Consider the following 110,841-nt stretch of genomic DNA (forward strand, 5'->3'; position numbering starts at 1 on the left):
GCGTGGGCGTCAGTGGCCCGCCGCTCCGCGTTCCTCCCGGATCTGGGTGACCACCCGGGTCACGGACCCGCGTACCGCCTCGGTCTCCGTCAGGAAGTGCCAGTAGTCGGGGTGGCGGCCCTCCAGGCTGCCGATCGCCCGGTCCAGGCGGGCCACGGCGTCGTCGAGGGGGCGGGCGTGCCGGGGGTCGGGGGTGGTGCGGCCCGTCATCGCCAGGCGCTGGGCGTCCCGGATGGCGAAGCGCGTGCGGTCGATCTCCTGCTGGGGGTCCTTCTGCACGGCGTTGAGGCGCCGCAGCCGGTCACCGGCGGCCGAGACGGCCTCGTCGGTGGTGTTCAGGAGGGCCCGCACGGTCGACAGCAGGGACGTGGCGTCCGGCCAGCGCTGGGCGTCCCGGGCGGCCTGCGCCTCCTTCAGCTTCAGCTCGGCCTGCCGTACGTTCTCCCCGGCCTGCTGGGGCACCTGCTGGAGGTCCTGCCAGCAGGCGGCGGAGAAGCGCCGCCGCAACTCGCTCAGCACCGGGTCGACCTGGCCCGCGCGGGTGGTGAGCGCCTGGGCGCGGGTGCGCAGGGAGACCAGCCGGTGGTCGATCTCGGCGGCCCGCTCGGGCAGTTGACCGGCCTCGGCCCGGATGGCCTCCGCCTCCCGGGCGACCTGCGTCGCCCGCTCCAGGGTCTGCGGCACGCCGTGCTGCCCGGCCCCCTGGTTCAGCTTGGTCAGCTCCGGCCCGAGCGAGGCCAGCCGGGCGGCGAGGTCGTCGGCCCGCAGTCCCGAACCGCGCGCGGTGTCCAGGGCGTTGGAGGCGGCGAGCAGTGCCTGCCGGGCCCGCTCGACGGCGGGCGCCAGCCGGGCGAGCTGGGTCTCGGCCTTGCCGAGCAGCGGACCGAGCCCGCTCTCGAACCGGTCGAGTTCCTGCTTCACCTGCCCCAACTGGTCCTTCGCCGCCGCCAGTTCGGTACGGGCACGGTTGGCCGCGGCGGCCTCCAGGTCGTCGCGGTCGAGGTCGTGCGCGTCGACGGCGCTGATGTACCGGCCGCTCGCCTCGTCGATGCGCCGGCCCAGCGCCTCGAAGTCGGTGACCGCGCGGCGGGCGGCCGGCGAGTCGTCGACCGCGGTGATGGTCTCTATCGAGATCCGCAGATCACGCTGGGCGGTGTCCAGCTCGTAGAACGCGGCAGCCGCGGCATCCTTCGCCGCCTGCGCCTCGGCCCGCTGGCTCTCCGCCCGCCCGCCGAACCAGCGCCGGGTGCCGCCACCGGCGAAGGAGACGGGCAGGGCGAGCGCGACGAGCAGCGGCAGACCGATCAGGGCGAGGGTGTCGAGGGCCGCACGCGTGGCGGCGCCCGAACCGGGCCGGGGCCGGAGCCCTGGCACGCGCCGGATCCGTGTGAGCGGCGAATACGGCTGCGCTGGTGTCGCCGTCACATCCCTCTCCCGTGTCTTCCGTCCTGACCGCTGTCATTCTCCCACCGGTGGAGGACGAACACACGGGCCGGTCAGTTCGCGTTCCGCACCGTGACCTTCCCGTCGCCGGTGTGGGCGGTCACCACATGAGAACTCGTCGAGTCCCGGGGCACCGACACATGCACCGATCCGTCGCCGGTCTTGGTCGTCACGCGGTACTTCGCCCCGCCGTCCGTGGGCAGCGCGATCGTCACGGACCCGTCGCCGCTGGTGGACTCCACCAGGTCGGGCACGGCGCCGAGTTCGAGGTGCACGGACCCGTCACCGGTGGTCGCGTGCACCTGCCGGGACGACACCTCGGCGTGCAGGGAGCCGTCCCCGCTGTGCAGCGTCAGCGGCCCGGTGGTGTCGGTGACATGCACCGACCCGTCGTGCGTACGGATGTTCAGCGCGTCCGCGAACCCCTGGGCCCGCACGCTCCCGTCCCCGTCCTCCACCTTCACGGTGACCCCGCGCGGCACCTCGATCCGGTGCTTGGCGGAGCAGTCCGCGATCACCCCGGAACACCTCATCCGCAGCTTCAGCCGGTCGCCGTCCATCGCCCAGCTGACCTTCGGGTCCGACCCGATGGCCACGCTGCCCTGCCACCACCGGGTGACCTCGATCTTCCCCGCCGGGTTGGCGTCCGCGGCGACGACCTCCAGCGCGGAGTCGTCGGAGTCGATCGTGAGCGTACGGCCGGGCAGCGCGAAGGTGCGGTGATCGGGGTGCTTGTCGTCCCCGGCGGAGGCGGTGCCGCAGGCGGTGGCCCCGAGGAGCAGCAGGGCGACGGCGGCGGTGCCGGTGAGGACGCGGGTGGCGCGGCGGCGGGTGCGGGTGGCGGTGCTGGTCACGGTGGTTCTCCCCCTGGGACGGACGCGGAGCCCCGGTGGCTCCTACGGCGCTCTACGACCGTAGGGAACGGCGTCCGGCGAGGGCATCCGGCGCACTCCCGGACCGGGGGTGGGGAAAACCCCCGGGACGCCCCTGACCTCCTCCCTGACCTCCCGCTCGGCCCGCTTCCTTCCCCGATACGGGTTTGCAGGACAGGCCCCCCGGCCATGTAGGCTGTCGACTCGTCCTGGGCGCGTAGCTCAGGGGTAGAGCGTCGCCCTTACAAGGCGAATGTCGGCGGTTCGAAACCGTCCGCGCCCACCAGGATAAACAGCAGGTCAGAGGCCTTCCGGGGAATTCTCCGGTGGGCCTCTTTCCGTTGCCGGGTCCGGGTCCGCGACGGGTGCGGGAAAAACCGCTGGCGGCCCGCGGCGCCCGCTGCTAACTTCGCGGAGGCCGTGCGAGAGAGCGAGGAGGTGGTACCCGTGAACGCAGTGACGACATGGGTGCTCCCCTCAGGGGTCGCGGTCGGGCGATAGGTCGTCCGGGAGCGCCGTACGCAGCTCTCCCGAAAGGCACGACCATGGACTTCACCTTCACCACTGAACGACGCCTCGAAGACGGCGTCACGGAACGCGAGTTCACCCTCGGCGAGATCCCCGGCACCCTGTGGACGCCCGAGTCCGCCGAGCCGGTCCCGCTGATCCTGATGGCCCACAACAACGGCCTGCCCAAGGCGGAGCCCCGGCTGGTGGCGCGGGCCCGGCTGTCCGCGGCGGCCGGTTACGCGGTGGCCGCCATCGACGCCGCCGGGTGCGGTGACCGGCCCCGTTCCGCCGCCGCCGAACAGGCCCGCGCGGAGCTGCGCCGGGCGATGCGGGCCGGTGAGCCGGTCGACGACATCTTCGAGTCCCTCGTCGGCCCGCTGGTCGAACAGGCGGTCCCGGACTGGCGCGCCGCCCTCGACGCCCTCCTCGACCTGCCCGGGATCACCGGCCCCGTCGGGTACTCGGGGTGGACCGCGCTCGGCATCCGGCTGGCGGTGCTGGAGCCGCGTATCGCGGCGGCCGGCTTCTTCGCCGGGGGGTACGTCCCGCACGCCCAGCGCGAGGAGGCCCGCCAGGTCACCATCCCGCTGCTGCTCCTGCTCCAGTGGGACGACGAGGGCAATCCGCGCCGGCGGGCCCTTGACCTGTTCGACGACTTCGGCAGCAGGGAGAAGACCCTGCACGCCAACCTCGGTGGCCACCTCGGCACCCCGTGGTTCGAACGGGAGGACGGGGACCGGTTCTTCGGCCGCCACCTGAAGTAGGCCGGGGCACCGGGGGGACTTTCCCGCGGGGGGTGGGCAGGATGGGTCCATGACCACATCCTCGGTACCGTCGCCACACCGCACCACCCCCTCGGGCTCCGTCCTGTCCCTGTGGTCGAAGGACTCGGTGCTGTCGATCGGCTCGGTGGGGTCGGTGCTGTCCATCGGCTCCGTCGGGTCGAGCCTGTCGGTCGGATCGATCGGGAGCGCGCTGTCGGTCGGTTCGATCGGCTCGGCCCTGTCGTTCGTCTCGGCCGGGTCGTGGCTGAGCACGGGCTCCGTCCTGTCCGCGCAGTCGCGGTGGTCGGTGCTGTCCTGGCGCTCCACGCGCGGCTTCCGGGCGGTCGGTACGACGGGCACCGCGGGGACGGTGGGCGCGGTGGTCGCGGTCGCGGGGGTCGCCGGCGTCGCCGCGACCCTGCTGCTGGCCCAACGGGGGCCGCGCAAGGCCTAGTTGCACAGCCGTCGGCGTCCCGCGTCCGGCCCGTGGTCTCTCAGTCGCCGTCCGCCGGCCGCGTCTCGTGCGCGTGCTTCAGCAGCATCCGTGTCTCCACCCGCTCCGCCGCCACGACCTCCGTCCAGAAACGGTGGCCGCTGACGAAGACCGCCAGCTCGTGTTCGCGCTGCCGGAGCTTCTCCACCTCGGCCTGTTCGTCGGGTGTCCAGCCGGGGGAGGCCGGGCGCTCCACCTTGCGCCAGCCGCCCGTGTCGCTGAACCCGTCCAGGGGCTCGACCGACCAGGGCAGCCGCTTCAGCAGGGCCGACAGCTCGGCCCTGACCTGATGCAGCTCCTCCTGACCGGCGAGCAGGTCACTCGGGAAGTCATAGGTCGTAGCCACGAGGTAATGCTACGCCTGTTCGATTTTGGGTCGCGAGTTCCTTCAGGGACTTCACGCGAACGGATGCGGAGGGAGTGCTTCAGTCGCTGGTCGGGGCGGTGGCGCCATGGCGATCTTCACGGCTCGTCCTCTAGTCTGTAAGGCATGACATCAATGAATGACCCTTACGACGTGGTCGCGGGCGTGCCGTCCGTCGAGGACTTCCGGCGCCTGCGGACCGACGCGGGGCTCTCCGACAGGGACCCGGCGGCCGTCGCGGTCGCGCTGCCCAACACCTGGTACGGGGTGGTGCTCCGGCACGAGGGCGAGCCCATCGGGATGGGGCGGATCATCGGGGACGGCGGCACGGCGTTCCAGGTCGTCGACATCTGCGTGCACCCCGCGCACCAGGGGCGCGGGCTAGGCCGGCGCATCATGGCCGCGCTCACCGAGGAACTGGAACGCCGGGCGCCCGCCACCGCGTACGTCTCGCTCATCGCGGACGGACCCGCGCGCTTCCTGTACGAGAAGTTCGGCTTCGCCGACACCGCCCGGCACGACTCGATCGGCATGTACCGGTTCATGGGCGCCTAGGGTGCTCGGCATGGATGTCGAACAGGTGCGGCTTCAGCCCTGGGGCGCGGGGGACTTCTGGTTGCTCGGGCGGCTCAACAGCCCTGAGATGACCGCGCACTTGGGAGGTCCCGAGAGCGAGGAGCGGCTTGCCGACCGGCAGTCCCGGTACCTCGGGCTCGACCGCGGGGGGATGTTCCGGGTGGAGTCGGCGGTGAGCGGGGAGACCGTGGGCTCGATCGGCTTCTGGGAGCGGGAGTGGCGGGGCGAGTCGGTGTGGGAGACCGGGTGGGGGGTCCTGCCCGAGTTCCAGGGACGGGGGCTGGCCGCCCGGGCGGCCAGCGCCGTCGTGCTGGTGGCGCGGGCCGCCGGGTGGCACCGGTATCTGCACGCCTTCCCGGGAGCCGACCATCCCGCGTCCAACTCGGTGTGCAGGAAAGCCGGGTTCACCCTGATCGGCCCGGTGGACTTCGAGTATCCGAAGGGCAGCTGGATGACCTCGAACGACTGGCGGATCGACCTCCGGGCCTGAGCGGGGCGTCAGTCGGCGCCGTGCGCCCCCAACTCCCTTACGAGCCTTGCCGCCACCGGCACCTCGATGCCGTGCCGTTCCGCCGCCCGCAGCAACGCCCCGCCGATCGCGTCCAGTTCGAGCGGGCGGCCCGCCTCCGCGTCACGCTGCATCGACGACTTGGTCCCCGGCGGGAACGCGTCGTACCGGGCGAGCGCCCCGCCGGGGTCCGACGGGCCGCCGTAGGACCGGCTCACCGCGGCCGTCTCCTCCACCAGGGACGTCAACTCCCCGCGGTGGCGCGTGCGTACGTCGCCCAGGGAGAGGCCGTAGCGGGTGGTGAGGAGGGCGAGCGGGGCGAGGAAGGTCATCTTGGCCCAGAGAGCGGCCGTCTCGTCCGGGAGGACCCGGGTCGTGGGGCCGGCCGCGTTCAGCGCGGCGGCGAGGGCGTCCAGGCGGGGGCGGGGGACCGGGTCGCCGGTCAGGTCGATCTCCGCGAAGGGGCTGCCGTGCTCGATCTCCCCCGGGGCGGTGCGGGTCGACTCGACGCGGATGACCGCGGGGGCGACCTGGGCGGGGGTGTGGCGGGCGCGGAGGTGTGCCGGGTGTTCGACGCCGTTCAGGAACGGTACGAGGAGGCCGTCGGCCAGGGTCTTCGCCGGGACGCGGGTCAGTGCCTGGTCCAGGTCCGTCGCCTTGACCGCGATCAGGCAGGCGTCCACCGGTTCGCGCAGCTCCGTGTCGGCCTCCACGGGGGCCGTGAACTCGCCGAAGAGGGTGCTGTGGACGCGGATTCCGTCGGTGCGGAGGGTGTCGGCGGTCTCTTCCCGGGCCAGGCAGATCACCCGGTGTCCGGCGCGGGACAGCAGGGCCGCGAGCAGGCCGCCCACTCCGCCCGGGCCCAGGATCGCCACGGTGAGTTCGTCGTTCGCCATGTTCTCGTCCTCTCGTCGGTCGGCCCCGTGCACGGTGGCCGCCTCGGGGGAGATCATCGCAGGTGTGTTCGGGAGAGGGGCGGCGGGATCGGCCGCGGCGCGGGAGACTGGGGGTATGTGCCGCAGTATCAAGACGCTTCGACCGCCCGCTCTGCCCGACGAGGCCACGGAGGAGGAGGTGCGGGCCGCCGCGTTGCAGTACGTCCGCAAAGTCTCCGGGTTCCGGGCGCCGGCCGCGCACAACCGTGAGGTCTTCGACCACGCGGTCGATGTGATCGCGGCGGCCACCGCGGAACTCCTTGCGGGGCTTGAGGTGAGAGGGGCGTCCCGGGCGGCGTCGTGATCTGAGCGCGGGGCGGTTCGAGTCGGTCGCGCGGTTCCTCGCGCCCCTTGAGGCCGGTGCGTGCGGGGTGTTGTGGGGTGCGGGCGTGTGGGCCCCGAGTGCGCGGTTCCCCGCGCCCCTTCAAGGCGGGCGTGTGCGTGCGGGTGTGTGGGCCCTGCGTGCGCGGTTCCCTCGTCGTTAGGGGGCCGTTGCCTCTGTCGGGGTGGGCTGGCGGCGCATCACGTAGGCGGCTGCCGCTCCCGCGCCGAAGAGGGCCAGGAGCGAGACGCCCGTCGCCAGCCAGGTGGCGCCCAGCAGCTGGGCTCCGTAGTAGCCGAGGGCCACGCTGTAGGCCGCCCAGGAGAGGCCTGCCAGGGCCGACCAGGGGAGGAAGTCGCGGGCCCGGCGGTGGGCCGCGCCCGCGCCCAGGGAGACCACCGAGCGGCCGGCGGGGGCGAAGCGGGCCAGGATGACGAGGGCGCCGCCGCCGCGGGCGAGGGCCTGGCCGAGACGTTCCTGCGCGGTGGTGAGGCGGCGGGAGCGGGAGATCGCGCGGTCCAGGCGTTCGCCGCCGAGCCAGGCGAGCCGGTACGCCACCAGGTCGCCCAGGAGGGACGCGGTCGCCGCGCACGCGATCAGCGCCAGGATGCTGGGGACCTCGTGGGGCACGGGAACCGCGTCCGTCGCCGCGCCGGTGCCCGCCGCCGCGGCCGTCGCCGCCGCGATGACCAGGACACCGCTCGGCAGGACGGGCAGGAACACATCAAGGAGTACGGACAGGGCGACCATGGCGTAGATCCATGGGCTGCCGGTCAGCGACCCCACACTCTCGAACAACGCGTCTCCCCGTGAACTCCCCCGTGGGCCATACCTGCCGCGGTGTCGCGAAGGAGCGGCAGGGGCGGCCAGTAACAGCCATACAGCGTACGCCCGGGCACTGACAGGAGATTCACGGGGGGCGCGTGTGATCGGCACAGCGTGTTCACTCGGCTGCCCCGCCCCAGGGGGCGGCTCGCGCTCGTATCCCGTAGCAACGTAAAGACCAATCAAGCGGGACGAGACGTGAGGAACGGTACACATCATGGTGGCAGGGATATGCGCGGGCGCCGTCGCCGCGGCCGTACTGGCGAGCGGTGCGGGGGGTGCCGGGGCCGGTGCGCCGGACGGTTTCCGGATGCGGACGGACGCGCGGTTCGCACCGGTCGCCGCCCTCATGCCGTCGGCGGCGGTGACGTACGACAGCAGGCTGGTGCCCCCCGCCGCCTGGATCCAGGTGAGCCAGCACACGGCGGTCAGTGGCGCCACGACCGTGAAGCTGCGGGTCGACGGGATGGTGCCGGGGCACGCGTACAGCGTCCATGTGCACCAGAAGCCGTGCGGCGCCGACCCGGCCGCGGCGGGCGGGCACTTCCAGCACGAGCCGTCCACCGACCCGGCCGCCGCCACCGCCGACAACGAGGTCTGGCTCGACTTCACGGCCGACGGGCACGGTGCCGCCGAGGCGAGCGCCCACCACACGTGGGGCTTCCGGCAGGGCGAGGCGTCCTCGGTCGTCATCCACGACATGCCGGGCAGCCGCACCCGCGCCGCCTGCTTCACGGTGCCGTTCGGCTGGGCTCCCTGACCTGCGGGCACGTCCGGGGCCGGGCGCCGGCGGCCGGCGCCCGCCCGTCGGCCGCCGCCGCGCGCAGCACCGCCCGCGCCATCGCGTCCGCGTCCGACAGCGTCACCGAGTCCACCCCGGGCCGGGCGCCCGCGGCGGTCACCCAGTGCACGCCCTCCGTGGGCACCCCGAACGCGAACCGCCTTTCGTGGAACGCTCCCTGACGGTCTATCAGACGGTACGGGCGCGGTGTCACGTCCAGTCCGCCCGTCTCGTAGCCGTCCACCGTGTGCGGCCGGCACCGGCCCGTCCGCAGCAGTCGGCCGAGGAGTTCGTCGGCGGTGCGGCGCAGGTCCGGTTCGGGGAGGCGGGCCTCGACGAGGGTGGTCACGCGGACCGCCGAGCCCGGTATCCCGGGGGAGCAGGCCACCCAGGCGCCGTCCGCCTCCCGTACGTCGAGCCGCGGCCCGAGCACCTCCACCACGCCCGCCTCGATCAGCGCGGCCAGTTCCTCGATCCGGCGGCGGGGCGGCCCGATGGACAGGAACGCGTTGAGCGGGGTGTACCAGCGGTCCAGGTGGTCGCGGCGCGAGGCACCGGCCAGCCCGCCGTGGTCGACGACCAGCCGGAGTTCGTTCCGCAGATCGCGCAGCACGTCCAGGGCCGCCTTGAGCGGGCCGTCCACGTTGCCGCGTGCCGCGTGCTCCGCGTCCTCGCGCAGATACGACAGCAGCCACTCCCGCCAGGCCGCCGGGTCCGCGAGATCGGGTTCCGTGTACGGCCGGGACAGCCGGTCCCAGCACCAGCGGTCGGCCGCCGGGATCCCGAACTCGTCCAGGATCAGGGCCTCTTGGGGGTCCCGGTGTGGGACGGCGAGGAAGCGCTCGGCGAAGTCCGCCGACTCCGGGTGCCGGGCGGGGCGCAGGAGCGCGGTGTAGTAGACCGTCTCGACCTCCTTCGCCACCAACGGCCATATCTCCGTGAGGAATTCGGGCGGCTCGGCCGAGTCGGCGCGCTTGCGGAAGGCGGATATCGCCTCGGGGGTGAGGAGTTGTGGGAGGTGGCGGCCGTAGGGGCCCTTCGCGTTGTCGCCGCGGGCCTGGTACGGAATGCCCCGGCGTGAACCGGCGTACAGGCGCGGCTCGTCGCCCGAGGGGACGTAGCGCAGGGTTCCTTCCTCCGTGCGGACGAAACGGCCGCCTCTGCCCGTCGTCAACAGGGCTGTGTGGTCGAAGAAGTTGAGGCCAAGGCCGCGCAGCAGGACGGGCTCGCCGGGGCGTACGGCGGACAGGTCGACGTCGGCCGGGTTGGCGGGCGGGACGTGGCGCAGGCCGTGGCGGTCGGCGTAGGCGGCGAGGCGGCGGTCGGCGGTGTCCGGGGTCGTCGGCAGGTGGCCCTGTGCCAGGACGACGGCCGAAAGGGCGGACAGCGTCAGGCCGTTGTCGAGGGTGAGGGACTGGTGGCCGTCGGCCGTGTCGTCGAGGCGCACGGCGCGGGCCGCGTGCGGTCGCACCTCGACGGAGTCGGGGGCCTCGCGGACGGTGCGGGCGAACACCCACTCCAGATAGCGGCCGTAGTGCGCGCGGGTGGGGTAGTCGTCCGGGCCGAGTGCGGCGGGCGCCCACTCGTGGAGGCTCGGGCCGGGGCGGACCGGGCCCGAGCAGTCGACGCTTTCGTCGGTGAAGAGGGTCACCTGCGAGGCCACGGTGTTCATCAGCAGCTCGGGCGACTGCGCGGAGCGCCACACGCGGCCGGGCCCCGGGGGCGCCGGGTCGACGACGTGCACGGTGAGCCGCGTGCCGGGCGGGAGGAGCTCCGGCGCGGAGGCACAGAGGCGTTCCAGGACGCTGGTGCCGCGTGGACCGGCGCCGACCACGGCGACGGAGACGGAGACCGGTTCGCCGTCGAACGCGTTCACTGGGGACAAAGGGGTGACTCCCGGGCGTGTGGGGGCGCAATGGAGCAGACCGTCCGCTCGGAAGCGGACGGTCCGCCTCATCATGCCCGCAACGGGATCACGAGGGTGTCAGGGGGGAGTCCTCCACGGTCCGCAGCGTGCCGTCCGGCCGTGCCTGCTCCAGCCGCAGCCGGGCCGAACGGCCGCGCAGCGTCAGCGTCATGAGCTGGTTGCCGAACCAGGGACCGCCCGTCCTGCGCCACGTCACCGACGGCTCCGGGCAGCGGCCGTGCCGGGCCAGACGGCGGCCGAGGCCGCGCGCGACCGCGCTCCAGCCGAAACGGAAGCCGACGCGTACGTAGGCGGGTATCGAGTTGTGGACCGGGGAGCAGGTGAGCTGGAGGACCCGGGCGGCCGGGGGTCCGTCCTGGCCCGAAGTCCCTTGACGGTCACGCCACTCAGGTTCCGCCACATACGCGTGGTGCACGTCTCCCGACAGCACGAGCACCGACGCCGGAGCCCCGTCGCCCGTTCCGGCCTCGGCGATCAGGTCCGCCAGCTGCTCGAAGGACTCGGGGAACGCCGCCCAGTGTTCGAGGTCGGCCGCGCGGCGCAGCTTCTCGCCGAACCCGGCCCAGCGGGCGCCCCGTTCGCCCCGGCTCAGGGCCGCGTCCCAGGCCTCGGCGTCATGGATGAGATGGGGCAGCAGCCAGGGCAGGGAGGTGCCGATGAGGAGGTGGTCGTAGGAGGCGCGGTCCGTGAGCGCCTCGGTGCGCAGCCACTCGGCCTCGCCGGGGTCGAGCATCGCGCGGTGCTGTTCGTCGAGGACGCGGGCCGCCCGGCTGTCCACCATCAGCAGCCGGACGCGGCCGAAGTCGCGCCGGTAGCTCCAGCGGACGGAGGCCGGGTCGACGTCGGCGCGGGAGGCGAAGGCGCGGAGTTCGTCGGTGCCGTCCGGGGCGTCGCGGACCGCCGCGTAGAGCGGATCGGCGGCGAGTTCGGCGGGGGAGAGGTTCCCGAGGTGCTGGTGCACCCAGTACGACATCAGCCCGCTCAGCAGCCGCTCGCGCCACCACGGGGTGTCCCGCATCTCCGCGACCCAGGCGGCCGAGGTGTTCCAGTCGTCGATCACGTCGTGGTCGTCGAAGATCATGCACGACGGCACGGTCGACAGCAGCCAGCGGATCTCCGGGTCGAGCCAGGACTCGTAGTAGAGGCGCGTGTACTCCTCGTAGTCCGCGACCTCGCTGCCCGGCGGCTCGGTCAGGTCGCGGCGGGCGGAGAGCCAGCGGCGGGTCGCGTCGGAGACCTCGTCGGCGTAGACCTGGTCGCCCAGCAGGACGAGTACGTCCGGCCGTTCGGACTCCGGCTCGCGGGCGATGCGCGAGGCCAGCGTGTCCAGGGCGTCCGGGCCCACCGGGTCGTGCGCGTCGGCGGCCGGTGCGGCCCAGCGGCAGGAGCCGAACGCGACGCGGACCGTGCCGTCGGCGTCCGGCGTGTGGATCTGCGACGGCGGGAACGACGAGTCGGGCAGCGGCCACACGTGCGTGCCGTCCAGGAACACCTCGTACGGTGTCGAGGTCCCGGCCGTGAGACCCTCCACCGGCACCAACGCGTAGTGGTGGCCCGCCACTTGGAAGGTGCGGGCGGTGCCGCCCGCGCCGTCCGCGCAGCGCACCTCGGCCGTGCACGGACGGCTCGCCTCGACCCAGACCGTCGCGGACGAGCCGTCGGCGTAGCGAAGCAGTGGTCCAAGGCTCAGTCCGGCCACGGTCGATCACCCGCCCCTTGCATGGTCGGACTCGCCTCCGGGGCTCGCCCTCCTCCGTCGCCCCGTACGGTACGGAACGACGGAGGTCACTGACCAGGTCCGGTGATCAGCAGCTCGCGAGGTAGTTCGTCAGCGCGGTCTTCTCGGCGGAGTCGACCGACAGGTTGTAGTAGTACTTCACCTGCACCCAGGCGCGGACGTACGTGCAGCGGTACGAGGTGAGCGAGGGCATCCACTCGGCCGGGTCCTTGTCGCCCTTGGACTGGTTGACGTTGTCCGTGACCGCGAGGAGCTGCGGGCGGGTCACGTCGTTGGCGAAGGACTCGCGCTGGGCGGTGGTCCAGTTGCGGGCGCCGGAGTCCCAGGCCTCGGCCAGCGGCACGAGGTGGTCGATGTCGACGTCGGAGGCGGCGGTCCAGGTGGCGCCGTCGTAGGGCGAGTACCAGCTGCCGCTGGTCGCGGTGCAGGCGGAGTTGGTGACGACGTTCGTACCGTCGCGCTTGAGGATCCACTCGCGGGTGTTGCAGGTGCCGCTGATGGTGTCCCAGGTCGGGAACAGGTCGCGCTCGTAGCCGGTCCTGACCTCGGTCGCCACGGTGAGGGAGGCGAGGTAGGTACGGGCGGTGGCCGCGCTGACGGGGGTGGGGAGGGCGGCGGAGGCGGTCGGGCTGTTGAACAGGGCGACGGAGGCTATGAGGCCGGTGAACGCCGCGAGTATGCTCAGCCGTCGACGCGCGTAGAATTTCGGCATACGAACTCCCTTGTGGTGTGGGGGTGTTGGAGTGCGAGCGAGGGAATGCTCGCGGTGCCGTGTTGCGGGGAGGTGTGCGTCGGGTAAGAAGCTAGTGACGTGCTCATGACACAACAAGGGGTGCGGCGAGACTTTCCTCACGGGCGGGGCGGTCCGGATCTCGCGTACAGTGGACGGCGCAGAAGGGGAGTAGCTCTTCGCCGGACCGTCGACATACTGCTCAGCTCGTTCTGAGCCGGCGCCCGGAGGCAGGTTCGTTCCACGCAGATGGGCGGACCGGCCAGCGAGACCTTCGGTAAGCAGTGCACTAGTCGTTTTTCGCGTGCGCTGCCGTGCCGAGGTGTCCGCGGACAGCGATGATTCTCTCGGTGGGGCGGCGACTCCGACCGATTGAGGAATTTTGATCAGCATCAGCGTGACGGCGCTCGTCTTCGGCGTCGTCTTTCTCGCCGAACTCCCCGACAAGACCGCGCTCGCCGGGCTCGTCCTCGGCACCCGTTACCGCGCCTCGTACGTCTTCGCCGGCGTCGCCGCCGCGTTCCTCCTCCACGTCGTGCTCGCGGTGGCCGCGGGCAGCGTACTGACGCTGCTGCCGCAGCAGTTGGTGGCCGCGGTGACCGGTGTGCTCTTCCTGGGCGGGGCGGCCGTGCTGCTCTTCAAGAAGAGCGACGACGAGGAGGAGGTCCGCGCGCCGAAGGACCAGTCCTTCTGGAAGGTGTCCGGCGCCGGTTTCATGCTCATCCTGGTCGCCGAGTTCGGTGACCTGACCCAGATCATGACGGCCAACCTCGCGGCCCGTTACGACGACCCGTTCTCCGTCGGACTCGGTGCGGTGCTCGCACTGTGGGCGGTCGCCGGGCTGGGCATCGTGGGCGGAAAGGCGCTGATGAAGCGGGTGCCGCTGAAGCTGATCACGCAGATCGCGGCGGTGCTGATGCTGGCGCTGGGTGCGTGGAGCCTGTGGGAGGCCGTCGCCGGGTGACGGGGTGACCGGGTGGCCGCTCGCCGGGTGGCTGGGCGCCGCGTGGCCGGGCTCCGGTCCGGCGGGGTGAGCTGAACGGTGGGTGAACTGTTCCGGGGGGTGGTGGCGCGATGCCGTTCCGGTTTTGTACCGTAGGGAAACAAAGTGGCTCCCGTCCGCTCCCCCTGACCGGCGGACGGGGCCGCCTTGTCCCTTCGGGGGTCATCCGCCGCGCCCCCTCCCGTTCGTCCCGTTCGTCCCGTTCGTTTCTCGTCCCGTTCGTTTCTTGGAGCCTGCCGATGACGGCCACCACCGTGCTCACCGCCCGCGCCCTCCTGCTGGACATGGACGGCACCCTCGTCGACTCGCACGCCGTCGTCGAGCGCATCTGGCGGAACTGGTCCGACCGGCACGGGCTGAACGCGGACGAGGTCATGAAAGTCGTGCACGGGCGGCAGGGGTACGCGTCGATGGCACTGCTGCTGCCGAACCGGCCCATGGAGCAGAACCACGCCGAGAACGCGCGGATGCTGGCCGAGGAGACCGCCGACGTCGAGGGTGTCGTCCCGGTGCCGGGTGCGGTCGAGTTCCTCGCCTCCCTGCGGGGGCTGCCGCACGCGCTCGTCACCTCCGCGGATGTCGCCCTCTCCACGGCGCGGATGGGGGCGGCCGGGCTGGAACTGCCCGAGGTGCGGATCACCGCGGAGTCCGTCGGAGCGAGCAAGCCGGATCCTGAGGGGTTTCTGAAGGGTGCGGCCGAGCTGGGGGTCGCGCCCTCGGACTGTGTGGTGTTCGAGGACTCGGGGGCGGGGATCGCGGCGGGGCGCTCCGCGGGGATGCGGGTGGTGGGGGTCGGGCCGCAGGCCGGGTTCCATCGGGCGGATGTCGTGGTGCGGGATTTGCGTGAGGTGCGGGTTGAGGCGTTGGCGGGTGGGGGGATTCGGCTGCACGTGGGGTGAGGTGTGCGGGGGGTTGTCCGGCGGTTGTGGGGCCTGGGGTTGTGGTGCGGGTGCGGCAGGGGCTTGAAGCGAGGGGGCGCAGGGCCGAGGGCCGGGGGCGATGGGCCTGAGGCTACGGGCGAGCGACACCAACGGCTGGGGCGATCGGCCAGGCGCCGGCCCACAGGCCACCCCCCGAGGCCAACCCCCTCAAGGGGCGCGGGGAACTGCGCGACCAGCCCCCACACAGCCGCACCCGCAACACAACCCCAGGCCCCCGCGCAGCCGCACCCGGCCCTTGACCCCTAGCCCCGTGACCCCGTCGGCTCCGGGTGGGTCACGGCTCGGCGGTTTCTGATTCCAGGCTTGATCGGGTCTTCGTGCCGTAGACGCCCGGTCCGTCGGTTGTGATGCCTCGGGCCAGTTGGTAGGTGCGGACCGAGTTCTGGACCTGTTTGTCGAAGATGCCGTTGTCGGGGCCGATGTAGAGCCTCACCTGGGCGAGGCGGAGCTGGAGTTCGGTCACCTCGGGGCCCTCGTCGCCGCGTTGCAGGACCGGTGCGGGGATGCTGCTGGTGGCCGACGCGGCCGGGGCGATGGCCGTGGGGGTCGGGGTGGCGCTCGGGTTCGCGGACTCGGAGGGTGTCGCGGACGGGGTCGGGGACGCCGTGGGTGACGGGGTCTCGCTGGGTGACGGGGTCGGGGACGCCGTCGTCGGCTCGGTGGACGGGGAGCCGCTCGTGGTCGCCGGTGCCGAGGCCGCGCTCTCCGATTCGGTCGGGACGTTCGCCCGTACGTCCTGGGGGGCCGCGTCGTCCCGGGACGGGGGTTCGTACGAGAACAGGCCGCCGGCGAAGCCGGCCACCGCCGTCACCGCCACGACGGCTCCCGCGACGGCGAGCAGCGCGGTGCGGCGGCGACGCGGGGAGTGCGGGGGGTTCTGATCGTCCGCGTCCGCGTTCGCGCCCTCGCCGCCCCAGTCGCCCCTGGCGTCTCCGCCGTCTCCGCCGTCCTCGAACAGGCTCAGGTCGGTCGCGTTCGGGGTCGTGTCCGAGGGGGTCCGCAGGGTAGGCAGGACCGACGTCTCCTCCTGGGCGCCCGGGGAGGGTGCCGAGGGCGGCACCGCGCGCAGCGGCATCGTCTCCTCGACGGCGGGCAGCCGCTGGGTCTCACCCGCGTCATCCGCGTCACCCGTCACGCCCGCCGCACCCGGGAGGCCCGCTTCACCCTCAGGCGTCCCCTGTCCCGCCGAGGGCCCCTTCGCGTCCCCGTCCAGCTCCACGTACGGCCTGATCCGCAGCGGGTCGAAGTCCTCCGCCGCAGCTGCCTCCGCCGTGCGTGTGTCGCGGAGCGCGTCGGCCGCCTGCTGGGTGCAGGTGCACGACGGGGAGCCGTCGGCTGCCCGGGGTGCACCGCACTGCGGGCATATGTGGCCCTTCGCCTCGTTCACGTGTTCGTCCCTCCCCGTGGATCTCCAGAGGTTATGCGGATCTCCTTCACCTCGTCTCCTCGGACCCCCGGAATGACGGCTTCCGATCCGACTCGACAGGCCGTAACCGGCCATACCGACCACCATGGATGTGTAACGAGAGCCGCAGGAGGTCTTCATGGCCGGCGATGCGCACGGTATGACGGGGAATGTGCATGACGCGCAGCCACCGGAGGGGCCCCCGCAACGGGGCGGTTCCGCTCAGGAACACGTGTCCGGCAACGTCCTCGTCTCCATCGGGGCGCTGCTCCTCGGGCTGCTCCTCGCCGCGCTCGACCAGACCATCGTGTCGACCGCGCTGCCGACGATCGTCAGCGATCTGGGCGGACTGGAACACCTGTCGTGGGTCGTCACCGCGTATCTGCTCGCGTCGACCGCCGCGACCCCGCTGTGGGGCAAGCTCGGCGACCAGTACGGACGGAAACGGCTCTTCCAGCTCGCGATCGTGATCTTCCTGATCGGGTCCGCGCTGTGCGGCGCGGCACAGAACATGCCCCAGCTGATCGGCTTCCGGGCGCTGCAGGGCCTCGGCGGCGGCGGGCTGATCGTGCTGTCGATGGCGATCGTCGGCGATGTCGTCTCACCGCGTGAACGCGGGCGCTACCAGGGCCTGTTCGGGGCCGTGTTCGGCGCGACGAGTGTCCTCGGACCGCTTCTCGGCGGGCTGTTCACCGAGCATCTGAGCTGGCGCTGGGTCTTCTACATCAACCTCCCCGTCGGCGTCGTCGCCCTCGCCGTCATCGCGACCGCGCTGCACATCCCGCGCAGGTCGACCCGGCACGTCATCGACTACCTCGGCACCTTCCTCATCGCGGCCGTCGCGACCTGCCTGGTCCTCGTCGCCTCGCTGGGCGGTACGACCTGGGGCTGGGGCTCGCCGCAGATCATCGGGCTCGCGGTGCTCGGCGTCGCCTTGATGGCGGCGTTCGTCGCCGTGGAGCGCCGGGCGGCCGAACCCGTCCTTCCGCTGAAGCTGTTCCGGGTCCGCACCTTCACGCTCGCCGCCGTCATCAGCTTCATCGTCGGCTTCGCGATGTTCGGCGCGATGACCTACCTGCCGACGTTCCTCCAGGTCGTGCAGGGCATCACCCCGACCATGTCCGGTGTGCACATGCTGCCGATGGTCTTCGGCATGCTGATCTCGTCCACCACGTCCGGCCAGATCGTCAGCCGCACCGGCCGCTGGAAGGTGTTCCCCATCGCGGGCACCGGCGTCACCACGCTCGGTCTGCTGCTGCTCCACCGGCTCGACGAGGGCAGTTCCACCGCCGAGATGAGCGCGTACTTCTTCGTCTTCGGGCTCGGACTCGGCCTGGTGATGCAGGTGCTGGTGCTGATCGTGCAGAACGCCGTCTCCTACGAGGACCTCGGCGTCGCCACCTCGGGCGCGACCTTCTTCCGCTCCATCGGAGCCTCGTTCGGCGTCGCCATCTTCGGCACGATCTTCGCGAGCCGCCTCGGCGACAAACTCACCGACGCCCTCAAGGGCACCCCCCTCCCGCCCGGCGTCACCCCGGACGGGCTGGAGTCGGACCCGCGCGGAATCTCCCAGCTCCCGCCCGCGGTACGCCCGGAGGCCCTGCACGCCTACGCCTCGTCCATCACCGACGTCTTCCTCTACGCCGCCCCCGTGGCCCTCGTCGGCTTCGCCCTGGCCTGGTTCCTCAAGGAGGACAAGCTGCGCGGCTCGGTCACGGCACCCGACGTCAGCGAGACCCTCGCGAGCAACCCCGTCCAGCGCTCCTCCTACGACGAGGTGTGCCGCGCGCTGTCCGTGCTCGGCACCCGGGAGGGCCGCCGCGAGATCTACCGGACCATCACCACCAAGGCGGGCTACGATCTTCAGCCGGCGGCGAGTTGGCTGCTGCTGCGCATCAAGCGGGACGGCTGGGCGGAGCCGGGTGTGCTGGCCGAACGCAGCACGGTGCCGCTGCCCGTCGTCCTCGCCGCCGTCCGCCAGGTCGAGGAACGCCGGCTGGCCGTCCGCGAGGGCCTCGACCTCCACCTCACCGACGAGGGCCGGGAAGTGGCCGAGAAGCTGTCCCTGGCCCGTGAGGAATCTCTCGCGGAGACCCTGGGCGACTGGTGGGGTCCCGACCGGCCCACCGACCTGATCCAGCTGGTGCGGGAGCTCAACGGCGAACTGTGCGGCTCGGACCGGGAGCAGCCGCATAACGGGACGTCCAGGACGCTCAGTTGAGGCTCTTCCGGAACCAGCGCTCCGCGTACGGGTCGTCGTTGTGCCGTTCCGTCTCCGCGTAGCCGAGCCGGGCGTACAGCGCGCGTGCCTCCACCAGGTCGGTGCGGGTGTCGAGGATCATCACCTCGGCGCCCAGCTCGCGGGCGGCGTCCTCGGCGGCCTTCACCAGCATCGGCGCGCCGCCCCGCCCGCGCATCCCCTCGTGCACGAAGACCCGTGTCAGCTCGGCGATCCCGCCCGCGAGGAGCCGCACCCCGGCGCTTCCGGCCGCTTTCCCGTCGTGCCGGGCGACGAGCAGCAGCCCGCCGGGCGGCGCGAGGTCGCTGCCGGGGTGGGCGGCGATCTCGCGTTCCAGTTCCGCCGGGTCCGTCCGCCGCCGCTCGTGCAGGAGGTACCAGCGGTCGCTGACCTCCGTGTAGTAGGCCCGCCAGAGCGCGGCGGCGGTCGGGGAGTCGAAGGGCTCCGGGGTGATCGTCCAGGTCATGCGGGCATTGTCAGGAGACGGCGGGGACGCGGCGCAAGCGAATATGGGTGACTCCGGGGGAGTCGAGGACCTGGGCCTTGTGCCATTCGATCTGTGTGTCGCTGAGGTGCTCGAACAGGCGCCGTCCGCCGCCCGCGAGGACCGGCACGACATGCAACATGAGTTCGTCCAGCCAGCCCGCGCGGATGAACTGCTGGGCGAGATCGGCGCCCCCGGCCAGCGAGACGTCCTTGTCGCCGGCCGCCTCGCGGGCCAGCTCCAGTGCGCGGGCGGGGCCTTCGGTGACGAAGTGGTAGGTCGTGCCGCCCTTCTTCACCACCGACTCGCGTGCCTGGTGCGTGACGACGAACACCGGGGCGTGGAAAGGAGGTTCGTCGCCCCAGGGGACCTCCCCGGTGACGAACATGCCGTGCCCCATGACCACCGGGCCCAGCCGTTCGATCCACTCGGCGAGCAGCTCGTCGTCGGGACCGCCCGTGCCGCCCTCCATGCCCTGCATCCGGCGGAAGCTGCGCAGTCCGAACACCCAGGAGTGCAGCCGCTCCCCTCCGATGCCCAGCGGGTGCTCCGGCCCCGACTCCGGGCCCGCGATGTATCCGTCCAGCGACATGGCCAGCCGTGCGACGACCTCACTCATGACAACCTCCTCGATCGGTTCCTACCCCTGTGTCGAACGGGGCGGGACGGAATCGACACACCGGCGCCACGAATTCCCCGGAGATGTGGCCGTCGTTTGAAGGGGGTCTTTACGGCAACCCGGTAGGAGAACCGACCGGCTACGAGAGCCGGTTGGGCGAGAACCCGGAAGGCACTCATGTCCACAGGCGTGATCATCGTTTTGATCGTGATCGTGATCGTGGTCGCTGCCGCGGCCGCCCTGGTGTTGCGTGCCCGAGGCACGACCGGCGGCTCGGGCCTGAAGCGCCGCTTCGGGCCGGAGTACGACCGGACCGTCGCCCGGCACGACGGCGACGCGAAGGCCGCCGAGCAGGAGCTCGGCGCGCGCGTCCAGGAGCACGGTTCGCTGCAGGAGAAGCCGCTGGAGCCCGCGGCCCGTGAGCAGTACCAGGCCCGCTGGGCCGCCGCCCAGGAGCGGTTCGTGGATTCGCCCCGCGAGGCCATGTCCGACGTCGACCAGCTGCTCGGCGAGGTCGCCGGAGCCCGGGGCTTCCCGGACGTCCAGGAGTACGAGAAGCAGTTCGACGCGCTCTCCGTGCACCACGCGGCCCACGTCCACGGCTACCGGCGCGTCCACCGGGTCGTCACCACGCGGGAGAACGGCACACCCGAGAGCCAGGCCGGAACCGAGGAGATGCGCGAGGCCATGCTCGAAGCCCGCGACCTCTTCGACGACCTGATGAACGACAACCACCGCAACCGCGACGGCAGTGGCCACGGAGGCGGCGGCCGGCATGGGTTCGGCGCATTCAACAAGCAGCCAGTGAAGGGGAGTTGAGCTAGATGTCCGATGCGATACGGCCGACCGGCGACGCGAACACCGAGCGCAAGGAGAACGAGCGCCGGGCCACTGGGACGAGCGCCGAAAGGACTCCCGAGCAGCGGGACGCCGAGAAGACCTCGCGCGAATCCGCCACCGGCACCCCGGGCACCGGCACCACCGGCACCACCGGCACGAGGCCCTTCGACACCAAGACCGGTGACGGCGGGACCGCCGACGACAGGTCCGCGCTGAGGGACACCGGCTCCGACAAGGAGAGGGCGACCCCTCTCGGCACCGACCGCGCCGCCTCGCCGACCTCCTCGCCGGCCGCCTCGCCGACCTCCTCGACGTCCGACGGTGCGATCCCGTCCCCGCGCGAAGGCGACCCGAAAGCGACGCGCGGCGAGCGCACGGCCCAGCCGACCCGCACCGACCGCACCGACCAGTCCACCCCGTCCGTCCACGCCCCCGACCCGGCCCCCGCGGTCGGCTCCGGCAACGGACGCCGCGTCCCCCAGGACGCCGAGAACGGCACCCTGCTGCCGCACGACGAGAGCGACAAGTTCAGCCTGCGGCTCCAGCACGCGGTCACCGGGTTCGTGGACGAGCCCCGGTCCGCCGTCGAGGAGGCCGACCACGTCCTGGAAGAGGTCGCGGCCCGCTTCACGGAGGCCGTCACCAAGCGCCGCGCCGCCCTGCACGGCTCCTGGGAGTCCAAGGGCGCGGACGGCGCGGACGACACCGAGCAACTCCGCCTGGCCCTGCGGGACTACCGCGAACTGACGGAGCGGCTGCTCCACATGTGACCGCCCGTGGCTGTCCGTTTAGCCCCGTCCTTCGACCGCCCGGCGCTCCCGCCACTCCCGCGCGACCTCTTCGACGTCGTACGGCTTCATCCCGAGCGGGGGCCCGGGCGGCGGCTTGAACATCATCTCGCGGATCTTCACGTTCACTTCGGTGATGATCTGCCGGGCGATCCGCTCCGAAGAGGCCGAGTACGCCGCGGCAAGGGCGTCCTCGGCCTCTTTGCGCAGTGCCAGCGTCGGCGGCAGCACGGAGATGCCCTCGCGGGCCATCTTCTGCTTGATCCACCACAGTTCGTCGTACGTCGTGTCGGCTCCGGACGCCAACGGCTTGCCCGCGCCCGGGAGATGGGCGAACTCTCCGGCCTGCTCGGCATCCCGGATCTGCTTGTCGACCCAGGATTCGAAGGACACCCCTGGTGGCTTTCGCTCGGTCATGACTCCATTGTGCCGGACGCGGCGGCGCCGGGCGATTTATCATGCGCCCGCTGCTGTAAGGACACTTCAAGGGGGAGCGCACGTGCTCGAACTCACCATGGCCTCGGTCTCCGGGACGGACGAGGGCGCCACCGCCGGCATGCTGATGGCCGACGCGCCCAGCGACCCGGGCGCGGTGCTGCGGGTGGGCCGCGACGAATCGGTGTGCCGGCTGAAGACGCCGGACGACTGGCTGTTCATCTCGCGGGTCCATCTGGAGTTCCTGTGCGGACCCGAGGGCGTCTGGCAGGTGAGCTGGCTGCGCGGCTCCCAGTCCGACCCGTCCTCCGAAGTGCGCCTGATCGTCGGGGAGTACGCCCAGACGGTCGGCTACGGCGGAAGCGTGCCGTTGCCCCGGGGCGGCAGCGGCGAGATCGTCATCCAGGACCGCACCGGGCCGCGCAGCGTCAACGTCGGTTTCTATCACGAGAGTTGAGCCCGGACGGGCCCTGCTAGGCCGTGCAGGCCCTAGTCCAGCACGCGGGCCAGTGCGAAGCCGTCGTAGCCCTTCCGGCCCACCGTCTGGATCGCGGTGCCCGAGAGGCGCGCGTGCGAGCCGATCAGTTCGATCGCGGTGCGCGTGCCCCGGACGTCGGGCGAGGCGTTGTCCGGGTCGGCGACCCGGCCGCCGCGCACGACGTTGTCGACGATGATCAGGCTGCCGGTCCGGGTGAGCTTGAGGGCCCACTCGACGTAGTGCGGGTTGTTGCTCTTGTCCGCGTCGATGAACACCAGGTCGAAGGGGGCCTGGCGTTCGTCGGCGAGGACGGGCAGCGACTCCAGGGCCGGGCCCACCCGCACCTCGACGATCTTGTCGAGGCCCGCGCGGGCGATGTTGCGGGTGGCGACCTCGGCGTGCCGCGCGTTGTACTCCAGCGTGACGACCCGGCCGTCGGCGGGCAGGGCGCGGGCCAGCCAGATCGTGCTGTAGCCGCCGAGGGTGCCGATCTCCAGGACGCGGGTGGCGCCCTGGATCCGGGCGAGCAGGTGGAGCAGCTTGCCCTCGGCGGCGCTCACGGCGATCTCCGGCAGCCCGGCGGCCTCGCTGTCCCGCAGGGCCGCGGTCAACACCTCGTCCTCCGGGGCGAGGTGGCCGATGAAGTAGTCGTCGACGTCGTCCCACAGCTGTGTCTCACTCATGTGCCGGTGCCTTTCGTATGTCCGATGACCGTGTCCGATGACCGTTGACAGGGGCCGACTACCCGCGTCGGCCACCCGAGTCAACTACGCGGCGCGTGTGCCGGTGGCGGCGGAAACGCCGGTGGCGGCGGGATCTCCGGCCGCCGGGTGCGTCGTACGACGAGCAGGGCGGCGGCCGTGACGAGCACCGCGAGGCTTCCGGCGATCGTCGCCAGCCAGGCCGGGACGCCCGCGATCCTGGTCAACCGGTCCTCGTAGACGACCTGTTGGAACGGCGCGTCGGTCGCCGTGCGGCGCAGCAGGTGGTCGCCGGTGATGCGGGACGGGTCGGGGAACTCCTGGTTGACGGCGGTGAGGAACGGGGTGCCCCGGACGAGGGCCGACAGCGGGCCGGTGGCGGTGCGGACGCGGCCCGCGTAGGCGACCAGGGGCGGTTCGCCGCCGAGGGTGCCGCTGGGTTCCATGCGGTGCGCGGCGAGGACGTACAGGCCGAGGGACTGCGGGGTGCGGGCCAGCCGGGAGAGGCGCATCGGGTAGACGGGGGACTCGGCGGCGAAGGTGAGGTGCAGCGGGTCGAGGGCGCCTTGGAGCGGGGTGCCGGCGGTCGCGGGGGCGAGGCGGACCGCGACGTACTCCCAGCGCTGGTCGACGTACGGCTGGAGGGCCTGGTCAAGGCGGGGCGGCAGGACGAACCCGTTCGTGTGCAACCAGTCACCGAGCGCGTCCGGGTCGGTGGCGGTCAGCCGGGCCACGTCGAAGGGGCCGAGGCGCTCACGGCCGATCACACCGACTCCGGGGGCCCCGACGGCGCCGGGCGGGGCACCGCCGCCCGTGCGGCCGGAGACGAGCGGCCAGTCGCCGTCCTGGGGCCAGAAGTGGTGACGGACGCGGTGCGCGGGCGCGGTGAGCGCGCTCAGCGCGTCGAAGAGCGCCGGGTCGCCGAGCGCGACCGTCGCCCGGTGCGGGACCGGCATGATCCAGGCGGCCCGGCGCGCGTCACCGGAGACAGTGAGCCGCATCACGATCTGTTCCTGGCGCCCGTCCCAGCGCACCACGGACACCTCGCGCCCCACGGTCGTCTGCTGCCCGCCGCCTGGCACCAGGGCCCCGCAGCCGCACGCCCAGGCCGGTGCCACCAGGGAGTCGAGCTGCAGCGCGAACAGCGCCAGCACGACGGCCAGTACGCGTGCGTGGGCCCGCCTCCGCGGTAGACCGATCATGCCGACAAGCTAGCGGGGCCGGTCGGAGGCCCGCAGTTGATTGCCGTGCCTGGGCAACCTCGGGACGACTATCGTCATCCGGACAAAAGGAGGGCGGCCGTCAGGTGAAGGGGGGGTTGCCTGCGTCTCTCCCGCAGGGGGTGCGAACCTCATAGGGTTCGCAGAGGTACATCCACGCGGCACACGCGTGGGACGACGGGGCGGGAGGCCTACGAGGCGTGGCGAACGTGGAGCACAGCGGGCGACCGGCGGGAGCCGCAGGACCGTTCGGGGCTACGGCCGCCGGGACGGCCAGGGCACGGCTGCGCGTGGCGCGCCTGGGCCTGTGGCTGGTCGCCGCGGTCCTCGCCGTACGGCAGGTGGCCGTCGTCCTCGGCACCCCGCAGGGGGACCGGCTGACGGACCTGGAGACCTGGGTCGGACCGAACGGCGTGCTGCATGTGAAGGGCTCGTTGTACGACTCGACGCAGTTCACTGGCACCCCCTTCGCCGGGCTCGTCCTCAAACCGCTCACCAGGGCCGCCGAGCAGGCCCTCGGCTGGGGCTGGACCTTCGGCACGCTGCTGCTGGTCGTCGCGCTCGGCCTGATCGTCTCGCGCGCCCTGCCGCAGCCCGTCACCCGCCGTGCCTCGCTGCTCGCCGCGCCCGTCGCGATCAGCCTGCTCATGCTGTCGCTGCCGGTGCGCAACACGCTGTGGCTCGGCCAGACCAGCATCATCCCGGTCCTGCTCGTGCTGCTCGGCTGCTTCACCGTGCGTGGCGAGCGGGCCGGCGGGGTGCTGATCGGGCTCGCCGCCGCGCTCCAGCCCACCGTGCTGCTGTTCGCGCCGCTGCTGTGGTTCACCGGCCGCCGCCGGGCCGCCGTCACCTCGGCGGTCACGTTCGCCGCGAGCGTGGTCGTCGCGTGGGCCGCGATGCCGCACGACTCGCACACGTACTGGGTGCACCACATGGCGGGCGCGGGCCTCGGCGGTGCGGCCGACGGTCTCGGCAACCAGTCGTTGCACGGCGCGCTGCTGCGGCTGGGTCTCACCGGCCCGCTGGAGATCGGCGTGTTCCTCGCGTTGGGCGCGGCCGTCACGTACCTGGGCCTGCGCCGGGCCGTGCGGTACGCGCGCGACGGGCAGCTGCTCCTCGCGGTCGCGATCACCGGCTGCGCGGCGATCGCCGTGTCGCCGACGACCTGGCAGCACCAGCTGCTGTGGGTGCTGCTCGCGGTGGTCGGCCGGGTCGGCAAGCGGGCCTCCGACCGGTTCGTGTGGCCGGTCGCGGTGATCCTCGTGGTCACACTGCCCGCGAAGATGATGCTGCCGAACATGCCGGCGATGTACCCGCTCCGTGACAACGTCGTCCTGCTCGCGGCCCTCGCCGCCGCGACGGCGGTCCCGTTCCTGTCCCGCACGTCGGAGTACTACCGCCGCCCGATCCCCACGGAGTACGCCGAGCCGGTCCCGACGCGCTGGAAGCACGTGCCGCTGCTGCCGTTCCTGCGTCGCGTCCTGACCCGCCCGAACCTCCTCCTCGAACTCCTCCTGATCCGGGTCACGTACGCGGCCTACCAGCAGGTCCGTCTCGCGGCGACCGGCGGCACGAACTCGGGCGGCCGGGCCACGGCGGAGCACCACGGGCACGAGATCCTGTCGATCGAGCGGTTCCTGCACATCGACATCGAGCACGCGGTCAACCACTGGGTCGTGAAGGTCGACTTCCTCAAGGAGTTCTTCAACTTCTACTACGAGTCCTTCCACTTCGTGGTCCCGCTGACGGTGATGGCGGTCCTCTACTGGCGCCGCCCGGTCGACTACCGCTGGGCCCGCGCCTCGCTCGGCTTCGCCACGCTCCTGGCCCTGGTCGGCTTCTGGCTCTACCCCCTGGCCCCGCCGCGCCTGCTGCCCGGCCTCGGCATCATCGACACGGTGCACGGCGTCCAGGACTTCTCCAAGCCGGACTACGGCACGCTCACGGCCCTCACCAACCAGTACGCGGCGATGCCGTCCCTGCACTTCGGCTGGTCCCTGTGGTGCGGAGTCGTCATCTTCGCCCTCGCTCCCAAGTGGTGGATGAAGGCCCTGGGCCTCCTGCATCCCTTCTTCACCGTCACCGCGATCGTCGCGACGGGCAACCACTGGGTGCTGGACGCGGTGGGCGGCGCGGCGGTCGTGACGGCGGGCTTCGGCCTGTCGTACCTCTTCCAGGGGCCGCGGGCGAGGTCGGCGGCTCAACCAGGGGAGAACCGGGCGGAGTCGGAGCCCGAGTCCGCTACGACGGCGAGTCCCGCCCGGAGCTGACCACCGGGGTTCGGGAGCACTCGAACCACACGGCCTTGCCGCCCTCGGCCGCGCGGGTGACTCCCCACTTGTCCGTCATCGCGTCCAGCAGCACCAGCCCGCGCCCGTTCTCCGACTCGGCGTCGAACTCCGCGTGCAGGTCCGGGAGTTGGGGTGAGCTGTCGCTCACCTCGACGCGTACGCCGGCCGGTCGGCGCAGCAGGAACAGTCCGCAGCGCCGGTCCGGAACGTGCCGTACGACATTGGCGATCAGCTCCGTGACGGCCAGCTCGACGGCGTCGGACAGCTCCGGCGTGCCCCACTCCAGCAGGAACGAGCGGACGATGCGGCGGATGTGCCGGGCCGAATGTTCGCCCACGGTGATGTGCATGACGTACTGCTGGCGGTGGGGAAAGGCCAGCATGGCGGGGGGAATCGGTTCGTTCACATAACGAGGCTGATGCTTCGCGGCTACCCTCGGCAACTGGATGGATACAACCCGTTCGCGGGTGGACAACGTCGGCTGAACAGGGGGCTTAGCGTGCACATCACCACCCTCGATCCGGGGGCTTCGGCGCTGGACTACTACGGCTACGAACTCCGCCGTTACCGAGAGGCCGCCGGTCTCACCCAACGCCAACTCGGCGCCGTCGTCAGCTATACGGGGTCCTTGATCGGCCAGATCGAGACGGCGAAGAAGCTGCCGACGGTGGAGTTCAGCAGGTCGGTCGACGCGGCGCTCGACACCGGTGGGTTGCTGACCCGGTTGCTCGATCTCGTGCTGCGCAGTCAACTCCCCGTGTGGTTCCAGCAAGTTGCTGAACTACAGGCGCGGGCCGCCGACATCTGCTCCTTCGAGGCTCAGATGGTCCCCGGCCTCCTCCAGACTCCGGAGTACGCCCGCGCTGTGCTCGGCACGCTGGACCAGAGCAACCTGGACGACAGGACCGCCGTTCGTATGGCTCGGCAGCGCATCTTCGAGAAGGAGAACCCGCCTGTCTTCTGGGCGATCCTGAGTGAGGCCGCGCTGTATCTGGAGATCGGTGGCCGGATGACGATGAGGCGTCAACTAGACCGCCTGTTGACCTATGAGGACAATCCTCGGATCAACATCCAGATCTTGCCGCACTCGGCCGGAGCGCACGCGGGATTGCAAGGCTCATACGACCTCTATCGCTTCCCGAGCGACCCGGCCATCGTCTACACCGAGAGCTATGGAAGCGGGCATCCGACCGCCAACCCGGACACCGTCAAGGACTGTTCGCTCCGTTACGATCATCTCCAGGCTGCCGCCCTCTCCCTTCGGGACTCGGCGGCGCTGATCCGGCGCGTGATGGAGGAACGTTATGGGGAACAAGGCGATGCCGACGGTGACTCAGTGGCGGAAATCCAGCTACAGCAGTGACCAGGGAGGCAACTGCATCGAGTGCGCGCCGCTCGGCCCGCTCGCCTGGCGGAAGTCCTCGTACAGCGGCGACCAGGGCGGCAACTGCGTAGAGATCGCCGAAATCACTTGCCCCTCCCCTTCCCTCGCCATCCGGGACTCCAAGACCCCGGCGGGGCCGATCCTCACCCTCGGCCCCGCCGCGTTCACCCGGTTCGTCAACTGGTCCGCTACGACGGCTGGTTGACCTCGAAGTAGTAGTCGTTCTCCAGGTCCGCGAGGAGTCCGATCCGGCTCGGCGCCCAGCCGAACCGCTCGCGGGTCAGGACGCTCGTGCCGACCAGGTCGGACGAGTAGAAGTGGCCCAGCCAGCCGAAGTGCGCCCCGGCCTCCTCGACCGGCACGCTCTTCACCGGCAGGTCCAGCCGCCTGCCGATGACCTCGGCGATCTCCCGTACGGGCACGCCCTCGTCGTCCACCGCGTGCAGGACCGTGCCCGCGGGGGCGTTCTCCAGGGCCAGCCGGAACAGCACCGCCGCGTCGTCGCGGTGGACGGCGGCCCAGCCGTTCGTGCCCTCGCCGGGGTACGCGGAGACGCCCTTCGCGCGGGCGATGCCGATCACTCCGGGGACGAAGGCGTGATCGCCCTCCCCGTGCACCTGCGGCAGCCGGATCACCGACGAACGGACGCCCCGTGCCGCCGCCGCCAGGGTGGTCACCTCGGCCGGGAGGCGGACCAGGTCGGGGCGGTCGGCGGGGTCGGGCACGTCGTCCTCGGTCCGGCCGTGGCTCATGACCGAGCTGATGACGAGCGGGCGGTCCGAGCCCTCAAGGGTCTCGATGAGGGCCTTCACCGCGCTCAGGTCGATCGCGACACAGGCCGCGTAGTTCGAGAAGTCGTGGATGAAACCGGTGTGGATCACACCGTCGGACGCCGCCGCGCCCGCGCGGAGGGCGTCGAGGTCCTCCAGCGAACCCCGGTGCACCTCCGCCCCGGTCGCCGCGAGGCGTTCGGCCGAGGTGTCGGAGCGGGCCAGGCCCAGCACGTCGTGGCCGTTGGCGAGCAGTTCGCGCACGACCGCGCCGCCGACGAATCCGGTCGCTCCGGTGACGAAAACACGCATGACGAGATCACCCCAGGTGGGTTCGGAAGTGGTGTGCCTCCAGCGTGCGCCCGCCGTACCCCGCGCGTCCAAGACGGACTCCGGAACACGTGATTCATTTCCGGTATCAGTGCAGCTCGTACCGTCGTAGAGTCGAGGTATGAGCGATCTGGATCTGCGTCTGGTGCGCTGTTTCACCGTAGTCGCCGAGGAACTGCACTTCGGGCGGGCGGCGGCTGCCCTGCATCTCGCGCAGCCGTCGCTCAGCCGTCATGTGCGGCGACTTGAGGGCGAGTTGGGGGTGCGGCTCTTCGACCGGACGACGCAGGGCACCCAACTCACCGACGCGGGGCGGGCGTTCCTGCCCCGGGCCCAGGACCTGCTGCGGTCGGCGGAGGAGGCGGCGGCCGTGGCGCGGGGGGCCGGGCTGCCCGGCCGCATCCGCATCGGGTTCATGACCGGGATCATCGTCACGCCGGCCGTGCGTGCCCTGCGCGCCCGCCGTCCGGAGGCCGACGTGCACAGCCGCTTCCTCGGCTGGGGCGAGCTGCCGTCCGCCCTGCTGGAGCACCGGGTCGACGTGGTGGTGGGCCGACTCCCGTTCGCCACCGAGGGGTTGAGCGTCAGCGTGCTGTGCGAGGAGCCCCGGATGCTGCTGATGCCGGTCGGCCACCGGCTGGCCGGCAAGGAGCGCGTCAGCATCGACGACATCGGCGACGAACCCGTACCCCGTTTCCCCGACGAGGAGTTCAACGCGTTCTGGCGCGTCGACCCCCGCCCGGACGGCCGCCCCGCGCCGGACGGGCCGTTCGTCCGGGAGCTGGAGGACAAGCTCGAAGCCATCGCGGCGGGCGAGGCGGTGGCGATCGTTCCGGCGGGCGCCGTCAGAAAGGGCCTGCGGCTCGATCTGACGACGGTCCCGATCGAGGGAGTGCCCCCGGTCCCGGTCGTGCTGGCCGTCCGTGCGGGCGAGGAGAGCCGCCCACTCCTCGCGGCCTTCCGTGCCTGCGCCGAGGAGCACCTGCACCCCGACAACTGGCTCGCTACAGACGCTGGATGATCGTGCCCGTCGCCAGCGCCCCGCCCGCGCACATCGTGATCAGCGCGAACTCCTTGTCGGCGCGCTCCAGTTCGTGCAGGGCCGTGGTGATCAGCCGTGCTCCGGTCGCCCCGACCGGATGACCGAGGGCGATCGCACCGCCGTTCACGTTGACCTTCGCCAGGTCCTGGCCGAAGACCTGCGCCCAGCTCAACACCACCGACGCGAACGCCTCGTTGATCTCGACGATGTCGATGTCCTTGAGCGTCATGCCCGCCTTGCCGAGCACGGCCCGTGTCGCGTCGATCGGCCCGTCCAGGTGGTAGTGCGGGTCCGAGCCGACCAGCGCCTGGGCCACGATCCGCGCCCGGGGCCGCAGCTTCAGCGCCCGCGCCATCCGCTTCGAGGCCCACATGATCGCCGAGGCGCCGTCGCTGATCTGCGAGGAGTTGCCCGCGGTGTGCACGGCGGTCGGCATGACCGGCTTCAGCCGGGCCAGCGCGTCCATCGACGTGTCGCGCAGGCCCTCGTCCCGGTCGACGAGCCGCCACATGCCGTGGCCCGCGCGCTGCTCGTCCTCCGTCGTCGGCACCTGGACGGCGAACGTCTCCTTCTTGAACCGCTCCTCGGACCAGGCGATGGCCGCCCGCTCCTGCGAGATCAGGCCGAGCGAGTCGACGTTCTCCCGGGTCAACCCCCGGTTCCGTGCGATCCGTTCGGCGGCCTCGAACTGGTTGGGCAGATCCACGTTCCACTCGTCCGGGAACGGCTTCCCCGGCCCGTGCTTCGACCCCGACCCCAGCGGCACCCGTGACATCGCCTCGACGCCGCAGCTGATCCCGACGTCGATGACACCGGCCGCGATCATGTTGGCGGTCATGTGCGAGGCCTGCTGCGAGGAGCCGCACTGACAGTCGACGGTCGTCGCCGCGGTCTCGTACGGCAGGCCCATCGTCAGCCAGGCCGTGCGCGCCGGGTTCATGGACTGCTCGCCGGCGTGGGTCACCGTGCCGCCGACGATCTGCTCGACGCAGTCGGCGTGGATGCCGGTGCGGCCCAGCAGCTCACGGTAGGTCTCGCCCAGGAGATAGGCGGGATGGAGGTTGGCGAGCGCTCCGCCGCGCTTGCCGATGGGAGTGCGTACGGCTTCCACGATGACGGGTTCCGCGACCATGGGACACGTCCTCTCCTCGTACACCGCGCGGCGCGGGCGTCCCGGCCACCCGCCACGCAGAACTAGTACGCGTTCTAGTTCTGTGTGCAGTCTGCTGACAGGCCGTCCGCAACCGCAAGGGGCGTGCAGGGAATTCGGGTTGCCGTACCTCTTGCGAGTTCTAGAACCCGTTATTACCTTCACGACACATTCCTGATGGACCGTCAGAACCAGACCGTCAGAACCAGGCTGGAGTATCCATGCCCTGTCCAGCTCTCCCCGAGGGGTTCGACCTCACCGACCCGGACCTGCTCCACCATCGCGTCCCGCTCCCGGAGTTCGCCGAACTGCGCGCGGCCGAGCCGGTGCGCTGGATCCGACAGCCCCTGAACATCGCGGGGTTCCAGGACGAGGGCTACTGGGCCGTGACCCGGCACGCCGACGTCCGGTACGTCTCCACGCACCCGGAACTCTTCTCCTCGACCCTCAACACGGCGATCATCCGCTTCGGCGAGCACATGACGCGCGAGTCGATCGACGTCCAGCGGCTCATCCTGCTCAACATGGACCCGCCCGAGCACACCCGCGTCCGCCAGATCGTCCAACGCGGCTTCACCCCACGGGCGATCCGCGCCCTGGAGGACCGCCTGCGCGCCCGCGCCCACTCGATCGTCGAGGGCGCCCGCGCCCACCCCGGCCCCTTCGACTTCGTCACCGAGGTCGCCTGCGAACTGCCCCTCCAGGCCATCGCCGAACTCATCGGCATCCCGCAGGACGACCGCGTCAAGATCTTCGAGTGGTCCAACAAGATGATCGCGTACGACGATCCCGAGTACGCCATCACCGAACAGGTCGGCGCCGAGTCCGCCGCCGAACTCATCGCCTACGCCATGGGGATGGCCGCCGAGCGCAAGCAGTGCCCGGCCCACGACATCGTCAGCACCCTGGTCGCCGCCGAGGACGAGGGCAACCTGAACTCCGACGAGTTCGGCTTCTTCGTGCTGATGCTCTCGGTGGCCGGGAACGAGACCACCCGCAACGCGATCACCCACGGCATGCACGCGTTCCTCACCCACCCCGAGCAGTGGGAGCTGTACAAGCGGGAACGCCCGTCGACCGCCGCCGAGGAGATCGTCCGCTGGGCGACCCCGGTCAACGCCTTCCAGCGCACGGCGACCCAGGACACCGAACTGGGCGGCAAGCTGATCAAGAAGGGCGACCGGGTCGGCATCTTCTACGCCTCGGCCAACCACGACCCCGAAGTCTTCGAGAACCCGGACGAGTTCGACGTCATGCGCGACCCGAACCCGCATCTCGGCTTCGGCGGCGGAGGCCCGCACTACTGCCTCGGCAAGTCCCTGGCCGTCCTTGAGATCGACCTGATCTTCAACGCCATCGCGGACGCGATGCCGAACCTGACCCTGACCGGCGACCCCCGCAGGCTGCGCTCGGCCTGGATCAACGGGGTCAAAGAGCTTCAGGTGACCACCGGTTGACCGTACGCACAGCTCGGGCCGGCGGCATCCCGGCGCCGCCGGCCCGTCTCAGGCACAGGCGCCCGGTCTACTTCCGGACGGCGAACTTCATCAGTTCGCGCTCGTCGCCCTGCTTGATGTTCCCGGTCTCGTTGATGACCTGGAGCTTCCAGCCCCCGCCCTCGCGGATCGCCTTGGCGACCGCGCAGCCGTTGTGGTCGCTGAGCAGGTTCGGCCAGATCTCGGCGACCTGCTGGGTGCTGCCGCCCGTCGCGTCGTAGACCTTGAAGGCGATGTTGCGGGCCTTCCGGAAGGAGCTGCCCTTCTTGTAGGCGGCGGCGACGAAGACGATCGACGTGATGTTGCCGGGTATCCGCGCGAGGTCGACGGTCACCGTCTCGTCGTCGCCATCGCCCTTGCCGGTCTGGTTGTCACCGCTGTGCACCAGCGAGCCGTTGCCCAGCGGGTCCACGGAGTCGAGGCCCGCGAGCCGGACCGGGTCCTGGCCCTGCATCGCGATGGCGATCAGGTCGAGGTCCGTACCGGCCTTCTGGCGCAGCTTCCCGATGATGCCGCCGCTGCTGCCGACGGTGGGGTCCCATGACGCCCCGATCTCCAGATGGGTCACTCCGTCCAGATCCGCCGGACCGTCTTCCTTCGTGAGCGTGATCATGCGTGATCGATCCTTTTGATCGTGGGACACAGACGGCTGAATTCTGCCTTCTTTACCGGGCTTTGGGCTACTCCCGGCCAGATGCGGTCAATGCGAACACTCCGGCGGCCAGAGCCGCGACCAGGAGCGGGTAGCGCAGACCGTGGTGCAGCGTGAGCCACGCGCCCAGGACGGCGCCCGCGATCATGCCGACGACCGCGAGGCCGCGGCGGAGCGAACCGGCACCCCAGCCGTCGCCCGTGACCGAGTCGGCCACCAGCGCGGTCAGTGTCGAGGTCAGCACCGTGGTGGTCGAGATGTCGGTGACCTTGAGCTTGCGGACCGCCGCGTTGCGCAGCCCCATCGCGAAGGCGGTGAGGGCGATGAGGGGGTAGGTGGTGGCGTGGTCACCGGGTGCGGCGAAGGCGATGACGGCCGCCACACCCACCAGCACCGCCTCCGCGCCGAGGCTCACCCTGGCCCAGGTGCGCCGGGAGCCGGTGTCCATGCGCAGCGCGATCCGGCCCCCGGCCGCCACGCCCACGAGGAAGGCGCCGAGCGAGGTGAGGTTGTGGAGCACCGTGAACCCGGGCGCCCCGGCGGCGGCGAAGCCCAGCACCACCACGTTGCCGGTCATGTTCGCGACGAAGACATGGCCGAGGCCCAGATAACTGACGGCGTCGATGAGTCCGCTGACCACGGTCAGCCCCAGCAGCACGGCCACCAGCCGCACTCCGCGCGCTTCCCGGTCGGAGGACGGGGAGGGTGTGTTCTCGGCCATGAACGCAATGTAGCGGCGGCCCCCGGTGTGTCGGGGGCCGCCGCCGTGTGGTGCGTGTGTGGGGCCGGTGATCAGTACCAGCCGTTGGACTGCCAGAAGCTCCAGGCGGCCGTCGGGCTGCCGTAGCGGGAGTTCATGTAGTCCAGGCCCCACTTGATCTGCGTGGCGGCGTTGGTCTTCCAGTCGGAGCCGGCCGAGGACATCTTCGAGCCCGGGAGGGCCTGGACCAGGCCGTAGGCGCCGGAGGAGGAGTTCGTCGCGGTGACGTTCCAGCCGCTCTCGTGCTCGACGATCTTGCTGAACGCGTTGTACTGCGCGGCGCTCGGGATCATCTTGTGCGCGATCGCCTGGGCGGAGGAGGACGACGTCGTCGCGGCCTGAGCGGGGGCCGAGGTCAGCACCATGCCGGTGGTGGCGGCGGCGAGCGCGGCGGCGGTCAGGGCCTTCTTCGGGGAGGCGATGCGAGCGACGATGCGGGAGACGGACACGGAGAACCTGTTTCTTCGGGGACAAAGGTGTCGTACGCCTGCCGGTGTCACGCGGTGCGCGGCGGGGGCAATGCGTCGGCGCCGAGGCCCGTGTGGACTCGTCGGCGCCGTGCGACTGCTCCAGAGAAACACTCTCGATCGGTGTCCGCAAAGACCCCTTTTACTAGTTGTGGTCGCATGTGGGTGAATGGTCAACCGTGTGACGTGGCTCTCAAATCCCAGGTCAGACGGGGTGTGGGTCGCGTACATGACATGCCTAAACGCTACTAATCCCAGTAGTTCGTGACATGGGTCATATGGGCCTCTTCACTCCCTCCGTCACGGTCGGCGCACACCGCCTCACCCAGGGGGTCCGTCGAACGTGACCGGCGTCTCGAACGCGGCCCTCCGCGTGGCCCTCCGCAACGCCTTCAGAAGCGCGGGCCCGAGCGTCAGCGTCAGCACGACGGTCACGATCGCCCGCCCCAGGTCCCACCCCAGCGAGGTCGCCAGGCAGTAGGCCACGAACCGCGCCAGATTCGCGGGAACGGCGGCCTGCGGATCGAACGCCACGGACGAGGCCAGCGCCCCCATGAACGGCCACCCCGCCAGATTCATCGCGGTCCCGTACCCGAAGGCGGCGAGGAACCCGTACCCCGCGAGCGCCAGCACCTCGCCACGGCCCCGCAGCCGTTCCCGGCCCGGCAGCAGCCCCGCGCCCATCGTGAACCAGCCCATCGCCAGCATCTGGAACGGCAGCCACGGCCCGACCCCGCCGGTGAGCAGCGCCGACGCGAACATCGTGACGTTGCCCAGCACGAACCCGAAACCGGGTCCGAGAACACGTCCGCTCAGCACCATCAGGAAGAACATCGGCTCGATCCCGGCCGTACCCGCACCGATGGGCCGCAGCGCGGCACCGGTCGCCGCGAGCACACCGAGCATGGCGACCGCCTTCGGCCCGAGCCCCGACTCCGAGATCGCCGCCGCCGCCACGGCGACCAGCAGCACCAGCAGCCCCGCGAACAGCCACGGCGCGTCCTGGGAGTGCGCGGCGACCTGGGAGCCGGGCGGGGCGAGGAAGGGCCAGGTGAAGGCGGCGAAGCCGGTGGCCGTGACGAGGGCGAGGGCGGCGGTGGAGCGGGGGCTGAGCGGGACGGGGCGGAGCGGCTCGCGGCGGAGCGGCTCCTGCCGGGACGGGTTCGTGGTCATGCCAGGGCCGCCCGGACCTCGGCGACCGTGAGCCACCGCTGCGGGGCCAGGACCTTCGTCGTCTGCGGGGCGAACGACGGGGACGCCACCACCACCTCCGCCGTCGGCCCGTCGGCGATCACCTCGCCGTCGGCCAACAGCACGACCCGGTGCGCGAGTTCGGCCGCCAGCTCGACGTCGTGCGTGGCCAGCACGACCGCGTGCCCCTCGGCGGCGAGCCCCCGAACCACCGTGACCAGACGGGACTTGGCCGCGTAGTCCAGACCCCGGGTCGGCTCGTCCAGCAGGAGCAGCGGCGGGCGGGCCGTCAGCACGATCGCCAGCGCCAGCGCGAGGCGCTGCCCCTCAGACAGATCGCGGGGGTGGACGTCGTCCGCCACCCCGGGCAGCAGCCCGGAGACCAGCGCCCGGCAGGTCCCCGCCTCGGCGCCCGCGTCCGCGTCGGCGGCCGTGCACTCCGCCGCGACCGTGTCGGCGTACAGCAGGTCACGCGGTTCCTGCGGGACGAGGCCCGCGCGCCGGACGAGGTCGCGGGGCGCCGCGCGGTGCGGGGCGAGACCGCCGACCCGGACCGTCCCGGAGGTCGGAGTGACCAGCCCGACGAGGGAGTTGAGGAGCGTGGACTTGCCGGCGCCGTTGCGGCCCATGAGGGCGATCGTCTCGCCGGGGACGACAGCGAGGTCGAGGTGACGCAGCGCGTCGACCCCGGCGCGGCGGACGCCGAGGGCGTGGACCTCCGCCACAGGGGCGGCAGTCGGGGCGGGGGTCCCGCGCGTCGGTTCGCGGTCCGTGAGGCGCTCGCGCAGCTCGCCCGCCCGGCGCCGCGCGTCCCGCACGGTGAGCGGGAGCGGGGTCCACCCGGCCAGCCGGCCCAGGTCGACCACCGGCGGGAACACGGGGGACACGGCCATGATCTCCGCCGGGGTGCCGACGACCGGTGCCGCGCCCGGGGCCGGGAGGAGGACGACCTGGTCGGCGTACTGGATGACGCGTTCCAGGCGGTGTTCGGCCAGCAGGACGGTCGTGCCGAGGTCGTGCACGAGACGCTGGAGGACCGCGAGGACTTCCTCCGCCGCCGCCGGATCGAGGGCCGAGGTGGGCTCGTCCAGGACCAGGACCCTGGGGTGCGGGGTGAGGACCGAGCCGATCGCGACCCGCTGCCGCTGGCCGCCGGAGAGGGTGGCGATCGGGCGGTCACGGAGATCGGTGAGGCCCAGCAGATCCAGGGTCTCCTCCACCCGGCGGCGCATCACCTCGGGAGCGAGGCCCAACGACTCCATGCCGTAGGCGAGTTCGTCCTCGACCGTGTCCGTCACGAAGTGCGACAGCGGGTCCTGGCCCACCGTGCCCACGACATCGGCGAGTTCGCGCGGCGCATGGGTGCGGGTGTCCCGGCCCGCCACCGTGACCCGGCCGCGCAGGGTGCCGCCGGTGAAGTGCGGGACCAGCCCGCTCACCGCGCCCAGCACCGTCGACTTGCCGACCCCCGACGGGCCGACGAGCAGCACGAGTTCGCCTTCCGGTACCGCGAAGTCGACGTCCTGGACGGCGGGTCGGGGCGCGCCGTCGTAGGTCACGGAGACGTCCTCGAAGCGGATCACGACGGTTCCTTGCCGGTGGGGATGAGTGCGGGGACCAGGCCGAGCAGGATCGCGGCGGCCGGCCAGAGGGGGAGGGTGGGCGCGGTCAGGGGGATCACGCCGGGGGCGAGGGCCGAGGGATCGCGCGCCGCGGCGAGCGTGAGCAACCCGGCGACCGCCGCGCCGGACGCCGTGACCAGCCAGGCGCTCGGGCCCCAGGGATCGGGGCGGTACCGGGTGCGCAGGGTGCGGCGGCCACCCAGACGCAGGCCCACGAGCGCGGCGGCGACCCCGGCGAGCAGCAACGGGAGTCCGTAGGCGCCGCCTTCGGCGGTGAGCAGGCCGTACGTTCCGGCGCAGACGCCCAGCAGCCCGCCGAGGGTGAGGACGGTGGTCGTCCGGCGCAGGGCGGCGGGGACGGAGGCGGTACGGCCGTAGCCTCGCGCGTCCATGGCCGCGGCCAGGGCGACCGAGCGCTCCAACGCGTCCTCCAGGACCGGGAGTCCGACCTGGAGGAGGCCGCGCAGACCCCGGTCCGGGCGGCCCCGCAGACGGCGGGCGGCGCGCAGTCGCTGGGCGTCGGCGATGAGGTTCGGGGCGAAGGTGAGGGCCACGACCACGGCCACGCCGGTCTCGTACAGGGCGCCGGGGAGGGACTTGAGGAGGCGGGCCGGGTTCGCCAGGGCGTTCGCCGCGCCCACGCAGATCAGCAGCGTGGCCAGTCTCAGGCCGTCGTAGAACGCGAAGAGCAGTGCCTCGGCGGTGACGTCGCCGCCCAGACGGATGCCCTGGGCCCAGTGGGGGAGCGGGAGTTCGGGCAGGGTGAGGAGGGTGTGGGTGCCGGGGACCGGGGAGCCGAGGACCACCGCGAAGAGGAGGCGGACGAGGAGCACGGCCAGGGCGAGCCGGGCGAAGGCGGCGTAGGAGCGGGACCAGGGGGCGGCGGTGCGGTGGGTCGCCACCACGTAGGCCGTGACCGTGATCAGGAGGGCCAGGAGGAGGGGGTTGGTGGTGCGGGTGGCGGCGGTGGCCAGGCCCAGGGACCAGAGCCACCAGGCGCCGGGGTGCGGGGTTCCGTGGGATGTCGCAGCCGCGCGCCTCTTGCGAAGGGCGTCGCGCGAGCCGGGGCGGTCAGTCATGGGGGCGCCGTCGGCTTCGCCAGACCGCTGCCGCGGCCAGCAGGGCTACCGCCGTTGCTCCCGCGAGGATTCCGACCGACGGGCCGTGGTGCGGTGCTGGTGTTTTCTTCTCGGCGGTGACCTGGTCGGCGCAGCCCTGTTCCGGGTAGCCGACGATGGCGCACAGCAGGGCGGCCGTGTTGTAGCGCAGGGGTTCGGCGACCGTGGCCAGCGCCGCCGCCGTGGTCGCGTCGGGGGCGACCGTCGCGCAGGCGGTGCGGGCGGCGGGGGCGTCGGCGTCCGTACCGAAGTCGATGACCAGGGCCACGCGCTTCTTCCCCGCCACGGCCGGTGAACCGGCGCAGATCTTCGCGAAGTCGGGCGCCTGGAGGCGGGGTTGCTCCGCGTTCGCCGAGTCCTCGCTCACCGCGAAGCGGAAGCCCTGGACGGCACCGTCGTCCGGGCGGGTGGTGGCGGGGCCCTGCGTGGCGTAGGTCCAGTGCGTGCCGGTGCGGTCCCAGAAGGACCAGTAGCGGTAACCGGCCGCCTGGGCCTGGGCCGTCGTGCCGAGGACGAGGAGCAGGGCCGGCAGGAGCAGCAGGAGGAGGCGGCGGGTCACGTCCGCCGGCCGCGCTTCCGGCTGCGGGCGATCAGGACGGCGGCGACGATCGCGACGAGGAGGAGGGCGCCGACGATCGTCCACGTGACGTTCAGGGAACCGCCGTTGTCGTCGGAGGCCGACTTCTCGTCCGCGCCCGAGGACCTCGGCTCGTCGGTCGCCCTGGGGGTCGGGCCCGTGGCGTCGAGGAGTGCCACGAGGTCCTGGCCGCCGAAGTCGTGGACGTCGGCGCCCTTCGCGGTGGTCGCCACGAAGACGAGTTGGGCGTAGGCGGCCGGACCGCTCCGCGCGGCCCAGGACGTGGAGTGGGTCTCCAGCCAGCGCAGCGGCTTGGCGGCCTGCTCGTGCAGGCCGAGGGAGGACAGGGCGACGATCGCGTCGGCCGTGTTGCCGTAGTCCGGCTGGGGTGCGGCGCCGGGGAGGGCGGTTGTGAGGTGGCCGGTCTTCGCCATGGCGCGGGCGAGCCACGCGGCGCCGTTGTCCGCCACCCGCAGGGGATCGTCACCGGACTTCTCGCAGCTCGCGGGTGCGTCGGCGGTGTCCTGCCGGCTGCCGGTCAGGGACTCGCCGGACAGGCCCAGCACGGCCGCCGCCGTCGCGTCCGCGTTGGCCGCGAGGCTGCCCTTCTTGTCGGGCTGGTAGGCGAAGGCACCCGCGTCCGCGCCGCCGTCGCAGGGCAGCGCGAGCTTCCGCAGGGCGTCGTAGGGCGACGCGCCGTCCTTCCGGAGGTTCGGCACCGGCACACCCGCCTCCGTGAGGGCGCCGATGACGACGGAGGTGGAGTTCGCGTCGCTGGCCCCGCCGGGGGAGTAGCCCCAGCCGCCGTCGCGGTTCTGGACCGACTTCAGCCACGTGACGGCCTTGGCGACGGCGGAGTCCCCGCGCCCGTCGCTCGCGAGGGCCTGTACGGCGGCTGCCGTGCTGTTCGTGTCGACCATGACCTTCGCGTCACAGGCCTTGGCGGGGTCGGCGCGGAACGCCGCGAAGGCGCCGTCGGCGCACTGCTGGCCGACCAGCCACGCCACCGCCTTCTCGGCGGGCTCCACGCCCACCGCGTCCTGTGCGAGCAGCGCGAGGGACTGGCGCCAGACGCCGTCGTAGGTGGGGTCGGCGGTGCCGTAGAGCCCGGCGGGTATCGCCGTCGACGGTGCGGGCGACGGACCGGCGGCGACGGCCGGGGCCGCCGCCAGCACGGTGACGACGGTGGCCAGGGCCGCGGCGCTGCGGCGGACGTTCATGATCGGCGGATGCCTTCCCTGCGGGGAGCACGGCAGCGCGGGAACCCCCGGGCGGCTCGGCTCCGTATTCCTCGACGGTGCGCGTGAACCGGTCACGTGCCGTGCGGGGCGGTCCGGCTCACCGGGCCCTCGGGGGACCGGATCACGGCTGCGGGTCAGCGCCGGAATTGCACCGGCTTCCCCCCGTACGGGTGTGATGGCGACCCGGCCACTGTACGGGGAACCTGAGCCTCGGCTGTGAGGAGGGGTTGCCCGGTCCACCGACCCAGGTAGGTTCTGGCCATGCCAGCCACGGGGAAAACGCCGGGGAGACTGATCGGCTCCGGCCGCACCGCCGACGTCTACGCGCTCGACGAGAACTGGGTGCTGCGCCGCAACCGCGAGGACTGGGGCGACGCGGCGGCCGAGGGCGCCGTGATGGAACACGTGCGGGCCCACGGCTATCCCGTGCCCCGGGTCCGGCCGGGCGACTCGCGCACCGACCTCGTCATGGAACGGCTCACCGGCCCGACCATGCTGGAGGCCTTCGCCGCCGGCGCGATCGACGCACGGGAGGCAGGGACCGTACTCGCCTCGCTGCTACGGCGGTTGCACGCCGTCCCCGGGCGGCTCCCCGGCACCCGGGTGCTGCACCTCGACCTCCACCCGGAGAACGTCCTGCTCACCCCGGACGGACCCCGCGTCATCGACTGGGGCACGGCGGAGGACGGCGAACCGGCGCTCGACCTGGCGCTCTCCGCGCTCATCCTCGCCCAGGTCGCCGTGGACGACCTGCCGATCGCCGGACCGGCTCGCGCGATGCTCGGGTCCCTGCTCGCCGATCCCTCCGGCCTCACCCGGGAGGCGCTGGCCGAGGCCCGGCGGAGGCGGGCGGCGAATCCCACCATGACCGCGGGTGAACTGCGACGGCTCGGCGCCGCCGAGGAACTGGTGCGCTCAGTGGCGGGCCTGACGTAGGGGAGCGGTGGTGGCTTCCGGCGCCGGCTGGACGGTGGCGGCCAGGAGGGTCAGCTTGTCGGCCGCGTCCGTGCCGGGGTCCGGGTGGTAGATGACGAGGGTCTGTCCGGGCGCGCCCTCGATGCTCAGACGCTCGCGGTTGAGATGCAGGGCGCCCACCTGGGGGTGGTCGAGGTACTTGGACGCGCCCTCGCAGGACCGGACGTCGTGGCGGGCCCAGAGACGGCTGAACAGGGGGCTGGCGAGCGAGAGTTCGCCGACCAGCTCGATGTACCGCGGGTCGTCCGTGTCGGTGCCGACCGCCTCGCGGAACGCGGCCACGATGCCCCCGCTGGAGCGCTCCCACTGCGGGTGGAGCGCCTGCTCGGCCGGGTCGAGGAAGAGGGAGCGGAGGCGGTTGGCGCCCGGAGCGAAGCGCGGTGACAGGGCGGTCGCGAGGGGGTTCGCGGCCAGGACGTCGAAGTAGCGGCCCTCGACCAGCGCCGGGAGCGGGAGCGCTGTGAGGAGTTTCGTGATGCTCGGCGGGACCGTCTCCTTCCTGCGGTGCGGACGGGCGCGGCGGCGGCGCGGGCCGTCGGCGCCGAGGCGCAGCAGATGGGCCGTCGCGGTGTCGTCGAGCCGGAGCACGCGGGCGATGGCTTCGAGGACCTGCGTGGAGGGGTTGCGGTCGCGACCCTGCTCCAGGCGCAGGTAGTAGTCGGCGCTGATCCCGGCCAGCAGCGCGACCTCCTCGCGACGCAGGCCCGGCACCCGGCGGACCCCGAAGACCGGGATGCCGGCCTGTTCGGGCGTGACGAGTTCGCGGCGGGCGCGCACGTACTCGCCCAGCAGGTTCGGTTCGTCGGCCATCCCCCGACTGTAGGTCGGCGGGCCGGGCACCTGCCTGGTCCTGTCACCCCCAGGGTCGTGGGGGCCCTGGCTGGGGCGGGGAGCGGGCGGGAGCGTCGGCGGTGGCCGGGCGGCAACCCCGGTCGCCTACGACAGGGAGTGATGAGATGTCCACATATCTGCTGGTGCACGGAGCCTGGCACAGCGGGCGGGCCTGGGACCGGGTGGTCCCGCTGCTGACGGCGGCCGGGCACCGGGTGTTCGCGCCGTCCCTCACCGGGTACGGCGACAAGGCAGGGCTGCTCGGGCCCGGGGTGGGGCTCGACACCCACGTCGACGACGTCGTCGGGCTCATCACGGAGGAGGACCTCACCGAGGTCGTCCTCGTGGGGCACAGCTACGCGGGGCTGGTCGTCTCGGGCGTGGTCGACCGGGTCCCGGACCGGATCGCCCAGCTCGTCTACCTCGACGCGATGGTCCCGGTGGACGGCGAGGCCGCGACCGACATCATGCCCGTCACCCAGGTGCTCATCGACCTCGCCGCGCGCTCCGACACCCCCTGGCGGATTCCGCCGCTGCCCGAACTCCCGCCGCCCGGAGGCCTGTTCGGGGTCACCGACCCGGCGGACAAGGCCTGGCTGCGCACGATGATCTCGGACCAGCCGGCGCTCTGCCTCCAGCAGCCCGTCCACCTGGACAACCCCGCCGCGACGGCCGTCCCCCGCACCCACATCCACTGCGTGGGCAGCGAACCGGAAGGCTTCGAACGGCGCCCCGTCCCCGCGGTCCAGCCCAACGGCACCCCGGCACAGGTGTGGGAACTGGAGACCGGCCACGACTGCATGATCACCAGGCCGGCCGAACTCACCCAACTGCTCGTCACGTTGGGCTGAAACCCGCTGTCGGGTCCCGGCGCCCGTGCGCGTTCCGCGTCTCCTGGACCCGGACCGGCGCCGTCACCCCCGTCGGCTGGCACAGCACGAGGGCCAGGTCGTCGGCGGGCGGACCGCCGACGTGCGCGAGCAGCCGCTCGTACAGGGCGTGCAGCGCCGCGTCCGGCATCGGTTCGCTGAGCGCGAGCGCGGACTCGGAGAGGAGGGCGAAGGGAGTGCCGTCGGGGGCACGGGAGTCGGTGAGGCCGTCCGTGTAGAGGAGCAGACGGTCACCGGGCTGGAGCCGCACCCGGTACTGCCGCGGGTCCGGGTGCAGGCCCAACGGCAGTGCGGGGACCCGGGGTTCGAGGAGTTCCAGCCGCTGACCGGAGCGCAGGGGCGCCGGATGCCCGCAGTTGACCAGCCGCACCTCGCCCGGGCCGAACTCCACCAGCACCGCCGTGACGAAGTCCTCGGGCGCCAGCCGGGGGGAGAGCCGGGCGTCGAGCGCCCGCGCGATCGTCGTCAAGTCCGGCGCGGTGTACGCCAGTTCACGGAACGCGGTGACCGTGTCGGCCGCCGTCCGCAGCGCGTCGAGCCCGTGCCCGCGCGCGTCACCGACCAGCACCCGCAGGCCGTAGGGCGTCACCGCCACGTCGTACAGGTCGCCGCCGACCGACGACTCACGGCTCGCGCAGTGGTAGCGGGTGGAGACATGGGTGCCGGAGAGGGTGCGGGAGAGGGGCCGCAGGATCGCCTCCTGGGTGATCCGGGCCACCTCCCGCGCCTCCGCGAGCCGCTCCCGCAGCCGGCCGCGCTGCCGGGCCGCGTACACACTGCACCCGCACCCCAGCAGCAGCCCGGCCCAGCGGGCCGCGAACCCGGCGGTGACGTGCGGGCTCGCGCCGAGGCCCGCGGCGAGCGCGAGCAGGACGGTCCAGCAGCAGACCAGGAACGTACGGCGGAGCCCCAGGAAGGCCGCGGCCATCAGCGGCCCGATCGTCAGGAGGGGCAGGATCGGCTGCACCCGGCCGATCAGCAGCCCTGGTGTGGCCGCGAGCAGACAGCCGGCGGGCGCGAGAAGGGACCCCAGGGGCGCGGTGACGGACCGGCGGCCCGTCCGCACCGCCCGGCGATCCACCCCTGCCCCGCGACCACCCGCCCGGCCATCCGTCCGGCCATCCGTCCGGGTCGTCCGGCCATCCGCCGGTGCCGCCCCCGCCGCCCGGTCGCCCGTCCGGGATCGGCGTCCCCCATCCATCGCGTTCACGCCACGACGATCGCGGAATTTCCGCCTCCCCACCCAGGGCACCGGGCAGTTGATCAGCTCTCGATCACGACAGGACCAAAGGGCTCGGTGGATGATCGGAAAGAGTGCCTGCCCGGGGGGTGTTGCGGCTTTTCCGGGCAGCCGTGGACCGCGTTGCGGGACCCGCGCGTGGAGCCGGTGACGTACGGACACACTGGGCCTCGTGCCGGACACGACCCACCCGAACCCCGGGAACCTCGGGAATCTGCCGCCCGAGACGCACAGTTTCGTCGGGCGGCGCACCGAACTCGCCCGGCTCCGGGCCGCGTTGGAACCGACGGCCGGAGAACCGGCGGCGGGCGCGGCCCGGCTGGTGAGCGTCGTCGGGGCCGGCGGGGTCGGCAAGACACGGCTCGCCCTGCGCGCGGCGGCCGAGGCCCGGGACGCCTACCCGGACGGGGTCTGGCTGGCCGAACTCTCCCCGCTGCACACCGCGGGACTCGTCGACCTCGCCGTCATGGAGACCCTCCGGCTCGCCGACCAGTCCACCCGCCCGGTCCTCGACGTCATCGCCGAATGGGCCTGCGGCAAACGGCTGTTGCTCGTCCTCGACTCCTGCGAGCACCTCCTCGCCGACTGCGCCAAGGCCGCCGCCGCCCTGCTCACCCGCGCCCCCGGCCTGCGCATCCTCGTCACCAGCCGCGAACGCCTCGCGCTGCCCGGCGAGGAGGTCCTGCACCTCGAACCACTGCCGGTGGGCGGCGCCGACCCGGGCGACCCCGCGGCGGCCGGTGACGCCGTGGCCCTGTTCGCCGAGCGCGCCGCCGACGCCGGGCGCCCGCTGGCCGACGACGACCGGGCCGCCCGCGCCGTCGCCGCCGCCGTGTGCCGCCGCCTCGACGGCATCCCGCTCGCCCTCGAACTCGCCGCGGCCCGCCTGGCCGACCTCACCCTCGACCAGCTCCACGCCCGCCTGGGCGAACGCCTGCCCTCACCGCTGGACCTGCTCACCTCCACCCCCGGCGAACGCCCGCCCCGCCACCAGACGTTGCGTACCGCCATCGGCTGGAGCCACGAACTCTGCGCACCCCTCGAACGCCTGCTGTGGGCGCGGTTGTCCGTCTTCACCGGTGGGTTCTGCGCGGAGGCGGTCGGGCAGGTGTGCGCGGGCGGCCCGTTGGCCCCGGAGCGGATCGCCGGTCTGCTCTCGCGGCTCGTCGCGCAGTCCATCGTGGTGCCCGACCCGGTGATCTCGGCCCGCTTCCGGATGCTCGACACCGTCCGGGAGTACGGCACCGACTGGCTGCACGCGCTCGGCGAGGAGCGGGCCGTACGCCGTCGTCATCACGAGTACTACGCCCGCCTCGCCCACCAGGGGTGCGCCGAGTGGAACACCGGGCGGCAAGTCGCCTGGTGCGAACGGGTGTTGAGCGAACACGCCAACTTCCGCACGGCGGTCGAGAACGCGCTCGCCGAACCGGACCGGGAGGCCGCCGTGGAGATGACGGGCCATGTCGGCTTCCTGTGGCGGCACTGCGGCTACCTCCGGGAGGCGGCCCACTGCCTGGACCAGGCCCTGGCCGCGGACCCGCCGCCCCCGCCGACCGGGCACGGCCGCACGCTCGCCGTCTGGTCGCGCGGGGCGGTCGCGCTCCTCCAGGGCGACCAGGAGGCGGCGGCCAACTGGGCGGTGCGGTGCGCCGACGCGGCCCGCGCACAGGGCTCCCCGGTCGCGGAGGTCGCCGCGGTCTACCTCAGGGGCGGCCAGCTGGCCCTCACCGGCCGCCAGGCGGAGGCCGTCGCGGTCCTCGCGGCGGCACCCCAACTCCCCATACAGGACGACGCGTTCGGAGCGGCCCAGCTCCAGGTCAGGCTCGCGCTCTCACTCGCGCACATCCTGCTGGGCGAGTACGAGCGGGGCCGTGAGGTCGCCGACGAGGTGCGGACGGCCAGCCGGAAACAGGGCGAGTACTGGTGCGGGGCCTTCGCCGACTACCTCATCGCCCAGGCCGACCTGGCGCACGGTGACGTACCGGCCGCGGTGAACGGCGCCCGCACCTCCGTCGCGGGCCACGCCCTGCTGCACAACACCGTCGGCGCCGCGATGTCCCTCGACCTCCTGGCCGCCGCCGTCGTCGCCACCGGCGACGCCCCCCGCGCCGCCCGCCTGCTCGGCATCGGCACCCGCCTCTGGGAACTCACCGGCCGCGCCCAGATGGACTCCCCCGACCTCATCGCCACCCGCCGCACCTGCGAACTCCGGGTCCGCGAACACCTCGGCGACGCCGCGTACGAGAACGGATACCGGGCGGGCCTGTCGATGTCGTACGACGAGGGGATCGCCTACGCGACGAGCCGGACGGATCCTCGGTGACGCGGGGTGTCCCCACCGAACGGCAGGAACAGGGTCCGGCGCGCGATCAGCCAACTCCCCTCCACGGCCGTGCTACACCGCCACGTACGTCACCGGCTCGCTCCCCGTCACCGACTCCGCCCGCCCCAGTTTCACCAGTCGCCGCAGATGCGCCTCGGCCTCGGAGACCGCGATGTTCCGTGACGGGTAGGGGATGTGGGACCAGGGGCGGTTCCACTCCATCCGTTCCGCGACCTGCCAGGCCGTGAGCGGTTCGCGGAGCAGGGTCAGCAGCCCCCGCAGCCGGTCCTCGTGGTGCGTGAGCAACTCCCCCACGCGGCCTGTCGCGTCGGTGAAGGTGTGCTGGTGGGCCGGGAGGACCTCGGCGGGGGCGAGGCGGCCGATGCGCTCCAGGGAGTCGAGGTAGTCGCCGAGCGGGTCGGCGATCGTGGTGTCGTCCGGGTCCTCGTACAGGCCGATGTGCGGAGTGATCTCGGGGAGCAGATGGTCGCCGGAGAACAGGCGCCCGTGGCCCGGGAGTTGAGAGGGGTGCTGCTCTTCCAGGTGCAGGCAGACGTGGCCCGGGGTGTGGCCCGGGGTCCAGATCGCGCGCAGCCGGCGGCCCGCCAGGTCGAGGAGTTCACCGGGGACGATCTCGCGGTCGGGGAGGGCGGGGGCCAGGCCCGGCACGCTGCGCGGGCGGGCCGCGCGCAGCGGCGCGAGGTGCTCCTCGGGCGCACCGGCCGCCGCGAGCTTCGCCGTCATGTACGCCAGCCAGCGCCCCGGTTGGGTCGAACGGGCCCGGCGGACGATCGCCGTGTCCGCCGCGTGCATCGCCAGCCACGCCCCGGACGCCTCGCGCACCCGCCCGGACAGGCCGTGGTGGTCGGGGTGGTGGTGGGTGATGATCACGCCGTGGACCTCGCCGACCGACGTCCCGCACGCCGACAGGCCCTGGACCAGGGTGTCCCAGGAGTCCGGGTCGTCCCATCCGGTGTCGACCAGGACCGGGCCGCGGTCGGTGTCGACGACGTAGACGAGGGTGGTCCCCAGGGGGTTGTCCGGGATGGGGACTTCGACGGAGCGGACACCGCCGCCGTGGTCGTGGACCTGACTCATGGACGTCATCGACTCCCCAATCGCCGCCTTCCGGCCACTATACGTGGACTCCATCGACCGGAACTGGTATTCAGTCTTCGTATCTGATGGATCGTCAGACAGCGGTACCGGGGAGGCAATCGGCCATGACGGAGCTCGTGGAACACCGACAGCTGTTCATCGGCGGGGAGTTGACCGATCCGCTGGGCACGGACGTCATCGAGGTGATCTCCCCGCACAGCGAGGAGGTCATCGGACGCGTCCCGCACGCGTCGACCCAGGACGTGGACCGCGCGGTCGCCGTGGCCCGCAAGGCCTTCCACGAAGGGCCCTGGCCGCGCATGAGCCTCGACGAGCGGATCGCGGTCGTCACCCGCATCAAGGACGCGATCGCCGCCCGGTACGAGGAGATCGGCCGGGTCATCTCCTCCGAGAACGGCTCGCCGTACTCCTGGAGCATCCTCGGGCAGGCCCTCGGCGCGATGATGGTGTGGGACGCGGCGATCACCGTCGCGAAGGGCTTCACCTACGAGGAGCGGCGCGACGGCGTCCTCGGCGGGATCCTCGTCCGCCGGGAGCCGGTCGGGGTCGTGGCCGCCGTGGTCCCCTGGAACGTCCCGCAGTTCGTGGCCGCCGCGAAGCTCGCGCCGGCGCTGCTCACCGGCTGCACGGCGATCCTCAAGCCGTCGCCCGAATCGCCTCTGGACGCCTACCTGCTGGGCGAGATAGCGAAGGAGGCGGGGCTGCCGGAGGGGGTCCTGTCGATCCTCCCCGCCGACCGCGAGGTCAGCGAACACCTCGTCGGGCACCCCGGCGTCGACAAGGTCTCCTTCACCGGTTCCGTCGCGGCCGGCCGCCGTGTGATGGAGGTCGCCGCCCGTCATCTCACGCGCGTGACCCTGGAGTTGGGCGGCAAGTCGGCGGCGATCGTGCTGCCCGACGCGGACCTCGCCACCGCCGTCCCCGGCATCGTCTCGGCCGCCTGGATGAACAACGGCCAGGCCTGCGTCGCCCAGACCCGCATCCTCGTACCGCGCTCCCGCTACGACGAGTTCGCGGACGCGTTCGCGGCGGCGGCCAGTGCCCTCGTCGTCGGCGACCCGCTCGACCCGGCCACCCAGGTGGGCCCGCTGGTCGCCAGGCGCCAGCAGCAACGCAACCTCGACTACATCCGCATCGGCCAGGAGGAAGGCGCCAAGATCCTTACGGGCGGCGGCCGTCCACCCGGCCTCGACCACGGCTGGTACGTCGAGCCGACGCTCTTCGGCGACGTCGACAACTCCATGCGCATCGCCCGCGAGGAGATCTTCGGCCCCGTCATCTGCCTTCTCCCGTACGGCGACGAGACCGAGGCCGTGAAGATCGCCAACGACTCCGACTACGGCCTCAGCGGCAGCGTGTGGACCGGCGACGTCGCCCACGGCATCGACATCGCCCGCCAGGTCCGCACCGGCACCTACTCCGTGAACACCTTCAGCCTCGACATGCTCGGCCCCTTCGGCGGCTACAAGAACAGCGGCCTGGGGCGGGAGTTCGGGCCCGAGGGCTACTCCGAGTTCCTCGAACACAAGATGATCCACCTGCCCGCCGGCTGGGAGGGGTGAGCGCGATGGGGGCGGGCGACCGCTGGCAGATAGAGGTCGACCGCTCCCTCTGCATCGGCTCGGCCCAGTGCACCCACCAGGCCCCCGACCGCTTCCACCTCGACTCGGCCATGCAGTCCCACCCGGCCGCCCCCGAGTCCGACGCCAACGAGAGGATCCTCGCGGCGGCGGAGGGCTGCCCGGTGGAGGCCATCATGATCACGCTCCTGGGCAGCGGGGAGCCGGTGTTCCCACCCGAGGAATAGACGGCCCGCGCTCGAACGGTCCTGGTCTCGACACCGAACTCCGGGTCCGGTTCGGCCGGTTCTCTAGTTCGTCCGGTCCGGCCTGTCGGACGCGGCCGTCGCCCCGGTCAGCGTCTTCAGATGGTCCTTGACCGTGGTCGCCTCCGGCATGCCGTGCCGGTGGTAGAGGGCGAGGGCGCGTTCGTAGTGGTGGATCGCCGTGGGGAGGTCGGCCAGGGATTCGTGGGTCTCGGCCAACCCCGTGTGGGCCCGGGCCTGTTGGCCCGGGTTGCTGATGTCCTCGGCGATGGTGAGGGCCCGGGTGTGGTGGGTGAGGGCTTCGGTGGGGTGGGCGGTGGCCCGGGCCGCTTCGCCCAGGCCGTTGAGGGCCCTGGCCTCGCCGTCGCGGTCGCCGTTGCGGGAGTAGAGGGCGAGGGCCTGGCGGTGGCAGTCGGCGGCCTGCTCGGGGCGGTCGCGGCGGGAGTGGACGACACCCAGGCCGTGCAGGGCGCCCGCCTCGCCGTAGCTGTCGCCCACCTCCCGCAGGAGGGCCAGGGCCTGTTCCTGGTGGACGGCGGCCTCGTCCAGGCGGTCGAGGCGGGTCTCGACCGTGCCGAGGTCCATGAGCGCGTGCGCCTCCAGGTAACGGTTGCCGGTGCGGCGCAGCAGGGTCAGGCACTGGTGGAGGTGGTCGGCGGACTCGTCGTAGCGGCCCAACTGCCCCTCGACATGGGCGAGGTTCTTCAGCGCGATCGACTCGCCCGCGCCGTCACCGGTGCTCCGGTAGAGGGCCAGCGCCTGTTCCAGGTAGGCGACCGCCGTGCCGAAGCGGCCCAGGCGTTCGTCGACCAGGCCGAGGTTGGTCAGGGCGCGGGCCTGGCCCGTCGGGTCGCCGGCCCGGCGGAACAGGGTCAGGGCCTCCTGGAGGTGGTGGCGGGCCGGTTCGTGCCGGGCCAGCTGGTAGTGGGCCGTGCCGATGCCCAGGAGGGCGCGGGCCTCGCCCGCCGGGTCGTCGAGCAGCCGGGCGGCGTCGCGCGCGTGGCCGTGGATCGTGAGGCCGTCGGTGTGCTGGCCGCCGAGGAGGTGCCGGTACAGGGTCTGGGAGAGGCGGATCGCGCGGGCGGGGCGGCCGTGCGCGGCGGTGTGGGCGGACATCGCCGTCAGGCACGCGCGCTCCGCGGTCAGCCAGGCGCGGGCCGCGTCCGGGTCCGACAGGTCGGGTACGGGCGTCGAGGTGGTGGGCGCGGGCGGGCGTAAGTGGGCCTCGGCCGGGTGGAGTCGGTCCATGGCGGCGGCAGCGGTGGCGAGGTAGTGGTCGAACAGGCCGTCCAGCGCCGACGTGCGGGCCTCCGGTGTGTCCTGCGCGCTCGCGAGCCCGGCCGCGTAGGCGCGCAGGAGGTCGTGCATGCCGTAGCGGGCGGCGTCCACGCGCTGGACCAGGTGGGCGCGGGCCAGGACGTCGAGCGAGCGCCGCGCCTCCGCCGGAGTGGTGCCGGTGAGCGCCGCCGTGGCGTGCGCGTCCAGGTCGGGGCCCGGCTGGAGACCGAGCAGGCGGAACATCCGTGCCGCGTCCGCCGGGAGGTGCCGCAGCGACCAGGAGAACACGGTGACCACGGCGGCCCGGGGGTCGCCGTCCGCGTTCAGGAGAAACAACCGCTCCTGCTGGTCGGCGAGTTCGGCGACCAGGTCGGCCAGCGGAGTGCTGGGGCGGGCGGCGGCCAGTTCCGCGGCGACCCGGAGCGCCAGCGGGAGCCGGGCGCACTGCGCGGCGAGCGCGCCGACCGCGTCGGGCTCGGACTCGGCGCGGGGGCCGATGAGCCGCCGCAGCAGGGTGTGGGCGGCGTCGGCGGGCAGCAGGTCGAGGTCCAGCCGCTGAGCGCCCTCCCGCACGACCAGCCCGGCCAGGCTGTCGCGGCTGGTCACCAGCACCGCGCAGGAACCGGTGCCGGGCAGCAGCGGACGGACCTGCTCCACGGTGGCCGCGTTGTCGAGCACGATCAGCATGCGCCGGCCCGCGACCTCGGTGCGGTAGCGCGCCGCCCGGTCGTCCGGCTCCAGCGGGATGTCCTGCTCGGGCACTCCGAGCGCGGTCAGGAACCGGACCAGCGCGTCGGGGGCGGTCATCGGGCGTTCGGGGTCGTAGCCGCGCAGGTTGATGTACAACTGGCCGTCCGGGAAACGGTCCCGGGCCCGGTGCGCCCAGTGCACCGCCAGCGCCGTCTTGCCCACGCCCGCCGTCCCGGAGACCGCCGACACCACCACGGCGGACGGCTGCGGCCCGCTCGCGGCGAACACCTTCTCCAGCCGCGCGAGTTCGTCCTCGCGTCCGGTGAAACCGAAGGCGTCCAGCGGGAGTTGAGCGGGTACGACCCGGACGCGCTCGGTGCCGGTGCCGGTGCCGGTGCCGTGCGGCGGGCGCGGTGCGTTCTTCCCGGTCAGCAGGCCCTGGTGTTCCCGCCGGGCCTCCGCGCCCGGGGCGGTGCCGAGTTCGTCGGCCAGCCGCTTGCGGAGACCCGCGTAGCACTTGAGCGCCTCCGGGGTGCGCCCGGCCGCGTGCAGCGCCCGCATCAGCGCCACCGTGAGCGGCTCGACGAGCGGATGTTCGGCGACGAGGCCGGACAGCGTGTCGATCACCACGAGGTGCCCGCCGACCCGGAGTTCGGCGTCCGCCCAGGCGAGCACGGCGTCCACGTACTGGTGCAGCCAGCTCTCCCGGGTGCGGTCCGCCCACTCCCCGGGCAGCCCGGCCAGCGGTGTGCCCCGCCACAGGCCCATCGCCTCCCGCAGCGTCGACACCCGTACGGAGTCGGAGACTTCGGCCCGGCGCGCCCGCGCCACCAGGTCGCGGAAGCGGTGCGCGTCGACCAGGTCAGGGGCGATGTCGAGGCGGTAGCCCGCGGGGCCGCGCACCAGCACCGGCGCGGCGAGCGGGACTTCCCCGGAGCCTGCGGCGAGCCCCGCCCCCACCTCCCCGAGCACCCGCCGTATCCGGGCGACATGCGCGTACAGCGTGGCCCGCACCTGTGCCGGCGGATCCTCTCCCCACACCCGGTCGATCAGCGTCTCCGCCGGTACCCAGCGGCCCGCGTCCGCCAGCAGTGCCGCCAGGACCGTGCGCCGCTTGGCGGGCCCCAGCTCCACCGGACGGCCCGCCACCCACAACTCCACGGGCCCCAGCAGCCGAAATCCCGTCACGCAGCCCCCACCGTCCCGCCCCACCCGCTTCACTGACCCTCCACGGGCACCCAACCACCTGCCCACCAGCGGGACAAGGTTTACGCAAGGTCGTCGGCCACCTCCCTCCGGCACCTTGAGGGCAGCAACTCGCCCGTACCGCGCGCGACTTGCGGTCCGCGGTCGGCTGCTCCCTCGGGGGAGGGCAGCCGGCCGGCGGGCACCGTCGGGACGTCCGACAGGCCGTGCCTACCCGCCTGTCTCCGGCGTCCGACGCACAGACCGTGGCGCGCTGTGCGACCGTCCGGAACCGGGCGCCGGCATGTCGCCACGGCGTGAGCGGCCGGTTGCCCCCGCGGCCGGCCGCTCACGCGCCTCCGTGGGCGCCCCGCTCCTCGCGGTCCGGGTCGGTCAGGTCGATCAGGCGGCACACCGTCTCGATGTCGATCTTCACCTGGGCGATGGACGCGCGGCCCGAGAGCCAGGTGATCAGCGCCGAGTGCCAGGTGTGCTCGATCACGCGGACCGCCGAGAGCTGCTCCGGGGTCGGGTCGTCCAGGCCCATCGCGTCCAGGATGATCACCGTGGTCTGCCGGGACACCTGGTCGACCTCGGGCGAGACGCTGCGGTCGGCGAAGGTGAGCGCGCGGACCATCGCGTCCGCGAGATGCGGCTCGCGCTGGAGCGCCCGGAACGCCCGCATCAGGGTCTCCGCGACCCGCTCCGCCGCGCTCTCGCCGCCCGGCGGCTTCTTCCGCAGCGTGCCGTGCATGTGCTCCAACTGGTCCTGCATCGTGGCCACCAGGAGATGCACCTTGGACGGGAAGTACCGGTAGAGCGTGCCGAGCGCCACCTGCGAGGACTCCGCGACCTCCCGCATCTGCACCGCGTCGAAACCGCCCCGGCTCGCCAGCTGCGCGCTCGCGTGCAGGATGCGGCGCCGACGGGCCTCCTGCCGCTCGGTGAGGGGCGGCGAGGTCCGCACGGTGGCTTCGGGCTTGGCTTGCGCTGGCATGGCTCCCGTTCCGTGACTGTCGGTGAGGGCGGGTGATCGGACCGATCATGGCAGGGTGTCGGCCGTGGTGTGAATCACCTGATCCACTTCTCACAGCGCCCGTACCGGCCGGTAGATTCAGAACCTCCTGGACGATCAAGTCTGAAACTTGTTCTAGATTAGCGTCCCGGCGTAATCTCGCGGGACAGTGCAGGGAGAAGGGGGCTCAGAGTGACCGCTGAGGCCAGTCAGGCGGGTCCCCAGGAGGATCCGGCAACCGACGGCGAGCGACCGCTCCGTATCGCACTCCTCACCTATAAGGGGAACCCGTTCTGCGGCGGGCAGGGCGTCTACGTACGCCACCTCTCCCGCGAGCTGGCCCGCCTCGGGCACCGCGTCGAGGTGATCGGCTCCCAGCCCTATCCGGTCCTCGACGAGGGCTACGAGGGCATATCCCTCACCGAACTGCCCTCGCTCGACCTCTACCGCTCCCCGGACCCCTTCCGCACCCCGAAGCGCGACGAGTACCGGGACTGGATCGACGCCGTCGAGGTCGGCACGATGTGGACCGGCGGCTTTCCCGAGCCCCTCACGTTCTCGCTCCGCGCCCGCCGCCATCTCCGGGCCCGGCGCGGTGAGTTCGACGTCGTGCACGACAACCAGACCCTGGGCTACGGCTTGTTGGGGGACGTCGGCGCGCCGCTCGTCACCACGATCCACCACCCCATCACCGTGGACCGGCAGTTGGAGCTGGACGCGGCCGAGAACCGGCGGCAGCGGATGTCCAAGCGCCGCTGGTACGCGTTCACGCGGATGCAGAAGCGCGTCGCCCGCCGGCTGCCCTCCGTGCTCACCGTCTCCGGCACCTCGCGGCAGGAGATCATCGACCACCTCGGCGTCCGCGACGACCGTATCCACGTCGTCCACATCGGTGCCGACACCGACCTGTTCGCCCCCGACGCGTCCGTCCCGCAGGTGCCGGGGCGGATCGTCACCACGTCCAGCGCGGACGTCCCCCTCAAGGGCCTCGTGTTCCTGGTCGAGGCGCTGGCGAAGGTCCGCACCGAACACCCCGACGCGCACCTGATCGTCGTGGGGAAGCGTCCGACGGAGGGCCCCGTCGCCCAGGCCGTCGAGCGCTACGGCCTCGAAGGCGCCGTCGACTTCGTCAAGGGCATCACCGACGCCGAACTGGTCGACCTGGTCCGCTCGGCGGAGGTCGCCTGCGTGCCGTCGCTGTACGAGGGCTTCTCGCTCCCGGCGGCGGAGGCGATGGCCACCGGGACGCCGCTCGTCGCGACGACGGGCGGGGCGATCCCGGAGGTCGCCGGGCCCGACGGCGAGACCTGCCTGGCGGTGCCGCCGGGCGACCCGGGCGCACTCGCGACCGCCCTGAGCCGCCTGCTGGCCGACCCGGTGCTCCGGGTCCGGCTCGGCGCGGCGGGCCGCGAACGCGTCCTGGCCCGCTTCACCTGGGCGAAGGCGGCCGAAGGCACGGTGGCCCGCTATCGCGCGGCGATGCCCGGCCGTACGGCTTCACCCTCCTCGTCTCCGAACAGTGTCACCGGTGTCTATCCCGAAAGCAGGGCCACGTGCTGACCGTCGACTTCTCCCGGTTCCCGCTCGCCCCCGGCGACCGTGTCCTGGACCTCGGATGCGGTGCCGGGCGGCACGCGTTCGAGTGCTACCGGCGAGGGGCACAGGTCGTCGCCCTCGACCGGAACGCCGAGGAGATCCGCGAGGTCGCCACGTGGTTCGCGGCGATGAAGGAGGCCGGCGAGGCCCCCGCCGGGGCCACCGCCACCGCGATGGAGGGCGACGCGCTCCGACTTCCCTTCCCCGACGAGTCGTTCGACGTCGTGATCATCTCCGAGGTGATGGAGCACATACCGGACGACAAGGGCGTCCTCGCCGAGATGGTCCGGGTGCTCAAGCCCGGCGGGCGCATCGCCATCACCGTGCCGCGCTACGGCCCCGAGAAGGTCTGCTGGGCCCTGTCCGACGCCTACCACGAGGTCGAGGGCGGCCACATCCGCATCTACAAGGCGGACGAACTCCTCGCCAGGATCCGCGAGGCGGGCCTGAAGCCGTACGGCACCCACCACGCGCACGCGCTGCACTCGCCGTACTGGTGGCTGAAGTGCGCGTTCGGCGTGGACAACGACAAGGCGCTGCCGGTGCAGGCGTACCACAAGCTCCTGGTCTGGGACATCATGAAGAAACCGCTCGTGACCCGGATCGCCGAACAGGCGCTGAACCCGCTGATGGGCAAGAGCTTCGTGGCCTACGCGACCAAGCCGCACCTCCCCCTGGCGGAAGCCAAGTGACCACTCCCCGGACAGAGCATCTCGTCCTGCCCGGGGTCCTCACCGCGGAGCAGGCCGCCGCGACCGTCGCGGGCATCCTCGCCGTGCAGCGGGAGGACGGGGCGATTCCGTGGTTCCGGGGGCATCACCTCGATCCGTGGGACCACACCGAGGCGGCGATGGCGCTCGACGCGGCCGGCGAGCACGCGGCGGCGGAGCGGGCGTACGACTGGCTCGCGCGACACCAGAACGAGGACGGGTCGTGGTTCGCGGCCTACGCCGACGGCGATCCGGGTGACGTCACCGACCGGGGGCGGGAGACCAACTTCGTCGCCTACATAGCGGTCGGCGTGTGGCACCACTACCTCACCACCGGCGACGACACGTTCCTCGACCGGCTGTGGCCCCATGTCTTCGCCGCGGTCGAGTTCGTGCTGCGGCTTCAGCAGCCGGGCGGGCAGATCGGGTGGAAGCGCGAAGACGACGGTGACGACGGTGATGGCGGCACGGACACGGCGGACGCGCTGCTGACCGGGTCGTCCTCGATCCACCAGGCGTTGCGGTGCGCGCTCGCCATCGCCGAGCAGCGCGAAGAGCCGCAGCCGGACTGGGAGTTGGCGGTCGGAGCGCTGCGCCACGCGATCCGTCGGCATCCCGAACGGTTCCTGGACAAGGACCGGTACTCGATGGACTGGTACTACCCGGTCCTCGGCGGGGCGTTGACCGGTGCGGAGGCCAAGTCCCGGCTGGAGGAGGGCTGGAGCCGGTTCGTCGTGCCGGGGCTCGGGGTGCGGTGCGTGGTCCCGAATCCCTGGGTGACCGGCGGGGAGTCGGCCGAACTCGCGCTCGCGCTGTGGGCGTTGGGGGAGTCCGACCGGGCGCTGGAGATCCTTCAGTCCATCCGGCATCTGCGTGACGCGGAGAGCGGGCTGTACTGGACCGGCTACGTCTTCGACGACGACGCGGTGTGGCCGCGGGAGTTGACCACGTGGACCGCGGGGTCGCTGCTGCTCGCCGTGGCGGCGCTGGGTGGGCATGACGCGACCTGTGCGGTGTTCAGCGCGGAACGTCTGCCGTGGGGGCTGGATCCGGATTGTTGTTGAGTGCCGGTCGGTGGGCGCTGGTCGCGCCCACGCGGCGGAGCCGCACACCGACTCGGCCCCGCGCCCCTGAAGCACCGGCGTTTCAAGGGGCGCGGGGAACCGCGCGACCAGCCACCGCGCCGCCGCGGGCGACGGGCGGCGATGGTCAGCGGGAGACCCGGTTGGCGATCGCGTGGCCGATGAAGAGGTACACCACCGCTGCCAGGCCGTAGCCGCAGACGACCCTCGCCCAGGCCTCGTCGAAGGTGAACAGGTCGCGGGACCAGCCGGCGAGCCAGTTGGCCGAACGGTGGACGAACTGCACGAGGTCGTTCGCGCGGTTGGCGTCCAACAGGTACATCAGAATCCAGAGGGCCAGAATGAGGGCCATGATGTCGGCGATGATCACTATGACGTTGCCGACTGAATTCGAACCGCGTCTGTAGTAGGGGGACATGCCAAGCGGATTGCCGCAACCGACCGGATGAAACCCGAACGGCTTCCCCCGGGTGGCGCGGCGGGCGGAACCGGGTGAGGCTGCCGGGGTAAGGACACCCACTCGGGGAGAACACCCCGGAGGACCCCGTGCCCGTACCGATACGGCGCCTCTTCGTGGCGCTCACCCTGTGCTGCGCCCTGCTCGCCGGCGCCACCGCCTGCGGCAGCGCGACCACGGACGCCACCCAGGACACCGCGGCCGTCGTGGCCGCCGCCACGCCGAGTCCCAGCACCTCCGCCCAGCGGCAGAAGCTGGCCAAGACCCGCTTCGTCGCCAACGCGAGCCTCGCCGCGGGCGCCACCTACCAGTGGATCGTGAAGCCCTGGAAGGCGGGCAAGTTCAAGAAGGGCGCGAGCGGACGCAGGTTCGCGCTCGTCAAGGCGGGCCTCGCGGGCGCCTTCGCGTACAACCGGCTCAAGGCCGCCAAGCGCAACGCCGAGGGCGACCCCACGCTGTCCAAGGCGCTCGCGCCACTGACCGCGGGCATCGACTCGCTCAAGGACCTGCCGTCCAAGCTCCGCAAGGGCGACTCGACCGACTCCACGGCCAGTTCGTTCGACGACATCATCAACAAGGTCAAGGACGCGGGCAAGAGCGCCGGCGCCGAGGTGACCGACAAGGTGCCGTCCGCGGGCCAGCTCGCCGGCGGGTGAACGCCCTCCGGCGCGCGGGAGCCGAGCCGCTCCTAGGAGTTCAGCTCGGCCAGTACCCGTAGCGTGTGCGGGTCGGGCGCAAGGGCCAGGAGATCCGTCACCGGGCCCTTGCGCCACAACTCCAGGCGTTCCGCGATGCGTTCACGCGGTCCGACGAGCGAGATCTCGTCGGCGAACGCGTCCGGCACGGCGAGCACGGCCTCCTCGCGACGCCCGGCGAGGAACAGCTCCTGTATCCGCCGGGCCTCCTGCTCGTACCCCATGCGGGCCATCAGGTCGGCGTGGAAGTTCCGGGCCGCGTGACCCATCCCGCCGATGTAGAAGCCGAGCATCATCTTCACCGGGAGCAGGCCCTCGGCCACGTCGTCGCAGACCTTCACCTGGGCCATGGGCGCCACCAGGAAGCCGTCCCGGAACGTGGTCGTGCCGTAGACCTCGGGGCGGCTCGGCGACCAGTACAGCGGCAGCCACCCGTCCGCCATCGCCGCCGTCTGCGCCACGTTCTTCGGACCCTCCGCGCCGAGCAGCACCGGCAGGTCCGGACGGAGCGGATGCGTGATGGACTTGAGGGCCTTGCCGAGTCCGGTGCCGTCCGCGCCGCGATACGGGTGCGCGTGGAACCGCCCGTCCGTCTCGACCGGCGCCTCCCGCCGCAGCACCTGCCGTACGACCTCGACGTACTCCCGGGTCGCGGTCAGCGGCGAGGCGGGGAACGGCCGCCCGTACCACCCCTCCACCACCTGCGGCCCCGACAGCCCGAGCCCGAGCAGCACGCGCCCGCCGGAGAGATGGTCGAGGGTGAGCGCGTGCATCGCCGTGGTGGTCGGGGAGCGGGCCGCCATCTGCGCAACGGCCGTACCCAGCTTGATCGTCGACGTCTGCGCCGCGATCCAGGTCAGAGGGGTGAAGGCGTCGGAGCCCCACGACTCGGCCGTCCACACGGAGTCGTATCCCAGCCGCTCGGCCTCACGGGCCAGCGGCAGATGGTCGGCGGAGGGCCCGCGCCCCCAGTACCCGAGTGCGAGACCGAGCCGCATGTCGCCTCCAGAGCAAAGGATGTGACGGTCCGTCAGAAGCGCGTCGGACGGCTGCGACTGTACGACAACGGCCCCCCGCCCGGAAGGGCGAGGGGCCGCGGGAGACGGCGCGGGGCTCAGCCGCGCTGGATCCCCGAGGTGTCCTGAAGGACGCCACGACGGCCGTCCTGCGTCTGCGCGACCAGGGCCTGACCGCGCTGCTCGACGGCCAAGTACCAGGTGCCCGGCGCGAGTTCGGCGATCGGCGACGACGAACCGTCCTCCGCGAACAGCGGACGGGCCACCGGCACGGCGAACCAGAACGGCGAGAAGTCCCCGGCCGGAGCGGGCGCCGGCTGCGGCTGCCCGAACGCCTGCGCGGCCTGCGCCTGCTGCGGCGGAGTGCCGTACGAGGGCTGCGGCGCACCCGGACCGGCGGGACCGGCGCCCGGGTAGCCGTAACCACCGGGCGGCTGGGCGCCGTAGGGCTGCGGGGCGGCCGGCTGGGGGGCCGGGACGAGGGCGGCCTGGAGCGGCGGGAGCAGCGGGGTGGCGATGGCGCCGCCGGCCAGGACGAGGGAGGCGATGAAACCGAGGATGAGACCGCCACCGGCGCTGAGGCCGTCCGGGACGTCCACCAGGGTCCAGAACAGGGCCCAGACCACCAGGACCGCGAACGCGACGCCCGCCTGGCCGAGTTCGAGGCCCGCGATCTTCCGCGGCTGCGGCAGCAGGCGGTTGACGACGATCAGGGCGGCAGCGATGACCCCACCGATGTAGAGGCCCAGGCCGTCGCCGAGGTAGTCCCAGGCGGTCGGAGCGTTGCTGTAACCGGTCGCGGTGTAGAAGCTGAGAAACGACGCGATGAAGAGCAATACCGCTGCTCCGATCACCACGCCGTCGCCTCGTGTGAGGGAGCGGATATTCACTTCAGGTCCTTCGTAGGTCGTCTCGTCGTCGGTAGACCCTATCGTCCACCCTGTCAGGGTGTCCGCCCGGATCAGCCCACTGATCGTTACCCGCGCAGGAAACTCACGATTCCCTCAGAGATTCCCTGCGCCGCCTTCTGTCGCCAGGCGCTGTTCGTCAGTAGTGCGGCATCCTTGCTATCGCGCATGTTGCCGCACTCGATGAATACCTTGGGAACCGTTGACAGATTGAGACCGCCCAGGTCCTTACGCGTGACGAGACCGGTGCCTTCGCCGATGTAATTGGAGAACGGTTCGCCCGTCGCGCGACGGTAGTCGCCCGCGATGCCCCGGCCGAGGGCGGCGGAGGGGCCGACGATGGCGCGGGTGTCGGCGGAGCCCGCGTGCACGGAGCCCGGCAGGATCACATGGAAGCCGCGGTCGCCGACCGGTGCGCCGTCCGCGTGGATGGAGATCGCCGCGTCCGCGTGCGCGTCGTTCCCGATCCGGGCCCGCTGGTCCACGCACGGTCCCCAGGCGGGGGAGTCGCCGTCGTGCGTCAACGTCACCGTGACGCCCTGCCGTTCGAGCAGCGTCTTCAGCCGGTGCGACACGTCCATCGTGAACTGGGCTTCCGCGTACCCCGCGTTGGTCGACGTCCCGGTCGTGTCGCACTCCTTCCAGTTCGTGCCGATGTCCACCTTGCGGTTGATCTCGGCGGAGTGCTGGAAGTTGGTGACGTTGTGCCCGGGGTCGATGACGACGACCTTGCCCTTGAGGGGACTCGGCCCCGGCGGCTTGTCGTCGTTGGACGCGGTGCCCGAGGGGGAGAGGGCCGCACCGGCCGGGGCGGAGGCGGAGGACGTGCTGCCCGCCGCACGGCCCGAGCTGTCGCCCGGGGCGCCGACGGCCTCGTACACGAACCATCCGATCAGGGCTCCCGGGACCAGCGCGGCCAGCGCCACGGTCAGGGGCCCCCGGCGGGGACGGCGGGGCTGTGGGGGATCGAAGTCCGGACCTACGTACGACACGGAGCCACCCTAGCCGCCTCGCCGGGCGGGTTTGCCGAACCGGCAACAGGAGTCGCGCGCGTCCCCGCCCCCGTCCGACGATCGAGGGACCAGCCCCCGACCCGGAGGACGCAAGACGATGCTCAAGGACGTCACACACCGGCTCGTGCCCGGCCCCGCCGGCCGCATCCACCTCGCCGAACAGGGCACCGGCCCGCTGGTCCTGCTGGTGCACGGCTTCCCGGAGTCCTGGTACTCGTGGCGCCACCAGCTTCCCGCCCTCGCCGCGGCCGGCCACCGCGCGGTGGCCGTGGACGTGCGGGGCTACGGCCGCTCGTCACGGCCGGACGACGTGTCGGCGTACCGCATGCTCGACCTCGTGGAGGACGCCGTCGCGGTCGTCCACGCGCTGGGCGAGCGGTCCGCGGCGATCGTCGGCCACGACTGGGGCGCGGGCATCGCCGCCCACTCCGCCCTCCTGCGCCCCGACGTCTTCCACGCCGTCGGACTGCTGAGCGTCCCCTACACCCCGCGCGGCGGACCGCGGCCCGGCGAGATCTTCGCGGGAATGGGCGGGGACGAGGAGTTCTACGTCTCCTACTTCCAGGAGCCCGGCCGGGCGGAGGCGGAGATCGAACCGGACGTACGGGGCTGGCTCGCCGGTTTCTACGCCGCGTTCTCCGCCGACACGATGCCCGCACCCGGCGCCCCCGACCCGCACTTCGTCGGCCGGGGCGACGGCGGAACCCTCCGCGACCGCTTCCCGGCGACGACACCCGCCTGGCTGGGCACGGACGAACTCGACGTCTACGCCGGGGAGTTCGAGCGCACGGGCCTGACCGCCGCGCTCAACCGCTACCGCAACATGGACCGCGACTGGGAGGACCTGGCGGCCCACGACGGCGCACCCGTCACCCAGCCGTCCCTGTTCCTCGGCGGTTCCCTGGACGCCTCCACCACCTGGCTCTCCGACGCCATCGCCGCGTACCCGACGACCCTGCCCGGCCTGCGCGGCTCGCACATCCTGGAGGGCTGCGGCCACTGGATCCAGCAGGAACGCCCGGCGGAGGTCAACCAGCACCTCACCGACTGGCTGGCCGGACTGCCCGGCTGACCTCAGACACCGCTGCCGGTGCGGCGCAGGACCCGCAGCGAGCCGCTCACCGACACCTCCGTGAACGCGCCGGACTCCAGCGCCCGCAGATACACCCGGTACGGCGCCTGCCCGGTGAACTCGTCCACCGGGTCCGGGAACACGTCATGGATGACCAGCAGCCCGCCCTCGGCGACATGGGGCGCCCAGCCCTCGTAGTCCCCGTTCGCGTGCTCGTCGGTGTGGCCGCCGTCGATGAAGACGAGGGCGAGGGGGGTGCCCCAGATCCGCGCGATCTGGGGCGAGCGCCCGACGAGGGCCACCACGTGCTCCTCCAGCCCCGCCCGGTGCAGCGTGCGCCGGAACGTCGGCAGCGTGTCCATCAGCCCGATCTCCGGGTCGACGGTCTCCGGGTCGTGGTACTCCCACCCCGGCTGCTGCTCCTCGCTGCCCCGGTGATGATCCAGGGTGAGCGCGGTGACACCGGCCTCACGGGCCGCGTCGGCGAGGAGGATCGTGGACCGGCCGCAGTACGTCCCGACCTCGAGAAGGGGAAGACCGAGGCGTCCGGCCTCCACGGCGGCGGCGTGCAGGGCGAGCCCCTCGTCGACCGGCATGAATCCCCTGGCCGCCTCGAACGCGGCGAGGACGGCGGGCTTGGGCGCCGGTGACATGGGGTTCCTCTCGGCAGGGGTGCGCTGGGCAGGTGCGGGTGAGGGGCGCGGGGAACCGTACGACCGGCTCCCACGCACCCGCACCCGACAACCTACCGACTACGCGCTGACCGTCTCGCCGGGCAGAGCGAGATCCAGGTCCACCGGGATCTCCTGCCCACCGTGCGTCGCGGACGAGGCGAGCGGCCCGTGTCCCACCGCCCGCGCGGCCACCACGTACGCGCCCTGAGCGGGCACGGCGAGCACGTAACTCCCGTCCTCGGAGGACAACGTCGCCCCCGCCTGCCGCCCCCGCCGGTCGATCAGCGTGACCTTGGCGCGGGCGACAGGAACGCCGTCCGCACTCAGCACCCGCCCCCGGAACCCCCGGAGAGCCTCCTCGGCCCGCTCCAGGTTCGCCTCCTCCTCACTGCTGAAGTTCAACTGAGGCGCCCGGTTCGGCTTCGGGAGGAACAGCGCCATCAGCAGACCGACGGCCACCGCGGCCGTCGCGATCAGGAACGACACGCGGAACCCGTGCATGGTCGGGACGGCGACCCCGCCCACGTGGTGCGCGGTGTTCGCCAGCACCATGCCGATCACCGCGCTGGAGACGGACGTACCGATGGACCGCATCAGGGTGTTGAGGCCGTTGGCCGCTCCGGTCTCGGAGGCGGGCACGGCGCCGACGATCAACGCGGGCAGCGACGAGTACGCGAGCCCGATCCCCGCGCCGAGAACGACGGCGATGACCAGGGACTGCCAGGCCGCGCTCATCAGGCCGAGCCCGGCGCCGTAGCCGACACCGATGATCAGCATGCCGAGGATCAGGGTGACCTTCGGCCCGTACTTCGCCGACAGACGGGCGTAGACGGGGGCCGTGAACATCATCGTCAGACCGAGCGGCGCGACCAGCAGACCGGCGCTGACCATCGACTGCCCGAGACCGTAGCCCGTGGACTTCGGCAGCTGGAGGAGCTGCGGCAGCACGAGGGAGACGACGTAGAAGGAGACACCGACCATGATCGAGGCGAGGTTGGTGAAGAGGACCGCCGGGCGGGCGGTGGTGCGCAGGTCGACCAGCGGCGCCTTCAGACGCAGCTCCATCACGCCCCACAGCAGCAGGACGACGGCCGCCGCGGCGAACAGTCCGAGGGTGGTGCCGGAGGTCCAGCCCCAGTCGCTGCCCTTGGTGATGGGCAGGAGGAAGAGGACCAGGCCCGCGGAGAGACCGATCGCGCCGAGCACGTCGAAGGTGCCCTCGGCGCGCATGGGGGATTCCGGTACGACGAGGAGGGTGAGGCCGATCGCGAGGACACCGAGGCCGGCGGCGCCGTAGAAGAGGGCGTGCCAGTCGGCGTGCTGGGCGACCAGGGCGGCCAGCGGCAGCGCGAGACCGCCGCCGACGCCGATCGAGGAACTCATCAGCGCCATCGCCGAGCCGAGCTTCTCGCGGGGCAGCATGTCGCGCATCAGGCCGATGCCGAGGGGTATCGCGCCCATCGCGAAGCCTTGCAGCGCACGGCCCGCGATCATCGTGAGCAGATCGCTGGTGAGGGCGCTGACCAGTGCGCCCGCGACCATCACGGCCAGGCTGGTGATCAGCATCCGGCGCTTGCCGTAGAGGTCGCCGAGGCGGCCCATGATCGGCGTGGCGACGGCTCCGGAGAGAAGAGTCGAGGTCAGGACCCAGGTGGCGTTGCTGGGCTCGGTGCTCAGCAGCTGCGGCAGGTCCTTGATGACCGGGACGAGCAGGGTCTGCATCACCGCGACAACGATGCCCGCGAAGGCGAGCACCGGCACGACGGCGCCGGACGGCCTCCGTGCGGGCTGGTCGGTCGACGTGTGCGTCATGGAGTAGGGCCTCCAGGCCGTAAGGGTGGGGTGATCCGTGCGGGATAAGTGCACGGTAAACCTCGTATGCACGGGCAACTATTCCGATGCTTCGGCGTACTAACGAATCCTTGACCGTCCCATGGATATCTGACATGCCGTCAGGTCTGGTCTTTCAGTGGAACGTGTTCTAACCTCGCCCGCCATGAAGGCCTATGTCGCAGGCGTCGGGATGACCAGGTTCGAGAAGCCAGAGACCCGGGAGTGGCAGTACTGGGACATGGTGCGGGAGGCCGGGAACACCGCCCTCGCGGACGCCGGGATCTCCTACACGGACGTGGAACAGGTTCCTGTCGGCTACTGCTTCCAGCCCTCCACCGCCGGCCAGCGCGCCGCGTATGAGCTAGGTCTCACCGGCATCCCCGTCTACAACGTCAACAACAACTGCGCCACCGGCTCGACCGCCCTGATGCTCGCCCGGCAACTGGTCGAGGGCGGGGCCGCGGACTGCGTCCTCGCGCTGGGCTTCGAGAAGATGAAGCGGGGCTCGCTCGGCGGCGGAGCGGACGGCGGCGACTTCGCCACGTCCCCCGTCGCCCGGCACTACGGCGTCATGGCCGCCCGCCACGGCTTCGAGGCGACCCCGCCCACCGCCCAGATCTTCGGCGACGCGGCCCGCGAGCACATGGAGCGGCACGGCACGACCGAGGCACAGCTCGCCGCCGTCGCCGCGAAGAACCACCGGCACTCCGCGCACAATCCGTACGCCCAGTTCCGTGACGTGTACGACGTCGACGACATCCTTGCGGCGCGGACGGTGCACCGGCCGCTGACGAAGCTGCAGTGCTCGCCGACGTCGGACGGAGCGGCCGCGGCGGTCGTGGTGTCGGAGCGGTTCGCGGCGGAACGGGGACTGGGGGCGGCCCCCGGCGCGGGTCCGCTCGTCGAGATCGCCGCCCAGGCGATGACCACCGACACGGAGGAGTCCTTCGCGTCCGGTTCGTGCATCGACGTCGTCGGGCAGCCCATGTCCCGGGCCGCGGCCCGCCAGGTCTACGAACGGTCGGGACTCGGCATCGAGGACGTGGACGTCGTGGAACTCCACGACTGCTTCTCGGTCAACGAACTGCTGACCTACGAGGCGCTCGGCATGTGCGCGCCGGGGGAGTCCGGGAAGCTCGTCGAGTCCGGGGCCACCACGTACGGCGGGCGGTGGGTCGTGAACCCGTCCGGCGGACTGATCTCCAAGGGGCATCCGCTGGGCGCCACCGGGATCGCCCAGGTCGCCGAGCTGGTCTGGCAGTTGAGGGGGACCGCGGGGGAGCGGCAGGTGCCGGGGGCCGAGGTCGGGCTCGCCCACAACATCGGACTGGGCGGGGCGGCCGTGGTGACGCTGTTGCGGGCGGCCGTCCGACGGTGACGAAGCCCTCCGCGGCCATGAGGGAATCCTGCCGGTCGGGCGGAAGGAGCCTTCACGGGCTTGAGGGTGGCGGGCGTCCGCGGAGCGCCGGGACACCGGGCCGGCCCACGCTTCCTGGCGGAGGCGGCCCAGGACCTACAGCCAGCCCTGTTGGCGGGCCTCCCGCATGGCCTCCATGCGGTTGCGGGTTCCTGTCTTGCCGATCGCCGACGAGAGGTAGTTGCGGACCGTCGACTCGGAGAGGTGGAGCTGCGTCGCGATGTCGGAGACCGTCGCGCCGTCCACCGAGGCCTTGAGGACGTCGCACTCGCGGGCGGTGAGCGGGTTCGGGCCGGCGCTCAGCGCGGCGGCGGCCAGGGCCGGGTCGATGACCGTCTCACCGGTCAGGACCCGCCGGATCGCGGCAGCCAGGTCCTCCACGGGACCGTCCTTCACCAGGAAGCCCGCCGCGCCCGCCTCCATCGCCCGGCGCAGATAGCCGGGGCGGCCGAAGGTCGTGAGGATCAACACCCGGCAGTCGGGGGCCTGTTCGCGGAGTTCGGCGGCGGCGTCGAGGCCGCTCATGCCGGGGAGTTCGATGTCGAGGAGGGCGACGTCGGGGCGGTGGGTCAGGGCGGCGTCCACGATCGTGTCACCCCGGCCGACCTGCGCGACGACCTCCAGGTCCGCCTCCATGCCGAGCAGCAGGGCGAGCGCGCCGCGCATCATGCCCTGGTCCTCGGCGAGCAGCACTCTGACGGACTTGGCGGGCCGGTGGTCCCGGGGCATCTCATCCACGGGGCAAGGGTAAGGCCCGCGGCGGTTGTCAAAGACTCTTCATTGTTCGCGTCCGTGAGTCTTGACGGTCCCCGGCCGCGGGCAAACAATCGCCTCGGCATTCCGCAATCGCTTTGGAATTCCTCGCACCGGGCTGTTTCCGGAAACCTTTCGACAATCTTTCGACGGTTCGACATTTCGATCGCGAATGGGTTCGGTATGTCGATCGAACGACGTTCGGCATTTCGACCAGCCACTCCCATCCGCCCCCCACCCGACCCCTCACCCGTCCCGCCCACCCCCACTGGAATGAGGTGCACCGTGTTCACGCGATTCCTCCGCACCCGGCCGCGCCGGCTGAGAAACGCCGCCCTCGCCGCCCTGTCCGCGCTCGTCACCGTCCTCGCGCTGGCCGTCGGCGTGCCGCAGGCGTCGGCCGCCGGGTCGCTGCCCTGCGACATCTACGCCACCGCCGGCACCCCGTGCGTCGCCGCGCACAGTCTCGTCCGGGCGCTCTACTCGTCGTACAACGGCTCGCTGTACCAGGTGCAGCGGGCCTCCGACAGCGCCACCGCCAACATCGGCCTGCTGACGGCCGGGGGGTACGCCAACGCGGCGGCGCAGGACGCGTTCTGTTCGGGCACGACGTGCATCATCACGAAGATCTACGACCAGTCCGCGCGCCACAACGACCTCACGGTCGAGGGCGCGGGCGGGGCCGGCGCGGCCGATGTCGGGGCGCCCGCGGACGCGCTGCCGGTGACGGTCGGCGGGCACCAGGTCTACGGCCTGGAGATCTCGGCCGGCATGGGCTACCGGGACAACGCGACCTCGGGCGTGGCCACCAACGGCGCCGCCGAGGGGATGTACATGGTGACGTCCGGCACGCACGTCAACGGCAGCTGCTGCTTCGACTACGGCAACGCGGAGACGAACAACAAGGACACCGGCAACGGCCACATGGACGCGATCAACTTCGGTACGGAGTGCTGGTTCTCGCCCTGCTACGGCGGCGGCCCCTGGGTGCAGGCCGACCTGGAGAACGGGCTGTTCCAGTCGGACTCCGGGTACAGCAAGAACACCGCGAACACCGGCACCGGAGCGATGCCGTTCGTCACCGCTTTGCTGAAAAACAACGGTCAGGACCATTTCGCACTGAAATACGGAAACGCGCAGTCGGGGAGTCTCACGACCACCTATTCCGGGGGTGAACCCACCACGAACGGTTACTCGCCCATGCATCAGGAGGGCGCGATCGTCCTCGGCACCGGCGGGGACAACAGCAACGGCTCCATCGGCTCGTTCTTCGAGGGCGTCATGACCGCCGGCATCCCGACCGACGCGGCCGACAACTCCGTACAGGCGAACATCGTGTCCGTCGGCTACGGCGGCTCGACCGGCACCACCGGGACGCTCGCGGCCGGTTCGGAGATCTCGCTGCGGGCCACCACCGCGTGCTGCACCGCCGACTACATCCGCCACCAGAACAACGCGGCGGTCCTCTCGGCCATCACGTCGAGCAGCGCGGCGCTCGACAAGGGCGACGCCACCTGGATCGTCCGCCGGGGACTCGCCGACAGCTCCTGCTACTCGTTCGAGTCGCGGAACTATCCCGGCGACTTCCTGCGCCACTACAACTACCAGCTCTACCGCCAACCCATGGTCGGCACCGCCCAGTTCAGACAGGACGCCACCTTCTGCGCCTCGACCGGGAAGAGCGGCACGGGCACCTCGTTCGCGTCGTACAACTACCCGACCAGGTATCTCCGGCACTACGACTACACCGTCTACATCGCGAGCGACGGCGGCTCGAACGCCTTCGACAGCGCCACCTCGTGGACGGACGACGTGAGTTGGGCCGTCACGGCTCCCTGGGCGCCGTAGTCACGAAGGAGGACGTCAACTCCGCTGTCTCCACCGGGAGTTCGGCGGTGACCGTGAAACCGCCGCGCGGCGACGGGCCGGCTCGCAGGGAGCCGCCCGCCGTCGCGAGGCGTTCGGTGAGGCCCTTGAGGCCGGTTCCGCCGATGCCCTCGGCGGAGTCGGCCGCCGGGGCGTCCCCGGTGCCCGGCCCGTCGTCCGCGACCGTCAGCCGCACCCGGTCCAGGATGCCGTCGACCGTGATCTCGCAGCGCGTCGCGCCGCTGTGCCGAACGGCGTTGGTGACCGCCTCGCGGACCACCCAGCCGAGCAGGGCCTCGTTCTGCGGGGTCAGCGGCGGGCCCGACTGGCGGACCACCGGGTCGATGTCGGCGGCGGTCAGGGCGGAGCGGGCGCGGTCCAGCTCGGTGGCGAGGCTGCCCTCGCGGTAGCCGGTGACGGCCTCGCGGATCTCGGTGAGCGCCTGCCGGCCCACGGCCTCGATGTCGGTGATCTGGCCGAGCGCGGCGTCCATGTCCCGGGGCGCGAGCCGCCGGGCCGCCTCCGACTTCACCACGATCACCGAGAGGGTGTGGCCGAGCAGGTCGTGCAGGTCGCGGGAGAACCGCATCCGTTCCTTCTCGACCGCGCGGCGCGCCAACTCCTCGCGTGCCGCGCGCAGTTCGCGTACCGCCTCGGAGAGGGAGAGGATCGCCGCGGTCACCATCGTGGACAGGAACGTGCCGTACGCGATGTTGATGGCGTCCGTGCCCGCCCGGACACCGGAGACGGCACCCGCCAGCGCGGCCAGCGCGATGCCGGTCCTGCCGAGCCACGGGCCGCGCAGCACGGCACCGGTGGCGAGGCCGAGCAGCGGGAAGAAGTACAGCCAGCTGCCGCCGTAGCCCGCGGCGAGACCGCAGGTGATCACGCACATCACGCCGAGCGCGACCCGGGTCGAGACCGCCTCGCGCGTGACCTTCACGAAGGCGCGGAACACGACGTAGATGTAGAGGGAGTTGAAGGCGAGCAGGCCCAGGGCGCCGATCCAGGGGTTGGCGGTCTTGCCCTGGAGGAGGTTGGAGAAGGAGCCCATCCCCATCAGCAGCCACGGCAGCAGCGCGAAGCCGGTGGGCGGCGGACCGGGCTGGTCGGGCATCTTCCCGCCGGATCTGCGGGCCTCCTTCTCGGCGGCCTTGTACCGCTCCATGTCGGCCTTCCAGTCGGCCCGCGCCGTCCGCCAGGCGCGCAGCTGGTGGGTGATCCCTCGTGTCCAGCGCATCCGTCCCGCTCCCCCGGTCACACGGTCCGCCCGGTCCGGCGGTACGCCAGGACAGCGTACGAACCGAACGCGAGCAGCCAAGCCGTCAGTACCACGATCGCGCCGAGTGCCGGGGCGTGCCCGTCGGCGACGGAGGTGCCGAGCTGGGCGAAGCGGTTGGTGGGGGTGTACGTCGAGATCGCGCGCAGCCAGCCGGGGAACAGACTGATCGGGAACCACAGGCCGCCGACCACCGCGAGCCCCATGGTGCAGGCCATGTTCGCGACCCCGGTGGTCTGGGAGGTGAGCCCGTAACCGTTGCCCAGGCCGAGCAGGGTGAAGGGGATCGAGCCGAGCCACAGCAGCAGCGCGATCGCCGCCCACTGCCAGGCGTCGAGCCGTACGCCGTTCACCAGGCCGCCCGCCGCGAGCACCGCGACGATCGCGGGCAGCACCGTCACCGAACCGGTCAGCGCGCGGCCGACGACGACCTGCCGCGGGGTCATCGGGGTCACCCGCAACTGCCGCAGCCAGCCGATCGCCCGGTCCTCGGCGACCCCGCCGCCGGTGTTGAGGGCGGAGCCGACGGCACCGTAGGCGGCCATGCCGACCATCGCCGTGGCCTTGTAGCCGCTGTCGTCGCCGCCGAGGTTCGTGAAGAGCAGGTACATCATCACCGGCATCGCGATCCCGCCGATGACGAAACCGGCGTCGCGCAGGGTCCGGCGTACTTCGAGCCGCAGGTAGTCGAACATCACACCGTCTCCAGTTCCGATCCGAGTTCATGGGACGTCAGCGTCAGGAACGCGTCGTCGAGGGAGGCCGGGGTGACCTCAAGGCCGCGGATCGCGTCGCGGGCGGCGAGGGCGATCACGGTCGCGTCCGAGTCGTCGGTGCGCAGCAGCGCGCGGTCGCCGCGCACTTCGAGGGACCGGACGCCGGGCAGCAGGGCCAGGTCGTCGGTGGCGCGGCCGGCCAGGTCGAAGGAGACGAGGCTGCCGCCCGCCGCCCGCTTGAGCTGCTCGCCGGTGCCGTCCGCGACGATCCGGCCGCGGTCGATGACGACGATCCGGTCGGCGTGCGCGTCCGCCTCCTCCAGGTAGTGCGTGGAGAACAGCACGGTGTGCCCGCGCCGGGCGTACGCCCGCATCGACCGCCAGAACGCGTGCCGCGCCTCCACGTCCAGCGCCGCGGTCGGCTCGTCGAGGACGAGCAGCGACGGGTTCCCGGCCAGCGCCACGGCGAACCGCACGCGCTGCGTCTGGCCGCCCGACAGCCGGTCCACCCGCCGTCCCGCCAGGTCGCCGATCCCGGCCAGCTCCAGCGCCCGCGCCACCGGCATCGGCGCCGGATAGCGCCGGGCGACGAAACCCACCAGCTCGCCCACGGTGACCCGGGGCACCGCCCGCGCCTCCTGGAGCATCGCCCCGACCAGGCCGTCGCGTACGGCCGACTCCGGTGCGGCGCCGAAGAGTTCGACCGTGCCGGCGTCGGGCGCGTTCAGCCCGAGCAGCAGGGAGATCGTCGTCGACTTGCCCGCGCCGTTGCGGCCCAGCAGCGCGACCGTCTCGCCGCGCCCGATCTCCAGGTCCACCCCGTCCACGGCCCGTACCGCGCCGAAGGTCTTGACCGCCCCCGTGAACGACACGGCCCGCTCGGTTCGGTCCACCGTCCCGCCCGCTGCCCCACCTGTCTGTGTCATGGCTACGACGCTACGGATCCGCCGCCCTCGCCCGGCAGATGCGCATGTACGGACTCGGGCAGGACAAATGTCCCGGGCCGCGGCGCCGACACTCACCTGACGCACCGTCAGGAGCCTTCACAAGTGCGGGACGCTCGGCTATACAGAAGGGCGCCGGACTGGAACGCGTTCTAGGTCGGCCCGTGACGACCTCGGTGCGGCCGACGGTGCGGACGGCCGCACCGGGGTCTTCCGCCACCACTGAACAGGAGCCCCATGCCGATCGACGCCGCCAAGGCACTCGCCGCCGAACCCCGCTCGGGAGAGATCTCCTGGAACACCAAGGACGTGCAGCTCTACCACCTCGGCCTCGGCGCGGGCATCCCCGCGACCGACCCCGACGAGCTGCGCTACACCCTGGAGTCCCGGCTGCACGTCCTGCCGAGCTTCGCCACCGTCGCGGGCAACGGCTCGCCCGGCGTCATCAGCGGCCTGTCCATGCCCGGCATCGAGGTCGACCTCGCCAGCGTCCTGCACGGCGCTCAGTCCCTGCGCCTGCACCGCCCGATCCCGGCCACGTCCACCGCGACCAGCACCGGGCGCATCGCCGCCGTGTACGACAAGGGCAAGGCGGCCGTCCTCGTCATGCGCACCGAAGTCGCCGACGCCGACGGCCCGTTGTGGACCGGCGACGCGCAGATCTTCCTGCGGGGAGAGGGCGGCTTCGGCGGCGACCGCGGCCCCTCCGCCCGCCTCGAACCCCCGACGGGCGAACCCGACAAGATGGTCGAGCGCCCCATCCGCGAGGACCAGGCCCTCCTCTACCGCCTCTCCGGCGACTGGAACCCGCTGCACGCCGACCCCGAGTTCGCGAAGACCGCCGGCTTCGACCGGCCCATCCTGCACGGCCTGTGCACCTACGGCATGACGCTCAAGGCGGTCGTCGACACCCTGCTCGACGGCGACGTGACCCGGGTGCGCTCCTACGACACGCGGTTCGTCGGGGTCGTGTTCCCCGGCGAGACGCTGCGGATCCGCATGTGGCGGCAGGGCGAGGCCGCCGTGCGGGTGGCGGTGAGCGCCGTGGAGCGGGACGACGCTCCCGTCCTCGCCGACACGATCGTCGAACACTCCTGAACCAGGCCGGACTTGAGGGGAGCCGCACCATGCGCGCAGCCGTACTGCACGAGATAGGCCAGGACAAGCTGGAAGTCCTCGACGACGTCGAGTCGACGGGGTTCGGACCGGGCAGGGTCAGGATCCGGGTGCGCGCCACGGGGCTGTGCCACTCGGACCTGTCCGCGATGGCCGGCGTACTGCCACAGCCCGCCCCCTTCGTCCCCGGGCACGAAGGCGCCGGGGAGATCCTCGAAGTCGGCGAAGGCGTCACCCACGTGAAGCCCGGTGACCGGGTCGTCGTCTGCTGGCTGCCCGCCTGCGGCGCGTGTCCCGCGTGCAAGCGCGGCCAGACCCAGCTGTGCCTGGCCGGGTTCATGAACGCGGGCACCCCCAACTTCAAGCGCCCCGGCGGTGACGTCTTCGGCTTCGCGGGCACCGGCACCTTCGCCGAGGAGGTCGTCGTCGACGCGGGTTGCGCCGTCCCGATCCCCGACGACGTGCCCTTCGACATCGCCGCCCTCATCGGCTGCGGCGTCACCACCGGACTCGGCGCCGCCCTCAACACCGCTGACGTGGAAGCCGGTTCGTCGGTCGCCGTGATCGGCTGCGGGGGCGTCGGCATCTCCGCGATCCAGGGCGCCCGGCTCAAGGGCGCCGCCGAGATCGTCGCCGTCGACCCGGTCGCCTCGCGCCGCGAGTCCGCGCTCACGTTCGGTGCCACGAAGGCGATCTCGCCGGACGAACTGCCCGACGCCAAGCAACAGGTCACCGGCGGCGAGGGGTTCGACTACGTCTTCGAGGTCGTCGGCCGCTCCGCCACCGCCCGCACCGCCTACGAGAACACCCGCCGCGGCGGCACCCTCGTCGTCGTCGGCGCGGGCGCGCTGGACGACCACCTCCAACTCAGCATGTTCGAGCTGTTCTTCGACGAGAAGCGCATCCTGCCCTCGATGTACGGCGGGGGAGACGTGCTGCGTTCCTACGAGCGCACGATCGCCCTGTGGCGCGCGGGCCGGGTCGACCTGGAGAGCCTGATCACCCACCGCGTCCCGCTGGCCGACATCAACGAGGCCCTCGACCAGATGCGCCAGGGGACGGCCCTGCGCACGTGCATCGAGATCTGAGCCCAGGGACCCGACACCCGGGACCCGCCACCCGTGATCCGCGAGCCGGGATCCGAAGGCCGGGATCCGAGGGTCCCCTTCCCCCGAAAGGACCTTGATGTCACTGCCACTTGAGGGCCTCTCCGCGATCGTCACCGGGGCCGGCCGCGGGCTCGGCCGGGCCGAGGCGCTGGAACTCGGCCGGCTCGGCGCGGCCGTCGTCGTCAACGACTACGGGCAGCCGGGCCGGGACGGTTCGGGGGCGGCCTCCGCCGGTCCCGCCGAGGAGGTCGCCGCCGAGATCCGGGCGGCGGGCGGCCGGGCCACCGCCCACACCGGGGACGTCGCCGACTTCGAACAGGCCGCGGAACTCGTCGAGTCGGCGGTCACCGAGTTCGGCAGGCTCGACATCCTCGTCAACAACGCGGGCATCCTGCGCGACCGCATGGTCTTCTCCATGACGGAGGGCGAGTGGGACGCGGTGATCCGGGTCCACCTCAAGGGCCACTTCAACACGACCCACTTCGCGGCCCGGCACTGGCGCGAGCGCTCCAAGGCGAGCGGCGCACCGGTGTACGGCCGGATCGTGAACACCTCGTCCGAGGCGTACCTCGCGGGTTCGGCGGGGCAGCCCAACTACGCGGCGGCGAAAGGCGGGATCGTCGGCCTCACCACCTCCACGGCCCTCGCCCTGGCCAAGTACGGCGTGACCGCGAACGCGATCTGCCCGCGCGCCCGCACCCGGATGACCGAGGACGTCTTCGCCGGGTTCGGACAGGACGGCGACGGCCTCGACCCCCTCGCGCCCGAGCATGTCGCCCCGCTCGTCGGCTACTTGGCGTCACCCGCCGCCGCGCGGATCAACGGACAGCTCCTCGTGGTGCACGGCGGCATGGTCGCGATCGTCGAACGCCCGCACGTCCAGGCCAAGTTCGACAGCAAGCAGGACCTCTTCAGCTACGACGAGCTGGACGCCGTCCTCACTCCGCACTACGCGGAGCGGCCGGACGGTGAGACGTTCGCGGCGGCGGAGGTGCTCGGGCTCAAGCGGGACCACGACCGCTAGGGCCTGTCCGGCGGATTCTGCCGCGGACGTGTGGCGGACGCGCCCCGGGGCGCGGGAACGCGGCGGCCCCGCCCGTCGGTCGACGGGCGGGGCCGTGTCGTGCGTAGCGGCGCACAGCGCCTGACGTGACGTCAGACAGCCGCGTACCGGGACTGTTCGGCCTGCTCGGACGGCTTGCGGTGCCGGCCGTGGGCGGCCGACTCGCTGTCCTGGACCGAGACCGGACCCCGGTGCTTGCCGTGGCCGGAGGCGTCCTGCGTGTCGGCAGACGTGGTCTGCGTGCTGTTCGTGTCGCTCATCGGATACTTCACCCCGTAGAAACATGATCCTTCATACAGCCCGGCGATCTTATCCAGCCGTTCCGGGGGTGGCGCGAGGCGGATCGCCGTCCGGAACGACTTCGTTACCGAGCCGCGCCACTTCGTTACCCGACCGCCACCCGGCCTTCGAGCGGCGCCTCCCGCAACGGCACCGGACGCGGGGCCGCCGGCACCGGAGGATCCGGCGGTGACGGCTGCGACGGTGCGGGCGCGGCCTCCCCAGGCGCACCCCCCGTCCCGTCCCCGACCGGACCCCCCGGGCGCATGTCCCCCGTTCCCCCCGTCCCCCCGGTTTCCCCCGTCCCCCCGGCAGCCCCGAGGATCCCCCCGGACCCCGGGCCCCCGTTCTCCCCCGCCCCCCTGGGCACCGCGAACCGCGCCACCCCGCACGGCACCTCCCGTGTGGAGTACGGCAGGCGCAGCACCCCGTCCTCGGTCCACAGCCCGGCGCCCGTCAACCAGCCCTCGGGCGCCGGGAGTTGGAGCAGCTGACGGTCCGCGGGCCGCCACACGGCGAACCAGGTGCCGGCCGGACCGTCGACACGCAGCGCCACCCCGCAGTTCTCCGGCATCAGCACCTGCCCCGGCTGGATCGCGAACGGCGTCACCGCGCAGTCCGGCAGCCGCAGGCACTCCGGGAACCGCACCGGCAGCGTCGACCCGACGACCCCCCACCCCAGCCGTTCCCCCCGGCCCGGTGCCGGCGCGTCCGAGCCGATCAGCAGCAGCCCGCTGTCGGGATCGGCCGCGAGCAGCCGGTCGTCGCTGTCCGCGGCGATCTGCAGCAGCGGCGACACCTCCCCGTCCCGCTCCAGGTCGACCACGATCGCCTTGGTCCGCCCCCCGACCTCCCGGTCGAGCGCCAGCATCCGCCCGGCCCGGTCCAGCCAGACCCCGCCCGAGCAGCGCCCCGGGACCATCGCGAGCTGCTCGGGCCCGAACGCCCCGCCCGCCACCAGCCACACGGCGGTCGAGCGCCGGCCCACGGCGAGCGCGTACGCCCTCTCGCCCCCCGGCGCGGGCGGCAGCAGCCGCAGCAGGGTGTCCGGGTCCGGGCACTCGACCGCGCCGAGCGGCAGCTCACCGGTGCCCGGACCGGTCGGGTAGAGCAGCGAGAACGTGTGCCGCCCGTCCACCAGCCGCCGGATGAGCACCCGCCCGTCGCCCATCGGCTGCACCTCGGTGCCGGGCTCCTCCGGCTGGTTGCCGGGCAGCGGCACGGCGTACGGCTCGGGGCCGTCCAGCGTCCACCGCTCCGGGAACAGGCACTCACCGGCCGGGGCGAGACGGGCGGCGTACGCCCCGTCCGCGGTGATCGCGCACCCGGTGCCGTCGGTCCGCGGGTCCCCGCACTCGTCGCCGTTCTCGTCCGCCGCCGTGGGCTCGATCGCACAGGCCGTCATGGTTCGGTCACCTCCGGCGACGAAACTAGTTTTCGCACGTACAGGCGGGGGACCGATGAGCAGCCTCATCATCCATAAGGGTGGCCAAGTAACGATTCGCCTGAGGAAACCGGGGCGGGTGTGCTGAACAGTGCCGTAGCCCCTCATACGACCGGTTCAGCGGTTCAGCCGCCCAGCCCGGCCAGGTAGCCTTTCCCCGTGCCCCGTCAGTCCGTACCCCGCCTGTCCGAAGTCATCGCCGCGCTGGAGAACCTGTGGCCCGCCGAGCGGGCCGAGTCCTGGGACGCGGTCGGCACCGTCGTGGGCGACCCGGACCAGGAGGTCACGCGCGTGCTGTTCGCCGTCGACCCGGTCCAGGAGATCGTCGACGAGGCGGTGAAGCTGGGCGCCGACCTGCTGGTCACCCACCACCCGCTCTACCTGCGCGGTACGACCACGGTCGCGGCCTCCACCGTCAAGGGCCGCGTGGTGCACACCCTGATCAAGCACGACATCGCCCTGCACGTCGCCCACACCAACGCCGACCGCGCCGACCCGGGAGTCTCCGACGCCCTCGCGGGCGCGCTCGACCTCAGGGTCGTAGGACCGCTCGTACCCGACCGGACCGATCCGGAGGGCCGCCGGGGCCTGGGCCGGATCTGCGAGCTGGACCACCCGCTGACCGTCCGCGACCTCGCGGCCCGGGCCGCCGAGCGCCTGCCCGCGACCGCGCAGGGCATCCGCGTCGCGGGCGACCCCGACGCCCTGGTCCACCGGATCGCGGTCAGCGGCGGCTCCGGCGACAGCCTCTTCGACGACGTCCGGGCGGCGGGCGTCGACGCCTTCCTCACCGCGGACCTCCGCCACCACCCGGCCTCCGAGTTCGTCGCGGACCGCGCGCACCGTCCTCTCGCGCTGCTCGACGCGGCGCACTGGGCCACCGAGTGGCCCTGGTGCGAGCTGGCCGCCGCCCAGCTCGACGAGATCTCCGACCGCGAGGGATGGGACCTCAGGGTCCATGTCTCCACGACGGTCACCGACCCCTGGACCGCCCACGCGGCGTCACCCACCACACCAGACTCAATGGGAGCCCCCAACTGAACGCCGCGCCCGCCGACCAGATCCGACTTCTCGACGTCCAGGCCCTCGACGTCCGCCTCTCGCAGCTCGCGCACAAGCGCAACTCCCTGCCCGAGCACGCCGAGATCGACTCGCTGACCAAGGACCTCACCCAGCTGCGCGACCTGCTCGTGGCCGTGCAGACCGAGGAGAGCGACTGCGCCCGCGAACAGACCAAGGCCGAGCAGGACGTGGACCAGGTGCGCCAGCGCGCCACCCGCGACCAGCAGCGCCTCGACTCCGGCGCCGTCACCTCGCCCAAGGACCTGGAGAACCTCCAGCGCGAGATCGTCTCCCTCGCCAAGCGCCAGGGCGACCTGGAGGACATCGTCCTGGAGGTCATGGAACGCCGTGAGTCCGCGCAGGAGCGCACCGCCGAACTGACCGAGCGGGTCGGTTCCGTGCAGGGCAGGATCGACGACGCGACCGCCCGCCGCGAGGCCGCCTACGAGACCCTCGACGCGGAGGCGGCCACGGCCGAGAAGGAGCGCGAGGTCGTCTCGGCCACGATCCCCGCGGACCTCCTCAAGCTCTACGACAAGCTCCGCCAGCAGCAGGGCGGCATCGGCGCGGCCAAGCTCTACCAGCGCACCTGCCAGGGCTGCCGCCAGGAGCTGGCCATCACGGACATCAACGAGATCCGCGCCGCGGCCCCCGACACGGTCGTCCGCTGCGAGAACTGCCGCCGCATCCTGGTGCGCACCTCCGAGTCCGGCCTGTAAGGAGCGTTCGCCGTGCGGGAGTTCATCGTCGAGGCGGACGGCGGTTCCCGGGGAAACCCGGGTCCCGCGGGCTACGGCTCGGTGGTCATCGACGCGACGACGGGGGAGACCCTGGCGGAGGCGGCCGAGTACATCGGCGTCGCCACGAACAACGTCGCCGAGTACCGGGGCCTGGTGACCGGCCTCCGCACGGCCCACGCGCTGGACCCCGCCGCCTCGGTCCACGTCCGCATGGACTCCAAGCTGGTCGTGGAGCAGATGTCGGGCCGCTGGAAGATCAAGCACCCCGACATGAAGCCCCTGGCGGCCGAGGCGGGGAGCGTCTTCCCGCCGGACCGGGTGACCTACGAGTGGATCCCCCGGGAGAAGAACAAACACGCGGACCGCCTGGCCAACGAGGCGATGGACGCGGGCAAGCGCGGCGAACAGTGGTCGGCGTCGGAGTCGACGGCGGAACTTCTGGGTGCAGGCTCAGGCGAGGCATTCAAGGGGCGCGGGGAACTGCGCGACCAGCCCCCACCGGCCGCAACTGTGACTACTACGGCCAAGGCCACCGCCGACACCCGCGCAGCCCGCAACATGGCGACCCCCAGCTCGGGTTGGGCCCCCGCCGACATGGGCGCCCCCGCCACCTTCGTCCTCCTCCGCCACGGCGAAACCCCCCTGACCCCCCAGAAGCGCTTCTCCGGCAGCGGCGGCACCGACCCGTCCCTCTCCGCCACCGGAAGGGACCAGGCGGAGCGGGCCGCGACCGCGTTGGCGGCCCGGGGCGCGATCCAGCACATCATCGCCTCCCCCCTCGCCCGCACCAGGCAGACCGCCGCAGCCGCAGCGGAGCGCCTCGGCCTCGACGTGACGATCGAAGAGGGCCTGCGCGAAACGGACTTCGGCGCCTGGGAGGGCCTCACGTTCGGCGAGGTACGCGACCGCCACCCCGACGACCTGACCGCCTGGCTGGCCGACCCCACCGTCCGGCCCACCGGCGGCGGCGAGAGTTTCGCGGACACGGCGACCCGGATCGCCGCCACCCGGGACAAGCTGACGGCGGCCTACGCGGGCCGCACCGTCCTGCTCGTCACCCACGTCACCCCGATCAAGACGTTCGTCCAACTCGCCCTGGGCGCCCCGCCGGAGTCCCTGTTCCGGATGGAACTCTCGGCCGCCTCGATCTCCGCGGTGGCGTACTACGCCGACGGCAACGCGAGCGTACGACTCTTCAACGACACGTCCCACCTACGCTGAGCGCAGCGCCGCCGCCTCCCGGGCCAGTTCCTCGATCCGCCCCCAGTCACCCGCGGCCACCGCATCCGCCGGGATCATCCAACTCCCGCCCACGCAGCCGACGTTGGGCAACGCCAGGTAGTCCGGCGCGGAGTCGGCGCCTATCCCGCCCGTGGGGCAGAACCGCGCCTGCGGCAACGGCCCGGCCAGCGACCTGAGATACGCCGTACCGCCCGCGGCCTGCGCAGGGAAGAACTTCATCTCCCGCACCCCGCGCTCCAACAGCGCGACGACTTCGGACGTGGTCGACACCCCCGGCAGGAACGGCACCCCGGACCCCTGCATCGCCTCCAGCAGCAGTTCGGTCCACCCGGGACTCACCAGGAACCGCGCCCCCGCCGCCACGCACTCCTCCACCTGTCCCGGAGTCACCACGGTCCCGGCCCCGACCACGGCCTCCGGCACCTCACCCGCGATGGCCCGCAGCGCGTCCAGGGCGACCGGCGTCCGCAGGGTCACCTCGATCGCGGGCAGCCCGCCCGCCACCAGCGCCCGCGCGAGCGGCACCGCGTCGGCGACGTCCTCGACGACGACCACGGGCAGCACGGGGGCGAGACCGAGCAGGGAGAACGAAGGCGCCGGCGAGGAAGACATGGCCACATCCTGCCGACCCGATGCATCACACGCAAAGCCCATTGCGCATGCTGCAACGCGCTGACGGGGGATGCTCAGTGAACCTCGTCCACCAGCACATCCAGCGCCCAGGCCCGCCCCGCCTGCGAGGGCGCCTCCGCCTCCACCGTGTACCCCAGGTCCCGCAACGCCTCCACCAGCTCCGCCGGAGTCCCCGGCGCCCCCGCCGACGTCAGCAGACTCCGTACGATCCGCCCCTTCGTCGCCTTGTTGAAGTGGCTGACGACCTTCCGGGTCGGCGCGTGCAGCACCCGCACGGTCGCCGTCCGCCCCGCCACCTCGCCCTTCGGCTTCCAGGCCGCCGCGTACGCCGACGACCGCAGGTCCAGCACCAGCCCGTCCCCGGCGGCCTCCGGCAGCACCGCCGCCATCGGGGCCCGCCAGTGCGCACCCAGCGCGCCGAGCCCGGGCAGCCGTACCCCCATCGAGCAGCGGTACGACGGAATCCGGTCCGTCACCCGCACCGCGCCCCACAGCCCGGAGAACACGAGCAGCGAGCGCGCGGCGCGCCTCTTCGCGGCGGTGTCCAGCGAGGCCAGGTCCAGCGCGTCGTAGAGGACGCCCGTGTAGATCTCCCCGGCGGGGCGCGCGCCGGCCGTGCGCAGGTCGACGTTCTTCGCGATCTCGCCGCGCAGTCCCTCACTGAGGCCGAGGACCTCGCGTGCCTTCTCCTCGTCGGCGGCGCACAGGTCGACGAGTTCGTCGAGCACGGCCGCGCGGGCCCCGGCGAGTCCCGGCAGCGACAGCGACTCCGGCTTGAGGGGGGCACCGCGGCCGGAGGAGGCCTTGCCTTCGGACGGAGGCAGCAGGACGAGCACGGCGGGTTTCTCCTTAGGGGACTTCTGGCGTACGTGGAGGGGCCTGCGCCAGCGTAAAGGGTGCGGGCGGGCGGATTGTGCCTACGCTCGTGTCATGCCCAGCCGCCGTATCCGGGTGACCGGCACCCCCGAAGCCCCGCTCCGCGCCGCCCTCGCCGCGCTCCGTACCGAACTGGGCGTGCCCGGGAGCTTCCCGCCGGAGGTGCTCGCCGAGGCGGAGGCGGCCGCGAAGGCCCCGCCGCCGGCCGCCGAGGACGCCACCGACATCCCCTTCTTCACCGTCGACCCGCCCACGTCGATGGACCTGGACCAGGCGATGCACCTGTCCCGCAGGGGGAGCGGTTTCCGGGTCCGGTACGCCATCGCGGACGTGGCCGCGTTCGTGGTCCCGGGCGGGGCGCTGGACGCGGAGGCCCACCGGCGGGTCACCACCCTCTACTTCCCGGACGAGAGGACCCCGCTGCACCCGCCGCTGCTGAGCGAGGGCGCCGCGAGCCTGCTGCCGGACGTGACGCGGCCGGCGGTGCTGTGGACGCTCGACCTGGACGCGGACGGCCGTACGGTCGCCGTCGACGTCCGCCGGGCGCTGGTCCGCAGCCGGGCCAAGCTCGACTACGCGACCGTCCAGCGGCGGATCGACACCGGCACCGCCGAGGAACCGCTCGCCCTGCTCAAGGACATCGGCGAGGCACGCGAACGCCTGGAGGCCGAGCGCGGCGGCATCTCCCTCAACGTGCCCGAGCAGGAGATCGTCGAGCACGACCACACGTACGCACTCGCCTACCGCGCCCCGCTCCCGGCCGACGGCTGGAACGCCCAGATCTCCCTCCTCACCGGCATGGCCGCCGCGGACCTGATGCTCGCGCACGGCACCGGCGTCCTGCGCACCCTGCCCACCGCCCCGGACGGTGCGGTGGGCCGCCTCCACCGCACCGCGCACGCGCTGCGCATCGACTGGCCGCACCACATGTCGTACGCCGGACTCATCCGCTCCCTCGACCCGCGCCTCCCGCACCACGCGGCCTTCCTCCAGGAGTGCACGACCCTGCTGCGCGGCGCCGGGTACACGGTCTTCCGCGACGGCGACCTCCCGCCCGTCACCACCCACGCGGCGGTCGCCGCCCCCTACACCCACTGCACGGCACCCCTACGGCGACTGGTCGACCGCTACGCCGCCGAAATCTGCCTCTCTCCCGGCGCCCCGCCCGCCTGGGTGCTGGCCGGACTCGACGCGCTCCCTCAGCGGATGGCCGACGGCAACCGCCTCGCGGGCACCGTCGAGCGCGAGTGCGTCGACATCGTCGAGGCGGCCCTCCTGAAGGACCGCGTCGGCGACCTCTTCGACGGCTGTGTGGTGGACGTCGAGGAACGCCGGCCCACCGTGGGGAAGGTCCAGTTGGACACCCCGGCCGTGGTCGCCCGGCTCGAAGGCGGCACGCTGCCGCTGCCCCTGGGCGAACGGCTGCGCGTCCGCCTCACCCAGGCGGACCCGGGGACGTCGAAGGTACGGTTCGCGCCCGCCTGACCTCCTCCACCAGGGGCCGCAGGGCCGTGACGAGCGCGTCGGCGTCGTCCGCGTGGAAGCGCACGGTGCTCACGTCCCGCTGTCGGCCGAGGAACGTGAAGTGAGTCACGGGCTCGGCGAGTTGGAGTGCGACGGTGGTCTGCGAGCCGACGGGGAGGGCGAGTTCGCCGTCGGCCGGGGTGTGCGTCATGCGCAACTCCCGCCGTACGGACTCCACTTGGGCCAGCGGTATGCGCAGGTCGACCTGGGCGCCCCGGCGGACGCGGAGCGCGTCCGGCTCCAGGACGTGCGGGCGGACCACGGTCGCCGCGTGCAGGCCGAGGAGGAACACGACGGTCCAGACGTCCAGGGCGAGCACCACATGGTGGGTCCGCGGCCAGTCCCGCAGCAGGACGGACATGCACAGCGACTCGATCACGCACACGAACACCAGCCCGGCCGTCATCGCCCCCTGACCCCGCGTGTACCCGAACGCCCGCCCGCCGCCGGTCACCCGGGTCCGCCGGGTGATCCACAGGGCCAGGCTCGCCAGCAGCCGCAGCTCGTGCCGCAGGAGCGCGCCCGCGGTTCTCACGGCCGCCCCCGGGTGGCGAGCCGCAGCGCCCGGCGGATCGCCGCGGCCTGGGCCGGGGCGAAGTCCGCGTAGAAGGCGCGCAGGAAGCCGTTGTCGTGGTCGACCGGTTCCCCCTCGGCGAGCAGCGCGGCGGGGATGCAGGCGGCGAGGGCGCGGGCCGCCGCGTCCACCCGCGGGTCGTCCGGGTCGACCGGGTGATCGGGATCGGCGAGGGCGTCGAGCAGCGCGTACGCCTCGTGCGCCCGGGCCACCGCGTCCGGTGTCGCGAGGGCGCCGCCCATCACGTCCATCATCCGCGCCCGCTCCTCCGGGCCCGCCACGGTGTCGAGCAGGGCGAGCATCTCGCGGTCCTTGGCGGCCATCGGCGAGTCCGGGACGTGTGCCGGGACATGAGCCAACTCCGCGAACAGCGCGGTGAGTTCGGGGGAGTGGGGTGCTTCGCCGGTCAGCTCGCCCGCGTCCAGCAGAGTGCGCAGCCGGGCCCGGCGCTCGCGGATCGCGGACTCCTGCCGGGCGAGGTCCTCGTCGAGTTCGGTGAGCACCTCGACGAGGTCCCGGCCCGCGTCGTCCGCGAGCACGTCCCGCACCTCGGGCAGACCGAGGCCCAGCTCGGTGAGCCGCCGGATCCTGGCGAGGACGACGGCATGGCGCAGGCCGTAGTCGCGGTAGCCGTTGCCGAGCCGCTCGGGTTCCGGCAGCAGGCCCAGGTGGTGGTAGTGCCGGACGGTCCGCGTGGTGACGCCGACGGTCGCGGCGAGTTCTCCGATCCGCATGGGACCAGTACAGACGCTGACGTTACGGCAGGGTCAAGCACCGGCCGGCGCGCCGAACCACCGACGCAGGGCGTCCGTCGGGTCGTCCTCGGTGCCGTCCGTGTCCGCCGCCCACGCGGTGACGCCGTCCGGGCGGACCAACAGCCCGGCGAGTTCCGGGCGTTGGGCGCAGGTGGTGGTCAGGACGTCCACCAGCCCTCCGTAACCGGCCGCGCGGGCGCGGAGTTCCCGGTCGTCGGCGAGGTCGAGGAGGAGGGAGCGCCCGGTGTGGAGGTGGTCGCCCAGGCGGGTGCCGTCGGCGAGTTCGAGGTCGGGGGCGCTGCGGCCGGTCAGCGGGTGGTCGCCGGGGAGGTCGTAGCGCTGCCGGGCGCCGGAGATCCGCTGGACGAAGTACGTCGTGCCGTCGGGTGTGTCCGCGAGGTCGGAGATCACCCCGCGCAGGGCACGGGCGTGCGCGTCGGGGCGCATGACGGCGATCTGGGCGCGGGTCCAGTCGAGCACCCAGGCGCCGATCGGATGCCGTTCGGCGGTGTAGGTGTCGAGGAGTCCGACGGGCGCCCGGCCGCCGGCGACCAGGGCGAGCTTCCAGCCGAGGTTCATCGCGTCCCCGACGCCGAGGTTGAGGCCCTGCCCGCCGAACGGGGAGTGCACATGGGCCGCGTCGCCCGCGAGCAGCACCCGGCCCGCGCGATAGGTGTCCGCCTGGCGGCAGTTGTCGGTGAACCGGGTCGCCGTGCGCAGGGCGTGCACGGTGACGTCGACGCCGGTCACCCGGCGCACGCCGGCCTGCAACTCCTCGGTGGTGACCGGGGATCGGCGGTCGGCGGGCGGCCCGTCGAACTCGATGGAGACGATCCGGCCCGGCGTCGGGCCGTAGGTGTACATCCCGGTGGCGGTGGCGTTCCAGCCGTGCTTCAGCCCCTCCGTGCCGGTCAGGTCGGCGATGGCCTGGTAGCCGGTGATCTCCGGTGCGGTGCCCGGGAAGGGGATCCCGGCGAGCTTGCGCACGAGGCTGCGCCCGCCGTCGCAGCCGACCAGCCAGCCCGCGCGCACGGCCTGCGGCGCCGAGCCGTCCGCAGGGGCGAGATGGACGGTCACCCCGTCCTCGTCGGCGTCGAAGGCGGTCAGCTCGACCTGCCTGCGCACCTCGACGCCGAGTTCGGCGGCCCGCCGGCCGAGCAGCCGCTCCAGCGAGGCCTGCGGGACGAACCGGCCGACCTCGCCGGGCGGACCGACCTCCGCGAAGGCGGGATCGGAGGTGTCGAGGAGATCGGCCCGCAGGGTGATCCCGGCGAAGTGCCCGGCGGACCTCGGCGGCGGGGCGACGCCCTCGCGGTGCTGCGTCCGCAGGAACTCCTTCATGCCGTTCGCGGTCTCGGCCTGCACCTCGGCCAGCGCGGGCAGCAGGCCCCGCCGGTAGAGGGAGACGGCGGTGAGGGTGTTGATCCCGCCGGCCTTGACGGTCTCGTCGACCCCGGCCAGCCGCTCGGCGACCAGCACGCGGGCCCCGCCGAGCCGCAGCTCACAGCCGAGCAGCAGCCCGATGGGCCCGGCTCCGGCGACGACGACGTCGTAGTCCGTGTCGGTGGTGATGCGAGGGGTGGTGTCGGTGTTCATGCATAGATTGTAGTCACTAAAAAATTATGTTGGCTACACTGTTCGCGTGAGTGAGCGAGTGAGCGACAGCGAGAACGCGGACGAGAACGCGGACGAGAACGAGAACCCGGCCGCGAACGTGGCCGAGCTGCCGCTGAGGGAGCGCAAGAAGCGGGCGACACGGCAGCGGATCTCGAACGTCGCCTCCGCGCTGTTCCGCGAGCGCGGCTTCGACCAGGTGTCGGTCGCCGAGGTCGCGCGCGCCGCCGAGGTGTCGACGATGACCGTCTTCAACTACTTCCCGCGCAAGGAGGACCTGTTCCTCGACCGCATCCCGGAAGCGGTCGGGACGTTCGGCGCGGCGGTCCGTGACCGCGCCCCCGGCGAGACCCCGCTCGCCGCGCTCCGCCGCCTCGCCCTCGAACTCCTCGACCGCCGCCACCCGTTGGGCGGCCCCGACAGCGGATTCCCCGACTTCTGGGAGGTCGTCGCCGACTCGCCCGCACTGCGCGCCCGAGGCCGCGAGGCGCTGGAGGAGATCGAGAACGCCCTCGCCGCCGCCCTCGCCGAGACCGCCCCGGACACCCCCGACCCCGCCCTGACCGCGGCCCTCACCGTCGCCGCGTACCGCACGGTCTACGTCACCACCGCACGCCGCGTCTTCGCGGGAGAGGCCGCGGAGGGACTCGTCGAAGACCATCGGGCACGGCTGTGCGCGGCCTTCGACGCGCTGGAACGGGCGCTCGGCCCGGCATGACACGCGGCCCCCGGGCGTTGCACCCTGTGGAGGAGAGGGGGTGCGGCCGGTGAGCGCACGAGAACAGGCACTGTGGACCAGGGCGAGACTGGGCCGCTGCGGCCCGCCGCTCGACCTCCTCACGGCCCGGTTCGACCGCCATGTCTACGCCCCGCACGCGCACGAGGAGTTCACGATCGGCGTCTGCGTCGGCGGCTCCGAGGTCATCGACTACCGCGGCGGCCACATCCGCACCGGCCCGGGCTCCATCGTCGTCCTCGCCCCCGGCGAGATGCACACCGGCGGCCCCGGCACTCCCACCGACGGCTACGCCTACCGCGCCCTCTACGCCGACCCGGCCCTCCTGACCGACGGCACCCTCGGCGGCCTCCCGCACTTCCGCGAACCCCTCCTCGACGACGCCGAACTCGCCCTGGCGCTGCGCCTCGCCCACACCGAACTCAGCGCCTGCCCCGACCCGTTGGAGGCCGAGTCCCGCCTGCCCTGGCTGCTGACCGCGCTGGCCCGCCGCCACTCCACGGCCGGCCCGGCACCGGACGAGATCCCGGGCGCGGCCCGGGTCGCCCACGCGGTGAGGGACCGCCTGGCGGACGAGTTGCTGACCCCGCCCTCCCTCTCCTCCCTGGCCGCGGACCTCGGCCTCTCCCGCTACCAGCTCCTGCGCGCCTTCCGTACGACGATGGGGATACCGCCGTACGCCTGGCTCGCCCAGTACCGGGTGACCCGGGCCCGCGCACTCCTGGACGCGGGCGGGCGGCCCGCCGAGGTGGCGGCCCAGGTGGGCTTCGCCGACCAGGCCCACCTGACCCGGTGGTTCCGGCGGGTGCTGGGGGTGACACCGGCGGCCTACCGCAACAGCGTTCAAGACGGGCGGCGCTGACCGGTCCGACACTCGCCGTATGACTGCACGCGGCTGGTTCCTGTTCTCCCTGATGGGAGTGGTCTGGGGCATCCCCTACCTGATGATCAAAGTGGCGGTGGACGCCCCGCTCTCCCCGTCCATGGTCGTCTTCACACGCTGCGCCCTGGGCGCCGCGCTCCTGCTCCCCTTCGCGCTCCGGCAGGGCGGCCTGACCCGCACGGTCCGCGCCCACTGGCGCCCGATGCTGGCCTTCGCGTGCATCGAGATCATCGGCCCGTGGTTCACGCTCACGGACGCGGAACGGCACCTGTCCAGCTCCACGGCGGGACTGCTCATCGCGGGCGTGCCCATCGTCGGCGTGCTCATGGCCCGCTTCTTCGGCGACACCGAACGGCTGGGAGTACGCCGGGTGGCCGGCCTGACCCTGGGCCTGGCCGGGGTCACCGTCCTCACGGTCCCGCACCTGACCGGCGGCGACGCTCGCTCGCTGGCGGAGGTGCTGCTGACGGTGCTGGGCTACGCGACGGCCCCGCTGATAGCGGCCCGCCACCTGAAGGACGTCCCGACCCTCCAACTGACCGCCCCCTGCCTGGCGTTGGCGGCGCTCGTCTACGCCCCCGCGGCAGCGGCGACCCGGCCCTCCGAGGTCCCCTCCCCCCAGGTCCTGGCCTCCCTCGCCGGCCTGGGCGTGATCTGCACGGCGGTGGCGTTCGTGGCCTTCCTGGAACTGATCAAGGAAGTCGGCCCGACCCGCTCGACGGTGATCACGTACGTCAACCCGGCGGTGGCGGTGGCAGCGGGCGCGCTGTTCCTGGGAGAGAACCTGACGGCGGGCATCGCGGTGGCCTTCACTCTGATCCTGGCGGGGTCGGTGCTGGCCACGGCGGGGCCGGGGGGAGCGGGCGGACCGACGGCGGCGGTTCCGGCGGAACCGACGGGGTCGGCGGTGGTCGCGGGATCGGCGGTACCGGGCGGGCCGGTGGGGCAGGCCGAACCGGTGAGGTCGGAATGACCCGGTGACGGTCGAGGGGCCGGTGCCTGCCCGGTAGCATAGTCGGCACGGCAGACGAGCCGGGCGGACGGTCGCGTGGAGTGCCCCCAGGGGGACTTCCCGAGGAACGTCCGGGCTCCACAGGGCAGGGTGATGGCTAACGGCCACCCGGGGTGACCCGCGGGACAGTGCCACAGAAAACAGACCGCCGGGGACTTCGGTCCCCGGTAAGGGTGAAACGGTGGTGTAAGAGACCACCAGTGCCCAGGGTGACCTGGGCAGCTAGGTAAACCCCACCCGGAGCAAGGTCAAAAGGAAGCACCCCGGTGCTTCTGCGCGGACGTTCGAGGGCTGCCCGCCCGAGTCCGCGGGTAGACCGCACGAGGCCGGTGGCAACACCGGTCCTAGATGGATGGCCGTCGCCGGGAGGACCGTGAGGCCCTCCCGGAAACAGAACCCGGCGTACGGCCCGGCTCGTCCTGTCGCACCCCTCCGGCCCAGGTCGGAGGGGGTGTGCCTTCTTCCCGATGCCTCCGGGGTTGAATCGGGGTCGAATCAGGTGTGTTGGCCGTTCCACGGGTCCAACTCACCCTTCGCGCCGCGATGGTTTGCCTTGTTGCGTCAATGGTTTTGCACAGCAGGGCCGGATGGGGTCAAGTCCCCAACTCCTGGATCACGTGCTCCGCGGAACTATGTCCGCCTTCACTGCTACGCCGCCTGCTCGGCGTTACCCGGCCCCGCCGTATCTGCCTGCAGCAGGACGAAAAGGCGGCTGAACGTACTCACACCTTCACGCCCTGCACAGCCACAGGCGGGTGCGCGTAGATGTCCAATCACCGCTGCCGCAGACAAGCCGCACTCGGCCGGCTGACCCCCGTCGAATTCGAGACCGTCATGATCGCACCAGCTCTCCAGGCCGCGTGACCGAACCTGTCACTTGGACCTGCACCAGACCCACTCTCGCCGTAGGCCCCATGGCGTGGACCGCGTTCGTTGAGTTCGCGGCCCTCTGACAGGGACGACGCCGACGGCAGGGCCTTGTGCGCCCGACTGGCAAGGGCCCTGCGCATCCCGCCTTCCTAGCCTTGGCGCCTCGCCCGCCAGGTGCCGCGCCGACGCTGGCTGTCATGACGGTCAACGTCCGTCCAGAGAGGGCTGGTTCTCGGCGGAGGGCGCCGTCACCTGCGACGTTCGGCACCGCGATGAACCCAGCCCGCACGCCACCGCCCCACGCATAACGAGGTCCCAACGGAGCTGACAAAGTAGGGCCCTTGGGACGCGGAGCCACTGTAGGTTCCTGCCATGAAACAGGGTAAAGAGGTCGAGAACCCCGAGTCGCGTTTCTCCGCGGTGCTGTTGGCGGCAGCGAAGCTCCCTGGTGTGCTTGTTCACAGAGAGGCGTACCTCCGAAGCGCGTTGGCTCGCCACTGCTCCGAGGACGACATCCGAAGAGCGATAGAGGAGACTCCTGCCGCGGCAGGCATCAGCGTCGAGGTTCTCGACAAGGTGGCCAACGATTCCATCCGCTACGAAACAGCCAAGGTCAGTGCCCTCTCCGCCGCCGCTGGCATACCCGGCGTCCTCGCCCTTCCCGCCACTGTGCCCGCGGACATGGCCCAGTACTTCGGTCACATGGTGCGTATCGCGCAGAAGCTCGCCTACCTCTACAGCTGGCCCGATCTGTTCTCCGAGGACGGCGACGACCTCGACGACGCGACCATGGGAGTGCTCACGCTGTTCTTCGGCGTGATGTTCGGCACCCAGTCGGCGAACGCGGCCGTGGGGAAGGTCGCCGGGATGATGTCTAAGGAGGTCGCCAAGAAGCTGCCCCAGAAGGCACTGACCCAGGGTGTCATCTACCCGATAGTGAAAAAGGTCGCGGCATACCTTGGCGTCCAGATGACGAAGCAGTCATTCGCGAAGACCGTCTCGAAGGCCATCCCCCTCGTAGGGGCCGCTGTCTCCGGTGGACTCACTTTCGCGACCTACCTTCCGATGGCCAAGAGGCTCAAGAAGCACCTGTCCAGCCTGCCGCTGGCGGATCCGTCGCACCGAGTGATGGACGAGGAAGTCCTGAACGGCGAGGTCGTGGAGGACCAAGGGCCTTTCGCCACAGCGCACGCTGAACAGCACGGCGCGGACACCACTACCGTCATGACGGAGGAACCTCAGTCATGACAAGGCGAGCGCACTCCTGAGTGCCGAAGGACGGCCGAGGCGGCGGACGTTCCCGTCATCGCCGCCGGGACGGTGATCCGTCGGCGGGAAGGCTCGCTCGTCACCCCACCTCGCTGATCACCGCGAACCGGGAGAACTCGTCCGAGTACCGGATTCCTGGGGTGGGCCCAGCGGGACGATCTCCCGTTCGAAGAAGTCGTAGAAACCCTCGGCCCGCTCGTAGAGCGTGTCGAATCCGAGTGACGTCTCGCGGATCAGCGCTCGGTCGGTGAACCGGTTGGCGCCTGCCGCGTTCCCGTCATCGTCGTAGACCACCTCGTACATGGCCACGTCCCCGAGAATCACCACCTCCGGAACCGGGCGGTCCTTCTCGATCTCCGAGATCCTGCGTGCATTGAGCACTCTGATGTCGTCGCCCACGTCCACGCGCAGCCGCAGCACGAAGAACTCCCACTGCACGTAGGGCGTGATCGGGAACTCCACAACCCGAAGGCGGCGGTGTGGGACGCCCAGTTGCGCCGCCTTCTGGAGTTCCTGTGCATAGTCGTCGCGTCTTTCGACGGCGAGGGAAAGTGCCCTCGTCCAGTCGCCGGCGGCGAAAGCCTCCCAACTCGGGAAGCCCCGCTCCTTGAAATGCTGCCCGCGTTCGAGCTTGTTTAGGAAACCGATGCCGCTGTTGTAGACCCGACTGAAGTCCGCGTGATATGCGGGGCGATCCATGCGCTCGGAAACCCCGTTGGGGAAAGAATCAAACACTGGGGATATCCGGCTTAGCCGCGACAATCATGTTCCTCGGGATCACCACGAGTCGTTCGTCGGCTCCGATCGAGACCCCGTCGGGCAGGTTCGCGCCGAGCGACTGGGTGAGGTCCCGGCCGATGACGGCGATGTCGCCGTTGGCGAGTTCCCAGATGTCAGGGCAGTCAGGGGTACCGGTGGTGTTCCCCAGCTCTTGGGGTGATTTCCCCAGCCGCCGTTTGAAAGTGGTGGCCGGATCTGCTTCCCATGGCCTCGTCACTGCCGTCGCCCCCTCGATCGGTTGGGTGGCGATACTCTAGCGCCGAACACGCTTGCCTCACCATGTGTTAAGCCTGGCTCGAGGGTGAAATGGCGGTGTGCCATGCCTCCTTGTCTCGTCTCGGCCAAGAGTGGAACGATATTGACCTGGAGAGGGAATCGCGCCAGCGTCTGAGAGACGCCACTTTCCCGCCATACTGTCGGAAAACGAGTGAATGGAGGGGCGCCGTGGACCCGGAGGTGACCGCGCTCGCACAAAGCGCAGGAACCACTTTGGTCACGCTGATGGCATCCGATGCCTGGCAACGCACTCGCGAGGGGCTCACCCAGCTCTGGCGCCGGATGCAACCCGAGCGAGCCGAGATCGTTGCTGCCCAGTTGGAGGCTGGCCGCGAAGATGTGCTGGCCGCCATGGCGGCAAATGACCTGGAGACGTTGAACGAACTGCGGCTGCAGTGGCAGGGGCTGGTCCGACGCCTGATCGTCACCCACCCTGGCGCCGCCCAAGAACTGCGCGCCCTGCTGGCCGAACTGGATCCCGACGGCTCGGCTGCCTCGTCGGTCACGCAGCACGCCACAGCCTCCGGTCATGCCCGGGCCTACCAGGCGGGACGAGACCAGCACATCGCCGAGCGATGACGGGCGGGATGGACGGTCACGCCGAGGACCGGGGGCGGGTCTATCAGGCGTCGGGCGACCAGCACATCAACGAACACCACCATTACGGCGGCGACACGTCAGGGGCGAGCGGCCCGGACTCGGTCCGGCGCCCGGCGGTCGGGCGGTCTCCGGTCGTGCTGCGCGACCGCACCGAGGTGATGGACCGCCTGAGGGTAGGCGTCGAGGTGGGGCACGGCGGTGAGGTCTATGTGCTCTACGGCATGGGCGGCTCGGGCAAGACGGCGGTCGCCTGCGCCCTGTTCCAGGAGGTGACCGGAGAACAGAGCCGGGTCGGCCTGTGGGTCAACGCCTCCGACCGTGCGAGCCTGCGCGCCGGCATGCTCGCCGTCGCCGCCGATCGAGGGGCGAGCGACGGCGAACTGCTCGCCGCACGCAACGGACTCAGACCTGCCGCCGATCTCGTCTGGACGTATCTCGACCGTTCCGCCGAACCCTGGTTACTGGTCCTGGACAACACCGACGAGCCGGAGATCCTGCGGGACGGCAACTGGCTGCGCACCAGTCCGCGTGGCACCGTCCTGGTGACCACACGGCGAGCGGCGGCCCGGTGGTGGCCGGGCGCCGAACTGCAGTACATCGGCGTACTGCCCCGAGAGGACGCAGCGCTCGTACTGGGCGATCTCGCACCGCACAGCGGTACGACGGAGCAGGCGGCGCGAGTCGCGGACCGGCTGGGGCGGTTGCCCCTCGCCCTCACCCTGGCGGGTGGCTTTCTCTCCCACCAGGTCATCGACCCCTGGACGATGGACGCCTATGAGGATCAACTCGACGGCGACGAACGGGTCCAACTCATCGATCGGGGAGCCGATGCACTGTCCGAAGCGGACCCCCGGCATCTGGTCGGCCTCACCTGGCAGCTGACTCTCGACGCGTTCGAAGCACGCGGACTCCCCGAAGCGGCGGCCCTGCTCAGACTGCTGGCCCGGTTCGCCGCCGAACCGCTGCCGCTGTCTCTGCTCAACCATGCCGACATCGGCGCCGTACTGCATCGAGCCCGAACCGAGACAGCCCTCAGGGCCCTCCTCGACCAATCGCTGTCCGAACTGGTCGACGCCGCCGGCACGCGCTGCGTACAGAGTCACGGCATCCTGCTCGACAGCGTCTCGGCGGCGACACCCGCGGACCTGGTGCCAGCCCTCGACACGGCAGCAGTCCGGTTGCTCGACGCGGCTGTGCCCGGCGTACCCGACGCGGGTCCGTATGACCCTCGACTTCGCCTGCTGGTACCTCACGCGCTGGTCCTGCTGCGGCATATCGGCGGGCCGTCCGTTGCCGACGCCCTCGCTGTCGCGACGCGGCTGTCGGTCGCCCTGCATCGGACCGGTGACTATCTCTCCGCCTGGGAGACCGCCCGAACCGCGGCGGACCTTGCCCAGCGATTCCTCGGCGCGGACCACCGTACGGTCCTCGCCGCCCGTTCCAGGGCAGGACGCGCGCTGTTCCGGCTGGGCAGGTACGCCGAAGCCGAAGTGGCGCTCCGCACGGTCCGGGACACCCAAGAACGCCTGCTCGGTGCTGACGATCCCGACACCGCGGACAGCGGCTACGGCCTCCAACTCGTGCTGGCGAACCTCGGCCGACGTGAGGAATCCGTCGCGCTGCTCCGTGACACCGTCGTCCGGCGGCGCACGGCGTTGGGCCCGGTGCATCCGCTGACCCTGCGCGCCCGCGCCAGCCTGCTGGAGATGCTGCCCGCCGCCGAAGTGGCCAACGAGGAACGCGGCACACTGCTCATGCTGCCGTCGGAATGCGATCGGCTCCTCGGCCCCGACCACACCGTGACACTGGGCGCCCGACACAACCACGCGTGGGCGCTGTACCTCCTGGGCCGATTCGACGAATCGGACCGTGAGATCAAGCGGGTCGCCGAGACGTATGTGCGGCGCTTCGGGCCCGACTACCCGATCGTGCTCGCCGCCTGGCAACTCTTCTCCCGGACCCGGGCCGCGCTCGGACACGTGGCGGAGGGGATCACGCTGATGACCGACGTCGTCGAGCGGCGGGAACGCAGCCTGGGCCCCGAACACCCCTTCACCGTCGCGAGCCGACAACTGCTGGGCGCCTACCGGTCAGGGCGATGGGGGCCGTAGTGGATGCGACGGGACGGGAGCGCCCGCACGGACGGTGCGTGAGAGCAGGTGGCATGGGGGTCGATGTGAGTACGGACACGGGGTGCTACCCGCAGGCCGTGCTCGGCGGCTAGGGGTTGTCGCCGTCGCCGCCTTCGGCCGGTGAACGGACTGTCTCCACGGACTCGTTGGCGGTGAGCTCGCAGAGAAAGACAGCCGTGGCGGTGGCCCCGGCGGCGCCGATGGCCCGTTGGATGCGCAGCGCCTCGCCCACCCGTTCACGGGCGGTTTCGATGTCGCCGGTTGCCCTGGCCGCCCGACCGAGACCGGCCAGCGCATCCGCTTCTTCGAGGGGACTGCCCAGGTCGCGGGCGATGTCCAGGGCGGACTGGTGCGCGGCTGCTGACGCCGAAGGCTGTCCGACGGACAGTTCCAGCTTTCCCAGCGAGTTGTTCGTCGCGGCCAGGCCCAGGCGCTCGTCGAGTTCGCTGTAGAGGTCGTGTGCCTCGCCGAGGCACTGCCGTGCCTCGGTCGGCCGCTCGGTGCCCAGCAACAGGTCGGCGAGTTCCTTCAACGCGCACGCCATCCCAAGCTCCTCACCGATCGCCCGGAAGAGAGTCAGGGACGTGGCGAAGGCGTCTTCGGCCTCGCCGTTCCTCCCGAGCTGGTGCAACGCGGCGCCGAAGTCGATGAGGAGTTCCGCTTCCAGGGACCGGTCGGCGAGCCTGGCGGCCAGTTTCCTTGCCCTGGTGAGCAGTTCGACGGATTCCTCGTACCGGCCCATCAGACGAAGGACACTGCCCAGCTTGGTCGTCGTCTGCGCTTCGACGAGAGCGATGCCCAGCTCCTGGGAGAGCGCGAGAGCCTCACCGAGAGCTTCCTGGGCCTTGTCGTAGTGGTCCATGAAGTACCAGGTGTTGCCGAGGTTCTTCAGCGCGGTGACCCGGCCCGTGGCATTGTTCAACTCCTCGTGGAGTGCGAGCGCCTCGCTGAGCTGCAGCTCTGCCGCAGGGTAGTCGTCACGGACGTAGGCCAGGCTGCCGAGTTCCACCATCGCGTCCGCCACGCCCAGCCGGTCCCCCGTCGCACGGCTCAGTTCCAGCGCCTGGCGGTACCGGTCCGCGGCGTCATCGTAGTTGTCGGTCAGGAAATGCACCGAGCCCAGCTCAAGCAGGGCGGCGGCCTGGCCGTGTACTTCGCCGGACTCGGAGAAGGCATTGAGGGCGGCTGTCGTGGCTGTCTCGGCCTGCGGATAGTCACCGTGTTGCCGTTGGGCGCTTCCGAGTTCGAGTAAGGCGGTGGCCTCCGCGACCGAATCGCCCAGGACCCGCGCCGCCGTGACCGCGTCCCCGTGCAGTCGGGCGGCGACGTCCCATGGGCCGCTCAGGCGCAGGTGCTGTGACATGGCGGCCGTCAGCGTGATCACCCGTGGTGGACTGTCCGAGACGGTACGCAGACAGGCGAGCAGATTGCCGCGTTCGGCCGCCATCCATGCCATCGCCGCCTTCCGGTCCGCGAGTGTCGGCAGACCGTCACGGTCGCGGGCAGCGCGGGCTGCCGACGTGAGTGCGGGCGGGGTCGAGGCCGCTGCCTCGCGGAGCAGGCTGTCGGCGTTGAGGGTGGCATTCTGGAAATAGTCGAGGAGCCGGTCCATCGCGTTCTGCCGCAGGTCGGGGTCCCGGTCCTGATTCAGATCGCGCAGATACTCCGCGATCAGGTCGTGGAGTTCGTAGCGGCCGAGGACATGCTCGTCCAGCAGGTTGTCGTCGTACAGAGCCTCCAGCTGCCTGGTGGTGCCGCGCAAGGTGCCCGCCGTGAGCGCCGCGCCCGCGTACGCGTCCAGGTCCGGGCCCGGGTGCAGACCCAGCATGGTGAAGAACTCCTGCCTGACAGGGGACAGGGCGCGGTACGACAGTTCGATGGCGGCTGCCACCTCGACGTTCCGGACGCGCAGAGCCGCTAAGCGGTCCACTCCGTCGCGCATCTCCGCCACCAGATGCTCAACGGTGAGAGCTTTCCGGTTGCGCATCCTTGCCCCGAGCAGGGCGATGGCCAGCGGAAGGTGCCCTGCCAGCTCCATCAGTTCGCTGACCGGGCTGCCCGGCGGCAGAGGACGTTGGGCGGTCCGGTGCAACATCCGCGCTGCCTCGTCCGGCGGCAGCACGTCGAGGGGGATCGTCACCGCGTCGAGGCCGGTCATCCGGTGCCGACTGGTCACCAGTACCAAGGACGAGGGTGAACCCGGCAGCAGCGGGCGGACCTGCGCGTCGTCCAACGCATTGTCCAGCACCACCAGCACCTTGAGGTCGGCCAACCGACTCCGCCACAGAGTTGCCCGTTTCTCCAGGGTGCCCGGCAAACTCCCCGGCGGGACGCCGACCGCGGTCAGCAATTCCGCCAGGGCTTCCGCCGGCGGTACGGGCCGCTCGTTCGAGAACGCGTGGAGGTTCACGAACAGTTGCCCGTCGGGAAACCTGTTCCGCAGCGTGTGACCGGCGTGGGTGACGAAGGCCGACTTGCCCACGCCCGGTTTACCGTCCACCGCGTGCACGGCGATCACCCTGTCCTGGGCCCTGGAAGTCCGTACGGCGTCGGTGAGGATCTGGAGTTCACGCTCACGGCCGGTGAAATGGGGGGTGTCCCGCGGTAGTTGGTTGCGCGGCGGTACCTGTGACGTGTTGTCGGTCGCGGTGGAGAGAGTCTCAAGGGCGTCGAACAGACCGAGCACATACTTGCGACGGCGGTCCGAGACACCCTTCGACCCCCCGATGGCGCCCAGACAGTGATCGACGTACCGCTCCACCAGGGACCGGTCGAAGGCCCGTTTCCACTGGCCGCGCTCTATGGCTGAGATCGTGGCGTCCGTTCTGCCGGTCGGTTTCTGCAGGTCGACCTGCCGGAGCTTGGCCTCGCGGCGCAACCGCGCCATCTCGAAGCCCAGCGCACGCTTCTGCGGATCGATCATGTTCCGCCCTTCTCTCGTGGCTTTCCAGTGGATTCCAGTGCGGCGATCGCCCCCACACCCTGCTCACCTGCAGGAACATCCATTTCTTCGTCGTCGGTTCCAGAGTTCGACCGGTGAAGGTGGCCTGGAACGGAGGCTGGACCCGCAAACGCGAACCAGCTCCAGGCCGTCCGGCCGGGGCCGTGGCCAGGCAGCGAGAACGGCTAAGAGGATGACAGCGCAACCGCGTACCGAGCACGAGTCGCACGGCCCCGGCACGCCGAGGTCGTATCTGTTCCTCTGCCCGATGTGGGCGCCGGCCCGGGGCGGGGTGCCCGCGTTCAACCGTCTGATCGCAACAGCGATGGCGGAGACCGGACACCGCACCGCATGCCTGGTGAAGAGTGCCACCGTCGAGGAACACGAGGACGCACGGCGGTGCGGTGTGACGCTGCTGACCGCCGAACGGACCCCGGCAGGTCCGGACTTCCTGCTGCGCGCGGCGTCTGCTGTCGACTTCGGCCCTGACGTGATCGTGGGGCACGACCGGTTCAGCGGCTGCGAGGCGTGGGCCTATGCCCGCCAGTACACAACCGCGCAACTGGTGTACATCGCTCACACCGTGCCCGCGGAGATCGAGCGCTACAAGGACTCGGGGAGGGCCACCTCCCGGATCGAGGAACGGGAGCGGATCATCCGCGAGGTGGGTGCGGCGGCCGATGTCGTGGCCGCCGTCGGGCCGCGGATCACCCGCTGCACGACCGATCTGCTCGCCGGGGAGTACACCACGCGTGTCGACGGCGTAGTCCAGCTCGACCCGGGCATCACGATGACCGCCCTCACGGCCCCACGGCGTCCGCCCGCCAGTCGGCACGTGCTGGTGCTCGGGCGCACCGAGGACATCGGCCTCAAGGGGCTGGACATCGCGGCCCGCGCGGTCGCCGCTGTCCCGGTACTGCCCGGACCGCCGCTGACTCTCCTGGTCAGGGGTGCCGCCGCCGACGAGTGCGACGGGCTGCACGAGACTCTGGTGAAGGTGTCCGGGCTCGCCAGGGAACGCGTCGACGTCCGCCCCTACACCGTCGACCCGGCCGAACTCCGGCGAGACCTCACCCGGTCCGCCCTGTGCCTGATGCCCTCCCGCGTCGAAGGCTTCGGCCTGGTCATTCTGGAGGCGATTGCTGCGGGTGCGCCCGTACTGATGAGTGGGAGCAGCGGTGTCGCCGAGTTGCTGCGCGAGGTACTGGGGCGCAGCGCGGAGCCGATGATCGTGGAGATGTCCGATGACGAGAAGACCGACGTTCGCCGCTGGAGCGACGCGATCGCCGAGGTGACCTCCGACCTCAAGGCATCTTTCGAGTATGCCGAGGAGGTACGGACGCGTCTGGTCGGGCTGCTCGACTGGCACGACACCGCCCGCACCCTGGCCACCGCCGTGGATCGTGCCGCGGGCACGGCCCACGCTCACCCAACCCGCCCGGTACGTCCTTTCTGACCGGCCCGTATTCCCGTGACGCGAGGTCAGGACGCCCGCGATTCGGGTATGTACGCCACCGAAGTCCGCGTACAGGGGGAGGCGGCGGAGATGCTGTCGGTGATGGTGAACATCGCGGTCGGGCTCGTGACCAGCGTGATCAGCGGTGGCTGCGTCTGGTTGTGGCAGCGCGGCAAGCACGCTCGCGCACTGCGGCGCAAGGAGATCTTCTTCGGCATCGTGCCGGGCGGGGAATGCCTGATCGTCATGAACGACAAGTACGACCGGCCCGGCAGCGCGGCCCATCGGGACGTGCGTGCGATGGTCGAGGTGGCGACGCTGGCGAGTGAGTTGGGCTGCCAGGTGTCGCTGGAGTCGAGCAAAGACTTCCATGCGAGCAACGCCGGCCGGACCGAGTTCTGCATCGGAGGCCCGTGGAGCGGCTCCAACCCGCGCACGGGCGGCCACTTGGCCGCCCATGTCCCGGGAGTCGCGTGGCATCCGTTCGATTCCGGGCCGGACTCCAATGCGATCGTGGTCGGAGGGGACCTGTTCCGGTGGGACCGAGGCAACGAGGAGTACGCGCTCGTCGCCAAGTTCACGCCCCCGGAGTCGGCCTGTCCGGTTTTCCTGGTCTGCGGTCAGAGTTCGCTGGCCAATCAAGCCGCAGTCCACTTCCTCAAGCGCACCCATCCGGAATTGGCGAAGGCCGTCCCATCGATCGACCGGTTCTGCATCCTTGTGCGGGTCTCGTCCATCGCCACCTACGGTTTCCAGCGCACCGGCCTCGAACGCGACGTCACCGCCACCGCTTTCACCGCCGCCGCCTGACCGCGGGTAGCCCCGGCCTGTCCCGCTAGCGGACTCCGACGCCGAACTCCCCGGCCTCCACGCTTCCGGTCGACGTCAGCGAAGCGTCCCTCATTTTCCACATCCCGACGAGCGGCGGGGTCGGCCTTACCGCGTAGTCGGGTGCGACGAAGTACATGCCGCCGTCCGTCCACAGGGCCAGGTACGAGGCCGTCGCACTCCGCACGGCCTGCGCCGTGCCGCCCGGGGCGGCCCCGATGACCATCACAGGCGCCGGATCGGGGCCCGTCCACTCGGCAGTGAAGAACTCCGGCTCGGATCCCAGTTGCTGCGTGATCGCCGCGCGGAAGTTCGCGATCGATTCCTCGACGCCGGCCTGTGAGGAGAACTTGCGGCCGATGTATGAGAGTTCCTCTCGGTGCCGCTGACGGCGATTTCCGAAGAGTGGCATTGCGTCCTCCAAGGAGACGGGGGCGAGGGACAGAGCATGAGAGCCGGCGGCGGCCCGTTGCCGCCAGCCCCTGACGCCAGGGGACGAGACGATTCTCAGCCCGCCATGACACGGGTGTCGGGGTCGGCTTCGCTGAACGACTCGGAGACCTTGTCGACCAGCTTCCGGGCATGCATGCCGCCGGTGAGACCGTGCGGTGCGTAAAGCTCCACGGAACGCGTCGTCCCCCGGTCCCACACGTACATGTGGACCGCTGTCCCGTTACCCGTGCCGCCGCCGGCGAATTTCGGTACGAACACCCCCACCGTGAAGTCGGGCGGGTTGTCGTCCAGGCTCGCGAACGGTGAGTCGTTGGTCGGGGTGAAGTAACCGCTCTGGTCGTTACCCATCACCTTCGCCGCCGCGCCACCGAGGACGGAGCCCACGCCCCGCGCCTTCTGAGCTCCGATGCGGAACACCTCGGCGCACTGCTTCAACGTGAGTGTGGTGTTCAGCTGTGCCTGCTTGCTTCCCATGTACCAACCTCTGATTCGTGTACAGGTTCCCGGCAGCCCACTACGGGGGGCGAGACCGTGACGGGGACGGCGGACGCGGCATCGCGAGGGGGCGTGCCTGCCACCCCTGCCTCCCCCTCGCCACGGGCAACACCAGTCCCTGCCCCCTCGCGACGAAAAAAGCGTATGGGCCGGGTGGGAGCCGCACCATCGTTGCCTGTTGCCAGATCAACCGGACGTCGTGCAGCCCGCGCAGCGCAGCGCGGCCGTCACCCGGGCATGCAACTCCCGCATGTCAGGGCGAGTGTGCCGACGACGCAGAGAGGCCGCGAGCATCCGGAACTGGGTGCGGACGGCATGGGAGCACAGGGCCTCGGAGTCCTGCAGCAAGCCGTCCAACACCGGAACGACTGCGTCCAGCTCGCCGGAGGCGGCGAGGCCGAGGGCGAGCCGAGCGGTGAACAGGGCACGGAGTCTGGTGATGCGAACCGGGAGCCGGCCGAGGCCGGTGAGTATCGCCGCCGCGGCCTCGGCCGGTCGTCCGAGGTCATACAGGCACCAGCCGCCCACCAGGCTGCCGAGATCTGACGTGCACTCCGAGCCGACGACCAACGTGGCAGGCCGGGGCAGGGCTTCCCGGCTCGTCCCGGCCCTGGCCTGTCGGCTCTCCTCGAAGCCGACTGCGGTGGCCGCCTGCAGCAGCTCACCTGCCCGGTCCAGGGCAGCCGCACAGAGATCGCCGCTCCCCGCCAGCGCCAGGCCCTGAGCCTCCCGGAAGGCGGCCTGTGCGTGGACGCGCGGGCTGCCGGTGCCGCGTCGGCCCGCCTCGGCGGCGTACTCGGTAACCCTTCGGGCGTCTCCCTGATACAGCGCCAGTCCGGCCCTGCGGATCAGGGTGTGGTCGGCGAGATCGAAGGCGCCGGCTTCGATGGCCAGGGACTCGGTCCGCGCGATCCATCGCTCGGCGTCCCGCCCGTTCCCCGCCTCCTGCGCCATCCATCCCGCGAACTCGCAATAGAACGCGAGGAGTTCCAGGTACTGGCGACGGACTGCCGGGGTCCGCGCGGCTCGCGAAAGTGGGCCCAGCAGATCGACGGCGCTGCTCACCTGCCGAAGGACGGACGTCGGCGACATCCGATGGGCGAGGCGGCGCAACTCGACGAGGTGGAGGGCGAAGTGGGCGACGGACCGCACGTCCTCCCCGTCGTCAACTGCCGGTAATGCGACCGAGCAGAGGGCCGGGGGCGGAGTCGGGCCGGAGTCGGCACCCGTATCCGGCGGCCCCCGCGTCACATCCGGATGCGGGACAGAAGCAGAAGACGAGGCAGCTCGCCGGGCAGGTGCCTCCACCAGGCCGGACAGTTTCCCGTTGGCGCCCAGGGCCGAGTCGCACAGCCGGGCCAACTGCTCGCTCGCCGTCCGTTCCCCCGACTCGACCCGGCTCAGGTAGGAGCGCGAGTAGTGAACAAGGCCGGACAGCCCGGACAAGGACAGTCCAGCCCGTATTCGGTGTAACTGAAGTGCTTGCCCGAAGGGGACTGACGGCATGGCGGTACTCCTGCCGAAGGCGCTGAGAGCAGGACGATATCGGCTGAACTGGCTACTTGTCCGGCGATTCCCTGTGGGCTTCGGCTGCTCAGGACGCGCGGCACGCGGATCCGCCCCGAACCCCGACGGATCCGCGTGCTCTCCGAGGCCGTCAGGGTGTCGGGCCGAGCATGGCGTCGATCTCGTCGACCAGCCGTTCCAGGTCGGCCGGGGCATACCGGTGATGCAGGCGCAGGTACTGATGGCTGCTCAGCTGTGCGATGGCCGGGGGCAGTTCGTGCTCCTGCGGTAGATTTGCGTTCAGGAGAACCGGGATCACCCGCACCCCGCTGTGGAACGCCTGAAGGATTTCCCGGCGCACCCAGTCGGCCGGATTGTGCAGGCGCGGCCTGCCGTTGGGGTCGGTGGCGTCCAGCCAGCGCGGGCCGATCACTGCCAGCAGCACGGAGGACTCCTTCACCGCGTTCAGAATGGCGTCGGCGAAGTCCTCGCCGGGACGGATCGACCGAGGGGCGCGGAAGACGGCCTCCGGGCGGAAACGGGCGCATAGCGCGGTGTCGATCAAGGCCGCACCGAACGGCTCGTCGCCGGTCCGGTAGTTGATGAAGATGCGTGTCGAGGGCTGGCCGCCCGGCTGCCGCCGGCCCACCGAAGCGGGGGTGTCAGTGCTCATGACGGGATCGAATCGCAAGGCCGAGGGTGAAAAAAACGGCCTCGAGGTGAAAACGGGTCGCTCCCACGGGAGGCCTCCCGCGCCCGCCCCCATGGTGCCGGCCGCCTTCGCGGCCACCTGGCAGGACTTCCGGTCGGGGCTGCGCCAGGTTCACACCGCTGTGGCGTATGCCCTGTGCGATGACCGGGATGGCGAGAACGAGGCACTGCGGGCGGTGGCCCGCGCCCCAGCCTTCGAACTCTTCGGCCTCCGGGACGGCTGCACCGAGGTGGAACGGGGCCGATGGCTGGTGGACCGAGTCGCCCGGGGCGTGCAGCAGGCGCGCGACACCGCCCCAGCGGTCGTAGCGGGTGGACTGGGCGGAGCCGCGGGCCAGGCCCTGGTGCTCTGGTGCCTGCATGTCGTCGTGGGCATCCCGGTCGAAGAACTCGGTGCCGCGCAGGCCGGCGACATTGATCCCCCGCTGCAGGGACGGGACCTGACTCAGAAGATCGAGGGCCGGATGTGGCTCAGCGCCAGACCGACCAGCAGGGCCGAGTCTGGCATCGTCACCCTCTACCACGAGGTGCAGGCCGCGCTGCGGGACCGCTTCCCCACCAGGGAGGACGGCGCGTACGAAGAACTCGCCCACGCCCACTTCGGCTACGAATGGCGCCGCCTCACACAACTCGGCTGGGAACCCGAACGCGACCTGCTGACGCTGCTGAGCACTCTCGCCCCTGCTCCGCTGCCCGTCTCCTTCCTCACCGATGCGTGGGGCCCGCTCCCCGGCCCTCTGCGTGACCTGGGAAGCAGTACCCATCTGATGGCACTGAGCCTGCGACGGCTGCTCGACCGGGGCCTGCTCATGGTGACCTCCCGGGACGACAAAAAGCTGGTCGGCATTCCCGAGCTGATGCACTCGCTGCCCGTGGGAGTCCTGGAGGCGGCACAGCGTCGACGCTGGGCCAATATCGCTCTGCGCTTCCTCGGCGTGGCCCTACGGGGAGACACCCACGACCACGACTCGTGGCCCGAGTGGCGTGACGCCCGGCCCCATGTGCTGCACCTCGTCGCCCTGGCCGAGGATTACGGCGAAGGGCTCCAGGAGGCCGCCGACCTGATGGACCGCCTTTCGGTCTTCCACCGGGTCCGCACCGATGACCCGGACGCCCTGACGGCGGCCCGTCGTGCCCTGCGCCTCTACGAAGCGGCGGGGAACCCCGTGTCCGGCAAGCACGCCACGTACCTCACCAACTATGCGATGGCCGTACGCGCCGTCGAAGGCCCCGCCGCGGCCCTGGAGCCCGTCGAGCGAGCTCTCGCCATCGAAGGGAACCGGCTCGACGCCGACCACGCCCAGACACTCAACCTGCACGCCTCGATCCTGGAGAGCGCCGGTCGGTCCCAGCAGGCGGGCGAGGCCTTCCGACAGGCACTTGACATCGCCCGCCGTGTCCATGAGGACACGGCCGACGAAGAGGACGGAGAGGCGCTCGCCATGGTCCTCAACGACTACTCCGTACACCTGTTGCGCCATGCCCTTGAACAGGGCACCTCGGCACATGCCGTAGCCGGTGACGTGCTGCGGATGCTGGACGAGGCTGAGAACGTCTCCCAGCCTGGTGGCTACGGCACGGAGCAGATCATGTTGAACCGCGCTGACGCTCTGCGTCGACTCGACCGACGTGAGGAGGCCCGCGAGGTTCTCGAACAACTCGTCCGCCTATGCGAGGAGTGGGACGAGCCCACGATGCTGCTGTTCGCCGCTCTCGTGGCCCTTGCCGAAGTCCTCTCCGACCTCGATGACTCCCGTCACGAGGAAGTCCTGCGCCGAGCACATGAGGTCGACGACCTCCTTGCCGCTTCGTAGCCCACCTCAGGGGCTGCTTCCCGGCACCGCCCACCACCGGCGGCCCGTTGCGGCATTCACCGGCCATCCGTACGGGTGGATCTCCACATCTCCACCTCGGACTTCGTGCTGTCCCTCGCCGAGGCGACGACACCCGAGGGCGCTCAGTACGGGCTCAGGGACTACGTCGTCACCGAGCGGCTGCCGGAGAACTTCGATGGGTCGCTGGCACTCATCAAGTCCTCGCTCGACGGGCACCGCTCCAAGGCGGCCTACCTGCACGGCTCGTTCGGTTCCGGTGAGCCGCACTTCATGGCCGTGCTGTACGCGCTGCTCAGCGGAGACCCGGCCGCCCGTGCCCGTACCGAGTTCGACCCGGTGCTGACCAAGCACGAGTGGCTGACCACGGACGGCATGAAGTTCCGCCTCGTGCCGTACCACATGCTCGGCGCGAAGGCCGTCGAACAGTGGGTCCTCGGCGGGTACGTCACCCACGTCAAGAAGCTGCACCCGGACGCGTCTACCCCGCAGGCGTACCGGACGGATTCCCTGTTCGCCGACATCCGGGCCAACCGTGCCACCTGCGGTGACGAGGCGGTGATCCGTGGCCTGGGCGGAGGCGACGCGGGCGACGGGGAGACGGACGAGTGGGGTAAGGGCTTCGCGTGGACCCCGCAGCTCCTCGACACCGCCCTCGCCGCCGAGGAGAACCACGAGGGGGCACCCCGCTCAACCTCCGCAATCCCTCCACCCCGGCCGAACTGCGCGCCAAGCTCGTCAACGACGCCGGCACCAACCTCTTCCCCGGTTTCGCCAAGAACGCTGGTGGAGAAGCTGCTCGTCGCACGCCTTGCCGAGGTTTCCCGGCACGCCCCGTCGTTCGCCACCCCGTCGTTCGCCACCCCGTCGCGCGGCTACCGCGCCGCCCTCTCCGAGGGTGACGAGGCGACTGCCGCGGCCGTCCTGGCGTGGCTCGACGGCCAGCCGCACGTGGCTGCTTCCGCTCGTCGATCTGCCGGGGTACGCGGCGAGCGAAACTTGGCGGCTACTGTCTCCGGAGACGCCGCGTCGGCCGATGACATCGACCTGGAGCTGTGATGGCGGACGCGGGACTCTCGGCCGGCAGAGACTCGGGTGACGAGGATGCCGACGTACTGGACCGACTCGACCCTGTCGTCCTGCATCACATCGTCAACACCCGCGGCTGGCCTGATCTGCGGCCCCTGCAGCGGGCGGCGATCCCTCCGCTCATGGAGGGACAGGACGCCCTACTGCTGGCTCCGACGACAGGGGGCAAGACCGAGGCGGCCCGCTTCCGCCTGCTGTCGGCAATGACCGAGCATAAGTGGACCGGCACATTCGTGCTGTACTTGTGCCCTCTCAAGGCACTCCTCGACAACCTGGTCGGCTGCGTCGACGCGTATGCCCAGAGGCTGGGACAACGGACCGTACTCTGGCACGGCGACACCAAGGAATCGCAACGGCAGCGCATCCGGGCCGAGGCACCTGACATCCTGCTGACCACGCGCGAGTCACTCGAAGGTACCGGCAGCCGCACCGGTCAGGTGGTCGCCCCCGGAGTGCATCTGCTGGCCACCGACGGCAGCGGACACAGCGTCAAAGTGAGCCCCGAGCCGTCCGGCAGGCCTGCGGGCGAAGTGGAACTTGACTACGTCGGCTCGCTCGACAACGCGGCCAAACTCATCGCAGCGCTGCACAGGGGAGAGAAGCGGCTCGTTTTCTGCGAATCGTGCCGCCAGGCCGAGGAGTTGGGCGCGGCGCTCCGCGCCCGCGAAGTGACTGTCTTCCTGTCCCACGCCTCGCTCTCCGTCGATGAACGTGCCCGTTCCGAGCAGGCGTTCGCTGAGGCACGCGACTGCGTCATCGTCTCCACATCAACCCTTGAGCTCGGCATTGACGTCGGTGACCTGGACCGCGTCATCCAGATCGACTCGCCAACCTTCGTTGCCTCGTTTCTGCAGCGCATCGGTCGCATCTGTCGGCGGGCAGGCACCGTGCGGAACTGTCTGTTCCTCACCACCCGCGAAGACACCCTGCTGCAGGCGGCGGGGCTGTTGCTGCTGTGGTCGCACAGCTGGGTGGAACCGGTCGTCCCCCCTCCGGAGGCACGCCACCTGTTGGCTCAGCAACTGCTCGCCGTCACCCTGCAACAGCACAAGCGCGGCGATCAGCTGTGGAACCGGCAGTGGAACGGTCTCGCCCCCTTCGGCAAGTCGGCTGCCCCCATCCTGCGCTTCCTCACAGAAGAGGGCTACCTCGACAGCGACGGCGGGATGCTGTTCATCGGTCCCGAGGCGGAACGCCGCTTCGGGAAACGGCACTTCATCGAACTCACTGCCTCCTTCACTGCTCCTCCGCAGTTCACCGTCCTGTCCGGACGCACGGAGATCGGTCGCACCGACCCGAGCGTGCTCACCGAGGAACGCCCCGGCCCGAGGCGGTTGTTGCTCGGTGGACGCAGGATGAATGGCGGCGTCGCCGGACTTTCGTACGCGCTGACGCGTGCCATGCGAGAGGTACTGCTCGGCACGAACCCGCCCGTCTCCCTCGCCCGGCGGGCGGAGGCATGCCTGGCCGAACAGCGCGAGACCGACGTACCCGACACCGTGCTCCCCGGCGGCACACTGACTACCCATGTGGGCTCGGACGTCCGCTGGTGGACCTGGGCCGGTTACCGCGCCAACGCCACCTTGGCAGCCACCCTCCAGTCGGTCACCGACCCTTTGCAACGGCCCACCGACAGCTGGCTGCGTCTGCGGGAGAACCTCACGCCGGCCGACTGGCGTGCGGCCCGTGACAACGTCGGCGGAAACCTCGTCCTGCCTGACGTGGACCGCCGAGTCGTGCACGGTCTGAAGTTTTCCACCGCCCTCCCGGAACGCCTGGCGGTGGCCACGGTGGCGGCCCGCTTGGCCGATTTCGAGGGCGCCGGCTTGGTGCTTGACGAGCCGACGCGCTTTCAGTACGACGGCTGAATCGGGAGGAAGCCAAGATCGCTTCAATCGGACCGTTGGGATTACGCCCGTCCTGAACGCTCCGTCGTCACTGCAAGACGGAGGCATCCCGGCAGCCGGAGAAAGAGTGTCAAACGATGGTTACATCGAACGGGCGGGATGTCTTCCTATGGCCATCAAGGTGTCCACACAGGACCCCTCCTTGCATGATTGCCCAGGTCACAGTGGCGCTGTGAGACTCCCCGGCGTACGGCCCGGCTAGTCTGCCGCCCCCTGTTCGGCGCCACCGCGACCACCCGACCCGGCACACCCGGGCCGCATTCCCGAAGCCGCCGTAAGGACACCGGCAGCACGCGCACAACCTTCCGTAAAGCCGTCGGTCTGACAGGACACACACCTACGCGAGCTACCGGGGGGTAGTCATGCGACGGACAGGTACTGCGCTGGTCGTGATCATGGTGGCGGGCGGTGGGCTGGTGGCCGGGACGGTTCCGGCGGTGGCCCGGACGGCGGCCGTGGACTGTGCGGTGACGTGGGGGAGCCTGGACAAGACCGGTGGCGCCGTGGCCTCCAGGCGGCTGACCGACGTGCGGGCCGGACAGCACGAGTGCTTCGACCGCCTGGTCTTCGACGCCCAGGGCACGGCGGCCGACCCGATCGGCTACACGGTCCGCTACGTCGACGTACTGCGTCAGGACCCGAGCGACGTCGTGGTTCCGATCAAGGGCGGAGCCGTTCTGGAGATCTCCCTGTTCTCCTCGCGCTACGACCCGGCGACCGGACAGCCCTACCCGCCGCTTCCGGCCGTCGACGTCACCGGGTACCGGACCTTCCGGGAGTTCAAGGTCACGGGCGGCTCCGAGGGATACACCCAGGCCGGACTGGGCGTCCGTGCCCGGCTGCCGTTCCACGTCTTCCAGACGGCCAACCATCTCGTGGTGGACGTGGCTCATACCTGGTGATCCCGTACGGACCGGTTCGCCGGTTCACCGGTTCGTCGGCCGCTCTCCGTTTACGGGTGTCGGCCGCCGCACGCCCCCGCACAGGGCATCCGGCGGCCGACGATCTCGTCTTCGCGTCAGCAGGTCGGGACGTCCAGCCAGGCCGGGCCCTTGATGTAGATGTTGGTCATCCAGGAGCCGTCCGTCAGCTGGGACCAGGCGTCGTTGGTGTAGCCCTCGGCCGTGACCTCCTGGGCGTGGGCCTGGCAGACGACGTTGACCGTGGTGGGCTGGGCGAAGTAGTCGACCACGCCGGCGTTGACGTTCGGCTGGCTGTGCGTGCGCACGCCGGTGCCCCAGGTCTGGAACGGCTTGCTGCCTCCCGAGGGCGGCGGGGTGCTGCTGCCGCCGCAGTCCGGGATGCCGGGCAGCGAGGCCGGGCCCTTGATGTAGATGTTGGTCAACCAGGAACCGTCGGCCAGCTTGGACCAGATGTCGTTGGTGTAGCCCTCGGCGGTGACGGTCTCGGCGTGCTCCTGGCACTGGACGGACACCTGGGTCGGACCGGCGAAGGTGTCCACCACGGCACCCCGCACGCTCGGCGTGGAGCGGGTGCGCACCCCCGTGCCCCAGGTCTCGAAGACCGAACCGCCGTTCGCGGGCGGGGGAGTCGGCGTGCCCGAGCCGTTGACGCGGATCGCGCCCGCGTAGTCGCCGCCGGTGCGGACGGGCGCGACCCGGATGTGGGTGCCCGACTCGTACGCCTCGACCATCTGCCCGTTGCCGAGGTACATGGCGACGTGGTGGATGTGCCCGCTGCCCCAGAACATCAGGTCGCCCGGCAGCAGCGGGGCGCTGCCCTGCGAGGCGGAGAAGCGGGCCGAGGCCTGCGAGCTGTGGAACTGGTCGTCCGCCGTGCCGTTGAGCAGGTCCTTGCCGGTGGCCTGGTAGTAGGCGTAGCGGGTCAGGCCGGAGCAGTCGAAGCCCTTGCGCTCGTTGTCGTGGAGGCTGTCGGGGTCGGAGCCGTCGTAGTAGCCGTAGCTGGCCCCCGGGGTGGCCGCGTGGCCGCCGCCCCAGCTGTACCAGACGCCGATCTGCGAGCAGGCGGCGTTGACCGCGGCCTGCGCGACGGCCGAGGCGCCCGGCGCCAGGACGCCGCAGGTGGTGTCCTGGGCGGCGGCGTGGGCCGGGGCGGAGACGAACGCGGACAGGGCGAGGACCGAGGCCCCCAGGAGCGCGCCGCTGGTCCGGCGGCGCGTGCTGCTGGTGTTCAAGGAAGTCTTCCTTCGCATACTCGTGCGGATGGCTGGGAGGGGGCGTCGCCGGGCAGGCCCGGGACGGCGGTGCGGATGTGCGTGCCGCTCCCCACCCCCGTGGGGGAGCGGCACGGGCCGGTGTCCGGGAGGTACGGGCTAGTGGCCCAGCGCGTCGCGCATCTTGGCCAGGCCGCGCATCCGGTTGCGCTGGACGGTGCCGCGGTGGGCGCCGAGGCGTTCGCCCGCGGTGTCGTGGCTGAGGCCCTCCAGGTCCACGAGGATCACCGCCGCGGCCTCCTTCTCGGAGAGCACGCCCAGCAGTGCCAGCGTGGTCTGGGACGCCTCGTAGGAGGCCAGTCCGCCGTCCCAGCCCGATTCGGGCAGCCGGTCGGTGCACTGCTCACGCCGGGAGGGGTGCTGCCACGCGTCGCGCAGCAGGTTCAGGGCGACGGTGCAGGTGTAGGCGTACGGGTGCTGCTGTCGCGTCAGGTTCTGGGCGCGGGCGCGTCGGGAGAGCCGTAGGTAGGTCTCCTGGAGCAGGTCGTCGGCGTCGTGCGGGTTGCCGGTCAGGGCCAGCAGCCGGCGGCGCAGGCGTGGCATGTCGGCGGCGAAGGACGCGTCGAAGTCCTTCGGGCTCATCCGGTCGCCGTCCTCGCGCTGCGTCGGCGGGGCGGCGCAGGTTCTGGTCTCCATGCTGTTTCCCCCTGTGTCGTGAACTCGGCCCTGCGGTCTTGTCGTTATGCGTTCCGGGCGCCGGCTGGTCAGGTCGGCTGCCGGTCAGGCCTGACGGCTGGTCAGGCCGTCGGGCCGGGCGGGGCGGCGGGGCCGTAGCGGGCGGCCGGTGCCCGGCGCAGCAGCGCCCAGTACCGGTCGCCGTACGACCAGTGCCACCATTCGGTCGGGTAGTTGACGAAGCCGGTCGCGTCGAGGGCCCAGCTCATGCGGGCCCGGTTGGCGCGTGCCTCGGCGCTGATGCCGGGTGCCTGGGTGCGGCAGGCGCCGTCGCTCTCCTCGGGGGTCGCGTTGACCTCCGTGCCCAGCGGCAGTTCCCGGCCGTCCGGGTCGCACAGTGTCAGGTCGACGGCGCCGCCGCTGACGTGCGGTGCGACCTCCGGCGGGGAGATGTAGGCGCTCGCCAGTTCGCGGATCCGCTCCGGCGACGCGTCCGGATGGGCCTGCCGCATGGTCCGCGCGTACTGCTCGAAGTACCGCTGTTGCAGTCCGGGTGGCCGGTACCCCTCCACCACCAGGAACCGGATCCCGGCCGGCAGCAGCCGCTGGGCCCGCACCAGCCGCCGTAGCGCACCGGCCCTGAGGTGGGCGTAGTGGCCGTCGGCGTCGGCCTGACGGTGGTCGATCCGCAGCTCGTCGGTGTCACGCAGGTCGACCAGCGGTTCGCCGCAGTCGTCCTCCGCCACCGCGGCGACCCGGGCGTCCGAGAGCGTGATGATCTCTGTCACGTG

At 71.7% G+C, this 110,841-nt stretch carries 104 protein-coding genes, 1 tRNA gene, 1 other RNA gene, 3 pseudogenes and 1 riboswitch; of the genes and pseudogenes, 51 read left to right on the top strand and 58 right to left on the bottom strand.

The annotated features are described in order from the left end of the window. Positions 1-9: 9 nt before the first annotated feature. Complete coding sequence (locus tag ACIPTO_RS14450) at positions 10-1,425, bottom strand: hypothetical protein (RefSeq protein WP_401191695.1); 1,416 nt, start codon at positions 1,423-1,425, stop codon at positions 10-12. Positions 1,426-1,496: 71 nt separating this feature from the next. Next, the gene (locus ACIPTO_RS14455) at positions 1,497-2,297 is read right to left on the bottom strand and encodes a DUF4097 family beta strand repeat-containing protein (RefSeq protein WP_401191697.1); all 801 of its coding nucleotides are present in this window, start codon (positions 2,295-2,297) and stop codon (positions 1,497-1,499) included. A gap of 229 nt (positions 2,298-2,526) precedes the next feature. On the opposite strand from ACIPTO_RS14455, the gene ACIPTO_RS14460 reads away from it, so the two are divergent. The 3 genes from ACIPTO_RS14460 (at position 2,527) to ACIPTO_RS14470 (ending at position 4,043) form a co-directional block, all read left to right on the top strand. Further along, positions 2,527-2,601, top strand: a tRNA-Val gene (locus ACIPTO_RS14460). 259 nt (positions 2,602-2,860) lie between these two features. Next, a complete protein-coding gene (locus tag ACIPTO_RS14465) occupies positions 2,861-3,589 on the top strand; it encodes an alpha/beta hydrolase (RefSeq protein WP_401191699.1) in 729 nt (242 codons plus the stop codon). A 49-nt stretch (positions 3,590-3,638) separates the two neighbouring features. Next, positions 3,639-4,043 carry a hypothetical protein gene (locus tag ACIPTO_RS14470; protein WP_366313983.1) on the top strand — a complete coding sequence of 135 codons (405 nt, stop codon included), beginning with the start codon at positions 3,639-3,641 and terminating at the stop codon, positions 4,041-4,043. A 40-nt stretch (positions 4,044-4,083) separates the two neighbouring features. Here the strand turns inward: ACIPTO_RS14470 and ACIPTO_RS14475 are convergent, their stop codons facing one another. Next, positions 4,084-4,428: a hypothetical protein gene (locus tag ACIPTO_RS14475; RefSeq protein WP_366313985.1), complete on the bottom strand. Its 345-nt coding sequence runs from the start codon at positions 4,426-4,428 to the stop codon at positions 4,084-4,086. Between the two features lie 144 nt (positions 4,429-4,572). Here ACIPTO_RS14475 and ACIPTO_RS14480 point away from each other — a divergent pair, with 144 nt between their 5' ends. Together ACIPTO_RS14480 and ACIPTO_RS14485 are read left to right on the top strand one after the other, a co-directional pair. Continuing rightward, the gene (locus ACIPTO_RS14480) at positions 4,573-5,001 is read left to right on the top strand and encodes a GNAT family N-acetyltransferase (protein ID WP_401191703.1); all 429 of its coding nucleotides are present in this window, start codon (positions 4,573-4,575) and stop codon (positions 4,999-5,001) included. 10 nt (positions 5,002-5,011) lie between these two features. Further along, on the top strand, positions 5,012-5,512 hold the full coding sequence (locus ACIPTO_RS14485; RefSeq protein ID WP_401191706.1) for a GNAT family N-acetyltransferase: 501 nt from the start codon (positions 5,012-5,014) through the stop codon (positions 5,510-5,512). 8 nt (positions 5,513-5,520) lie between these two features. On the opposite strand, the gene ACIPTO_RS14490 is transcribed toward ACIPTO_RS14485, so the two are convergent. After that, positions 5,521-6,426 carry a ketopantoate reductase family protein gene (locus ACIPTO_RS14490; RefSeq protein WP_401192132.1) on the bottom strand — a complete coding sequence of 302 codons (906 nt, stop codon included), beginning with the start codon at positions 6,424-6,426 and terminating at the stop codon, positions 5,521-5,523. Between the two features lie 115 nt (positions 6,427-6,541). On the opposite strand from ACIPTO_RS14490, the gene ACIPTO_RS14495 reads away from it, so the two are divergent. Then, positions 6,542-6,769 (top strand): DUF2277 domain-containing protein, encoded by a 228-nt coding sequence (locus ACIPTO_RS14495; protein WP_401191709.1) that lies wholly within the window; start codon positions 6,542-6,544, stop codon positions 6,767-6,769. 177 nt (positions 6,770-6,946) lie between these two features. Here the strand turns inward: ACIPTO_RS14495 and ACIPTO_RS14500 are convergent, their stop codons facing one another. Beyond that, a complete protein-coding gene (locus ACIPTO_RS14500) occupies positions 6,947-7,585 on the bottom strand; it encodes a VTT domain-containing protein (protein ID WP_366313993.1) in 639 nt (212 codons plus the stop codon). A 244-nt stretch (positions 7,586-7,829) separates the two neighbouring features. On the opposite strand from ACIPTO_RS14500, the gene ACIPTO_RS14505 reads away from it, so the two are divergent. Further along, entirely contained in the window at positions 7,830-8,372 is a 543-nt protein-coding gene (locus ACIPTO_RS14505) for a superoxide dismutase family protein (protein WP_401191712.1), read from the top strand. On the opposite strand, the gene ACIPTO_RS14510 is transcribed toward ACIPTO_RS14505, so the two are convergent. The 3 genes from ACIPTO_RS14510 to ACIPTO_RS14520 form a co-directional block, all read right to left on the bottom strand. Next, positions 8,344-10,278 carry an FAD/NAD(P)-binding protein gene (locus tag ACIPTO_RS14510; RefSeq protein WP_401191715.1) on the bottom strand — a complete coding sequence of 645 codons (1,935 nt, stop codon included), beginning with the start codon at positions 10,276-10,278 and terminating at the stop codon, positions 8,344-8,346. The genes ACIPTO_RS14505 and ACIPTO_RS14510 overlap by 29 nt on opposite strands. Before the next feature lie 88 nt (positions 10,279-10,366). After that, positions 10,367-12,019, bottom strand: a complete 1,653-nt coding sequence (locus ACIPTO_RS14515; RefSeq protein ID WP_366313999.1) for an alkaline phosphatase D family protein — start codon at positions 12,017-12,019, stop codon at positions 10,367-10,369. A gap of 106 nt (positions 12,020-12,125) precedes the next feature. Beyond that, on the bottom strand, positions 12,126-12,770 hold the full coding sequence (locus ACIPTO_RS14520) for an HNH endonuclease family protein (RefSeq protein WP_366314001.1): 645 nt from the start codon (positions 12,768-12,770) through the stop codon (positions 12,126-12,128). Positions 12,771-13,170: 400 nt separating this feature from the next. Between ACIPTO_RS14520 and ACIPTO_RS14525 the strand changes: the two genes are divergently transcribed. Together ACIPTO_RS14525 and ACIPTO_RS14530 are read left to right on the top strand one after the other, a co-directional pair. Next, a complete protein-coding gene (locus ACIPTO_RS14525; protein ID WP_366314003.1) occupies positions 13,171-13,752 on the top strand; it encodes a TMEM165/GDT1 family protein in 582 nt (193 codons plus the stop codon). Between the two features lie 278 nt (positions 13,753-14,030). Then, on the top strand, positions 14,031-14,690 hold the full coding sequence (locus tag ACIPTO_RS14530) for an HAD family hydrolase (RefSeq protein ID WP_366314005.1): 660 nt from the start codon (positions 14,031-14,033) through the stop codon (positions 14,688-14,690). Positions 14,691-15,006: 316 nt separating this feature from the next. Here ACIPTO_RS14530 and ACIPTO_RS14535 read toward each other — a convergent pair whose 3' ends face one another. Then, the gene (locus ACIPTO_RS14535) at positions 15,007-16,119 is read right to left on the bottom strand and encodes a peptidoglycan-binding protein (protein ID WP_401191719.1); all 1,113 of its coding nucleotides are present in this window, start codon (positions 16,117-16,119) and stop codon (positions 15,007-15,009) included. Between the two features lie 157 nt (positions 16,120-16,276). Between ACIPTO_RS14535 and ACIPTO_RS14540 the strand changes: the two genes are divergently transcribed. Beyond that, positions 16,277-18,358, top strand: a complete 2,082-nt coding sequence (locus ACIPTO_RS14540; protein ID WP_401191721.1) for a DHA2 family efflux MFS transporter permease subunit — start codon at positions 16,277-16,279, stop codon at positions 18,356-18,358. On the opposite strand, the gene ACIPTO_RS14545 is transcribed toward ACIPTO_RS14540, so the two are convergent. Both ACIPTO_RS14545 and ACIPTO_RS14550 read right to left on the bottom strand, forming a co-directional pair. Continuing rightward, complete coding sequence (locus tag ACIPTO_RS14545) at positions 18,351-18,842, bottom strand: GNAT family N-acetyltransferase (protein WP_401191724.1); 492 nt, start codon at positions 18,840-18,842, stop codon at positions 18,351-18,353. The genes ACIPTO_RS14540 and ACIPTO_RS14545 overlap by 8 nt on opposite strands. A gap of 10 nt (positions 18,843-18,852) precedes the next feature. Then, positions 18,853-19,479 (bottom strand): dihydrofolate reductase family protein, encoded by a 627-nt coding sequence (locus tag ACIPTO_RS14550; RefSeq protein WP_401191727.1) that lies wholly within the window; start codon positions 19,477-19,479, stop codon positions 18,853-18,855. A 177-nt stretch (positions 19,480-19,656) separates the two neighbouring features. On the opposite strand from ACIPTO_RS14550, the gene ACIPTO_RS14555 reads away from it, so the two are divergent. Both ACIPTO_RS14555 and ACIPTO_RS14560 read left to right on the top strand, forming a co-directional pair. Then, complete coding sequence (locus ACIPTO_RS14555) at positions 19,657-20,298, top strand: hypothetical protein (RefSeq protein ID WP_401191729.1); 642 nt, start codon at positions 19,657-19,659, stop codon at positions 20,296-20,298. A 5-nt stretch (positions 20,299-20,303) separates the two neighbouring features. After that, positions 20,304-21,089: a hypothetical protein gene (locus ACIPTO_RS14560; RefSeq protein ID WP_401191732.1), complete on the top strand. Its 786-nt coding sequence runs from the start codon at positions 20,304-20,306 to the stop codon at positions 21,087-21,089. Positions 21,090-21,107: 18 nt separating this feature from the next. Here ACIPTO_RS14560 and ACIPTO_RS14565 read toward each other — a convergent pair whose 3' ends face one another. Beyond that, positions 21,108-21,524 (bottom strand): DUF1992 domain-containing protein, encoded by a 417-nt coding sequence (locus ACIPTO_RS14565; protein WP_366314017.1) that lies wholly within the window; start codon positions 21,522-21,524, stop codon positions 21,108-21,110. 82 nt (positions 21,525-21,606) lie between these two features. Here ACIPTO_RS14565 and ACIPTO_RS14570 point away from each other — a divergent pair, with 82 nt between their 5' ends. Continuing rightward, on the top strand, positions 21,607-21,999 hold the full coding sequence (locus tag ACIPTO_RS14570; RefSeq protein WP_366314019.1) for a hypothetical protein: 393 nt from the start codon (positions 21,607-21,609) through the stop codon (positions 21,997-21,999). A 32-nt stretch (positions 22,000-22,031) separates the two neighbouring features. Here ACIPTO_RS14570 and ACIPTO_RS14575 read toward each other — a convergent pair whose 3' ends face one another. After that, positions 22,032-22,703, bottom strand: a complete 672-nt coding sequence (locus ACIPTO_RS14575) for an O-methyltransferase (protein ID WP_401191735.1) — start codon at positions 22,701-22,703, stop codon at positions 22,032-22,034. Between the two features lie 80 nt (positions 22,704-22,783). Further along, positions 22,784-23,923, bottom strand: a complete 1,140-nt coding sequence (locus tag ACIPTO_RS14580) for a DUF2330 domain-containing protein (protein ID WP_401191737.1) — start codon at positions 23,921-23,923, stop codon at positions 22,784-22,786. Positions 23,924-24,141: 218 nt separating this feature from the next. Here ACIPTO_RS14580 and ACIPTO_RS14585 point away from each other — a divergent pair, with 218 nt between their 5' ends. Then, positions 24,142-26,211 carry a phosphatase PAP2 family protein gene (locus ACIPTO_RS14585; RefSeq protein ID WP_401191740.1) on the top strand — a complete coding sequence of 690 codons (2,070 nt, stop codon included), beginning with the start codon at positions 24,142-24,144 and terminating at the stop codon, positions 26,209-26,211. Here ACIPTO_RS14585 and ACIPTO_RS14590 read toward each other — a convergent pair. Beyond that, positions 26,183-26,614 carry an ATP-binding protein gene (locus ACIPTO_RS14590; protein ID WP_366314503.1) on the bottom strand — a complete coding sequence of 144 codons (432 nt, stop codon included), beginning with the start codon at positions 26,612-26,614 and terminating at the stop codon, positions 26,183-26,185. The genes ACIPTO_RS14585 and ACIPTO_RS14590 overlap by 29 nt on opposite strands. Before the next feature lie 117 nt (positions 26,615-26,731). On the opposite strand from ACIPTO_RS14590, the gene ACIPTO_RS14595 reads away from it, so the two are divergent. Together ACIPTO_RS14595 and ACIPTO_RS14600 are read left to right on the top strand one after the other, a co-directional pair. Continuing rightward, positions 26,732-27,595 carry a helix-turn-helix domain-containing protein gene (locus ACIPTO_RS14595; RefSeq protein ID WP_401191743.1) on the top strand — a complete coding sequence of 288 codons (864 nt, stop codon included), beginning with the start codon at positions 26,732-26,734 and terminating at the stop codon, positions 27,593-27,595. Then, positions 27,552-27,821: a DUF397 domain-containing protein gene (locus ACIPTO_RS14600; protein WP_401191746.1), complete on the top strand. Its 270-nt coding sequence runs from the start codon at positions 27,552-27,554 to the stop codon at positions 27,819-27,821. Before ACIPTO_RS14595 ends, ACIPTO_RS14600 begins: the two co-directional genes overlap by 44 nt. Here ACIPTO_RS14600 and ACIPTO_RS14605 read toward each other — a convergent pair. Continuing rightward, on the bottom strand, positions 27,805-28,698 hold the full coding sequence (locus tag ACIPTO_RS14605) for an SDR family oxidoreductase (protein WP_401191748.1): 894 nt from the start codon (positions 28,696-28,698) through the stop codon (positions 27,805-27,807). The genes ACIPTO_RS14600 and ACIPTO_RS14605 overlap by 17 nt on opposite strands. A 139-nt stretch (positions 28,699-28,837) precedes the next feature. Between ACIPTO_RS14605 and ACIPTO_RS14610 the strand changes: the two genes are divergently transcribed. Continuing rightward, entirely contained in the window at positions 28,838-29,737 is a 900-nt protein-coding gene (locus tag ACIPTO_RS14610) for a LysR family transcriptional regulator (protein WP_401191750.1), read from the top strand. Here ACIPTO_RS14610 and ACIPTO_RS14615 read toward each other — a convergent pair. Beyond that, positions 29,721-30,890, bottom strand: coding sequence for a steroid 3-ketoacyl-CoA thiolase (locus tag ACIPTO_RS14615; RefSeq protein WP_366314035.1), 1,170 nt, complete (start codon positions 30,888-30,890; stop codon positions 29,721-29,723). The two genes, ACIPTO_RS14610 and ACIPTO_RS14615, sit on opposite strands and share 17 nt — an antisense overlap. 239 nt (positions 30,891-31,129) lie before the next feature. Here ACIPTO_RS14615 and ACIPTO_RS14620 point away from each other — a divergent pair, with 239 nt between their 5' ends. After that, a complete protein-coding gene (locus tag ACIPTO_RS14620) occupies positions 31,130-32,365 on the top strand; it encodes a cytochrome P450 (protein WP_366314037.1) in 1,236 nt (411 codons plus the stop codon). 67 nt (positions 32,366-32,432) lie between these two features. On the opposite strand, the gene ACIPTO_RS14625 is transcribed toward ACIPTO_RS14620, so the two are convergent. The 8 genes from ACIPTO_RS14625 to ACIPTO_RS14660 all read right to left on the bottom strand — a co-directional run bounded on the left by ACIPTO_RS14625 (position 32,433) and on the right by ACIPTO_RS14660 (position 40,011). Next, a complete protein-coding gene (locus ACIPTO_RS14625) occupies positions 32,433-33,017 on the bottom strand; it encodes a TerD family protein (RefSeq protein WP_366314039.1) in 585 nt (194 codons plus the stop codon). 67 nt (positions 33,018-33,084) lie between these two features. Then, the gene (locus ACIPTO_RS14630) at positions 33,085-33,777 is read right to left on the bottom strand and encodes a YoaK family protein (protein ID WP_366314041.1); all 693 of its coding nucleotides are present in this window, start codon (positions 33,775-33,777) and stop codon (positions 33,085-33,087) included. 71 nt (positions 33,778-33,848) lie between these two features. Next, positions 33,849-34,265 carry a transglycosylase SLT domain-containing protein gene (locus ACIPTO_RS14635; protein ID WP_329555118.1) on the bottom strand — a complete coding sequence of 139 codons (417 nt, stop codon included), beginning with the start codon at positions 34,263-34,265 and terminating at the stop codon, positions 33,849-33,851. A gap of 339 nt (positions 34,266-34,604) precedes the next feature. Next, on the bottom strand, positions 34,605-35,456 hold the full coding sequence (locus ACIPTO_RS14640) for an ECF transporter S component (RefSeq protein ID WP_401191755.1): 852 nt from the start codon (positions 35,454-35,456) through the stop codon (positions 34,605-34,607). Next, entirely contained in the window at positions 35,453-37,057 is a 1,605-nt protein-coding gene (locus ACIPTO_RS14645; RefSeq protein WP_366314045.1) for an ATP-binding cassette domain-containing protein, read from the bottom strand. The genes ACIPTO_RS14640 and ACIPTO_RS14645 overlap by 4 nt, the downstream gene beginning before the upstream one ends. Then, positions 37,054-38,175 (bottom strand): CbiQ family ECF transporter T component, encoded by a 1,122-nt coding sequence (locus ACIPTO_RS14650; protein ID WP_401191758.1) that lies wholly within the window; start codon positions 38,173-38,175, stop codon positions 37,054-37,056. The genes ACIPTO_RS14645 and ACIPTO_RS14650 overlap by 4 nt, the downstream gene beginning before the upstream one ends. Further along, positions 38,168-38,773 (bottom strand): SCO2322 family protein, encoded by a 606-nt coding sequence (locus tag ACIPTO_RS14655; RefSeq protein ID WP_401191760.1) that lies wholly within the window; start codon positions 38,771-38,773, stop codon positions 38,168-38,170. Before ACIPTO_RS14655 ends, ACIPTO_RS14650 begins: the two co-directional genes overlap by 8 nt. After that, on the bottom strand, positions 38,770-40,011 hold the full coding sequence (locus tag ACIPTO_RS14660; RefSeq protein WP_401191762.1) for a prenyltransferase/squalene oxidase repeat-containing protein: 1,242 nt from the start codon (positions 40,009-40,011) through the stop codon (positions 38,770-38,772). The genes ACIPTO_RS14655 and ACIPTO_RS14660 overlap by 4 nt, the downstream gene beginning before the upstream one ends. Before the next feature lie 110 nt (positions 40,012-40,121). Next, a riboswitch (cobalamin riboswitch) is annotated at positions 40,122-40,193 on the bottom strand. Positions 40,194-40,293: 100 nt separating this feature from the next. Here ACIPTO_RS14660 and ACIPTO_RS14665 point away from each other — a divergent pair. Beyond that, positions 40,294-40,968, top strand: a complete 675-nt coding sequence (locus ACIPTO_RS14665; RefSeq protein WP_366314053.1) for a phosphotransferase — start codon at positions 40,294-40,296, stop codon at positions 40,966-40,968. On the opposite strand, the gene ACIPTO_RS14670 is transcribed toward ACIPTO_RS14665, so the two are convergent. Further along, complete coding sequence (locus ACIPTO_RS14670; protein WP_401191764.1) at positions 40,948-41,817, bottom strand: helix-turn-helix domain-containing protein; 870 nt, start codon at positions 41,815-41,817, stop codon at positions 40,948-40,950. The genes ACIPTO_RS14665 and ACIPTO_RS14670 overlap by 21 nt on opposite strands. A 146-nt stretch (positions 41,818-41,963) precedes the next feature. Between ACIPTO_RS14670 and ACIPTO_RS14675 the strand changes: the two genes are divergently transcribed. After that, the gene (locus ACIPTO_RS14675) at positions 41,964-42,689 is read left to right on the top strand and encodes an alpha/beta fold hydrolase (protein ID WP_401191767.1); all 726 of its coding nucleotides are present in this window, start codon (positions 41,964-41,966) and stop codon (positions 42,687-42,689) included. Here ACIPTO_RS14675 and ACIPTO_RS14680 read toward each other — a convergent pair. Beyond that, positions 42,676-43,794, bottom strand: a complete 1,119-nt coding sequence (locus ACIPTO_RS14680; RefSeq protein WP_401191769.1) for a PP2C family protein-serine/threonine phosphatase — start codon at positions 43,792-43,794, stop codon at positions 42,676-42,678. The genes ACIPTO_RS14675 and ACIPTO_RS14680 overlap by 14 nt on opposite strands. A gap of 346 nt (positions 43,795-44,140) precedes the next feature. On the opposite strand from ACIPTO_RS14680, the gene ACIPTO_RS14685 reads away from it, so the two are divergent. Further along, positions 44,141-46,291, top strand: coding sequence for an ATP-binding protein (locus ACIPTO_RS14685; RefSeq protein ID WP_401191771.1), 2,151 nt, complete (start codon positions 44,141-44,143; stop codon positions 46,289-46,291). A 72-nt stretch (positions 46,292-46,363) separates the two neighbouring features. Here the strand turns inward: ACIPTO_RS14685 and ACIPTO_RS14690 are convergent, their stop codons facing one another. Further along, the gene (locus tag ACIPTO_RS14690) at positions 46,364-47,389 is read right to left on the bottom strand and encodes an MBL fold metallo-hydrolase (RefSeq protein WP_401192135.1); all 1,026 of its coding nucleotides are present in this window, start codon (positions 47,387-47,389) and stop codon (positions 46,364-46,366) included. Between the two features lie 125 nt (positions 47,390-47,514). Here ACIPTO_RS14690 and ACIPTO_RS14695 point away from each other — a divergent pair, with 125 nt between their 5' ends. Together ACIPTO_RS14695 and ACIPTO_RS14700 are read left to right on the top strand one after the other, a co-directional pair. Next, positions 47,515-48,972, top strand: a complete 1,458-nt coding sequence (locus ACIPTO_RS14695; RefSeq protein ID WP_401191774.1) for an aldehyde dehydrogenase — start codon at positions 47,515-47,517, stop codon at positions 48,970-48,972. A gap of 5 nt (positions 48,973-48,977) precedes the next feature. After that, positions 48,978-49,217 (top strand): ferredoxin, encoded by a 240-nt coding sequence (locus ACIPTO_RS14700; protein ID WP_366314507.1) that lies wholly within the window; start codon positions 48,978-48,980, stop codon positions 49,215-49,217. 63 nt (positions 49,218-49,280) lie between these two features. On the opposite strand, the gene ACIPTO_RS14705 is transcribed toward ACIPTO_RS14700, so the two are convergent. Both ACIPTO_RS14705 and ACIPTO_RS14710 read right to left on the bottom strand, forming a co-directional pair. After that, on the bottom strand, positions 49,281-52,391 hold the full coding sequence (locus ACIPTO_RS14705; RefSeq protein WP_401191776.1) for an AfsR/SARP family transcriptional regulator: 3,111 nt from the start codon (positions 52,389-52,391) through the stop codon (positions 49,281-49,283). 346 nt (positions 52,392-52,737) lie between these two features. Next, the gene (locus tag ACIPTO_RS14710; RefSeq protein WP_366314067.1) at positions 52,738-53,385 is read right to left on the bottom strand and encodes a TetR family transcriptional regulator; all 648 of its coding nucleotides are present in this window, start codon (positions 53,383-53,385) and stop codon (positions 52,738-52,740) included. 210 nt (positions 53,386-53,595) lie between these two features. Between ACIPTO_RS14710 and ACIPTO_RS14715 the strand changes: the two genes are divergently transcribed. The 3 genes from ACIPTO_RS14715 to ACIPTO_RS14725 are packed head-to-tail and all read left to right on the top strand — an operon-like array spanning position 53,596 to position 56,773. Next, positions 53,596-54,963: a glycosyltransferase family 4 protein gene (locus ACIPTO_RS14715; protein ID WP_401191778.1), complete on the top strand. Its 1,368-nt coding sequence runs from the start codon at positions 53,596-53,598 to the stop codon at positions 54,961-54,963. Then, entirely contained in the window at positions 54,957-55,691 is a 735-nt protein-coding gene (locus tag ACIPTO_RS14720; protein ID WP_401191781.1) for a class I SAM-dependent methyltransferase, read from the top strand. The genes ACIPTO_RS14715 and ACIPTO_RS14720 overlap by 7 nt, the downstream gene beginning before the upstream one ends. Beyond that, the gene (locus ACIPTO_RS14725; RefSeq protein ID WP_401191784.1) at positions 55,688-56,773 is read left to right on the top strand and encodes a prenyltransferase; all 1,086 of its coding nucleotides are present in this window, start codon (positions 55,688-55,690) and stop codon (positions 56,771-56,773) included. The genes ACIPTO_RS14720 and ACIPTO_RS14725 overlap by 4 nt, the downstream gene beginning before the upstream one ends. Positions 56,774-56,918: 145 nt before the next feature. Here ACIPTO_RS14725 and ACIPTO_RS14730 read toward each other — a convergent pair whose 3' ends face one another. Next, complete coding sequence (locus ACIPTO_RS14730) at positions 56,919-57,209, bottom strand: hypothetical protein (protein WP_266768160.1); 291 nt, start codon at positions 57,207-57,209, stop codon at positions 56,919-56,921. Positions 57,210-57,337: 128 nt separating this feature from the next. Here ACIPTO_RS14730 and ACIPTO_RS14735 point away from each other — a divergent pair, with 128 nt between their 5' ends. Then, positions 57,338-57,904 carry a hypothetical protein gene (locus ACIPTO_RS14735; RefSeq protein WP_366314075.1) on the top strand — a complete coding sequence of 189 codons (567 nt, stop codon included), beginning with the start codon at positions 57,338-57,340 and terminating at the stop codon, positions 57,902-57,904. 32 nt (positions 57,905-57,936) lie between these two features. On the opposite strand, the gene ACIPTO_RS14740 is transcribed toward ACIPTO_RS14735, so the two are convergent. The 3 genes from ACIPTO_RS14740 to ACIPTO_RS14750 all read right to left on the bottom strand — a co-directional run bounded on the left by ACIPTO_RS14740 (position 57,937) and on the right by ACIPTO_RS14750 (position 60,859). Further along, entirely contained in the window at positions 57,937-58,941 is a 1,005-nt protein-coding gene (locus ACIPTO_RS14740) for an LLM class F420-dependent oxidoreductase (protein WP_401191786.1), read from the bottom strand. Between the two features lie 116 nt (positions 58,942-59,057). Further along, entirely contained in the window at positions 59,058-59,816 is a 759-nt protein-coding gene (locus tag ACIPTO_RS14745) for a hypothetical protein (protein ID WP_401191788.1), read from the bottom strand. 119 nt (positions 59,817-59,935) lie between these two features. Beyond that, entirely contained in the window at positions 59,936-60,859 is a 924-nt protein-coding gene (locus ACIPTO_RS14750) for an N-acetylmuramoyl-L-alanine amidase (RefSeq protein ID WP_401191791.1), read from the bottom strand. A gap of 118 nt (positions 60,860-60,977) precedes the next feature. Between ACIPTO_RS14750 and ACIPTO_RS14755 the strand changes: the two genes are divergently transcribed. Continuing rightward, positions 60,978-61,952 carry an alpha/beta fold hydrolase gene (locus ACIPTO_RS14755; RefSeq protein WP_401191793.1) on the top strand — a complete coding sequence of 325 codons (975 nt, stop codon included), beginning with the start codon at positions 60,978-60,980 and terminating at the stop codon, positions 61,950-61,952. A 2-nt stretch (positions 61,953-61,954) separates the two neighbouring features. Here ACIPTO_RS14755 and ACIPTO_RS14760 read toward each other — a convergent pair whose 3' ends face one another. Further along, positions 61,955-62,605: a class I SAM-dependent methyltransferase gene (locus tag ACIPTO_RS14760; protein WP_366314085.1), complete on the bottom strand. Its 651-nt coding sequence runs from the start codon at positions 62,603-62,605 to the stop codon at positions 61,955-61,957. Positions 62,606-62,704: 99 nt separating this feature from the next. Further along, positions 62,705-64,438, bottom strand: a complete 1,734-nt coding sequence (locus tag ACIPTO_RS14765; RefSeq protein WP_366314087.1) for an MFS transporter — start codon at positions 64,436-64,438, stop codon at positions 62,705-62,707. A 184-nt stretch (positions 64,439-64,622) separates the two neighbouring features. On the opposite strand from ACIPTO_RS14765, the gene ACIPTO_RS14770 reads away from it, so the two are divergent. Next, positions 64,623-65,837, top strand: coding sequence for a lipid-transfer protein (locus ACIPTO_RS14770; RefSeq protein WP_401191797.1), 1,215 nt, complete (start codon positions 64,623-64,625; stop codon positions 65,835-65,837). A 135-nt stretch (positions 65,838-65,972) separates the two neighbouring features. On the opposite strand, the gene ACIPTO_RS14775 is transcribed toward ACIPTO_RS14770, so the two are convergent. Continuing rightward, entirely contained in the window at positions 65,973-66,605 is a 633-nt protein-coding gene (locus ACIPTO_RS14775) for a response regulator transcription factor (protein WP_266776328.1), read from the bottom strand. Between the two features lie 309 nt (positions 66,606-66,914). Here ACIPTO_RS14775 and ACIPTO_RS14780 point away from each other — a divergent pair, with 309 nt between their 5' ends. Further along, entirely contained in the window at positions 66,915-68,477 is a 1,563-nt protein-coding gene (locus ACIPTO_RS14780) for an alpha-L-arabinofuranosidase B (RefSeq protein WP_401191800.1), read from the top strand. Here ACIPTO_RS14780 and ACIPTO_RS14785 read toward each other — a convergent pair. From ACIPTO_RS14785 to ACIPTO_RS14795, 3 genes are read right to left on the bottom strand one after another with little or no spacing between them, the layout of a single operon-like run. Further along, positions 68,455-69,735 carry a sensor histidine kinase gene (locus ACIPTO_RS14785; RefSeq protein WP_401191803.1) on the bottom strand — a complete coding sequence of 427 codons (1,281 nt, stop codon included), beginning with the start codon at positions 69,733-69,735 and terminating at the stop codon, positions 68,455-68,457. The two genes, ACIPTO_RS14780 and ACIPTO_RS14785, sit on opposite strands and share 23 nt — an antisense overlap. A gap of 17 nt (positions 69,736-69,752) precedes the next feature. Beyond that, positions 69,753-70,469: an ABC transporter permease gene (locus tag ACIPTO_RS14790; protein ID WP_401191806.1), complete on the bottom strand. Its 717-nt coding sequence runs from the start codon at positions 70,467-70,469 to the stop codon at positions 69,753-69,755. Next, positions 70,469-71,416: an ABC transporter ATP-binding protein gene (locus tag ACIPTO_RS14795; protein ID WP_401191808.1), complete on the bottom strand. Its 948-nt coding sequence runs from the start codon at positions 71,414-71,416 to the stop codon at positions 70,469-70,471. The genes ACIPTO_RS14790 and ACIPTO_RS14795 overlap by 1 nt, the downstream gene beginning before the upstream one ends. A 255-nt stretch (positions 71,417-71,671) precedes the next feature. Here ACIPTO_RS14795 and ACIPTO_RS14800 point away from each other — a divergent pair, with 255 nt between their 5' ends. The 3 genes from ACIPTO_RS14800 (at position 71,672) to ACIPTO_RS14810 (ending at position 74,683) form a co-directional block, all read left to right on the top strand. Beyond that, positions 71,672-72,532 (top strand): MaoC/PaaZ C-terminal domain-containing protein, encoded by an 861-nt coding sequence (locus ACIPTO_RS14800; RefSeq protein ID WP_401191811.1) that lies wholly within the window; start codon positions 71,672-71,674, stop codon positions 72,530-72,532. Positions 72,533-72,561: 29 nt separating this feature from the next. Continuing rightward, positions 72,562-73,638, top strand: a complete 1,077-nt coding sequence (locus tag ACIPTO_RS14805) for a Zn-dependent alcohol dehydrogenase (RefSeq protein WP_366314099.1) — start codon at positions 72,562-72,564, stop codon at positions 73,636-73,638. 97 nt (positions 73,639-73,735) lie between these two features. Next, complete coding sequence (locus ACIPTO_RS14810) at positions 73,736-74,683, top strand: 3-oxoacyl-ACP reductase (RefSeq protein WP_366314101.1); 948 nt, start codon at positions 73,736-73,738, stop codon at positions 74,681-74,683. A 131-nt stretch (positions 74,684-74,814) separates the two neighbouring features. Here ACIPTO_RS14810 and ACIPTO_RS14815 read toward each other — a convergent pair whose 3' ends face one another. Together ACIPTO_RS14815 and ACIPTO_RS14820 are read right to left on the bottom strand one after the other, a co-directional pair. Then, positions 74,815-74,982, bottom strand: coding sequence for a hypothetical protein (locus tag ACIPTO_RS14815; protein WP_366314103.1), 168 nt, complete (start codon positions 74,980-74,982; stop codon positions 74,815-74,817). A 125-nt stretch (positions 74,983-75,107) separates the two neighbouring features. Further along, positions 75,108-76,406, bottom strand: a complete 1,299-nt coding sequence (locus ACIPTO_RS14820; RefSeq protein WP_401191814.1) for a hypothetical protein — start codon at positions 76,404-76,406, stop codon at positions 75,108-75,110. A 198-nt stretch (positions 76,407-76,604) separates the two neighbouring features. On the opposite strand from ACIPTO_RS14820, the gene ACIPTO_RS14825 reads away from it, so the two are divergent. The 3 genes from ACIPTO_RS14825 to ACIPTO_RS14835 are packed head-to-tail and all read left to right on the top strand — an operon-like array spanning position 76,605 to position 79,468. Further along, the gene (locus ACIPTO_RS14825) at positions 76,605-77,486 is read left to right on the top strand and encodes a Nif3-like dinuclear metal center hexameric protein (RefSeq protein WP_401191817.1); all 882 of its coding nucleotides are present in this window, start codon (positions 76,605-76,607) and stop codon (positions 77,484-77,486) included. Next, positions 77,483-78,226 (top strand): C4-type zinc ribbon domain-containing protein, encoded by a 744-nt coding sequence (locus ACIPTO_RS14830; RefSeq protein WP_366314509.1) that lies wholly within the window; start codon positions 77,483-77,485, stop codon positions 78,224-78,226. Before ACIPTO_RS14825 ends, ACIPTO_RS14830 begins: the two co-directional genes overlap by 4 nt. Positions 78,227-78,238: 12 nt before the next feature. Beyond that, the gene (locus ACIPTO_RS14835; protein WP_401191820.1) at positions 78,239-79,468 is read left to right on the top strand and encodes a bifunctional RNase H/acid phosphatase; all 1,230 of its coding nucleotides are present in this window, start codon (positions 78,239-78,241) and stop codon (positions 79,466-79,468) included. Here the strand turns inward: ACIPTO_RS14835 and eda are convergent. Both eda and yaaA read right to left on the bottom strand, forming a co-directional pair. After that, positions 79,460-80,101, bottom strand: coding sequence for a bifunctional 4-hydroxy-2-oxoglutarate aldolase/2-dehydro-3-deoxy-phosphogluconate aldolase (eda, locus tag ACIPTO_RS14840; protein WP_401191822.1), 642 nt, complete (start codon positions 80,099-80,101; stop codon positions 79,460-79,462). The two genes, ACIPTO_RS14835 and eda, sit on opposite strands and share 9 nt — an antisense overlap. Before the next feature lie 74 nt (positions 80,102-80,175). Next, a complete protein-coding gene (gene yaaA, locus ACIPTO_RS14845) occupies positions 80,176-80,958 on the bottom strand; it encodes a peroxide stress protein YaaA (protein ID WP_401191824.1) in 783 nt (260 codons plus the stop codon). A 94-nt stretch (positions 80,959-81,052) separates the two neighbouring features. Between yaaA and ACIPTO_RS14850 the strand changes: the two genes are divergently transcribed. Continuing rightward, the gene (locus ACIPTO_RS14850; protein ID WP_401191827.1) at positions 81,053-82,483 is read left to right on the top strand and encodes an RNB domain-containing ribonuclease; all 1,431 of its coding nucleotides are present in this window, start codon (positions 81,053-81,055) and stop codon (positions 82,481-82,483) included. Here the strand turns inward: ACIPTO_RS14850 and ACIPTO_RS14855 are convergent. The 3 genes from ACIPTO_RS14855 to ACIPTO_RS14865 are packed head-to-tail and all read right to left on the bottom strand — an operon-like array spanning position 82,434 to position 85,447. Continuing rightward, the gene (locus ACIPTO_RS14855) at positions 82,434-83,057 is read right to left on the bottom strand and encodes a hypothetical protein (RefSeq protein WP_401191830.1); all 624 of its coding nucleotides are present in this window, start codon (positions 83,055-83,057) and stop codon (positions 82,434-82,436) included. The genes ACIPTO_RS14850 and ACIPTO_RS14855 overlap by 50 nt on opposite strands. Next, positions 83,054-83,830 carry a MerR family transcriptional regulator gene (locus ACIPTO_RS14860; protein ID WP_401191833.1) on the bottom strand — a complete coding sequence of 259 codons (777 nt, stop codon included), beginning with the start codon at positions 83,828-83,830 and terminating at the stop codon, positions 83,054-83,056. Before ACIPTO_RS14860 ends, ACIPTO_RS14855 begins: the two co-directional genes overlap by 4 nt. Positions 83,831-83,863: 33 nt before the next feature. Beyond that, positions 83,864-85,447 carry an FAD-dependent monooxygenase gene (locus tag ACIPTO_RS14865; RefSeq protein WP_401191835.1) on the bottom strand — a complete coding sequence of 528 codons (1,584 nt, stop codon included), beginning with the start codon at positions 85,445-85,447 and terminating at the stop codon, positions 83,864-83,866. Positions 85,448-85,565: 118 nt separating this feature from the next. Here ACIPTO_RS14865 and ACIPTO_RS14870 point away from each other — a divergent pair, with 118 nt between their 5' ends. From ACIPTO_RS14870 to ACIPTO_RS14890, 5 genes are all read left to right on the top strand, one after another. Next, positions 85,566-86,183 carry a TetR/AcrR family transcriptional regulator gene (locus ACIPTO_RS14870; protein WP_401192139.1) on the top strand — a complete coding sequence of 206 codons (618 nt, stop codon included), beginning with the start codon at positions 85,566-85,568 and terminating at the stop codon, positions 86,181-86,183. Positions 86,184-86,232: 49 nt separating this feature from the next. After that, the gene (locus ACIPTO_RS14875; RefSeq protein ID WP_366314123.1) at positions 86,233-87,063 is read left to right on the top strand and encodes an AraC family transcriptional regulator; all 831 of its coding nucleotides are present in this window, start codon (positions 86,233-86,235) and stop codon (positions 87,061-87,063) included. 19 nt (positions 87,064-87,082) lie between these two features. Next, positions 87,083-88,057, top strand: a complete 975-nt coding sequence (locus ACIPTO_RS14880; RefSeq protein WP_401191837.1) for a DMT family transporter — start codon at positions 87,083-87,085, stop codon at positions 88,055-88,057. A 55-nt stretch (positions 88,058-88,112) separates the two neighbouring features. Next, positions 88,113-88,517: RNase P RNA component class A (gene rnpB / locus ACIPTO_RS14885), an RNA gene on the top strand. Between the two features lie 821 nt (positions 88,518-89,338). Continuing rightward, positions 89,339-90,214: a hypothetical protein gene (locus tag ACIPTO_RS14890; protein WP_401191839.1), complete on the top strand. Its 876-nt coding sequence runs from the start codon at positions 89,339-89,341 to the stop codon at positions 90,212-90,214. 117 nt (positions 90,215-90,331) lie between these two features. Here the strand turns inward: ACIPTO_RS14890 and ACIPTO_RS14895 are convergent, their stop codons facing one another. Both ACIPTO_RS14895 and ACIPTO_RS14900 read right to left on the bottom strand, forming a co-directional pair. Then, on the bottom strand, positions 90,332-90,970 hold the full coding sequence (locus ACIPTO_RS14895; protein WP_401191841.1) for a DUF6879 family protein: 639 nt from the start codon (positions 90,968-90,970) through the stop codon (positions 90,332-90,334). After that, positions 90,963-91,232 (bottom strand): hypothetical protein, encoded by a 270-nt coding sequence (locus tag ACIPTO_RS14900; protein ID WP_132886479.1) that lies wholly within the window; start codon positions 91,230-91,232, stop codon positions 90,963-90,965. Before ACIPTO_RS14900 ends, ACIPTO_RS14895 begins: the two co-directional genes overlap by 8 nt. Before the next feature lie 227 nt (positions 91,233-91,459). Between ACIPTO_RS14900 and ACIPTO_RS14905 the strand changes: the two genes are divergently transcribed. Together ACIPTO_RS14905 and ACIPTO_RS14910 are read left to right on the top strand one after the other, a co-directional pair. After that, positions 91,460-91,870, top strand: a complete 411-nt coding sequence (locus tag ACIPTO_RS14905; RefSeq protein WP_401191844.1) for a hypothetical protein — start codon at positions 91,460-91,462, stop codon at positions 91,868-91,870. After that, positions 91,867-94,002 carry a tetratricopeptide repeat protein gene (locus ACIPTO_RS14910; RefSeq protein ID WP_401191846.1) on the top strand — a complete coding sequence of 712 codons (2,136 nt, stop codon included), beginning with the start codon at positions 91,867-91,869 and terminating at the stop codon, positions 94,000-94,002. Before ACIPTO_RS14905 ends, ACIPTO_RS14910 begins: the two co-directional genes overlap by 4 nt. A 109-nt stretch (positions 94,003-94,111) precedes the next feature. Here the strand turns inward: ACIPTO_RS14910 and ACIPTO_RS14915 are convergent, their stop codons facing one another. Next, complete coding sequence (locus ACIPTO_RS14915; RefSeq protein WP_401191849.1) at positions 94,112-96,946, bottom strand: ATP-binding protein; 2,835 nt, start codon at positions 96,944-96,946, stop codon at positions 94,112-94,114. 211 nt (positions 96,947-97,157) lie between these two features. On the opposite strand from ACIPTO_RS14915, the gene ACIPTO_RS14920 reads away from it, so the two are divergent. Both ACIPTO_RS14920 and ACIPTO_RS14925 read left to right on the top strand, forming a co-directional pair. Continuing rightward, entirely contained in the window at positions 97,158-98,420 is a 1,263-nt protein-coding gene (locus ACIPTO_RS14920) for a glycosyltransferase family 4 protein (protein WP_401191852.1), read from the top strand. Between the two features lie 48 nt (positions 98,421-98,468). Beyond that, a complete protein-coding gene (locus ACIPTO_RS14925) occupies positions 98,469-99,230 on the top strand; it encodes a hypothetical protein (protein ID WP_401191855.1) in 762 nt (253 codons plus the stop codon). Between the two features lie 25 nt (positions 99,231-99,255). On the opposite strand, the gene ACIPTO_RS14930 is transcribed toward ACIPTO_RS14925, so the two are convergent. The 5 genes and pseudogenes from ACIPTO_RS14930 to ACIPTO_RS14950 form a co-directional block, all read right to left on the bottom strand. Further along, positions 99,256-99,660 (bottom strand): hypothetical protein, encoded by a 405-nt coding sequence (locus ACIPTO_RS14930; protein ID WP_401191857.1) that lies wholly within the window; start codon positions 99,658-99,660, stop codon positions 99,256-99,258. 95 nt (positions 99,661-99,755) lie between these two features. Continuing rightward, positions 99,756-100,175 (bottom strand): hypothetical protein, encoded by a 420-nt coding sequence (locus ACIPTO_RS14935; protein ID WP_401191859.1) that lies wholly within the window; start codon positions 100,173-100,175, stop codon positions 99,756-99,758. A gap of 207 nt (positions 100,176-100,382) precedes the next feature. After that, a complete protein-coding gene (locus ACIPTO_RS14940; RefSeq protein WP_401192145.1) occupies positions 100,383-101,348 on the bottom strand; it encodes a hypothetical protein in 966 nt (321 codons plus the stop codon). A gap of 183 nt (positions 101,349-101,531) precedes the next feature. Further along, a pseudogene (locus ACIPTO_RS14945) lies at positions 101,532-101,918 on the bottom strand (helix-turn-helix domain-containing protein); the annotation flags it as partial. After that, positions 101,854-102,375 (bottom strand): toll/interleukin-1 receptor domain-containing protein, encoded by a 522-nt coding sequence (locus ACIPTO_RS14950; RefSeq protein WP_401191862.1) that lies wholly within the window; start codon positions 102,373-102,375, stop codon positions 101,854-101,856. The pseudogene ACIPTO_RS14945 and the gene ACIPTO_RS14950, both read right to left, overlap by 65 nt. A 91-nt stretch (positions 102,376-102,466) precedes the next feature. On the opposite strand from ACIPTO_RS14950, the gene ACIPTO_RS14955 reads away from it, so the two are divergent. From ACIPTO_RS14955 to ACIPTO_RS14975, 5 genes and pseudogenes are all read left to right on the top strand, one after another. Continuing rightward, complete coding sequence (locus tag ACIPTO_RS14955) at positions 102,467-104,227, top strand: hypothetical protein (RefSeq protein WP_401191863.1); 1,761 nt, start codon at positions 102,467-102,469, stop codon at positions 104,225-104,227. A 54-nt stretch (positions 104,228-104,281) separates the two neighbouring features. Next, a pseudogene (locus ACIPTO_RS14960) lies at positions 104,282-105,030 on the top strand (phage resistance protein); the annotation flags it as partial. A 1-nt stretch (position 105,031) separates the two neighbouring features. Beyond that, positions 105,032-105,238: pseudogene (locus tag ACIPTO_RS14965) on the top strand (BREX system ATP-binding domain-containing protein); the annotation flags it as partial. 65 nt (positions 105,239-105,303) lie between these two features. After that, a complete protein-coding gene (locus ACIPTO_RS14970) occupies positions 105,304-107,202 on the top strand; it encodes a helicase-related protein (protein WP_401191866.1) in 1,899 nt (632 codons plus the stop codon). A gap of 401 nt (positions 107,203-107,603) precedes the next feature. Continuing rightward, on the top strand, positions 107,604-108,143 hold the full coding sequence (locus tag ACIPTO_RS14975) for a hypothetical protein (RefSeq protein WP_401191869.1): 540 nt from the start codon (positions 107,604-107,606) through the stop codon (positions 108,141-108,143). 116 nt (positions 108,144-108,259) lie between these two features. Here ACIPTO_RS14975 and ACIPTO_RS14980 read toward each other — a convergent pair whose 3' ends face one another. The 3 genes from ACIPTO_RS14980 to ACIPTO_RS14990 form a co-directional block, all read right to left on the bottom strand. Further along, positions 108,260-109,396: a C40 family peptidase gene (locus tag ACIPTO_RS14980; RefSeq protein ID WP_401191871.1), complete on the bottom strand. Its 1,137-nt coding sequence runs from the start codon at positions 109,394-109,396 to the stop codon at positions 108,260-108,262. A gap of 138 nt (positions 109,397-109,534) precedes the next feature. Further along, positions 109,535-110,071 carry an RNA polymerase sigma factor gene (locus ACIPTO_RS14985; protein WP_401191874.1) on the bottom strand — a complete coding sequence of 179 codons (537 nt, stop codon included), beginning with the start codon at positions 110,069-110,071 and terminating at the stop codon, positions 109,535-109,537. A 101-nt stretch (positions 110,072-110,172) separates the two neighbouring features. After that, positions 110,173-110,838, bottom strand: a complete 666-nt coding sequence (locus tag ACIPTO_RS14990) for a M15 family metallopeptidase (protein WP_401191877.1) — start codon at positions 110,836-110,838, stop codon at positions 110,173-110,175. Between the last annotated feature and the right edge of the window lie 3 nt (positions 110,839-110,841).

This window comes from Streptomyces sp. NPDC090083 (genome assembly GCF_044747445.1).
In the GTDB taxonomy this organism is placed as follows: domain Bacteria; phylum Actinomycetota; class Actinomycetes; order Streptomycetales; family Streptomycetaceae; genus Streptomyces.

Coding starts and splice junctions, on each gene's coding strand:
- ACIPTO_RS14465 (WP_401191699.1), top strand. CDS start 2,861: ATGGACTTCACCTTCACCACTGAACGACGCCTCGAAGACGGCGTCACG.
- ACIPTO_RS14470 (WP_366313983.1), top strand. CDS start 3,639: ATGACCACATCCTCGGTACCGTCGCCACACCGCACCACCCCCTCGGGC.
- ACIPTO_RS14480 (WP_401191703.1), top strand. CDS start 4,573: ATGACATCAATGAATGACCCTTACGACGTGGTCGCGGGCGTGCCGTCC.
- ACIPTO_RS14485 (WP_401191706.1), top strand. CDS start 5,012: ATGGATGTCGAACAGGTGCGGCTTCAGCCCTGGGGCGCGGGGGACTTC.
- ACIPTO_RS14490 (WP_401192132.1), bottom strand. CDS start 6,426: ATGGCGAACGACGAACTCACCGTGGCGATCCTGGGCCCGGGCGGAGTG.
- ACIPTO_RS14495 (WP_401191709.1), top strand. CDS start 6,542: ATGTGCCGCAGTATCAAGACGCTTCGACCGCCCGCTCTGCCCGACGAG.
- ACIPTO_RS14505 (WP_401191712.1), top strand. CDS start 7,830: ATGGTGGCAGGGATATGCGCGGGCGCCGTCGCCGCGGCCGTACTGGCG.
- ACIPTO_RS14520 (WP_366314001.1), bottom strand. CDS start 12,770: ATGCCGAAATTCTACGCGCGTCGACGGCTGAGCATACTCGCGGCGTTC.
- ACIPTO_RS14530 (WP_366314005.1), top strand. CDS start 14,031: ATGACGGCCACCACCGTGCTCACCGCCCGCGCCCTCCTGCTGGACATG.
- ACIPTO_RS14540 (WP_401191721.1), top strand. CDS start 16,277: ATGGCCGGCGATGCGCACGGTATGACGGGGAATGTGCATGACGCGCAG.
- ACIPTO_RS14545 (WP_401191724.1), bottom strand. CDS start 18,842: ATGACCTGGACGATCACCCCGGAGCCCTTCGACTCCCCGACCGCCGCC.
- ACIPTO_RS14550 (WP_401191727.1), bottom strand. CDS start 19,479: ATGAGTGAGGTCGTCGCACGGCTGGCCATGTCGCTGGACGGATACATC.
- ACIPTO_RS14555 (WP_401191729.1), top strand. CDS start 19,657: ATGTCCACAGGCGTGATCATCGTTTTGATCGTGATCGTGATCGTGGTC.
- ACIPTO_RS14560 (WP_401191732.1), top strand. CDS start 20,304: ATGTCCGATGCGATACGGCCGACCGGCGACGCGAACACCGAGCGCAAG.
- ACIPTO_RS14565 (WP_366314017.1), bottom strand. CDS start 21,524: ATGACCGAGCGAAAGCCACCAGGGGTGTCCTTCGAATCCTGGGTCGAC.
- ACIPTO_RS14575 (WP_401191735.1), bottom strand. CDS start 22,703: ATGAGTGAGACACAGCTGTGGGACGACGTCGACGACTACTTCATCGGC.
- ACIPTO_RS14580 (WP_401191737.1), bottom strand. CDS start 23,923: ATGATCGGTCTACCGCGGAGGCGGGCCCACGCACGCGTACTGGCCGTC.
- ACIPTO_RS14590 (WP_366314503.1), bottom strand. CDS start 26,614: ATGCTGGCCTTTCCCCACCGCCAGCAGTACGTCATGCACATCACCGTG.
- ACIPTO_RS14600 (WP_401191746.1), top strand. CDS start 27,552: ATGCCGACGGTGACTCAGTGGCGGAAATCCAGCTACAGCAGTGACCAG.
- ACIPTO_RS14605 (WP_401191748.1), bottom strand. CDS start 28,698: ATGCGTGTTTTCGTCACCGGAGCGACCGGATTCGTCGGCGGCGCGGTC.
- ACIPTO_RS14610 (WP_401191750.1), top strand. CDS start 28,838: ATGAGCGATCTGGATCTGCGTCTGGTGCGCTGTTTCACCGTAGTCGCC.
- ACIPTO_RS14615 (WP_366314035.1), bottom strand. CDS start 30,890: ATGGTCGCGGAACCCGTCATCGTGGAAGCCGTACGCACTCCCATCGGC.
- ACIPTO_RS14620 (WP_366314037.1), top strand. CDS start 31,130: ATGCCCTGTCCAGCTCTCCCCGAGGGGTTCGACCTCACCGACCCGGAC.
- ACIPTO_RS14625 (WP_366314039.1), bottom strand. CDS start 33,017: ATGATCACGCTCACGAAGGAAGACGGTCCGGCGGATCTGGACGGAGTG.
- ACIPTO_RS14630 (WP_366314041.1), bottom strand. CDS start 33,777: ATGGCCGAGAACACACCCTCCCCGTCCTCCGACCGGGAAGCGCGCGGA.
- ACIPTO_RS14640 (WP_401191755.1), bottom strand. CDS start 35,456: ATGACCACGAACCCGTCCCGGCAGGAGCCGCTCCGCCGCGAGCCGCTC.
- ACIPTO_RS14650 (WP_401191758.1), bottom strand. CDS start 38,175: ATGACTGACCGCCCCGGCTCGCGCGACGCCCTTCGCAAGAGGCGCGCG.
- ACIPTO_RS14660 (WP_401191762.1), bottom strand. CDS start 40,011: ATGAACGTCCGCCGCAGCGCCGCGGCCCTGGCCACCGTCGTCACCGTG.
- ACIPTO_RS14665 (WP_366314053.1), top strand. CDS start 40,294: ATGCCAGCCACGGGGAAAACGCCGGGGAGACTGATCGGCTCCGGCCGC.
- ACIPTO_RS14670 (WP_401191764.1), bottom strand. CDS start 41,817: ATGGCCGACGAACCGAACCTGCTGGGCGAGTACGTGCGCGCCCGCCGC.
- ACIPTO_RS14675 (WP_401191767.1), top strand. CDS start 41,964: ATGTCCACATATCTGCTGGTGCACGGAGCCTGGCACAGCGGGCGGGCC.
- ACIPTO_RS14690 (WP_401192135.1), bottom strand. CDS start 47,389: ATGAGTCAGGTCCACGACCACGGCGGCGGTGTCCGCTCCGTCGAAGTC.
- ACIPTO_RS14695 (WP_401191774.1), top strand. CDS start 47,515: ATGACGGAGCTCGTGGAACACCGACAGCTGTTCATCGGCGGGGAGTTG.
- ACIPTO_RS14700 (WP_366314507.1), top strand. CDS start 48,978: ATGGGGGCGGGCGACCGCTGGCAGATAGAGGTCGACCGCTCCCTCTGC.
- ACIPTO_RS14710 (WP_366314067.1), bottom strand. CDS start 53,385: ATGCCAGCGCAAGCCAAGCCCGAAGCCACCGTGCGGACCTCGCCGCCC.
- ACIPTO_RS14730 (WP_266768160.1), bottom strand. CDS start 57,209: ATGTCCCCCTACTACAGACGCGGTTCGAATTCAGTCGGCAACGTCATA.
- ACIPTO_RS14740 (WP_401191786.1), bottom strand. CDS start 58,941: ATGCGGCTCGGTCTCGCACTCGGGTACTGGGGGCGCGGGCCCTCCGCC.
- ACIPTO_RS14755 (WP_401191793.1), top strand. CDS start 60,978: ATGCTCAAGGACGTCACACACCGGCTCGTGCCCGGCCCCGCCGGCCGC.
- ACIPTO_RS14760 (WP_366314085.1), bottom strand. CDS start 62,605: ATGTCACCGGCGCCCAAGCCCGCCGTCCTCGCCGCGTTCGAGGCGGCC.
- ACIPTO_RS14765 (WP_366314087.1), bottom strand. CDS start 64,438: ATGACGCACACGTCGACCGACCAGCCCGCACGGAGGCCGTCCGGCGCC.
- ACIPTO_RS14770 (WP_401191797.1), top strand. CDS start 64,623: ATGAAGGCCTATGTCGCAGGCGTCGGGATGACCAGGTTCGAGAAGCCA.
- ACIPTO_RS14775 (WP_266776328.1), bottom strand. CDS start 66,605: ATGCCCCGGGACCACCGGCCCGCCAAGTCCGTCAGAGTGCTGCTCGCC.
- ACIPTO_RS14785 (WP_401191803.1), bottom strand. CDS start 69,735: ATGCGCTGGACACGAGGGATCACCCACCAGCTGCGCGCCTGGCGGACG.
- ACIPTO_RS14790 (WP_401191806.1), bottom strand. CDS start 70,469: ATGTTCGACTACCTGCGGCTCGAAGTACGCCGGACCCTGCGCGACGCC.
- ACIPTO_RS14795 (WP_401191808.1), bottom strand. CDS start 71,416: ATGACACAGACAGGTGGGGCAGCGGGCGGGACGGTGGACCGAACCGAG.
- ACIPTO_RS14800 (WP_401191811.1), top strand. CDS start 71,672: ATGCCGATCGACGCCGCCAAGGCACTCGCCGCCGAACCCCGCTCGGGA.
- ACIPTO_RS14805 (WP_366314099.1), top strand. CDS start 72,562: ATGCGCGCAGCCGTACTGCACGAGATAGGCCAGGACAAGCTGGAAGTC.
- ACIPTO_RS14810 (WP_366314101.1), top strand. CDS start 73,736: ATGTCACTGCCACTTGAGGGCCTCTCCGCGATCGTCACCGGGGCCGGC.
- ACIPTO_RS14815 (WP_366314103.1), bottom strand. CDS start 74,982: ATGAGCGACACGAACAGCACGCAGACCACGTCTGCCGACACGCAGGAC.
- ACIPTO_RS14820 (WP_401191814.1), bottom strand. CDS start 76,406: ATGACGGCCTGTGCGATCGAGCCCACGGCGGCGGACGAGAACGGCGAC.
- eda (WP_401191822.1), bottom strand. CDS start 80,101: ATGTCTTCCTCGCCGGCGCCTTCGTTCTCCCTGCTCGGTCTCGCCCCC.
- ACIPTO_RS14850 (WP_401191827.1), top strand. CDS start 81,053: ATGCCCAGCCGCCGTATCCGGGTGACCGGCACCCCCGAAGCCCCGCTC.
- ACIPTO_RS14860 (WP_401191833.1), bottom strand. CDS start 83,830: ATGCGGATCGGAGAACTCGCCGCGACCGTCGGCGTCACCACGCGGACC.
- ACIPTO_RS14865 (WP_401191835.1), bottom strand. CDS start 85,447: ATGAACACCGACACCACCCCTCGCATCACCACCGACACGGACTACGAC.
- ACIPTO_RS14880 (WP_401191837.1), top strand. CDS start 87,083: ATGACTGCACGCGGCTGGTTCCTGTTCTCCCTGATGGGAGTGGTCTGG.
- ACIPTO_RS14890 (WP_401191839.1), top strand. CDS start 89,339: ATGAAACAGGGTAAAGAGGTCGAGAACCCCGAGTCGCGTTTCTCCGCG.
- ACIPTO_RS14910 (WP_401191846.1), top strand. CDS start 91,867: ATGACGGGCGGGATGGACGGTCACGCCGAGGACCGGGGGCGGGTCTAT.
- ACIPTO_RS14915 (WP_401191849.1), bottom strand. CDS start 96,946: ATGATCGATCCGCAGAAGCGTGCGCTGGGCTTCGAGATGGCGCGGTTG.
- ACIPTO_RS14920 (WP_401191852.1), top strand. CDS start 97,158: ATGACAGCGCAACCGCGTACCGAGCACGAGTCGCACGGCCCCGGCACG.
- ACIPTO_RS14925 (WP_401191855.1), top strand. CDS start 98,469: ATGTACGCCACCGAAGTCCGCGTACAGGGGGAGGCGGCGGAGATGCTG.
- ACIPTO_RS14930 (WP_401191857.1), bottom strand. CDS start 99,660: ATGCCACTCTTCGGAAATCGCCGTCAGCGGCACCGAGAGGAACTCTCA.
- ACIPTO_RS14935 (WP_401191859.1), bottom strand. CDS start 100,175: ATGGGAAGCAAGCAGGCACAGCTGAACACCACACTCACGTTGAAGCAG.
- ACIPTO_RS14950 (WP_401191862.1), bottom strand. CDS start 102,375: ATGAGCACTGACACCCCCGCTTCGGTGGGCCGGCGGCAGCCGGGCGGC.
- ACIPTO_RS14955 (WP_401191863.1), top strand. CDS start 102,467: ATGGTGCCGGCCGCCTTCGCGGCCACCTGGCAGGACTTCCGGTCGGGG.
- ACIPTO_RS14970 (WP_401191866.1), top strand. CDS start 105,304: ATGGCGGACGCGGGACTCTCGGCCGGCAGAGACTCGGGTGACGAGGAT.
- ACIPTO_RS14975 (WP_401191869.1), top strand. CDS start 107,604: ATGCGACGGACAGGTACTGCGCTGGTCGTGATCATGGTGGCGGGCGGT.
- ACIPTO_RS14985 (WP_401191874.1), bottom strand. CDS start 110,071: ATGGAGACCAGAACCTGCGCCGCCCCGCCGACGCAGCGCGAGGACGGC.